The organism is Aeromicrobium sp. P2_G6, from assembly GCF_056403535.1.
The window spans coordinates 55,324-163,886 of record NZ_JBFUFH010000004.1 but is presented as its reverse complement, the minus strand read 5'-3'; the positions used below and the strand labels follow the sequence as shown (position 1 = coordinate 163,886).

Genomic DNA, 108,563 nt, shown 5'->3' with positions numbered 1-108,563 from the left:
AGGCGGCCAAGGCGCCCGTTCGACTGGCGCGCGAGATCCGCGCCAAGGGTGCTCGCGCGTCGATGGCGCTCAAGCCCGCAACCCCGATCGAGCCCTACGAAGACCTGCTCCCGGAGCTCGACATGGTGCTCATCATGACGGTCGAGCCGGGCTTCGGCGGACAGAAGTTCCTCGACATCTGCCTGCCCAAGATCCAGCGCGCTCGCGCGCTGATCGACAAGCACGGTGGCGACATCTGGCTGCAGGTCGACGGGGGAGTCTCCCTCGACACGATCGAGCGCTGCGCGGATGCCGGCGCCGACACCTTCGTCGCGGGTTCGGCCGTGTTCAGCGCTGATGACCCCGACGCCATGGTGGCTGAGCTGCGCTCACATGCCGGACGTCACACTCACTGAGTCAACCCTCCGGGCTAGACTTGATCACAACGAGCAGAAACTTTGCTCGCGTGCTCCGGGGTCGGTGTAATTCCGAGCCGGCGGTGACAGTCCGCGACCCGCGGTTCCATCCTCGTGATGGGGCAACGGTTGAGCCGGTGAAATTCCGGCACCGACGGTGAAAGTCCGGATGGGAGGAGCATTGTGTCGTGGCGCTGCGCGCCGCGACCGCTTGGTGGCACTTGATCACCAGGGGACCCCGGGTTGCGTGAGCGGATCACGACCCGGAGGAATGGCATGGCAACCGACACCGAGATCAGCGCGATGCAACGCGCGCTCGACGCGGCCCGCACGGTCAGGCGTACGCTGCCCAATCCGCGCGTCGGCTGCGTCCTGCTTGCGCCGGACGGCAAAGAGATCGCGATCGGCGTGCACCGTGGCGCCGGCACCCCGCACGCCGAGATCGACGCGCTCACGCAGGCCGGCGAGGCCGCCCGCGGTGCGACGGCCGTCGTCACGCTCGAGCCGTGCAACCACACGGGCCGCACCGGACCGTGCGCCAAGGCGCTGATCGACGCCGGTGTTGCCCGCGTCGTGTTCGGCCAGATCGATCCGGACCGTTCAGCGGCCGGAGGCGCCAAGACGCTCCGCGAAGCGGGCATCGAGGCGGAGCCGGGCGTCATGGCTGAGGAGGCCACCGACCTCAACGTCGAGTGGACGTTCGCGGTGACCTCCGGTCGCCCGTTCGTGACCTGGAAGTACGCCGCGACCCTCGACGGACTCAGTGCCGCCCCTGACGGCACCAGCAAGTGGATCACGAGCGACGAGGCGCGCCGTGACGTGCAGAAGTTCCGCGCCGAGTCCGACGCGATCGTCGCCGGCACCGGAGCGGTCCTCGCCGACGACCCGCGCCTCTCGGTTCGTGACGAGAAGGACATCCCCCTGCCGTACGACCAGCAGCCGCTGCGGGTCGTGGTGGGCGAGACCAAGATCCCCAACTACTACCGCGTGTTCGACCGGGTGGCTCCCACCCTGCTGGTCCAGTCCCGCGACCCCGAGGTCGTGCTGCAGAAGCTGATCGACAACCAGATCCGGCACATCTGGCTCGAGGGTGGACCGCGCCTTGCCGGCGCGTTCTGGAACGCCGGCGTGATCGACCGGGTCATCGGCTACATCGCCCCCGCGATGCTCGGCTCGGGTCGTGCGGCGCTCGAGGGTGAGGCCACCACGCTTGCCGACCTGCGGCCCATCGACCTGCACGACCTCACGATGATCGGGCCGGACATCCGCATCATCGGGACACCGGGCCGCATGCAACGAGAGGACTTCGACTGATGTTCACCGGACTCATCGAGGAAAAGGGCACGATCACCGCGGTCGAGGACCTGGGCGACTCCGTACGCCTGACGATCCGTGGCCCGCTCGTGATCTCCGACGCGCAGCACGGCGACTCCATCGCGGTCAGCGGCGTCTGCCTCACCGTCATGGACCAGGACACCGACACGTTCGCCGCCGACGTCATGAAGGAGTCGCTCGACAAGACCTCGCTCGGCGACCTCCGCGTCGGTGACGAGGTCAACCTCGAGCGGGCAACCAAGGCCGGCGCGCGCCTCGGCGGCCACATCGTGCAGGGGCACGTCGACGGCACCGGGCGGATCCTCGACCGTACGCCGAGCGAGCACTGGGAGGTCGTCCGCATCGGCCTTCCGCCGGAGCTGGCGAAGTACCTCGTCGCCAAGGGGTCGGTCACGGTCGACGGCACATCACTGACGGTCGTGGATGTCGTCGACGGCGACGAGCCGTGGTTCTCCGTGTCGCTGATCCCCACGACACTCGCCGAGACGACGCTCGGCACCAAGGGCCCGGGCGACCGGGTCAACCTCGAGGTGGACATCCTCGCCAAGTACGTCGAGCGCCTGCTGGGTGTTCGTGAAGAAGGGCATGTGGCATGACCGAGCACGAGAACGTGAGACTCGACAGCATCGAACGGGCCATCGCGGACTTCCGCGAGGGCAAGGCCATCGTCGTGGTCGACGACGAGGACCGCGAGAACGAGGGCGACATCATCTTCGCCGCCAGCAAGGCCACGCCTGAGCTGATGGCGTTCCTGGTGCGCTACTCCAGCGGCCTGATCTGCGCCCCGATCACCGGCGACATCCTCGACCGGCTGGCGATCCCGCTCATGACCCCGCACAACCGCGAGAAGATGCGCACCGCGTACACGATCTCGATCGACGCACGCGACGGCATCACGACGGGCATCTCGGCGGCTGACCGCGCGCGTACGTGCCGCGTGCTCGCGGACTCGGCGACCGAGCCGTTCGAGCTCGTCCAGCCGGGCCACATCATTCCGCTGCGCGCCAAGCCCGGCGGCGTGCTGGAGCGTGCCGGCCACACCGAGGCAGCGGTCGACTTCGCCCGCCTCACAGGGCTCACCCCGGCCGGCGTGATCGGCGAGGTGCTCAACGACGACGGCACGTTGATGAGGGCGCCGGACCTCCGTGAGTTCGCTGACAAGCACGGCATCGCGCTCGTGTCGATCGAGGACCTCCAGGTCTACCGCCGGCTCCACGAGTCGCAGGTCGAGCGGCTCGCCACGACCCGGCTGCCCACCGAGTTCGGCACGTTCACGGCGCACGGCTTCCGCGACAAGATCGAGGGCTCGGAACACATCGCCCTGGTCTATGGCGACCCCGGCACGGAGGACGTCCTGACCCGCATCCACTCCGAGTGCCTGACGGGCGACGTGTTCGGCTCTCGGCGCTGCGACTGCGGACCGCAGCTCGAGCTGTCGATGACTGAGATCACGACGGCCGGCGCCGGCATCGTCGTCTACCTCCGTGGTCACGAGGGACGCGGCATCGGCCTGCTGCACAAGCTCCAGGCGTACGCCTTGCAGGACTCCGGCCACGACACGATCGACGCCAACCTCGAGCTCGGGTTCGGCGAGGACGAGCGTGACTATGCGGCCGGGGCCCAGATCCTGCGCGCGCTCGGTGTCACGTCGGCCCGGCTGCTCACCAACAACCCGGACAAGACCATCGCCCTCGAGGCGTACGGGGTCAAGATCAGCGAGCGTCTGCCGCTGCGCATCGCGCCCAACGAGGACAGCCTGCGCTACCTGCAGACCAAGGCCGAGCGCATGGGTCACGACCTGCCCGGACTGGGGGAGCTCGCATGAGTGGCGGGGGAGCACCTGACCTGCAGGCCGATGCCAGGGGTGCGCGCGTGGCGATCATCGCCTCGAGCTGGCACACCGAGGTCATGGACGGATTGATCGCCGGCGCCGAGCGCGCACTCGCCGACGCCAAGGTCGAGGACGTGACGCTGGTGCGCGCACCGGGTTCGTTCGAGCTGCCGATCCTCTGCCAGGCGTACGCCCGCAGCGGCTACGACGCCGTGATCGCGCTCGGCGTGATCATCCGCGGCGGGACCCCGCACTTCGAGTACGTCTCGGCCGCCGCGACCGACGGGCTCAACCGCGTCGCCCTCGACACCGGCGTGCCGATCGGCTTCGGGTTGCTGACGTGTGACGACGAGGCGCAGGCCGTCGACCGTGCAGGTCTGCCCGACAGTCGCGAGGACAAGGGGCGCGAGGCCGTCGAGGCCGCACTGTCCACCTGGAACGTCCTGCGCACACTCGCCTGACCGACGCCGATAGACTGCTCCGCGATGAAGACCTTCGATGAACTCTTCGCCGAGCTGTCCGACAAGGCAGCCAGCCGCCCTGAGGGCTCGCGCACCGTCGCCGAGCTCGATGCCGGCGTGCACGCGATCGGCAAGAAGCTCGTCGAGGAGGCGGCCGAGTCGTGGATGGCGGCGGAGCACGAAGGTGCCGAGCGTGCCGCCGAGGAGCTCAGCCAGCTGCTCTACCACGCCCAGGTCATGATGATCGCCAGCGGAATCACGCTCGACGACGTCTACGCGCATCTGTGACGGATCGGCTCTTCGGCGCCCGTCCGTGCCTTCCCCTTCCGTCACAGAACTCCTGAGAAGAGAATCCATGCTCAAGATCGCCGTACCCAACAAGGGCGCGCTCGCCGAGTCGGCTGCCCAGATGCTGACCGAAGCCGGCTACCACCAGCGACGCAACACCAAGGACCTCGTCACTCTCGACCCCGACAACGACGTCGAGTTCTTCTACCTCCGCCCCCGCGACATCGCGATCTACGTGGGGGAGGGCACGCTCGACGTCGGCATCACCGGACGTGATCTGCTGCTCGACTCCGGCGCACACGCTGCCGAGAACATCTCGCTCGGTTTCGGCGCTTCGACGTTCCGGTTCGCTGCGCCGATCGGTGCGATGTCGGCCGTCACCGACCTGGCCGGCTCGCGGATCGCCACGTCCTACCCGGGCATCGTCCAGGCCTACCTCGCCGAGCGGGGCATCAGCGCCGACGTCGTACGCCTCGACGGCGCGGTGGAGTCCTCCGTACGCCTGGGGGTCGCCGACGCGATCGCCGACGTCGTCGAGACCGGCAGCACGCTCAAGCAGGCCGACCTCGAGGTGTTCGGCGAGCCGATCCTCTCGTCCGAAGCAGTGCTGATCACGCGTCAGAACACCCCGGAGCCGGACGGCTTCGCGGTGTTCAAGCGCCGCATCGACAGCGTCCTGGTCGCGCGGACGTACATCATGATGGACTACGACATCCGGGTCGACCAGGTCGATCGAGCCGTCGAGTTGACTCCCGGCATCGAGTCACCGACGGTGTCGCCCCTCCATCGCGAAGGGTGGGTCGCCGTGCGCTCGATGGTGCCTCGCGACGCCGCCCAGAAGGTCATGGACTCGCTCTACGAGATCGGCGCCCGCGGCATCCTCGTGACGGACATCCTGGCGTGCCGGATCTGAGGACGTTCCGTCCCGGTGGCGCCCGCGTCGTCGCGTACGCCGTGGGCGTCATCATGGTCGTCATCACGATCGTGATCGGCCTCGCGCTGCCCGACGAGATCTATTTCACGCCCGCCGAGGACGTGACGCTGTGGGCCATCATCGTCGTCGTTCTGGCGGTGTTGCACGGCATCGGGCGCAGCTACGTTCGCGCTGACGACGACGGCGTCGAGGTGGTCAACGGCTACCGCCGCCACCACGTTCCGTGGTCGGACATCAAGGGATTCGCCATGAACACCGGCGCGCCGTGGCCGACCTTGGTCACCAACGACGACGAGCGGGTCATGCTGTTCGGCATCCAGGGTTCCGACGGTGCGTACGCACGCGAGGCCGTCGCCTATCTGCGAAGCCGGCTGCCGTCATGACCCACGACCGCACGCTTGCGAGTCCGCAGTTCCCTGACGACGACGGGTCCACCGATCCGCTGCTTGCCGCGGCATTCGGCGACGACCTCGCGGTGCTGGCTGCCCTGTCGGACGCACGAGTGTTCGTGCCGATCATCGCGCTGCTCGGGGACGTCCCGGCCGAAGGCGACAAGAACGCGGACATGGCCGCCGTCCTGATGACCGGCGCCGACGGCCGGCAGGCGCTGTTGGCGTTCAGCAGCATCGCCTCGATGGCTGCCTGGGACCCGCAGGCACGGCCGGTGCCGATCCTCGGTCGTGACGCCGCCCGCGCGACCCTCGACGAGGGCGCCGCAGCGATCCTGCTCGACCTGACCAACGACACGTTCACCGTGGTCGAGACCGACGACGTTGGGCACCTCGCCGCCGGCCATCGGCTCGTGCAGAGCGAAGCCGGCCCCGCCTGGATCGCCTGAACCCCCGAGATTTGGATTCTGGTGCACCACCTCTCGTTCGATCGTGGTGCAACGTGATCCAAATCTCGGCGGTTCAGCCGGCGGCTGTTGAGCGTACGGCTGACAGCGGCACCGTGATGTGCACGTTGCCGTCGTGCCGCTCGACGCGGGCGACGAACCCGGCATTGCCGACGGTCCGCAGGAGCTTGTCGTTGGAGCCCTCCGTGATGAACGTGAGACGGGCAGCGCCGTGTGACTTGGCCCGGCTGGCCGCCTGCTTGACCAGCATCGTGCCGAGGCCCTGGCCCTGCCAGGCGTCCTCGATGAGGAGCTGGAACGTCCAGACCGTCTCGACCGATTCGAGCAGACCGTGGCCCACCACGTCGAGCCCGACCTGTGCGATGAGCGCCACGCCGGCCTCGGGGGCCACCAGGCGGCGAGCCATTCGCGTCGTCATGGGCATCCGCAGGGGCACTTGGTAGCGGTTGTAGAGCGTCTCCACGCTGCAGCGTTCGTGCAGGGCGGACACGGCCTCGATGTCGGCCAAGGTCGCCTCGCGCACCATGGGCACCTGGTGGCGCGGGGAGGGGGAGATCAACGGGGTCTCGAAGCCGGCATCGCTCACCAGCGACAGCAAGGCCTGAGCGCGTGCCCGCTCGACTGCCGTGAACGGGATCGCCCGGCTGATGCGCAGCACCGATCCGTTGCGGCGGGTCAGGTCGAGAACGTCGTGCCCGCGGTAGTCGGCGACGTCCGGTGGCTCGGTCTCGAGCAGCTCGCGCAGCACCTCTTCGGCATCGCGGCCCTCTTCGAGCACCTGGTGCACGCCGTGCAGGTATCGCGTCGGGGTGTCGATCAGGGAGTCGTCAGTGACCCGCGTCGCCGACACCTGTGAGCCCCCGGCCTCCTCGAACAGCTCGGCCAGCTGGACGTCGCCCCATCCGTCCGGCGCGCTGACGATGAACTCGTCGGTCACCCGCGGGCTCGTGGGGAAGACCTGCATGCCGAGGATGTTGACGTCCGAGCGCCCGCAGGCCAGCGCGATCTCCGCCAGGATGCCCGGTCGGTCGGCCAGTGTCGTACGGATGCGCCACAACATGGTGCCAGCCTGACGCGCTGAGTTTTCGCGTCGGCGTCGTGCATGTTTCGGCGAGGCAAACCCTTTGATTTCACAATGGAACGTCGTCGCTGATATCCTTGAGGACGAAGTGGAGGTCCACCTCCCACCTGCTTGGTCCTCGACCTTGGGGTTACGCCGGTTCCTGAGCTTGACGAACCGGCCGACGGCGTCATTCCCACGGGAATACGCCACTGGTGGCTTCCGTTTCGTACGGGGGCCATTTTTTCTTGGCCTCCCACACGATCTCAGGAGGATCCATCACCACAGAGCTGCGCGTCAACGACCGAATCCGCGTTCCCGAAGTACGCCTCGTCGGTCCTGGCGGTGAACAGGTGGGCATCGTCCGTATCGAAGATGCCCTACGACTGGCAGCGGAAGCTGATCTCGATCTTGTCGAGGTGGCTCCGACCGCTCGCCCGCCCGTCTGCCGTCTCATGGACTACGGAAAGTTCAAGTACGAGACCGCTCAGAAGGCACGCGAGTCCCGCCGCAACCAGACCAACACCATCATCAAAGAGATGAAGTTGCGTCCGAAGATCGACCAGCACGACTACGACACCAAAAAGGGTCACGTCGTCCGATTCCTCAAGGCTGGCGACAAGGTCAAGATCACCATCATGTTCCGCGGTCGTGAGCAGCACCGCCCCGAGCTGGGCTACCGGCTGCTGCAGCGGCTCGCCGCTGACGTCGAGGATCTCGGATTCATCGAGTCCAACGCTCGTCAGGACGGACGCAACATGACGATGGTGCTCGGCCCGCACAAGAAGAAGTCAGAGGCCCAGGCAGAGGTCAAGGCCGAGAAGGTCAAGACCACCGCAGCCAAGGCCGCTGAGAAGGATGCCGAGGCCGCCGAGGTCAAGGCACACCGCGAAGCCGCCCAGAAGACAGCAACACCCAAGAAGCCACGTCGGCGTTCTGAGAACCTCGACCCAGACATGGAGGCATAAATGCCGAAGTTCAAGCCCCACTCGGGGATGAAGAAGCGCGTGAAGGTCACCGGCAGCGGCAAGCTGCGCCGGGAGCAGACCAACCGCCGCCACCTGCTCGAGGTCAAGTCCTCCTCGCGCAAGCGCCGTCTCGAAGGTTCGACCGACGTCGCCAAGGCTGACGTCAAGCGCGTGAAGAAGATGCTCGGTCTCTGACCGACGCCCCCCGACATACCGAAAACTTTGAAGGAGAACTGAGATGGCACGCGTCAAGCGCTCTGTCAATGCACAGAAGAAGCGCCGCCAGACATTGGAGCGCGCTGCGGGCTACCGCGGTCAGCGTTCGCGGCTCTACCGCAAGGCCAAGGAGCAGGTCACTCACTCGCTGGTCTACAGCTACCGTGACCGCAAGGCCAAGAAGGGCGACTTCCGTCGTCTCTGGATCCAGCGCATCAATGCTGCCGTCCGCGCCGAGGGCATGACCTACAACCGCTTCATCCAGGGCCTCAAGGCCGCGGGTGTCGAGGTCGACCGCAAGATCCTCGCCGAGCTCGCTGTTCACGAGCCCGCCGCGTTCTCCGCGCTCGTCCAGACCGCGAAGGACAACCTTCCGGCCGACGTCAACGCACCCAAGGACGGCGCCGCGGCCTGACCGCGGCTCCTCCTACGTAGTGGCGAGCCTGCCCGGTGAGCTCACCGTCCGTTCAGGACGTGTAAAGCACACCCGGCGGCTCGCCACTCGTGCATTCCGGGCCGAGACCGGCGAGTTCCTCGCCGAGGGCCCCCAGGCCGTACGCGAGGCGCTCACCGTGCCTGGTGCGACGGTCGAGGTCTTCGCGACGGAGGCCGGCACTGCGCAGCACCGCGACCTGGCGGAAGCGGCGCAGGCAGCTGACGTCCCGTGGCACGTCGTGACCGATGACGTCGTCGAGTCGATAGCCGACACGGTCCAGCCCCAAGGTGTCGTGGCGAGGTGCCGCATCCCGGAGGCCTCGTTCGAGTCGCTGCTGGCCACCACACCGACGTTTCTCGTCGTGTGTGCCGACATCCGCGATCCCGGCAACGCCGGCGCGGTCATCCGGTGCGCCGATGCCGCCGGGGCGCACGGTGTCGTGTTCGCCGGCGACAGCGTCGATCCCTACAACCCCAAGTCCGTACGCGCGACGGTCGGCAGCATCTTCCACCTGCCCGTCGTGACCGAGCGCGACACACCGGGCACGCTGAGCCGGTTGCGCGGTCTGGGCCTGCAGGTGCTGGCCGCTGACGGCGGGGGAGATGTGAGCCTGTTCAACGACGGCCTCGACCTGTCGCAACCGACGGCGTGGCTCATGGGCAACGAGGCTTGGGGCCTGCCAGCCGAGACCCGCGACCTCGCCGACCGGGTCGTCTCGGTGCCGATCTATGGCCGGGCCGAGAGCCTCAACCTGGCGACCGCCGCAGCCGTGTGCCTCTACGCATCCGCGCGCGCTCGCGCAACTGGTTGAAAGTTGCCGAGTTGAGTCGTCTCATCTAGTCCTTTGGTACTACATTCAGGCTTCATGGACCTCGACGACTTCCCGGACGGCATCATCATTGCCGGCCCCGACGCCAGGGTCCTGTACGTCAACGAGCGAATCCGGGTCATGGCGCGCGCCGAGGGCGACGAGATGATCGGTATGCACCTCAACGAAGCCGTTCCGTTCGACGATCTCAACGGCAACTCCTGGTACGACACGACGCGTCCATACGACGGCATTGCGACCCGCAAGCGGATCTCCGAGCAGGCCTGGTGGTCGCCCAAGGGCAGTGAGTACCTCATCACCGCCTCGCTGGTGCGCGAGCGGCCGGCAGGCCCGGTCCGCCGCGTCGTCGTGAGCGTCCGCAACGCCCGCATCCGCAACCAGCGCGACCGTGAGCGCTCGGACCTCGTCGCCACCGTGGCGCACGAGCTCCGCTCGCCGCTGACCGGCATCAAGGGTTTCACCTCGACGCTGCTCACCAAGTGGGACAAGTTCTCCGAGGAGCAGCGCCAGTTCATGCTCGAGACCGTCGACGCCGACGCGGACCGCCTGAGCCGGCTCATCACGGAGCTGCTCGACGCCGCACGCATCGATGCAGGCCGCCTGACCCTCAAACGCGGACCGGTCAAGCTCGACGAGATCGTCCGGCACGTCCTCACGAATGTGTCGGGTGGTGCAGCGGAGCCGTTCGAGATCAGCATCGGCGACGACCTCGACCTGATCTGGGGCGACAGTGATCGCATCATGCAGGTCGTCACGAACCTCGTCGAGAACGCGATGCGCCACGGGTTCGGGCTGCGCGAGATCGTCGTGCAGAACACGCAGCCTGCTGGCCAGGAGGGCGGCGTCTCGCTCGAGGTGCACGACAACGGGCCCGGCATCCCTGAGGAAATGCGCCAGCGCGTGTTCAGCCGATTCTGGCGCGCCGGCCCCGGGGCGGGCAGTGGCCTCGGCATGTACATCGTGCGGGGCATCGTCGTGGAGCACGGCGGCAAGATCGACATCTCGGACGCCGAGGGCGGCGGGGCGCTCATACGGGCGTGGTTCCCGATCAACGAGCCCGACACGATGACCGACTGATCAAGCGCCTTCACTAGACTGACCACCGTGGTCCCGACGTCTCCGGGAACCGAGCCATCGAAAGTCAGGTCTGCTGTGTCCGCGCCCAATTCCTCGTACGACCCTGTGGAGGTCACCCCGTTGCACGCCGAAGAGGTCGAGCGCATGCGCGACGAGGCGCTGGCCGCGATTGCTGCCGCCGAGACGCTCGATGACCTGAAGCAGGTGCGCATCGAGCACGTCGGCGACCGCTCCCCGTTGGCACTGGCCAACCGGGAGATCGGCGCCTTGCCGCCACAGGCGCGCAAGGAGGCCGGTCAGCGGGTCGGCCAGGCCAGGGGAGCGATCAACCAGGCGCTGACGGCCAAGACCGCCGAGGTCGAGGCCGCCGAGGAGGAGCGCGCCCTGGTCACCGAGGCCGTCGACGTGACGCTGCCGTGGGACGTGCAGCCGGTCGGCGCCCGGCACCCGATCACGACGCTGTCGGAGCACATCGCCGACATCTTCGTCGCGATGGGCTGGGAGATCGCCGAGGGTCCTGAGGTCGAGGCCGAGTGGCTCAACTTCGACGCGCTCAACCTGGGACCGGACCACCCCGCCCGCACGATGCAGGACACGTTCTGGGTCACCCCCGAGCGCGCGGCGATGGTGCTGCGCACCCACACCTCACCCGTGCAGGCGCGCACGATGCTGACCCGCAAACCGCCGATCTACATCGCATGCCCGGGTCGGGTCTTCCGCACTGACGAGCTCGATGCCACCCACTCGCCGGTGTTCCACCAGGTCGAGGGCCTCGCGATCGACGAGGGCCTCTCGATGGGCCACCTCAAGGGCACGCTCGACCACTTCGCCCAGGCGATCTACGGCGACGGCATGACGACCCGGTTCCGGCCGTCCTACTTCCCGTTCACCGAGCCGAGCGCCGAGATGGACCTGCTCTGCTACGTGTGCCACAACGAGCCGGACGCTGTCGCCGACTGCCGTACGTGCAAGGGCGAGGGCTGGGTCGAGTGGGGCGGCTGCGGTGTGGTCAACCCCCGCGTGCTGATCGCGTGTGGCGTCGACCCGGAGCGCTACTCCGGGTTCGCGTTCGGCATCGGCATCGACCGCACGATCACGTCCCGCTACGACATCGCGGACCTGCGCGACCTGTTCGATGGCGACATCCGTTTCACCCAGCCATTCGGAGTTGAGCTGTGAAGGTTCCAGTTAGTTGGCTGCGGGAGCTCGTCAAGCTCCCCGACGACGTCACGACCGAGCAGCTGGCGGCTCGCCTGACCGAGTTCGACCTCAAGCTCGAGGAGATCATCTCGTCCGGCATCAGCGGTCCGCTCGTCGTCGGGCGAGTGCTGTCGATCGTCAAGGAGCCGCAGAAGAACGGCAAGACGATCAACTGGTGCCGCGTCGACGTCGGCCCGGAGCACAACGACGCTGACGGCGCCCGCGGCATCGTGTGCGGTGCCCACAACTTCGTCGAGGGCGACCTCGTCGTCGTCTCGCTGCCGGGCACGGTCCTGCCGGCCCTCGGCTTCGAGATCACGGCCCGCAAGACGTACGGCCACGTGTCGGACGGCATGATCTGCTCGAGCGCGGAGCTCGGCCAGGCCGGCGACGCGAGCGGGATCATCGTGCTCGACGCCGACTCGGCGACGCCGGGCGACGACGCGATCGCACTGCTGGGCCTCGGCGATGAGGTCCTCGACCTCGAGGTCAATCCCGACCGCGGCTACGCGCTGTCGATGCGCGGCGTCGGACGTGACACCGCGCTGGCGTACGGGCTGGAGTTCACCGATCCGGCCGACATCGAGCTGACCGGCGTGGGGGAGGGTTATCCCGTACGTGTCGAGGACGCCGAGGCGTGCCCCGTCTTCGCGGCCAGGGCGGTCACCGGCTTCGACCCCACCCGTCCCACACCGCGCTGGATGGCGCGGCGCATCGAGCAGGCCGGGATGCGGTCGATCTCGCTGGCGGTCGACATCACCAACTACGTCATGCTCGAGCTCGGCCACCCGATCCACGGCTTCGACCTGTCGAGCCTGCAGGGCCCGATCGTCGTCCGGTGGGCCACCGAGGGCGAGAAGATCACGACGCTCGACGGCGTCGTGCGTACGCTTTCCACCGATGACACGGTGGTGACGGACGATCGCGGACCGATCAGCCTGGCCGGCGTCATGGGTGGTGCGGAGACCGAGCTCTCGGCCACGACTACCGACATCCTCATCGAGGCGGCGCACTGGAAGGCGCCGATGATCGCGCGCACGGCCCGCCTGCACAAGCTGCCGTCCGAGGCGTCGAAGCGCTATGAGCGCGGTGTCGACCCCGAGCTCCCTGCCCGTGCGACTCAGCGGGTCGCGGAGCTGCTCGCTGAGCTCGGCGGCGGCACGATCGAGGACGGCCTCACCGTGGTGGGCACCGCATCGCCACGCCCTGCGGTCGAGATGTCGATCCACCTGCCGACGCGGGTCTCCGGCGTCGAGATCGACGCTGCGACGGTCGTGGAGGCGCTCGAGGGCAACGGGTGCGACGTCGCCCTGGACCACGACGTCCTGTCGGCGACGCCGCCGAGCTGGCGTTTCGACCTCAACGATCCGAATGATCTCGTCGAAGAGGTGCTCCGCGTCGTCGGCTACGACAAGGTGCCGTCGATCCTGCCGACCGCCCCAGCTGGGCGCGGCCTGACCGTCGCACAGAAGCTGCGGCGCCGGGTCGGCAACATCCTCGCGGGCGACGGTCTGGTCGAGGTCAAGACGTTCCCGTTCGCCGGGACAGCCGACTTCGACCGTCTGGGCCTGGCCGCCGACGACCTCCGACGCCGTCAGGTCCTGCTGGAGAACCCGCTGTCCGCAGAGGAGCCGGGCCTGACGACGACCCTGCTCACGGGTCTGCTCAAGAGCCTCGTGCTCAACATCGGCCGCGGTCACTCCGACGTGCACATCGCCGAGACCGGGCGGGTGTTCCTGCCGAAGTCGGACGAGGCCGAGGCGCCGATCTATGGTGTCGACCGCCGCCCGACAGACGAAGAGATCGCCGCGTTCGCCGCGGCGTTGCCCGACCAACCGCACCATGTGGGCCTGGTCATGAGCGGCGAGCGCGTGCGCACCGGTTGGGCCGGACCTGGACGCCAGGCGTCGTGGGCCGACGCGGTGGCGATCGTGCAGCACCTCGCCGAGGACCTGCATGTCGAGATCGAGGTGCAGCAGGCGCACGTCATGCCGTGGCACCCCGGTCGATGCGCGGCGATCCTCCTCGGGGGCGTGCCGATCGGCCATGCCGGTGAGCTGCACCCGCGCGTCCTCAAGGCGTACGGGCTGCCTGCTCGCGTCGTCGCGGCCGAGATCGACCTCGACGCGCTGATCGAGGCGTCACCCGAGATCGGGCCGCGCCCGGACTTCTCGTCGTTCCCGGTGGCCAAGGAGGACCTCGCCCTGATCGTCGACGGCGAGGTTCCAGCCGCCTCGGTGCAGAAGGTCCTGTCGGGGGCGAGCCCGCTGATCGAGTCGGTGCGCCTGTTCGACGTCTACTCCGGCGACCAGGTTCCTGAGGGCAAGAAGTCGCTGGCGTTCGCCCTGCGCCTCCGGGCTCCCGACCGCACGCTGACGGATGACGAGATCAAGGCAGCGCGCGAATCGGCCGTCACGGCCGCGGGATCACTCGGCGCCACCCTCCGCACCTGATCCCGCTGACGAGTCACTGACCGTGCGCTGACGAGTCACTGACCGTGCACCGACGAGTCACTCACCACGTGGCGAGTGACTCCTCAGGGCAACGGGAGTGACTCGTCAGCGTGAGGGGTCAGAAGGTGACAGTCGGCGGGGTCTCCTGGCCCTCGGGGGCGTCGTAGAACTCTCGCGCGTGAACGCCCGCGATGCCGGTGAACAGCAGCCAGGGGATCGTGCGCACGAGGCTGTTGAGCTTCGCGACGGCGTCGTTGTAGAACTGGCGGGCGAACGAGATCTTGTTCTCGGTGTCCGCGAGCTCGGCCTGCAGCGACTGGAAGTTGGCTGATGCCTTGAGGTCGGGGTACGCCTCGGCGACCGCGAGGACATCGATGATCGCCTTGTCGAGTCTGGCCTGCGCCTCGGCCTTCTCCTTCACCGAGCCGCCCTTTGCTGCCGCCGCGGCACCCGCTCGTGCTTCGGTGACCGCCTCGAAGACACCCTTCTCGTGCTGCGCGTAGCCCTTGACCGTGTTGACCAGGTTGGGGATGAGATCGGCACGCCGGGTCAGCTGGACGTCGATCCCGCCGAGCGCCTCCTGCGCGCCGATGTCGACGCGACGCAGGCGGTTGAAGGCGTAGACGGTGAACAGCGCGAGCACGACGACGACCGCCAGGATGATCCAGATCATGAGTTCTCCTCGTTGGGTGAGTGAGTGATGCAGGGCTACCAGGAACCGCCGCCACCGCCGCCTCCACCGCCGCCCCCTCCGCCACCACCACCGCCGCCACCCGAGGATGACGACGACTGCGTGGCTGAGTAGGCGCTGATCGAGGAGGCCAGCGAGGATTCAAATCCGGAGAAGGCATCGTTGCTGCCGAAGAAGCCGTGACCCGTGGTCGAGGTCGAGCCGCCGCCGTACCAGGTCGGGACGGGCGGCTCGGACCCCGTCGCGAGCTGGTACTTGCGAGCCCAGCGGTCGGCGCAGTCGAAGGCGACGGCGTACGGGATGAAGGCCGTGTAGAGGTCCTTCCTGCCGCTGAAGTCGAAACGGTCCTGCGCGGAGTCGGTCGACAGGAGACGCTTGAAGCCGGCCGCGCGAGACCACAGGTCTCGACCGAGGGTCGTACGACGCCGGCCGACGCCGGTGCTCATGAGTCCGATGCCGCCGATGACGAATCCCGCGATGGGCAGCAGGTACATCGAGACGGGCGGACGGATGAAGATCGCCATGCCCAGGAACAACAGGACCGCAGCACCGACGGCGAGCCGTGAGAGTGTCTCCGAACCGACCCTGCGTTGGGCACCGATGCCGTCCGCCCAGGCGCTGGTCTGACCCGCGAGTGCGCTGCGGACGGACTGGAGCTTCTGGCCCGAGGTCACGGAGTCCGGACTCGACTTGAAGTGCGCGCCGGGTTGCGTGACTCCGAGCGACTCGCCGACGGCCCGGGTGACGTCGTCGGTCTTGGCCCAGGCCTCTGCGTCGCCGACGCCCGTGATGGTCCACGACTTGCTGCCGTTGTCCGTGAGGGTCGTGAGTCCCTGCTCGGCCTGGTAGAGCAACGTCGACACGAGACCACGGCGGGGCACGGTCTCGGTCGTGACGTAGGCCGTCTGGACCGGTCCTAGGCCGGGCGGCGGCTCATACATGACGGGGGTCCCCGGCGCCTCTTCACGTGAGCGCCGGTCGAGGTAGTAGCCGAAGGCCATCAGTCCCAGCGTGATGGCGAGGACGACGCCGAGAGCACTGGTGCTCGTGCCGAGTGCGCGATCGGCGGCGACCGGCCACGGCACGGTGACCCGGTCGGGCGTCTTGATCGGCAGGCCGATGCGCACCGTCACCGGCGTGCGGGGCGACAGGTGATCGGTCCTGATCGTGACCTGATCGGTGCCGGCGCCGCTGATGTCACACGTGCCGCTGCCGTCGAAGCTCGAGGTGCACTGCACCTTGCCGGACTCCACGGGCAGCGTGATGTGGACCGTGGACTTGTCGATGTCCATCTGCCAGCCCTGCGCGACGACGTTCCAGTAGAACACCGACTCAGCAGGCTGCTTGTCGGTCCAGCTGGACGACGCGAACGTGCCCGGACCGGCCGTGCTCGGCGCGAGGGCGCCGTCGATCCGGTAGGTGATCGTGTAGACGTGCGTGCCCGGCGTGACGAACGAGTCCGGGTCGCCGATCTTGGCGACCCGGAAGTGCCGGCCCTTCTGCCACTGCATGTCGAACGGGACGCCCCCGCCGTCGAGCTGGACCTTCACACCCTTGGGGATGAGCCGGACGCTCTTGTCCGATGGATCGGCAAGGTCCCAGAAGCGGAAGATGCCGTGGCGGCCGCCCGGGAACTCGGCGGTGATCTGCTCCTTGGCGACCAGGTCGCCGTCGGCGGTCACGACATAGTTGGCGGTGTAGTCAGAGATGCGTACGGGATCGGGCCCGGTCGAGGTCTCCGTCGTCGGAACCAGCGCCGCCAGCGCGGGGATGAACAACACCCCGGCGGCCACGACGAGCGCGAAGACGCGCAGGAGGATCCGCATGGCTTGCATCCTAGGGGCGAACTTTGCCCGCTCCGCGGGAAATCAGCGACTCGACCCCGAATGCAAGAAATTGCAGAAGTATGCAAGAATGTGAGGCATGTCCAAAGTCCTCACGACCCTGCCCGTCGGCGAACGCGTCGGAATTGCCTTCTCCGGTGGTCTCGACACCTCCGTAGCCGTTGCCTGGATGCGCGACAAGGGCGCGATCCCGTGCACGTACACCGCCGACATCGGCCAGTACGACGAGCCCGACATCTCCGGCATCCCGGGGCGGGCGATGGAGTACGGCGCTGAGCTGGCGCGCTCGATCGACTGCAAGCGCCCGCTCGTGGAGGAGGGGCTGGCCGCGCTCGCGTGCGGGGCGTTCCACATCAGGTCGGCCGGCCGGACGTACTTCAACACGACTCCGCTGGGCCGGGCCGTCACCGGCACCCTGCTCGTCCGGGCGATGCACGAGGACGGGGTCGACATCTGGGGCGACGGCTCGACCTTCAAGGGCAACGACATCGAGCGGTTCTACCGCTACGGACTCCTCGCGAACCCCGAGCTGCGCATCTACAAGCCGTGGCTCGACGCTGACTTCGTGCACGAGCTGGGTGGCCGCCACGAGATGAGCCAGTGGCTCACCGAGCGCAACCTGCCCTACCGGGACAGCCAGGAGAAGGCCTACTCGACCGACGCCAACATCTGGGGCGCGACGCACGAGGCGAAGACCCTCGAGCACCTCGACACGTCCCTCGAGTCGGTCGAACCCATCATGGGCGTCAAGTTCTGGGACTCCGAGGTCGAGATCGCGACCGAGGACGTCACGGTCTCGTTCGAAGCCGGTCGCCCGGTCGCGATCAACGGCTCGACGTTCGACGGTGACCCGGTCGCCCTCGTCCATGAGGCGAACACGATCGGTGGTCGCCACGGCCTCGGCATGTCCGACCAGATCGAGAACCGCATCATCGAGGCCAAGAGCCGGGGCATCTACGAGGCGCCGGGCATGGCCCTGCTGCACATCGCGTACGAACGGCTCGTCAACGCGATCCACAACGAGGACACGATCGCCAACTTCCACCAGCACGGCCGTCGCCTCGGTCGGCTGATGTACGAAGGTCGGTGGCTCGACCCGCAGGCGATGATGCTGCGGGAGTCGGTCCAACGCTGGATCGCCTCGGTCGTCACCGGCGACGTGACGCTGCGACTGCGGCGGGGCGAGGACTACTCGATCCTGGACACGCAGGGCTCCACGTTCTCGTACCACCCGGAGAAGCTCTCGATGGAGCGTACGGAGAACGCCGTGTTCGGGCCGACGGACCGGATCGGCCAGCTGACGATGCGCAACCTCGACATCGCCGACTCCCGCGCGATGCTCGAGCTGTACGCCGCTCAGCCGCTCGACCAGGGCCAGGTGCTCGTCGAGCACGGCACGCTGTTCGGTGACTTGCCGGCCGGCGGCGCGACGCGGATCGAGGCCAACCCCGCGGTCCACAGCGAAGACGAGCTCGCGCTCGACGCCGCAGCCATGGAGTTCGGCACCGACTGAGCGCCGAGACACCCCTGACCGTCTGACCACAACTCTGCAAAGGTGGAGAGATGACCACGATCACCGCAGCCGTCGCCGGCGCGAGCGGATACGTCGGCGGTGAGGTCCTGCGTACGTTGCTTGCGCACCCTCACGTCGAGATCGGCGCCCTGACCGCAGCGTCCAGCGCCGGGAGCACCTTGGGTGAGCACCAGCCACATCTGGTGCCGCTCGCCGACCGGGTGCTCGAGCCCACGACAGCGGAGGTCCTCGCGGGCCACGACGTCGTGTTCCTCGGGCTGCCGCACGGCACGTCAGCCGCGATCGCTGCCCAGCTCGGCGACGACGTCCTCGTCATCGACTGCGGCGCGGACTTCCGCCTCCAGAGCGCCGACGACTGGGAGACGTTCTACGGCGGTGACCACGCCGGCACCTGGCCATACGGCCTGCCGGAGCTGCCCGGCCAGCGTGACGTGCTCGCGGGCGCCAAGCGGATCGCCGTTCCCGGTTGCTTCCCGACAGCCTCGACGCTCACGATCATGCCGGCCCTCGCGGCAGGTCTGATCGCGCCCGACATCACCGTGGTCGCGCCGACGGGCGCCTCGGGTGCGGGCAAGTCGCTCAAGCCGCACCTGCTGGGCTCGGAGATGATGGGACAGGCCAGCGCGTACGGCGTCGGCGGCGTGCACCGGCACACCCCGGAGATCGAGCAGAACCTCGAGCTCGTGTCCGGCACTCGCCCCACAGTCTCCTTCACGCCGATCCTTGCCCCGATGTCGCGCGGCATCCTCGCGACGGTGTCCGCGCCTGCGCTCGACGGCGTCACCGCCGAGGACGTGCGCGCGGCATACGTCAAGGCGTACGCGGACGAGCCCTTCATCCACGTGCTTCCTGAGGGGCAGTGGCCGCAGACCAAGGCGGTGCTGGGCGCCAACATGCTGCACGTCCAGGCCACGCTCGACGCACGCGCCGGCAAGGTCATCGCGATCGGGGCGATGGACAACCTCGCCAAGGGCACCGCCGGCGGCGCGATCCAGTCGATGAACGTCGCCCTCGGCCTCCCCGAGACCACCGGCCTCACCACGATCGGGGTTGCACCATGAGTGTCACCGCTGCCAAGGGATTCACTGCGGCCGGCGTCGCCGCCGGGCTCAAGTCGAGCGGTGCACCCGACGTCGCCGTCGTGGTCAACACCGGACCGTCGAAGGCCGCCGCCGCGGTCTACACGAGCAATCGTTGCAAAGCCAACCCCGTGCTCTGGAGTGAAGAGGCGATCAAGGGTGGCTCGGCGGTCGCCGTGGCGATCAACTCCGGGGGCGCCAACTGCTACACCGGGCCTGAAGGCTTCGCCACGACGCACCAGACTGCAGAGGCGGTCGCCGAGAAGCTCGGCGTCGGCGCGATCGACGTCCAGGTCTGCTCGACCGGCCTGATCGGACTGCTCAACGACCGCGAGTCGTTGCTCTCAGGCGTACGCTCCGCAGTCGACGGGCAGAGTCCCGACGGTGGCCATGCGGCCGCCACCGCGATCATGACGACTGACACCGTCGCCAAGGAGGCCGTGGCCCAGGGCGACGGCTGGACTGTCGGCGGCATGGCCAAGGGCGCCGGCATGCTGGCACCGGCGCTGGCGACGATGCTCGTGGTCATCACGACCGACGCCGATGTCGACGCGGCCACGGCTGACGCAGCCCTTCGCACGGCGACGGCGCAGTCGTTCGACCGGCTCGACTCCGACGGCTGCCAGTCCACCAACGACACCGTGCTGCTGATGGCGAGCGGCGCTTCGGGTGTGGTGCCCGATATCGAGGCGTTCACCGATGCCGTCACGACGGTCTGCACGGATCTCGCGAAGCAGCTCCTTGCCGACGCCGAGGGCGCCGACCACGAGATCGCGATCGAGGTCGTCAACGCCGCAACGGTCGACGACGCCCTCGAGGTGGGCCGGTCGGTCGCTCGCAGCAACCTGTTCAAGTGCGCGATCTACGGCAAGGACCCCAACTGGGGCCGCATCCTCGCCTCGGTCGGGACGACGCAGGCGGCCTTCGACCCGGCCGACCTCGACGTCGCGCTCAACGGCGTCTGGGTCTGCCGCACGAGCGGACCGGGGGAGTCGGCCGACACGATCGACCTCAACGAGCGCTCGGTCTCGGTCACGATCGACCTCAAGTCAGGCTCCGAACGGGGCACCATCTGGACGAACGACCTCACGCAGGCGTACGTCCACGAGAACTCGGCGTACTCCTCATGAGCGAAGCGACAGACAGCACTCTCGACGAGTGGCAGCCCGAGGACTGGAAGAAGGCGACCGACAAGGCCGCCACCCTCGCGCAGGCACTGCCATGGCTGAAGAAGTACCACGGCAAGGTCGTCGTGGTGAAGTACGGCGGCAACGCCATGACCGACGAGAAGCTCAAGCACGCGTTCGCCGAGGACATCGTGTTCCTGCGGATGGCCGGGTTCAAGCCCGTCGTCGTGCACGGTGGGGGGCCGCAGATCAGCGCGATGCTCGACAAGCTCGGCATCGAGTCGGAGTTCCGGGGCGGCTTGCGGGTCACGACGCCGGAGACGATGGACGTCGTCCGCATGGTCCTGACCGGCCAGGTGGGCCGCGAGCTCGTCGGTCTGCTCAACCAGCACGGTGACCTGGCCGTCGGGCTGTCCGGCGAGGACGGTGGCCTGTTCACGGCAGAGAAGACGATGCCGGTCATCGACGGTGTCGAGACCGACATCGGCCTCGTTGGTGAGGTCGTCGGCGTACGCCCGGAAGCCGTGCAGGACCTGATCGAGGCCGGCCGTATCCCCGTCGTGTCGACAGTCGCCCCGGACGCCGACGGTCAGGTGCACAACGTCAACGCCGACACCGCGGCCGCCGCTCTGGCCGTGGCGCTCGACGCCGAGAAGCTGCTGGTCCTCACCGATGTCGAGGGACTCTATGCCGACTGGCCCAACAGCTCCGACGTCATCGGCGAGATCAGCCCCGAGTCGCTCGCGGAGATCATTCCTGAACTGTCGACCGGGATGATTCCCAAGATGACCGCATGCCTCAAGGCGGTCCAGCAGGGCGTACGCCGCGCCACCGTCATCGACGGGCGCGAGCCGCACGCAGTGCTGCTCGAGATCTTCACTGACGAAGGCGTGGGCACCCAGGTCGTACCCGGTGCCGAGACCCGCATCCGCACTGCGCTGTACGCCACCAGCGTCAAGAAGGATGCCAAGGGAGACACCAAGGGAGACACCAAGGGAGACAAGGCATGACCGTCGACGACTGGACTGAGCGCTATCAGGGCGCCGTCATGAACACGTTCGGCACACCGCAGGGCGTGCTCGTGCGCGGTGAAGGTGCGTACGTCTGGGACGCCGACGGCACCAAGTACCTCGACCTGCTCGGTGGCATCGCGGTCAACGCGCTGGGCCACGGTCACCCCGCGATCCTTGACGCGGTGACGCAGCAGCTCGGCACGCTCGGCCACATCTCGAACTTCTTCACCTCCAAGCCGCAGATCCAGCTTGCGGAGAAACTGCTGGACCTGATCGGCCAGGAGGGCCGGGTCTTCTTCACCAACTCCGGCACCGAGGCCAACGAGGCGGCGTTCAAGGCGACCCGCCGCACCGGACGCACGCGCATCGTCGTCGCCGAGGGATCGTTCCACGGTCGCACGATGGGCGCCCTGGCCCTGACCTCCAAGGAGGCCTACCGCGCCCCGTTCGAGCCGCTGCCGGGTGACGTCAGCTGGGTTCCGTACGGAGACACCGCCGCGCTCGAGGCCGCCGTCGACGACACCGTCGCTGCGGTGCTGCTGGAGCCGATCCAGGGCGAGGCCGGCGTCGTCATGCCTCCCGGCGGCTACCTCCAGGCCGCCCGCGACATCACGTCCGAGCACGGCGCGCTGCTGTGGCTCGACGAGGTGCAGACCGGCATCGGCCGCACCGGCGCATGGTTCGCCCATGCCGCGTCCGGCATCGTGCCCGACCTGGTCACGGTCGCCAAAGGGCTCGGCGGTGGCATCCCGATCGGCGCGTGCATCGCGCTCGGCGACGCGGGGTCGCTGCTGCAGCCCGGCAACCACGGCACGACGTTCGGCGGCAACCCCGTCGCGACGGCGGCCGCTCTGGCGGTCATCTCGACGATCGAGTCCGAGGGCCTGCTCGACAACGCACGCAAGGTCGGCGACGTGTTCCGTGACGGGCTGGCAGGACACCCCCTGGTCGTCGAGACGACCGGCCGTGGACTCCTCGTCGGCATCGTGCTCACCGAGCCGGTGACCGCCGAGGTGCAGAAGGCTGCTCTCGCCGCCGGCATCATCCTCAACAACGCCACGCCGACGCGTCTGCGCCTCGCGCCGCCGCTGATCCTCACGTCCGAGCAGGCGGAAGGCGCCGTGGCAACGCTCAGGCAGCTGCTCGACGAGGTGAAGTCATGAGGCACTTTTTGCGTGACGACGACCTGACGCCCGCGGAGCAGGCTGAGGTCTTGGCCCTTGCCGCCGAGATCAAGGCCGATCCGTATGCCCGCAAGCCGCTCGCCGGGCCGCAGACCGTCGCCGTGATGTTCGACAAGGCCTCGACGCGCACCCGTGTGTCGTTCGCGGTCGGCATTGCCGACCTGGGCGGCAGCCCCCTGATCATCGACAAGGCCACGACACAGGGCGCCCGCGGTGAGTCGGTCGCCGACACGGCCCGGGTCCTCGGCCGCATGACCAGCGCGATCGTGTGGCGTACGTACGCCCAGGCGGGGCTCGTCGAGATGGCAGCCAACGCGGGCGTGCCCATCGTCAACGCGCTCAGCGACGACTTCCACCCCTGCCAGATCCTCGCGGACTGGCAGACCGTCATCGAGCACAAGGGCCGGCTTGCGGGTCTGACCGTGGCCTACCTCGGCGACGGGGCGAACAACATGGGTCACTCCTACCTGCTCGGAGGGGCCACCGCAGGCATGCACGTACGCATCGGCGCGCCCGCTGGCTACCAGCCGGATCCGGCGGTCGTCCGCGACGCCGAGAAGATCGCGGGGGAGACGGGCGGCTCTGTCGCTGTCACGGATGACCCCAAGGCGGCGATCTCCGGCGCCGACGTCGTCATCACCGACACCTGGATCTCGATGGGACAGGAGAGCGAGAAGGAAGCGCGTCTCGCATTGTTCGGTGACTTCGCGATCACGGCTGAGTCCCTCGCCAACGCCGCACCCGACGCGATCGTCCTGCACTGTCTCCCGGCCTATCGCGGGCTCGAGATCTCTTCGGAGGTCCTCGACGGCCCGCAGAGCGTTGTCTGGGACGAGGCCGAGAACCGTCTGCACGCCCAGAAGGCACTGCTCGTCTGGCTGCTCGCAAAGGCAAACGCATGACGATCCCGTCGACCAAGGCAGCGCGCCAGCAGCTGATCGTCGAGCTGCTCGGACACCAGCTCGTACGCTCCCAGGGCGACCTCGCCGAGCTGCTCGAGTCACACGGCGTCAATGCGACCCCGTCGACGATCTCGCGTGACCTCGTCGAGCTCGACGCCGTACGCGTGAGGCACCCCGACGGCGGGCTGGTCTACGCCGTGCCGGCCGAGGGCGGCGACCGCACGCCACGGCCGGCGGCCGGCAGCGCTTCCGGTCACGCCCGGCTGGCCCGCATCCTCCGCGAGCTGATGGTCACGGCCGAGGGCTCCGCCAACCTCGTCGTCCTGCGTACGCCGCCCGGTGCGGCGCAGTACCTCGCCTCGGCGATCGACCACGCATCCCAGCACGACCTGCTCGGCACGATCGCCGGTGATGACACTGTCATGCTGATCTGCCGTGACCCAGAAGGCGGCAAAGCCGTCGCGGAGAAGTTCACCGCCCTGGCCACATCCACCCCGAAGGAGCCCACGTGAGCGAGACCCCAGAAGAGAAGACGAGCCTCTGGGGTGGCCGCTTCGCCTCCGGTCCGTCGCCCGAGCTCGTCGAGCTGTCGAGGTCGACGCACTTCGACTGGCGACTGGCGCCGTACGACCTCGCGGGCTCCCGCGCGCACGCCATGGTGCTGCAGGCCGCCGGCTTGCTGAGCCGCGACGACCTGACGGCACTGATCTCCGGCATCGACGCGCTCGCTGCCGACGTCGAGTCAGGTGCCTTCGTCGCCCAGCCAGACGACGAGGACGTCCACACCGCGCTGGAGCGTGGGCTGCTCGAGCGCCTCGGCCCCGAGCTCGGAGGACGGCTGCGTGCGGGGCGCTCCCGCAACGACCAGGTCGCGACCCTGTTCAAGATGTATCTCCGCGACCACGGCAAGACGATCAGCCGGCTGGTCCGCGAGCTCGCCGAAGCGCTGGCGACGCAGGCAGAGCGGCACCTGGGCGTGGCGATGCCGGGACGCACGCACCTCCAGCACGCCCAGCCGGTGCTGTTGTCGCACCATCTCCTCGCGCACGCCTGGCCGCTGGTGCGCGACCTCGACCGGCTCACCGACTGGGACGCACGCGTCGGCGCCGATTCACCGTACGGTTCCGGTGCGCTGGCCGGGTCGTCGCTCGGACTCGACCCAGAGAAGGTCGCCGCCGACCTCGGGTTCAGCGGGTCGACCGCCAACTCGATCGATGGCACGGCGGCCCGCGACTTCGTCGCCGAGTTCGCGTTCGTCACGGCCCAGATCGGCATCGACGTGTCCCGCCTGGCCGAGGAGATCATCCTCTGGAACACCAAGGAGTTCGGCTTCGTCACGCTGCACGACGGCTACTCCACGGGGTCGAGCATCATGCCGCAGAAGAAGAACCCGGACATCGCCGAGCTCGCCCGCGGCAAGTCCGGGCGTCTGATCGGCAACCTCGCAGGCCTGCTGGCGACGCTCAAGGCGCTGCCGCTGGCCTACAACCGCGACCTCCAGGAGGACAAGGAGCCGGTGTTCGACTCGATCGACACGCTCGAGGTCCTGCTGCCGGCGTTCACCGGCATGATCGCGACGCTGACGTTCGACACCGAGCGCATGGAGTCGCTCGCGCCACAGGGGTTCGCTCTGGCGACCGACATCGCCGAGTGGCTCGTACGCGAAGGGGTCCCGTTCCGCGACGCACACGAGATCTCCGGCGCCTGCGTCCAGGTGTGCGAGCAGCGCGGCATCGAGTTGTGGGACCTGACGGACGATGACTTCACCGCCATCTCGCCGGCGCTGACCCCACAGGTGCGCGAGGTTCTCACGGTCGAGGGCTCGCTGGCATCTCGGGATTCTCGCGGCGGAACGGCACCCGTACGCGTGACCGAGCAGCTCGCCGAGCTGCGCGCCCGGCTCACTGCCTGATCAGCGCTCTACAGCGTGCCGGTCACCACGAGCATCTCGCACGGCCCCTCGAACCCGTCAGGACCTTCGAACTGAGCGAGCTGCTCCGTGATCTCGGACCAGACGTCCTCACGCTCGCTCTCGTCGACCCCGGACAGCATCTGGTGCAAGGCGCCGAACGACTCCCGTTCGAACTGGACGCACTGGGCAGCACTGCTCATGCGCACAGGCGATGGCTCGGCAGTGACGCTGATGTCCGTCAATCCGGCCTTCGCGAAGAGCTCCTCGGCGACGCCGGGGGAGCCCAGGCTGAATGGTCCCGGCTGTCCCGGGGCGGGCGGAGGCAGCTCGGCCCGCCGACGGATGATGCTCACGGGGATCGAGAAGAACTGGTTGCGGTCAGGCGTCGAGTAGACAACGGCCGAGACGCGTCCACCCGGCCGCAGCGCGCGGCACATCTCGGTGAGTGCGGCCAGCTGGTCCGGGAAGTAGATCAAACCGACCCGGGAGATGGCGGAGTCGTACGCGCCTTCGTCGACGGCCGAGAGGTCTTCGCCGTCGGCCTCCAGCGTGCTGACGTTGGACAGCCCGGCGGCCCGCGCGGCCTGCTGCGCGTACTCCAGGATCGTCAGCGAGATGTCTGTGGCCAGGACCTCGCCGGTCGGGCCGACGCGGCGCGCCGCCAGCAGGGTCTGGCCGCCCGCTCCCGCTGCGACGTCCAGGACGCGGCTGCCGGTCGTGACACCGGCGTCATCGAGCATGGTCTCGGTTGCGGACCCCAGCCACGACTCGATGGTCGGGTCCCAGCGGTGCCACGCCTCTGCGGCGGACTCCCACTGGGCTCGGGTCGTGGTCTTGAACTGCACGGGATCGAAGGTGACGGACATGATGGGCTCCTTGGGGTTGGGGTGCTTCTCTGCTGAGTTCAGTCGATCGACCGCGTCACGCCCAGTGCAGGATCTGCACCTAACTGGTACGAATTCTGGACCGCGAAGAGCTGATCGGGATTACGATCGAGCCATGCGTGACTACGGGCAGTACTGCCCGGTCGCCTTGGCGAGCAGCGTGCTGGCGGACAGGTGGACCCCCCTGATCGTCCGCGAGCTCGTGCTGGGAAGCCGCCGGTTCAACGACATCGATCGCGGGCTGCCGGGCATATCCCGCACGCTGTTGATGCAGCGGCTGCGTCACCTCGAGCACAAGGGCGTCCTAGACCGGGTGCCCATACCCGGGGGCCGGGGTCACGAGTACCAATTGACGCCCGCCGGTCGAGATCTTGAGGGCGTCGTCATGGCGTTCGGCGAATGGGCCGTCAAATGGATGTTCTCCGAGCCGGAGCCGCGAGAGGTCGACCCCGTCACGTTGACGTGGTGGATGTCCCGGCGCCTCGACCTGGAACGCATCCCCACCCAGCGAGTCGTGATCGAGTTCGACTACCGCGGCGAGGAGCCGATGCGGCTCTGGCTGATCCTCGACCGGGACGAGTCCTCGGTGTGCGCCGACCATCCTGGATTCGACTCCGACATCACGGTGCACACGGAGCCTGTGGCACTGATGAGGGTGTTCTCGGGCCTGACGACGCTGCGCCAGGCGCGGGCGGCCGGCTCGGTGACCCTCGAGGGCGTCCCGAGGTTGACCCGTGACTTCCCGACCTGGTTCCTGTGGAGCCCGTTCGCACCGGCAGTGCGAGCCCGAACCGCCAACCCTGTGTGAGCCGTGGCTACTGTGGTCTCCACCGAGATCGCTGACATGGGGGAGACCGTGGCACTTCGCACCAGAGCCGGCACGACACTGCGCAAGGTCATCGGACCGCGCCGCGCCGAGGCCGTACGGCGTTGGGAGCGCAAGGTGCGCCGTGGAGCCGCTCGTCGGCTGGACCCGCAGGCGCCGGTCGCTGCCGCGGGCGCCAAGCGCACCTACGTGCCGTCCGACCCGTTCGCCGACTTCCCGGAGCCCAGCCGGTCGCGTCACCAGCTGCTGATGGCGCTCCATCAGCAGGTGCAACCTCGCACCTACCTCGAGGTCGGCGTCTTCACGGGTTCGAGCCTCGCCCTGTCGCGCACGAAGTCGATCGGTGTCGACCCCGCATACAAGATCACCAACGAGATCGAGGGCGAGGTGCAGCTGCACCGCACGACGAGTGACGAGTTCTTCTCGCGCCCCGATCCGGTCGCGTTCTTCGACGGCGTCCCGATCGACCTGGCGTTCATCGACGGCATGCACCTCGCCGAGTTCGCCCTCCGCGACTTCATGAACGTCGAGAAGCACATGTCGCCGACCGGTGTCGTCCTGATAGACGACATGCTGCCGCGCAACTCGCTGGAGGCGGCACGCGACCGCCGCACCGCATCCTGGACCGGCGATGTCTTCAAGGTCGCGGACATCCTGCGTACCTACCGCCCGGACCTCACGATCATCCCGGTCAACACGTCGCCAACCGGCACGATGATCGTCCTGGGCCTCGACCCGACGTCCAGCGTCCTCGACGACAACTACGACGCCGCGCTGGCCGCGTGCCTGGCGCCGGACCCGCAGGTCGTGCCCGAGGAGACGTTGCGCCGCACGGGTGCGGTCGACCCGGTGACCCTCATGGAGTCACCGGTCTGGGCCGAGCTCGTCGACCTCCGCACCACGACCGTCGACCGCGCCGCACTCGACAAGGTGCTGGCGACTCTCACGGCGTGACCGGCAACGCGGTCGTCGCGCACGCTCGCGGGCTGCTCGGGCGGGTCCTGCACGGTCACGGCGTGGCGGTGCGCATCACCGAGGTCGAGGCCTACGGCGGAATCCACGACCCGGCGTCGCACGCGTTCACCCGGACGCCGCGATCCGAGATCATGTACGGCGATCCGTGGCGGCTCTACGTCTATCGGTCGTACGGGATGCACTTCTGCGCCAACATCGTCACGGGGCCGACCGAGACGGCGTCGGCGGTGCTGATTCGCGCGGGCGAGATTGTCGGCGGCATCGAGACCGCACGCCTGCGCCGGCCGGCGGTCAAGGACGTCGCCCTCGCTCGCGGCCCGGGCAACCTGGCGAGGGCACTCGATCTGTCGCTCGACGACCTCGGCACCGACCTGCTCACATCTGACGGCGTACGCCTGGGGGAGCCGCCGGACGTCACGCCCGACATCAGCTCCGGCCCACGCGTCGGCGTGTCCAAGGCGGCCGACGTGGCGTGGCGATTCTGGATCACCGGCGACCCGACGGTTTCCGCCTATCGAAGGAGTCCCCGGGCCTGACGACGGGGTTCAGCGACCGGCCGCCGGTCTGGTGCCAGGAGTCACCAGCCCGGATTCGTACGCCAGCACCACGGCCTGCACTCGGGAGGTGACACCGAGCTTGGCGAGCACCCGGTTCACATGCGTCTTGACCGTTGCCGGTGCGACGAAGAGGTCCGCTGCGATCTCGTCGTTGGAAGCCCCGCGCGCCATCAGCACCATCACCTCACGCTCTCGCTCGGTGAGCGCCGCGAGCTCGTCCGGCACGCCGTCGTACGGTGCCGGCCTGCGCAGGTGCTCCTCGATCAGTCGGCGGGTCAGCGCGGGTGCCAGCAGCGCCTCGCCGGCGGCAACCGTCTCGATCCCCGCGACGAGCCTGTCAGGAGGGGTCGCCTTGAGCAGGAAGCCCGCCGCGCCGGCCTTCAGCGCCTCGTAGACATAGCGATCCAGGTCGTACGTCGTCAGCACCAGCACCCGGCTCTCCACACCAGCCATGGTCAGCTCGCGAGTCGCGGCGATCCCGTCCAGCACGGGCATGCGGATGTCCATCAGCACGACGTCTGGCCGGGTGCGGTGGGTGACGTCGACCGCTGACCGCCCGTCGCCCGCGGAGCCGACGACCTCACAGCCGCGTGCTTCCAGGACGAGCTGGAGCCCCGAGCGCACCAGATCCTGGTCGTCCGCGATCACGACAGTCGTCATCGCCTCTCACCGCCGGGTGCAAGGGGAATCAGGACGTCGAGCACGAACTCGCCGTCCCTCGTCTCGTGGCTCATCCGGCCGCCGAGCAGAGCCACTCGTTCGGCCATGCCGAGCAGCCCGAGCGCGCTGCCGGAAGGCACACCTCGCCGTGCCCGGTTGGTGGCCCGTATGTGCAGGTCTGCGGGCGAGCCGTTGATGCTCAGCGCGGCGGCGTGGTCGTCGCCGTACTTCAAGGCGTTGGTCAGTGCCTCCTGGACCACCCGGTACGCCGACGTGTCGACGCCGCCCGCCAGCGGCCCGTCCGGCAGGTGGATTGACGCATCGACATCGAGTCCGCCGGCGCGGAAGCTCTCGAGCAGCGTGTCGAGGTCCGCGAGGCCCGGTGCCGGGCGCAGACCGAGCTCGTCGGCGTCGTCGCGGATGAGGTGCAACAGCCGCCCGGTCTCCGCAAGGGCGTGCCGGCCGGTGTCGGCGATCGACTCGAGCAGGCCGGCCGCGCGATCGGGGTCGCTCCGGACGAGGTCCTGGGCGGCAGCGGTCTGCACCACCATCGCGCTGACCGAATGCGCGATCACGTCGTGCAGCTCGCGAGCGATCCGGTCCCGCTCGCCGCGGGCTGCCTCGCGGCGGATGACCTCCTGCTGGCGCTCGAGCTCCGCGGCCTGGTCGGCGAAGGCCCGCGCCAGCCGCCCGAAGACGTACGGCGGAATCATGAGTGCGCTGACGAAGAAGATGTCGGTGATGTCGTGGGTCCGCTCGTCTGCGAACACGTAGTCCGAGGCAAAGACGAGCAGGATGATGCCCAGGCCGACAAGACCCCGGTAGCTGCCGATCCACCGGGCGAGTGAGTACGACGCCATGACCATGACGAGGATCGGCGCGGCAAGCTCGTCCAGCTCAGGCCCGATCCACGGAAGGCTGAGGATGATGACGCCTGCCCCCACCGAAGCCACCATGGGCCAGCGCCGCCGCCAGGCCAGCGCCAAGCAGGCTGCCAGCTCGCCCACCGCCGACGCCTGCCACGAATCCGGACGCAGAGCCACGACCTCGACCAGGCACAGCACCATCAACAGGACCGGCACCATCCAGTCCGCCAACGCCCCCGTCGGTCGCCTGAGCACATGTCGAGGCTACGCCGCGCGACGCGTTCCAGGAGTCAAACCAGGGGTGGAGACGGGATCGCCCCACGAGTTGACGACGTACGCGTTTCGCGGGCTCACGCTCGACACATGGAACTCACACACACCCAGGAAAAGCGCATCGTCACGTTCGGCTGGATCGCTGCATCCGCCGGTCTGGTCCTTGGGCAGCTGCACGCCCTGTCCCGCTTCGAGACCGAGGACGGCAAGTCCGATCTCGAGCTGCCGTTGACTCGCGCCTGGGCTGTTCCGGCCGCGCGCGCTGTCCGCCCGCTGCTCGACTGGGGCGACCCGGACTTCGTCTACTGGAACTACGGCAAGATCTGGCTGCCGGTCTTCGCGGCGGTGACCCTCTGCGCGGTGGTGGTCTTCCGGCACCGGCAACCGGTGGGCTTCGAGCGGCTGGCCTGGCGCGTCGCGCTGGGCGGCTACGCGCTCGCCACGCTGTCGGTGGTCGGCGACTACTTCACGCCGTGGACCGAGCTGTCGTTCATGGTGCTGGGCCTGCCGGGTCTGGCGCTCACCGCGGTGGGCTCGACCGCGCTCGGCGTCATCCTGCTCAAGCGCGGGTACCGGCCACGGATCCTCGGGATCGCGCTGGTCGCGTTCATCCCGACGGTCCTGCTGGTCACCGAGATCACGTCGATGGGCAACATCATCCTGCCGATCGCGTTCGCGTGGGCGTACGCCGCGAGCCGCGTCGTCCAGGCTGAGGATGGGTCAGCCACACCGACTGGCAGTGTGGGCCGAGGCGTAGGCGCAGATGCGTGAGCGCCGCTACCGCTGGTCCGTCGACCAGCGGTAGCGACGTTCAGGCCGCCCGGCGTTGCCGTAGTTGAGGCGTACGACGGCTCGTCCCTCGTCGACGAAGTGCTCCAGGTAGCGGCGGGCGCTGACCCGCGAGATGCCGACGCTCTCACCGCACTCAGTCGCCGACAGCTCGCCGGCGTCCCGCAGGGCGGCGCCGACGAGGTCAGCGGTCTCATGGCTGAGTCCCTTCGGCAGCGGCTGGTCGGCAGGCTTGACGGTCCCGAACGCGCGGTCGATCGACTCCTGGTCGGCCTCACCCTTCTCGAGCAACGCCAGCGTGTCGCGTACGCGCATCAGTCGCGCGGCGAGGTCCGGGTACTCGAACGGCTTGACCAGATACTGCATGGCCCCACCGTGCAGGGCCGCGCGCACGACGTCGGCGTCGCGATCCGCCGTGACCATGACGACGCCAGCGACGTTGCCCGACGCCCGCAGCCGCTGCAGGACGTCGAGGCCGCTCATGTCCGGCAGGTGCACGTCGAGCAGGATCAGCTCGGGGGTCAGCTCCTCGACGAGTCGCAGCGCCTCCTCGCCGTTGCGGGCGGCTCCCACGACGGTGAATCCCTCGGTCTTCTCGACGAACCGGGCGTGGATGCCCGCGACCATGAAGTCGTCGTCGACCACGAGCACGCTGATCACTCCGCGCCTCCACTCAGTGGGAGCTCGACCCGGAAGGTCGTGCCGTCGTGGTGATCGACCGTGACACTGCCTCCGCGCTGCGTGCAGATCAGCTGCACGAGCGGCAGGCCTATGCCACGGCCCCCCAGCACCTCGGGCTTGGTCGAGAACCCGCGTACGAAGATCGCGTCGCGCATCTCGTCGGGCACCCCGGGGCCGTTGTCATGGACCTCCAGCACGAGGTGGTGCCCGTCGACTCGAATGTCGACGACGACCTGCGGAGATGGTTCGGCCCGGCAGGCATCGATCGCGTTGTCGACGAGGTTGCCGACCACGGTGGTGAGGTCCGCCGACTCCGCCGAGGTCAGCGCGGGGAGCCCGGCCTCCGGGCTCAGGGTCAGGGACACACCGGCCTCGGCCGCCACGCTCGACTTGGCGATCAGCAGGGCCGCGACCGCGGGATCCGCGATGCGACTCGTGACCTCGTCCGTGATCTCCGCGCGGCGCCGGGTCAGCGTCCCTACCAGGGTGGTCACCTCGTCGTACTCCTCGAGCTGCACGAGTCCGGAGATCGTGTGCAGCTGGTTCGCGAACTCGTGGGTCTGGGCGCGCAAGGTGTCGGTGATCGACAGGTTCGAGCTCAGCTGGCTCTGCATCGAGACGAGCTCGGTCCGGTCGCGCATGGTCGTGACGGTACCGATGCCCTCTCCGTGGCTGGAGGCCGAGCGCTGGTTGAACACCAGGACCCGGTATCCGACGAGCACGACGGCGTCCTGACTGCCGCTGCCGGCGGTGAGGAGCTGGGCGACCTGCGGGTCGAGATCGAGATCCACCACTGGCCGGCCGACCACATCGGGGCTGAGGTCGAGCAGCTCGCGGGCGCCGTCGTTGACCATCGTCACCTTGCCGTCCGTGCCGACCGCGATCACGCCCTCGCGGATGCTGTGCAGCAAGGCCTCGCGGTGGTCCGCGAGTGTCGCGATCTCGTGTGGCTCGAGCCCACGCGTACGCCTCTTGATGAGCCGCGCGAGCAACAACGAGCCGGCCACGCCGAGGAGCGCGCCGACGCCGAGGAACAGCGCGAGGTCGGGCGCGGCGTTCGTGAAACGTTCCCAGCTCGACGGATAGCGCTGTTGCGCGATCGAGAGCCCGACGAGCTCACCGTCGTCGTTGAGGATCGGCGCGTGGCCGGCCACCGCCTCGTGGCCGTTGTCATCGACATCGCCGACCCAGCCGCGTCCCTCGCGCACACGGCTGTCGCCCAGATCGATCCGCTTGCCGACCAGGCGCGGATCGGACGAGGACAGGACGATTCCGTCGGGATCCGCGATCGTCACCTCGGTGGCGCCCGACAGGCTCAGCGCCCGGCTGATCGACGGTGCGAGCGTGCTGGCGGGCGTGGGACTGTCGATCTCCGAACGTACGACCGAGATGTTCGCGAGGTACTCCGCGACCGACCGCATCTGCGATCCGCGCTCGCTGGCGAACGTCATGGTCGATTGCCGGACCGAGATCGCCGCCACGATCGCCAGCACGAGGGCGACCACGACCAGCTGCAGGACGAGGAACTGCCCGGCGAGTGTCAGCCGATGCCGGCGCGGTGACCACAAAGAACACAACCTCCTTTGGTTCCGCAATAGTGACTCACGCCACACGTGGGGGCCATGCTCGGGGTCGACCACAGGAGGTTGTATGACGAGAAGACGCGCCCACGCAAGGGTCGCACCAGTCATCCTCGCAGTCATCACTGCGATGGTGCTGGCGAGCTGCGGGGTCACCCGCGGATCGGATGACGAGGGCCACCGCCGGCTCCAGATGTGGATTCCCAACAGCCCGGGCGGTGGTTACGACCTCACGGGCCGCGCTGCAACCCACGTCCTGGAGGACGAGGACCTCGCCGGCCGGTTCGAGATCACCAACGTCCTGGGGGCGAGCGGCACCGTCGCGATGCAGCGCCTGCTCAACGCCCGCGGCGCCAACGACGTCGTCATGACGATGGGGCTTGGCGTCGTCGGCGCGGTCTACACCAACGAGTCGAACGCCCGCGTCTCCAGGGCGACGCCGATCGCCCGGCTGATCGAGGACCAGGAAGCACTCATCGTGCCCAAGGACTCGCCGTACAAGACGGTCGAGGACCTGGTGGACGCGTGGAAGAAGGACCCCAAGAGCGTCACGATCGGCGGGGGATCTTCACCTGGCGGGCCCGACCACATCTTTCCGATGCAGCTCGCCAAGACGATCGGCATCCAGCCGAAGAACGTCAAGTACATCGCGTACGACGGCGGTGGCCCCCTGACCACGGCGCTGCTCGGCGAGAAGATCGACGTCGGCACGTCCGGTCCCAGCGAGTTCGAGGGGCAGATCAAGGACGGTTCGCTCCGGGTGCTCGCGGTCTCGGGTGCGGAGCGCCTCGACAACATCGACGCGCCGACTCTCAAGGAGTCCGGGGTCGACCTGGTCTTCGCCAACTGGCGCGGTGTCCTCGCACCTCCCGGCATCTCCGACGAGACCAAGAAGTACCTCATCACGCTCTTCAGCGACATGCACAAGACGAAGGGTTGGCAGGCCGAGCTCAAGCGCAACGGCTGGATCGACGCCTTCATCACGGGTGACGAATTTGGCACCTTCCTGAAGGAACAGGACGAGCGGGTCGCCACGACCCTGAAGGAGCTGGGACTCGCATGACCACAACGACACAGCAAGCATCCACAGCACCCGGTGCCAGCCGGGTCGTCGACAAGGCGCAATATGCCTTGGCGGCGGGCATCGGCATCGCCGGTGCGTACGTCATCTACGACGCGACGACCCTGCACAAGGGATTCGCGGACCAACCCGTCCAGCCGTACACGTTTCCGTACATCGTCGGCGCAGGCCTGATCGTCCTCGCTGCGCTGCTGGCACTCGCCACGGCGCGAGGCGACGTGCCTGAGTCTGAGGAGGGCGAGGACGTCGACCTGACCAAGGGCAGTGACTGGGTGACGGTCGGCAAGCTCGTCGTGGTCTTCGCGCTCAACTTCGCGCTGATCAGCTGGCTCGGCTGGGCCATCACCGGCGCGTTGCTGTTCGCCGGCACCGCCCACGTGCTCGGGGCCCGCTCAATCGTCCGGTCCCTCGCGATCGGCGTCGTGCTGTCGGTCCTCTCCTGGTACGGCTTCTACTCCGGCCTGGGTCTCGCGATCCCGGCCGGCGTCCTGGACGGAGTGCTCTGATGGGATCCTTCGACCTGTTGATGCAAGGCTTCGAGAACGCCTTCACCCCGACCAACCTGCTCTACGCGTGCATCGGCGTGCTGCTCGGTACCGCCGTCGGCGTCCTGCCCGGCATCGGCCCGGCGATGACGCTCGCGCTGCTGCTGCCGATCACGTACAGCGTCGAGCCTGCCAGCGCGCTGATCATGTTCGCCGGCATCTACTACGGCGGCATGTACGGCGGCTCGACAACGTCGATCCTGCTCAACACACCGGGGGAGTCGTCCTCGGTGGTGACGGCCATCGAGGGCAACAAGATGGCCAAGGCGGGTCGAGCGGCCCAAGCCCTGGCCACGGCGGCGATCGGCTCGTTCATCGCCGGCACGATCGGGACACTGCTCCTGGTGCTGTTCGCTCCGAAGCTCGCGACGCAGGTCGTCAAGCTCGGCGCACCGTCCTACTTCGCCCTGTTGCTGCTCGCGCTCTTCGCCGTCACAGCCGTCCTCGGCAGCTCGCGACTCCGCGGCTTCACCGCATTGTTCATCGGTCTGGCGATCGGTCTGGTCGGCACCTCGACAGGCCAACCCCGCCTCACATTCGGCAGCCCGCTGCTCGCCGACGGCATCGACATCGTGGTCGTCGCGGTCGCGATCTTCGCGATCGGCGAGGCGCTGTGGGTCGCGTCCCACCTGCGCCGTCGGCCGCTCGACATCATCCCCGTCGGTCAGCCGTGGATGAGCCGCGACGACTGGGGCCGTTCCTGGAAGCCGTGGCTGCGCGGCACCGCGTTCGGCTTCCCGTTCGGCGCGTTGCCGGCCGGCGGCGCTGAGCTCCCGACGTTCCTGTCGTACATCACGGAGCGCAAGCTGTCGAAGAACCCCGAGGAGTTCGGCCACGGCGCCATCGAGGGCGTCGCGGGACCGGAGGCAGCCAACAACGCCTCCGCCGCGGGGACGCTCGTGCCCTTGCTGGCCATGGGCCTGCCCACCACAGCGACGGCGGCGGTCATCCTGCTGGCGTTCCAGAGCTATGGCATCGAGACCGGTCCGGGCCTGTTCGACAGCCAGCCGATCCTGGTCTGGACGTTGCTTGCCAGCCTCTTCATCGGCAACACCTTGCTGCTGGTCCTCAACCTGCCGCTGGCACCGGTGTGGGCGAAGCTGCTGCAGATCCCGCGGCCGTACCTCTACGCGGGCATCCTGTTCTTCGCCTCGCTCGGCGCCTACAGCGTCAACTTCCAGTGGTTCGACCTGCTGATCCTGCTCGTCATCGGGCTGCTCGGCCTGGCGATGCGTCGCTTCGGACTGCCGGTGCTCCCGCTGATCATCGGCGTGATCCTCGGCCCGAGGCTCGAAGCTCAGCTGACCGAGGCGCTCGCGATCTCCTCCGGAGACCTCAGCACGCTGTGGAGCGAGCCGGTCGCGGTGATCGTCTACCTCATCATCGGCGCGGCGCTGCTGTTCATCATCGGCAACGGCGCCCGCACCCTCGCCCGCAACAACAACGAGAAGAAGAAGGTGCTCGCATGAGCGTTGTAGTCGCATACAGCCCGGACGTGTACGGCAAGGCGGCTCTCGCGTACGGAGCCACCGAGGCGTCGCGGCGGGACGAGAAGCTCATCGTTGTCAACGACACGAAGGGCGACGCTTACGTCGACAAGCGGCTCGCCGCCGAGAACGAGATCGACGCACTGCGCGCCGAGCTCAACCGGCTCGACGTGGAGACCGAGGTGCGCCAGGACGTCGTCCCCGATGTCGCCGAGGCGGTCCTGAAGGTCAGCGCCGAGTCATCCGCGAGCCTGATCGTCGTCGGGGTACGCCCGCGATCGCCGGTCGGCAAGCTGCTGCTCGGCAGCGTCGCCCAGCGGATCATCCTCGACGCGACGTGCCCCGTGCTTGCGGTCAAGCCCGACGGCGCCGACGGCCTGGCCTAGTCACCCTCGGGGAGATTCGCTCCGGGAACCTCGCAGACGCCGTCCTCGCAGACGGGGGCGGCGTCTGCACCGATGATTTCCAAGGGGGTCATTCGCCCGACGCCGCCTTCTGCAGCACGTCGACGAACACTGACGGGTCCTGGGCGCCTGAAACGCCGAACTTGCCGTCAATGACGAAGAACGGCACACCCGTGATCCCGTACGCGATGGCCTGGTCCTTGTCGGCCTGCACGTCGGCAACGAACTGCTCGGACTTGAGCGCCTCGACGACCTCGGCACGGTCCAGCCCGATCTCCTCGGCAAGGTCAGCGAGGTCGTCGATGCGACCCACGTGCCGGCCCTCCTCGAAGTACGCCTCGAGCAGGCGCTCCTTCATGTCCAGCTGCCGTCCTTGCGTCTTGGCGTAATGCAACAGCTCGTGGGCCTTGATGGTGTTGGTGTGCTGGAGAGCGTCGAAGTCATACGACAGGCCCTCCGTGCTCGCGAGCTGGGTCATCTGCGCCAGCATCGTCTCGACCTGTGCGGCCGGCATGCGCTTGTGGCTCACCAGGAAGTCCACCTCGGTGCCTTCGAAGTCGACCGGGGTGTCCGGCGACAGCTCGAAGGAGTGGTACTCCACCTCGAGCGATCCACCGCCTTCGGCGAACTCAGCTGCCGCGGTCTCGAAGCGGCGCTTGCCGACGAAGCACCACGGGCAGGCCACGTCGGACCAGATGTCTACCTTGACTGTCTCACTCACGACGTGTGCAACGTCATCACGCATCGGACATATTCCGCTCGCCACCGGCATGCCGCCGCCGCTACCCTTATGTCATGACAATTGCCGTCGCCTACCGCCCCGACGACTTCGGACGGGCGGCCCTGGACTGGGCTGCCGCCGAGGCGCGCACCCACGATGAGAGTCTGCTCATCATCAACGTCCACCGGGTCGAGCCCCGCCTCGACACGGGCCACGCCAAGGGCCGCCACATGCAGGACGTCACCGAGGCGCTCGCCAAGGACAACGTCCCGTTCGAGCTCCGCCAGGTCGAGGGTGAGAACGTCGCCAGCACCGTGCTGTTCGAGGCGGAGCAGGCCAGCGCGTCCCTCATCGTGATCGGCGTACGCCCGCGCAGCCCCGTCGGCAAGATCCTGATGGGAAGTGTCGCGCAGCAGATCCTGCTCGACTCCGCAGTGCCCGTCGTCGCAGTCAAGCCTTAGCCCGGGGCAGGGGAGTGCCGCGCTAAAGTCGCGGTGCATCCCCGACCCCGAAGGACTGGCCAGTGACCCATGTACTCGACGACCTCGACGCGCGAGGACTCATCGCGCACGCGACGGACCGCGACGCCTTGCGCGCGGAGCTGTCAGCGGGGCCGATCACCTACTACGTGGGATTCGATCCGACGGCGCCGAGTCTGCACATCGGCAACCTTCTCCAGATCCTGACGGCACGCCGCCTCCAGCTCGCGGGGCACAAGCCGCTGATGCTGGTCGGCGGGTCCACCGGACTCATCGGTGACCCGAAGGAGGCCGGCGAGAGGGTCATGAACACCAAGGAGACCGTCGGCGAGTGGGTCGACAACATCCGAGAGCAGGTCTCCCGCTTCGTCGAGTTCGGCGGCGACAACGGTGCGACGGTCGTCAACAACCTGGACTGGACCGCCGGCCTCAGCACGATTGACTACCTCCGCGACATCGGCAAGCACTTCCCGGTCAACCGGATGCTGGCGCGTGACGTCGTGAGCAGCCGGCTCGAGTCCGGCATCAGCTACACCGAGTTCAGCTACGTCCTGCTGCAGTCACTCGACTACCTCGAGCTGCATCGCCGCCACGGCTGCGTGCTCCAAACAGGCGGCAGCGACCAATGGGGCAACATCACGGCCGGCGTCGAGCTGATCCGCCGAGCGGACGGCCACAAGGTCCACGCGATGGCGACGCCCCTGATCACCAAGGCCGACGGCACCAAGTTCGGCAAGACCGAGTCAGGGACGGTGTGGCTAGACCCCGGGCTCACCAGCCCGTACGCCTTCTACCAGTCGTGGATCCAGGCCGAGGACTCCAAGGTCATCGAGTACCTCCGGCAGTTCACGTTCCTCGAGCTCGACGAGATCAGCGCGATAGAGGCGGAGCACGTCGAGAAGCCCGGCCTGCGAGCCGCGCAGCGCCGACTCGCAGCCGAGGTCACGACGATCGTGCACGGCCCGGACGAGACAGCGGCGGCCGAGCTGGCCTCACGAGCGCTGTTCGGACGAGGCGAGCTGGCGGAGCTGTCCGAGTCGACCCTCGCCGCGGCCCTCCGAGAGGCGGGTGCCGTCGACCTCTCGGTGGCGGATCATCCGACCGTGGTGGACGCGTTCCTGGCCGCCGGCCTCGCCGAGAGCAAGTCCGCTGCGCGCCGCGCGGTCGCCGACGGGGGCGCCTACGTCAACAACGAACGCGTCTCGGATCCCGATCTCGAGCTCTCGACTGACGTGCTCCTGCACGGCAAGTGGGCGGTCCTGCGCAAAGGAAAGCGGTCGATCTCGGGCGTGTCGGTGTCCTGAACCCCGTCATTTCAGGGTCTCGAAACCGTGTGACGTGGACCATACGGAGCCGATTTGACGAAGAGGGAAACGCCCCCGTAATGTTCTTCTTGTTGGACAGCACGGCGGAGCGAAAGGCCGAAAGGCCGGTCACTCGGAGCTTCCAACCAGCTCAACCGAAACGGTCGACGGCACGGCGCCTCAGGCGCCCGGAGACGGACCGCGGACAACGAAGCTGAACATGGTGACCGACCCGGTTTGACCGGTGAAAACGAGCCGTGTAAGTTAGACGAGTTGCCCCAAGACAGAGACCGAAAGGTCGAAGTCGAGGTGAGCGTCTGATCCTTGAGAACTCAACAGTGTGCCAAAAGTCGACGAGATTAATTAGTAGTACCCCGTCGAGACCATCGGAGAGCTTCGGCTCGCCGACCTTGATGGAAATCAATTCCGACAATTTATTTGTCAGCAAATAGTTTGTCAGAGTCGAACTGAAGTTTGGCAGCGCTTTAGCTGCTTCAACGGAGAGTTTGATCCTGGCTCAGGACGAACGCTGGCGGCGTGCTTAACACATGCAAGTCGAGCGGTAAGGCTCCTTCGGGAGTACACGAGCGGCGAACGGGTGAGTAACACGTGAGCAATCTGCCCTTCTCATCGGAATAACCATTGGAAACGATGGCTAATGCCGAATATGACCTCGGATCACATGTTCTGAGGTGGAAAGCTCCGGCGGAGAAGGATGAGCTCGCGGCCTATCAGCTTGTTGGTGAGGTAATGGCTCACCAAGGCATTGACGGGTAGCCGGCCTGAGAGGGTGACCGGCCACACTGGGACTGAGACACGGCCCAGACTCCTACGGGAGGCAGCAGTGGGGAATATTGGACAATGGGCGAAAGCCTGATCCAGCAACGCCGCGTGAGGGATGACGGCCTTCGGGTTGTAAACCTCTTTCAGCAGGGACGAAGCGAAAGTGACGGTACCTGCAGAAGAAGGACCGGCCAACTACGTGCCAGCAGCCGCGGTAATACGTAGGGTCCGAGCGTTGTCCGGAATTATTGGGCGTAAAGGGCTCGTAGGCGGTTTGTCGCGTCGGGAGTGAAAACTCAGGGCTCAACCCTGAGCGTGCTTCCGATACGGGCAGACTAGAGGTATGCAGGGGAGAACGGAATTCCTGGTGTAGCGGTGGAATGCGCAGATATCAGGAGGAACACCGGTGGCGAAGGCGGTTCTCTGGGCATTACCTGACGCTGAGGAGCGAAAGCATGGGGAGCGAACAGGATTAGATACCCTGGTAGTCCATGCCGTAAACGTTGGGCGCTAGGTGTGGGGACCTTCCACGGTCTCCGTGCCGCAGCTAACGCATTAAGCGCCCCGCCTGGGGAGTACGGCCGCAAGGCTAAAACTCAAAGGAATTGACGGGGGCCCGCACAAGCGGCGGAGCATGCTGATTAATTCGATGCAACGCGAAGAACCTTACCTGGGTTTGACATATATCGGAAAGCTGCAGAGATGTAGCCCCCTTTTGGTCGGTATACAGGTGGTGCATGGCTGTCGTCAGCTCGTGTCGTGAGATGTTGGGTTAAGTCCCGCAACGAGCGCAACCCTCGTCCTATGTTGCCAGCACGTAATGGTGGGGACTCATAGGAGACTGCCGGGGTCAACTCGGAGGAAGGTGGGGATGACGTCAAGTCTTCATGCCCCTTATGTCCAGGGCTTCAAGCATGCTACAATGGCCGGTACAAAGGGCTGCGAAACCGCAAGGTGGAGCGAATCCCAAAAAGCCGGTCTCAGTTCGGATTGGGGTCTGCAACTCGACCCCATGAAGTCGGAGTCGCTAGTAATCGCAGATCAGCAACGCTGCGGTGAATACGTTCCCGGGCCTTGTACACACCGCCCGTCACGTCATGAAAGTCGGCAACACCCGAAGCCAGTGGCCCAACCGTTTACGGAGGGAGCTGTCGAAGGTGGGGCTGGCGATTGGGACGAAGTCGTAACAAGGTAGCCGTACCGGAAGGTGCGGCTGGATCACCTCCTTTCTAAGGAGCATTTGGCGAGCAGGTGCAAACCTGGTCGTCCATTGAGTTGTTTGTACGGCGAATGTCTGTACGCAACTCAGCTCACTAGTGGATCGTCGATTATTTGGCTTGATGACAGCCAACAGCGTCAGTACTTCTCTTCGGAGAGTGGAACCTCGCTGGAACGTAGTCATCAACTCAGGCACACTGTTGGGTCCTGAGGGATCAGCTCGTAAGAGTTGAGACCTCGGACCACATACCCCCACGAACCACCAGGTTCACCCGTAAGGGACATCTGGCAGGCGCGGGATCTTTATGTGGGACCGAACGTATTTTGAGAACTTCACAGTGGACGCGAGCATCTTTGTAGTAACAACAAGCTACTAAGTGCACATGGTGGATGCCTTGGCATCGAGAGCCGATGAAGGACGTTGGAGTCTGCGAAAAGCCCCGGGAAGGTGACAACCGACCTGTGATCCGGGGATGTCCGAATGGGGAAACCCACCTGGAGTAAAGTCCAGGTACCTCTGTCTGAACACATAGGGCAGCAGGAGGGAACGTGGGGAAGTGAAACATCTCAGTACCCACAGGAAGAGAAAACAAAAGTGATTCCGGTAGTAGTGGCGAGCGAAACCGGATCAGGCTAAACCTCAGTGATGTGATAGCCGGCAGGCGTTGTCACTGGGGTGTTGTGGGACCACATGGTCTGTTCTGCCGAGCAGACAAAGAGTCATAAACCATGAGTGAAGTGAAAGCCAACTGGAAAGTTGCGCCATAGAGGGTGATAGCCCCGTACACGTAAGCTCATGGCTCTTTTGTGTCATCCCAAGTAACACCGAACCCCTGAAATTCGGTGTGAATCTAGCGGGACCACCCGTTAAGCCTAAATACTCCTCGATGACCGATAGCGGACTAGTACCGTGAGGGAAAGGTGAAAAGTACCCCGGGAGGGGAGTGAAATAGTACCTGAAACCATGTGCATACAATCCGTTGGAGCTCTTCCTTGTGAAGGGTGACAGCGTGCCTTTTGAAGAATGAGCCTGCGAGTTAGCGTTCTGTAGCGAGGTTAAGGCGTCGAGCCGTAGCCGTAGCGAAAGCGAGTCCGAATAGGGCGACCATAGTTGCAGGATCTAGACCCGAAGCGGAGTGATCTATCCATGGGCAGGTTGAAGCGCGGGTAAGACCGCGTGGAGGACCGAACCCACCTAGGTTAAAAACTGGGGGGATGACCTGTGGATAGGGGTGAAAGGCCAATCAAACTCCGTGATAGCTGGTTCTCCCCGAAATGCATTTAGGTGCAGCGTTGCGTGTTTCTTGCCGGAGGTAGAGCACTGGATGGGCTAGGGGGCCTACAAGCTTACTGAACTCAGCCAAACTCCGAATGCCGGTAAGTGAGAGCGCAGCAGTGAGACAGTGGGGGATAAGCTCCATTGTCGAGAGGGAAACAGCCCAGACCATCAGCTAAGGTCCCAAAGCGATAACTAAGTGGAAAAGGATGTGGAGTCGCAGAGACAACCAGGAGGTTGGCTTAGAAGCAGCCACCCTTGAAAGAGTGCGTAATAGCTCACTGGTCAAGTAATTCCGCGCCGACAATTTAGCGGGGCTCAAGTTATCCACCGAAGCTATGGGATTCATGCAATAGCCAGGCCTTCGTGGTCCAGGCGCATGGATCGGTAGGGGAGCGTCGTGTGGCCAGCGAAGCGGCGGAGTGATCCAGCCGTGGAGGCTACACGAGTGAGAATGCAGGCATGAGTAGCGAATGAGGAGTGAGAAACTCCTCCACCGAATGACCAAGGGTTCCAGGGTCAAGCTAATCTTCCCTGGGTAAGTCGGGACCTAAGGCGAGGCCGACAGGCGTAGTCGATGGACAACGGGCTGATATTCCCGTACCGGCATTAGATCGCCCATGCCGAACCCAGAAATGCTAAGTGCCCAAAACTGGCGGGACTCTTCGGAGCGAAGCCGGCGCTGCGCACGACCCGATCTGGTAGTAGGCAAGCAATGGTGTGACGCAGGAAGGTAGCTCATCCCGGGCGATGGTAGTCCCGGGCTAAGGATGTAGGGCGAATGGTAGGCAAATCCGCCATTCACATGCCTGAGATCTGATGGGGAGACGTTTTAGTCGAAGTGAGTGATCCTATGCTGCCGAGAAAAGCATCTAGCGAGATCTAGAGCCGCCCGTACCCCAAACCGACTCAGGTGGTCAGGTAGAGAATACTAAGGTGATCGAGTGAACCATGGTTAAGGAACTCGGCAAAATGCCCCCGTAACTTCGGGAGAAGGGGGGCCGGATGCGTTATCGGACTTGCTCCGAGAAGCGTTGAAGGCCGCAGAGACCAGGCCCAAGCGACTGTTTACTAAAAACACAGGTCCGTGCTAAGTCGAAAGACGCCGTATACGGACTGACTCCTGCCCGGTGCTGGAAGGTTAAGGGGACGTGTCAGCGCAAGCGAAGCACAGAACTTAAGCCCCAGTAAACGGCGGTGGTAACTATAACCATCCTAAGGTAGCGAAATTCCTTGTCGGGTAAGTTCCGACCTGCACGAATGGAGTAACGACTTGGGCGCTGTCTCAACCATGGACTCGGCGAAATTGCACTACGAGTAAAGATGCTCGTTACGCGCGGCAGGACGGAAAGACCCCGGGACCTTTACTATAGTTTGGTATTGGTGTTTGGTTCAGTTTGTGTAGGATAGGTGGGAGACTGTGAAGCTTGGACGCCAGTTCAGGTGGAGTCATCGTTGAAATACCACTCTGGCTGTACTAGATATCTAACCTAGGTCCATTATCTGGATCAGGGACAGTGCCTGATGGGTAGTTTAACTGGGGCGGTTGCCTCCTAAAATGTAACGGAGGCGCTCAAAGGTTCCCTCAGCCTGGTTGGCAATCAGGTTTCGAGTGTAAGTGCACAAGGGAGCTTGACTGTGAGAGTGACAGCTCGAGCAGGGACGAAAGTCGGAACTAGTGATCCGGCGCTGGCAAGTGGAAGCGGCGTCGCTCAACGGATAAAAGGTACCCCGGGGATAACAGGCTGATCTTCCCCAAGAGTCCATATCGACGGGATGGTTTGGCACCTCGATGTCGGCTCGTCGCATCCTGGGGCCGTAGCAGGTCCCAAGGGTTGGGCTGTTCGCCCATTAAAGCGGCACGCGAGCTGGGTTTAGAACGTCGTGAGACAGTTCGGTCCCTATCCGCCGCGCGCGTAGGAAACTTGAGAAAATCTGTCCCTAGTACGAGAGGACCGGGATGGACGAACCTCTGGTGTGCCAGTTGTTCCGCCAGGAGCACTGCTGGTTAGCTACGTTCGGAAGCGATAACCGCTGAAAGCATCTAAGCGGGAAGCGTGTTTCAAGATGAGGTTTCCCACTGGTTTACCAGGTAAGGCCCCCAGCAGACCACTGGGTTGATAGGCCGGAGGTGGAAGTGCAGCAATGCATGGAGCCGACCGGTACTAATAGGCCGAGGGCTTGTTTCTTACAAAGATCTACCGCGTCCACTGTGAGGTTCCCGAGATATGTTCGGGAGCCGGAAAGCTCGAGAGAGCTCCAAGGTTTTGTTGATATCTCAATAGAGTTTCGGCGACCATGGCGAAAGGGAAACACCCGGTTACATTCCGAACCCGGAAGTTAAGCCTTTCAGCGCCGATGGTACTGCACGGGAGACTGTGTGGGAGAGTAGGACGTCGCCGGACAATCTTTAGCGCGAGGCCGCTCCTTCGGGAGCGGCCTTGCTGCATTTCTGCAACATCTTGATGGAAGGAACGACTCATGGCAGAGTCGAGAAACCCCCGCCGTGACGGCGGGAAGCCAGCCGGCCGAGGAGCCGGCGGTGGCGGTGCCCGTGGCGGCAAACCTGCAGGTCAGGGACGAGATCGACGTGGCAGTGGAGATCCTTCACGTCGTGACGGCAAGCCGTCGGACCGCAGGGACGGGAAGCCCGCGCCAGCGCGTCGGGACGGCAAGCCGACCACGCCGCGTCGTGATGGCAAGCCGTACGAAGCTCGCCGCGACCGGCGCCAGGAAGAGGGCGACCGCACGGCTGCGCAGAAGATCTACGACGGTCCGCCGATCCCTGACGATGTCAGCGCGAAGGACCTTGACAAGCACGCGCGCCAGGCGCTGCAGAGCCTTCCCGAGAAGCTCGCCGACAAGGTCGCGCGGCACCTCGTGATGGCCGGCTTGCTGATTGCCGATGATCCTGAGACGGCTCATCTGCACGCGTTGGCCGCCAAGGCACGCGCGACTCGCACGGGACTTGTCCGTGAGGCCTGTGGCGAGACGGCATACGCGGCTGGCAAGTTCGCCGAGGCGCTGTCGGAGTTCCGCGCAGCTCGCCGTATGACCGGCGGCTACCTGTATGCGCCGATGATGGCCGACTGTGAACGGGCGCTGAAGCGTCCGGACAAGGCGATCGCCTACGACACCCCGGAGGTCCGGAGCCAGCTCGACGACGCCGGCCAGATCGAGCTGTCGATCGTCGTGGCGGGCGCTCGCCGTGACCAGAAGCAGTACGACGCTGCCGTCCGGCTGCTCGAGACCGAGCCGCTGCACACCAAGGGCCGGTCGGACTGGGTGCCGCGTCTTCGCTACGCCTACGCCGACGCTCTGCTCGACGCGGGTCGTCGCGACGAGGCGATCGAGTGGTTCCACCGCACGGTTGCGGTCGACGGGAACACCCAGACCGATGCCGAGGAACGCCTCGCGGAGCTGGAGAGGCGTCCACAGGGCTGAGGTCCTTCGCTAGCTGTCCACAGCGCATGACTTGATCGATGCCCCCTGCCGCTGGCAGGGGGCATCGTCGTTTCATGACTGATGACAACAACCACGTACACCTTGCGGGCCGGGTCTCTGCTGATCCTGAGACACGCGTCCTTCCCAGCGGCGACGAGGTCGTCTCGTTCCGCCTGATCGTCCGCCGTAGTTCCGCGGCGCGGCGACGTTCCAAGCAGCTCGTCGACACGATCGAGTGCTCGGCGTGGAGCGCCGCGATGCGCCGCACCGTGAGCCGTCTCGAGGCGGGCACGGAGGTCGAGGTGACCGGAGAGCTGCGCCGGCGATTCACCCGCGGTGGCGGAGGCGCGATCAGCTTCGTGACGGTCGAGGTCGACTCCTGCCGAAAGCTCTCGGTGCCGGCGGTAGCCTCGGGGGCATGACACTGGGGTCGACGACACAATCGCTCAGCGCGCTCTACGACCTGGCGATGCTCGATCTCGATGGTGTCGTCTATGTCGGCAAGGACGCGGTGCCTGGCGCTGCCCAGGCGTTGGAGGTGGCGCGCGCCAGCGGCATGCGGCTCGCCTACATCACGAACAACGCTGCCAGGACTTCGCACGAGGTCGCCGAGCACTTGCGAGAGCTCAAGATGCCCGAGGTCAGCGATGCCGACGTCGTGACATCCGCGCAGGCGGTGGCGCACCTCGTGGCGGACGCCGTGCCCGAGGGATCGGCCGTGCTCCTCGTCGGCGGTGAGGGTCTGCGCTCACCGCTGGAAGAACGCGGGCTTCGATGCGTGACGAGCCTGGACGACGCGCCCGTCGCGGTGGTGCAGGGCTTCCATCCGGACGTCGGTTGGCGACAGTTGTCCGAGGCGTCGTTCGCGATCCAGGCCGGCCTGCCGTGGTTCGCCAGCAACACCGACCTCACGATTCCGACGGCACGGGGCATCGCACCGGGCAACGGGTCATTGGTGCAGGCGATCCGCAATGCGACTGGGGTGTCGCCGATCGTGGCAGGCAAGCCCGAGAAGGCTTTGTTCGACGAGACGATGGAGCGAGTCGGGGGCAACAACCCTCTAGTCGTGGGCGATCGTCTTGACACCGACATCGAGGGCGCAATCAACGCCGGGACCGACAGCCTTGCCGTGCTGACCGGGGTCAGCAAGCTGCAGGAGATCGTCGACGCCGAGCCGAAGAAGCGCCCGACCTTTGTGTCCGCTGACCTGGCCGGCCTCAACGAGGCCCACGCTGAGGTCACGTTCGACGGGGACCGGGCCCGGTGTGGGTCCGCGACCGCGCTGGTGCGCGATGGAGTGGTCAGCGTCGAGTCGGGTGATCCACGGAGCACCGATGCGCTGCGGGCGGCAATCGGACTCGCGTGGTCAGTGCGTGATCGCTCCGACGTCTCGGTGACCCTGGATGGGAGACTGAGGACATGAACGAGTTCCCCGAGAGCGAGATTCACGACGAGCCGATCGACGACGTGGCGCCGGAGCCGGTCGAGTCGACCGGCCACGCCGACATCGATGCGGCGCTCGAACGGCTGGAGCGCCTCGGCGACCTCGAGATCACGTCGCACCCCGCAGAGTTCGACGCGATCCACCGGGTGTTGCGGGAGTCCTTGGCCAATGCCGGCCGCGACGAGGACATCCCGGAGAGCGCGTGACTCGGTGACAAGACGGCTTCGGCTCGACGCCGAGCTCGTACGCCGAGGCCTGGCCCGGTCGCGCGAGCATGCCGGAACCTTGATCGAAGAGGGCCAGGTCAAGGTCGCCGGCTCGGTGGCCACCAAGGCGGCAACAGGTGTCACGACCGACCAGGCGATCGTGGTCCGCGCGAGCAACGAGCCGACGTACGCCTCGCGGGGCGCGCACAAGTTGTTGGGAGCGCTGGCGGTCTTCGAGCCGATGGGCCTGACTGTGGAGGGCAAACGCTGCCTCGACGCCGGCGCATCGACCGGAGGGTTCACGGACGTCCTGCTGCGCAAGGGCGCACGGCAGGTGTGTGCGGTCGACGTGGGCTACGGCCAGCTGGTCTGGGCGTTGCAGTCGGACGAGCGCGTCGTGGTGTTCGACCGCACGAACGTACGCAACCTGGAGCCGGGCGACATCGGCGGTCCGGTCGAGCTGATCGTCTCCGATCTGTCGTTCATCTCCCTTACGGTGGTCATGCCTGCCCTGACGCGGGTGTGCGAGCCGAGCAGCCCGGAAGGCGGAGGTGACATCGTGCTGATGATCAAGCCGCAGTTCGAGGTGGGCAAGAGCAACCTGGGCAAGAACGGGGTCGTGCGCGATCCGGCGTTGCACGCCGATGCCGTGCATCGCGTGTGCCTGTCGGCCTATGAGCTGGGATGGGGAACCCGAGCGTTGGCGCCGAGTCCGCTGCCGGGGCCGGCCGGCAACGTCGAGTACTTCTGCTGGTTGCGCAGCGACGCCGATGCGCCCGATGAGGACGCGGCGCATGCTGTCGTCGCCGCCGGGCCGCTGGACACCACGACGGGGGAGGGCGCATGACGCGACGAGTGCTGCTGATCGTGCACGTCGCCCGTGAGGAGGCGAGCAAGGTCGCGACTGCGTTTGCGGCTGACCTGCGCGCCGAGGGCGTCGATGTCTGCGTCCTCGACGCCGAGGTGGAGACGCTGCGAGCCGCCGGGCTGGAGAACGCCGGCGTGGTCGCGGCCGAGCCGGGCGCAGCGGGCGGGTGTGAGCTCGCGGTCGTCTTCGGGGGCGATGGCACGATCCTGCGCGCCGCCGAGATGTGCCGCGGCACCAACACCCCGGTCCTGGGCGTCAACCTGGGCCACGTCGGCTTCCTGGCCGAGGCCGATGTCGAGGATCTTCACGACGTGGTCCGCGGAGTCGTCGACGGCAGCTACACCGTCGAGGAACGACTGACCGTCGATGTGTCCGTGACGGTGGGCGGCGTGGTCGTCGCGACCAACTGGGCGCTCAACGAGGCGTCGGTCGAGAAGGCTGCGCGGGAGCGGATGCTCGAGATCGTGGTCGAGATCGACGATCGTCCCGTGTCGCGGTGGGGCTGCGACGGCGTCGTGTGCGCGACCCCGACCGGATCGACGGCCTACAACTTCAGCGCGGGCGGACCCATCGTGTGGCCTGAGGTCTCGGCGCTCCTGATGGTGCCGATCAGCGCGCATGCCTTGTTCGCGCGGCCGCTGGTCGTCTCGCCGGACTCGACGCTCGCGATCGAGGTCGTTGGTGACCAGTCCACTGGCGTCCTGTGGTGCGACGGTCGACGCGCGGCCGACCTGCCCGTCGGCGCGCGCGTCGAGGTGGTCAGGGGCCGTACGCCTGTTCGCCTGGCGCGTCTGCAGATTGCCCCTTTCGCCGATCGGCTCGTCCGCAAGTTCGACCTCCCGGTGGCCGGCTGGCGCGGGTCCGCTGAACGTCGCCGAAGTGGTGATGCCTGATGTGGCAGCACCTGCGACTTTCGTCGCTCGGAGTGATCGACTCCGCTGAGCTCGAGCTGTCCGAGGGATTCACCGTCATCACGGGTGAGACGGGCGCCGGCAAGACCATGGTCGTCACGGCTCTGGGTCTTTTGCGCGGCGACCGCGCGGACCTCGGACTCGTGCGCCGTGGAGCCGAACAGGCCCGGGTCGAGGCCAGCATCGGCGTCCCTGCGGGCGCGGCAGCCACTGCGGCCGTCGAGGATGCCGGCGGTCGGATCGACGACGACGTGGTGATCCTCGGCCGGGTGCTGTCCGCCCAAGGTCGGTCCCGGGCGCTCGCCGGAGGCGCGACGGTGCCCGCGGCCCTGCTCGCCGACGTGACCGATGAGCTCGTGGCGGTTCACGGACAGTCGGACCAGCACCGGTTGCTGCGCGCGGCCGAGCAGCGCTCCGCCCTCGACCGGTTCGCCGGGGAGGCGTTCGCTGCCGCTGCGGAGGCCTACGCGCCGGCTTACGCGCGCTGGCGCACCGTCGAACGTACGCTCCAGGAGCTCCGCACCCACGCGCAGGAACGCGCGCGGGAGCTCGACGTGCTGCAGTTCGGGCTCGACGAGATCAACGAGGTCGAACCGCAGGCAGGTGAGGACGAGCACCTCAAGGTCGAGGAGAGCCGGCTCGCTCACTCGGAGTCCTTGGCACGTGCGGCGGACCAGGCGCACCGCTTCCTCGTCGGCGAGGCCGATCTCGACGCGGCCCGCACCCAGGTCGCCGAGGCGTCCAATGCGCTGCGAGAGGCGTCTGGCCACGACCCGGAGCTCGACGCGTTGGCCGAGCGTGTGCTCGAGCTCGGCATCCTGATCGACGACGTGGGCGCCGAGCTCGGGGCCTACACCGCCGGCGTCGAGCTCGATCCCGAGCGATTGGCTGCGTTGCAGGATCGGCGCGCGGCCCTGGCGGGACTGCAGCGCAAGTACGGTCCCACGCTTGACGACGTCCTGGCGTGGGCAGAGAAGAGCGCTGCCCGGCTGAGTGAGCTCGGCAATGACGACGAGTCGGTCGCGGCGCTCGAGGCCGAGCAGGCAGAGCTCGGTCCCGAAGTCAGCCGGCTGGCGCAGGAGATGTCCGGGATTCGCACTGAGGCCGCGGCCCGGCTGTCGGGACTCGTCGATCAGGAGATCGCCCAGCTGTCGATGCCTTCGGCGCGCCTCGAGGTTCAGGTCACCGCCGATGCCGAGGCGGTGCCGGGTCCGCACGGCATCGACGACGTCGAGTTCCTGTTCGCGGCCAACAGCGGCACGGGACTCCGGCCCCTCCACAAGGGCGCCAGTGGTGGCGAGCTCTCCCGGCTGATGCTGGCTCTCGAGGTGGTCCTCGCCGACCGCACGACCGTGCCAACCCTCGTGTTCGACGAGGTCGACGCCGGGATCGGTGGCAAGGCGGCCGTCGAGGTGGGTCGCCGGCTCTCGCGGTTGGCTGAGCATGCCCAGGTCATTGCCGTGACACACCTGCCGCAGGTCGCTGCGTTCGCGGATCATCACTTCGTGGTCTCCAAGGACGACGACGGCACCGTCACGAGCAGCTCGGTCCTCGAGCTCGACGAGCACAGCCGGGTCGACGAGCTGGCCCGTATGCTGGCCGGACAGGAGGACTCGGCGACGGCCCAGGCACACGCCCGGGAGCTGCTGGATCTGGCCAAGGGCTGACCTGAAGGCTGCCTGAGAGTCTGTCTTTTTACCGACACGCCGCCGGAGCGCGCAAATCGATCCGCACGAGCGGGAAACATGGGCGACGATGGCCACCAGAAAGCACAAGAGACCCACTCCACCCGAGGAGACGGGGGTCGTCGGCACCGTGAGGTTCGCGCAGCGCGACACCGACGTCTCGTCCCTGCGCGAGGGCGACATCGCCGTCGTGGACCACCCCGAGCTCGACGCCCGTCAGGCGCAGGAACTCATCGAACGCCGCGTTCGCGCTGTGCTCAACGCCGCCCCGTCCAGCAGCGGCCGCGTGCCCAACGTCGGACCGCAGATGCTGTCACGCGCAGGCATTCTGCTGGTTGACATCGGCAGCGCCGAGGTCTGGTCGAAGCTCAAGAACGGCGAGCGGGTGCGGATCGAGGACGGCAGGGTGTTGCGCGACGAGGTCCTCGTCATCAGCGGCACCGAGCTCGACGAGGCACGTACGACCGCAGCCCTGGCCGAAGCCGAGTCCGGACTCGCCACCCGTCTGGACTCTCTGGCAGCCAACGCCACCGACCACATCCAGCGCGAGCAGACGATGCTGCTGGACGGCGCGCACGTACCCCGGATCCGCACCAAGCTGCGCGACCGGGCGGTCGTGGTGGTCTCCCGGGCCTATGACGACGAGGCGGACCTGCGCGGCCTGCGGCGCTACATCCGCGACAACGACCCGGTGCTGATCGGCGCCGGAGCCGGTGCCGACGTGCTGCTCAAGGCCGGCCACGTGCCGGCCCTGGTGATCGGCGCGATGGACCACCTCTCGGACGCCGCGATCCGTGCGGCAGGTGAGGTCGTCGTGACGACGTCATCGGGCACCGTCGACATGCCTGAGCGGCTGGAGCGGCACGGCAAGGAGATCGTCACGTTCGTGTCGACCGGCGCCGACGACGACCTGGCGATCGTGCTCGCCGACACCAATGAGGCCGCGGTCATCGTGCACGTCGGTGCGCCCGCCACACTGTCGAAGTTCCTCGAGCGCCCGCCGTCCGAAGTCGCCCGGATGTTCGTCGCCCGGCTGCGGGCAGGCTCCAAGATCGTGGACGCCAAGGCAGTCCACCACTTCACCTCCCAGAGGCTCGCGCTCTGGCCCGTGCTGCTGTTGCTCGCCGCCGGCGTCGCCGCAGTCGCCGTCGCGATCGCCGTCACGCCCGTCGGCAACGACTGGTTCGACTCTCTCGGGGATCGGCTCGCCGATCTCGGCACCTGGATCAAAGGACTCTTTTCGTGATCAACTTCCGCTTCCACCTCGTCTCACTCGCCGCGACGCTCATCGCGCTGGCAGCGGGAGTCGCCCTGGGCTCGGGACCACTCGACGACACGGGCGACTCGCTGCGGGGCGACGACACCGCGAACCAGCAGGCCGCGGATCCGGGCCTGACAGCGTTCGAGTCCGGCTATGCCGGGCGTACGTCAGCGGCGCTGCTCAAGGACAAGCTCAAGGGGCAGACCATCGTCGTGCTGACGGTGCCGGGCACGAGCGCCGCCGAGGCGAAGGGCGTCACCTCCAACCTCCAGGCCGCCGGCGCCGAGGTCACCGGCGAGGTCACCCTGACGAGCAAGCTGCTGGACGCGTCGGGTCGTCAGTTCGCCGAGGGTGTCGCCCAGCAGGCGGCGGAGGACGTACCCGGCGTCAGCGCCGCGGGGGACAGCTATGGGCGGATCGGTTCTGCACTCGGGCGCGCGCTGCTGGCCGACAAGGCGGCAGCACCCGACCAGACGGCCGGCACGATCCGGTCAGCGTTCTCCGAGGGCAAGCTCATCACGCTGACGACGCCACCCACGAAGCTGGCGACCCTCGCTGTGCTGGTGGCAGGTCCGGAGCGCTCGGGCGGCTCTGACCAGAGCGGAGTGATCGCGGCCCTCGCGGGTGCGCTCAACGGCAACGGCAAGGGTGTGGTCGTTGCAGGACCGTCCTCCTCCAGCACCGACGGAGGAGCGGTCAAGGCGGTGCGCGACAGCGATTTCGCGACCGAGGTCTCGACAGTCGACGTCACCGACACGGCCGCGGGCCGGGTCGTCACGGCGCTCGTGGCTGCCGCGCAGGCCGGCGGACAGCCGGGTGCCTGGGGTACGTCTCGCAGTGGCAGCGGCGCGGTTCCGGCCAGCTGATCCTTCGGTCGCTGCGCTCCCTCCCGCGACTCCGTCGCTAGGAACCGTCTGGACCATGTGGGGGAGCCGACACGTGTGTCGTTGGGCTCAACGTGGGTTCTGTTGGTAGGCTGGAATCCCGTGGAGGCCTGATGCAACTCGTGCATCATGAGCGCTCGACATTCGGTTTCGACCACGGGAGTCACCTTGGCAGGTAGCGCGGTTACCAAACATGTTTTCGTCACCGGCGGGGTTGCTTCCTCGCTCGGCAAGGGTCTGACCGCATCTTCCCTCGGGCGACTGCTCAAGTCACGCGGACTCCGCGTCACGATGCAGAAGCTCGACCCCTATCTCAACGTCGACCCCGGCACGATGAACCCGTTCCAGCACGGCGAGGTCTTCGTGACCGACGACGGTGCTGAGACCGACCTCGACGTCGGTCACTACGAGCGGTTCCTCGACGTCGACCTGTCGGGCAAGGCCAACGTCACGACGGGGCAGGTCTACCAGGAGGTCATCGCCAAGGAGCGTCGCGGCGACTACCTCGGTGACACGGTCCAGGTCATCCCGCACATCACGAACGAGATCAAGTCGCGCATCCGGGCGATGGCCGGTCCCGACGTCGATGTCGTGATCACCGAGATCGGCGGCACGGTCGGCGACATCGAGTCCCTGCCGTTCCTCGAGGCCGCTCGTCAGGTCCGCCACGACGTCGGTCGCGGCAACGTGTTCTTCCTGCACGTGTCGCTGGTGCCCTACATCGGCCCGTCGGCCGAGCTCAAGACCAAGCCGACGCAGCACTCCGTCGCTGCTCTCCGGTCGATCGGCATCCAGCCCGACGCGATCGTCTGCCGCGCCGATCGCGAAATCCCGGACAACATGAAGCGCAAGATCTCGCTGATGTGCGACGTCGACGAGGAGGCCGTCGTCACCGCGAGTGACGCGCCGTCGATCTACGACATCCCGAAGGTGCTGCACAGCCAGGGCCTCGACGCCTACGTCGTTCGCCGTCTCGACCTGCCGTTCCGCGATGTCGACTGGACCCAGTGGGACGAGCTGCTCCGCCGCGTGCACCACCCGGCCGAGGAGATCACGATCGCGCTGGTCGGCAAGTACGTCGACCTGCCCGATGCCTACCTGTCGGTCGGCGAAGCCCTGCGCGCTGGCGGGTTCGCGCACGATGCGCGGATCAACCTGCGATGGGTCCCCTCGGACGACTGCGAGTCGCCCACCGGTGCGGCGCACAACCTCCACGACGTCGATGGCATCTGCGTGCCGGGCGGCTTCGGCATCCGCGGCATCGAAGGCAAGCTCGGCGCCCTGACGTACGCCCGTGAGCGGGGCATCCCAGTCCTGGGCCTGTGCCTCGGGTTGCAGTGCATGGTCATCGAGTACGCCCGCAACGTGGCCGGCATCGAGGGCGCGAGCTCCTCGGAGTTCGACCCCCAGACGCCCAACCCTGTCATCGCCACGATGGCCGAGCAGCTGACGATCGTTGACGGCGCCGGCGACCTCGGCGGGACGATGCGGCTCGGCCTCTACCCGGCCAAGCTGCAGCCCGGAAGCATCATCGCGGAGCTCTACGGCGACGACAAGGTCGAGGAGCGTCACCGTCACCGCTACGAAGTCAACAACTCCTACCGGGCCCAGCTCGAGGCTGCTGGCCTGGTCTTCAGCGGCACGTCGCCGGACGCCAACCTCGTCGAGTTCGTCGAGCTGCCGCGCGACGTGCACCCCTACTACGTCGCCACGCAGGCCCATCCCGAGCTGCGCTCCCGGCCGACCCGGCCGCACCCGCTGTTCGCGGGGCTGATCGGCGCGGCTCTGGCCCGCCAGCTCGAGATGCGGCTGCCGGTCGACGAGCAGGCGAGTGCCGAAGCATGACCGGTCACCCGCGTCTGCCGGGTGAGCTGGCCGACGGCGACTCGCTGAGGGACTCAGACCAGTCCTGGCCGGTGACCGCGAGCGAGAGCAAGTACGAGAGCCCGTACGTCAGCCTGCGCATCGACACGATCGCCGATCCCACCGGGGGCGAGCACGCCCGCGCCGTGGTCCAGCCGAACGGTGCGATCGGCGTGCTGGCGATCGACGAGTACGACCGCATCCTCCTGGTCGAGCAGTACCGCCACCCGGTCGGACGGCGGCTGCTCGAGCTGCCCGCCGGCACCCTCGACGTACCGGGGGAGTCGCCCCTCGACGCGGCCGTCCGGGAGCTGGCCGAGGAGGCCGACGTCGTGGCCGAGCAGTGGGAGTCGATCCTGCACCTGCTGGCGACGCCGGGATATTCGACCGAGGCCTGGGAAGTGTTCCAGGCAACCGACCTCAGTGCCGTTCCGCACGCCGACCGCACCGAGCGGGAGGCCGAGGAGGCCGACATGGCGCAGTGGTGGCTGCCGTTCAAGGACGCCGTCGACGCCGTGCTGGCCGGGCGCATCACAGACTCGCTCACAGTCGCGGGGATCCTGGCCGCACAGGTGCTGCGCACCAGATGACGACCGACGTGGAGCGGGCGGTCCAGGACTACCTGAGCCATCTCAGCGTCGAACGCGGCCTGGCCGACAACACGCTCCGCTCCTACCGCCGCGACCTGCGTCGCTACCTCGAGTTCCTGCATGCCCGCGAGCTGACCGAACCCTCGGCGATCAGCGAGAACGACATCGCCGCGTTCCTCGGCTCGTTGCGCACTGGGGACACCGATCACGCGTCGCTCGGCACCGCGAGCGCGGCTCGTACGATCGTGGCTGTCCGTGGGCTGCACCGCTTCCTGTTGCGAGAGCAGATCGTGCCGACCGATGTCACCGCGGCGATCAAGCCACCACGACCCGCATCGCGGCTACCCAAGGCTCTGCCGTTGTCGGACATCGAGTCGATCCTCGACGCGGCCGGGGCGCCCGGCACGACGTTGGCCTCGCGTGATCGCTCGCTGCTCGAGGTGCTCTACGGCACGGGTGCCCGGATCTCCGAGGCCGTGGGGCTGGACCTCGACGACCTCGACCTCGAGGAGTCGACCGTCCTCCTGCGCGGCAAGGGCGGCAAGCAGCGCATCGTGCCGCTGGGGTCGTACGCCCGGCAGTCGCTGCTCGACTACCTCGCGGCGTCACGTCCCGCCCTGGTGTCCGCCAAGACCAACACACCGGCGGTGTTCCTCAACGCCCGTGGCGGCCGGCTGTCGCGGCAGAGTGCCTGGACCGTCCTCACGCGTGCGGCGCAGCGCGCGGGCGTGGCCGCCGACGTGTCTCCGCACACGCTCCGGCACTCCTTCGCGACCCATCTGCTGGACGGTGGCGCCGACGTCCGCGTGGTGCAGGAGCTGCTGGGCCATGCCTCGGTGACGACGACCCAGATCTACACCTTGGTGACCGTCGAGAAGCTCCGCGAGATCTATGCGACAGCCCATCCGCGGGCCTCGAGATAGGTTCTCGCTGCGATTTCGGCAGGCATGCTGCGACATCGTCTGAGTGCGGTCGCCAAGTCGACTTTTCGCGATAGAGTGGCGCACGTCCGCCGGTCGAGTTTCGAGTGCAGGGGTAGCCGATGAGCAAGGAACTGGGACCGACCGGAAGGCCACTACCGAACTTCCCGAAGCCCCAGCCTCGCAAGGCCGGACAGCCCGCGACCATCATCGCGATGTGCAACCAGAAGGGTGGCGTCGGCAAGACCACGACGACCATCAACCTGGGTGCGGCTCTCGTCGAGACCGGCCGCAAGGTGCTGCTCGTCGACTTCGACCCGCAGGGATCCATGACCGTCGGGCTCGGCATCAGCGCGCACGAGCTGGATCAGAGCATCTACCACGTCCTGATGGACCGTGAGATCTCGATCAAGGACCTGATCATGCCCACGGCGGTCGACGGACTGGACCTCGTACCGTCCAACATCGACCTGTCCGCCGCCGAGATGCGGCTCGTGACCGAGGTGGGCCGCGAGCAGGTGCTCGCGCGGGTGCTCAAGCCGATCCGCAAGGACTACGACGTCATCCTGATCGACTGCCAGCCGTCGCTCGGCCTGCTGACGGTCAACGCGCTCACCGCGGCCGACGGTGTCCTCGTGCCGCTCGAGTGCGAGTACTTCGCGCTGCGCGGCGTGGCCCTGCTGAAGGACACGATCGAGAAGGTGCGCGACCGCACCAACGACGAGCTGCAGATCATCGGGCTGCTCGGCACGATGTACGACAGCCGCACGCTGCACGGCAAGGAGGTCCTCGCGACCCTCGTCGAGGGCTGGGGTGACCTGGTGTTCCACACCGTCATCCGCCGCACCGTGAAGTTCTCCGACTCGACCGTCGCGGGCGAGCCCATCACCGAGTACGCCACGACGTCACCCGGCGCCGAGTCCTATCGTCAGCTCGCGCGGGAGGTACTCGTTCGATGCCCCGACGCGTGACAGCTTCGTCAGGCGGGCCCGGCAAGCGCCCCACCATGCCGGGTGCGGATGAGCTCTTCAGGGCCACGGCGCCCGCGCCCGCAGCCGACGAGAGTGACGCCAACGCTGCCGTACCGGCAAGCGGCCGCGTCAAGCACGACGAGAAGATGACGGTCTATGTCACCGCGGCCGAGCTGCTCGCGGTCGAGCAGGCCAGGCTCAAGCTGCGCAGCGAGCTGGGACGCAGCGTCGATCGTGGGCGCTTCGTCCGGGCGGCGCTGGCCCTGGCCCTGGCCGACCTCGAGGCTCGCGGCACCGACAGTGACGTTGCCCGGCGATTGAGCGATTCGTGACGATCGCGGACGTCGACGAGTCCGCACCGTCGGGATTCTCCGTGGGCCTCACCAACTTCGAGGGCCCGTTCGACCTGCTGCTCCAGCTGATCTCCAAGCACCAGCTCGACATCACCGAGGTCGCACTCTCCAAGGTGACCAGCGACTTCATTGCGTACATCAAGGAGCTCGGCGACGACCTCGAGCAGACGACGAGCTTCCTTCTGGTTGCCTCGACGCTGCTCGACCTCAAGACCGCCAGACTGCTGCCGCAGGCGGAGGTCGAGGACGAGGAGGATCTCGCGCTGCTCGAGGCGCGTGACCTGCTGTTCGCCCGGCTCATGCAGTACCGCGCGTTCAAGCAGGTGGCCGGCGTGATCGCCGCTCGTCTCGCCGAGGAGCAGAAGCGGTTCCCGCGGATCGTGACGCTCGAGCCGCGCTTCGCCGATCTGCTGCCGGAGGTGCTGATCTCGATCGGCCCTGAGGAGCTGGCGCAGCTGGCCGCGGCGGCGTTCGAGGCCAAGCCCGTGCCGATCCTCTCGCTGTCGCACCTGCACGCCCCGCAGGTCAGCGTCCGTGAGCAGGCGCACCTCGTGGTCGACCAGCTCCGCCGCAAGGGCGAGATGACGTTCCGCGCCCTGACCTCGGATGCGCCGGACCTGATGACCAAGGTCGCCCGGTTCCTGGCCGTGCTCGAGCTGTTCCGCGAGGGCGTCCTCGCGTTCGAGCAGGCGACGCCGCTGGGTGACCTGCACGTACGCTGGACCGGTACGGATGACGGCGACATCGACGTCGGCGACGAGTTCGATGAGCCGATGGTGGCGCCCGACGACGTACACGCCATCGACGACAGCGCGGACAGCGACGAGCACCGCACAGACGACGACCCCGAGAGCACTGATGACTGACCAGCACGTACCCACCGGCCCACATGAGCTCGAGCTGGAGATGCTCGACCTGAGGCCGGCCCTCGAGGCGGTGCTCATGGTCGCGGACCAGCCCCTCGACCACCTGACCCTCGCGCAGGCGGTCGGGCATCCACCGACCGACGTCCAGGAGGCACTGGCCGAGCTCGCGGACGAGTACACCGAGCAGGGTCGCGGTTTCGAGCTCCGCAACATTGCCGGCGGTTGGCGCTTCTTCACGCGTGAGGAGTTCGCCGGCGCGGTCGAGCGGTTCATCCTCGACGGACAGCAGGCCCGGCTCACCCAGGCGGCGCTCGAGACGATGGCCGTGGTGGCATACCGGCAGCCCATCAGCCGGTCGCGTATCTCGGCGATCCGCGGCGTCAACGTCGACGGCGTCGTCCGTACGCTCGTGACGCGCGGCTTGATCGAGGAGGACGGAGTCGACGCCGAGAGCGGTGCGATCCTCTATCGCACGACGAGCTACTTCCTGGAGCGCATGGGTCTCGGCGGCCTCGACGAGCTGCCCGACATCGCCGGGCACCTGCCCGAGCTCGAGGACATGGAGGACGAGGGTCTCGCGGGCGCCGAGGATGCGCTCGGCGAGCTGGCGAGCCAGGATCCGATCGGTGATGAGGAGCCCGCGCCTGAGGCGCCTGCCGCTGACGCCGAGCCGGACGACGACACCCGTGGCTGAGATCCGTCTGCAGAAGGTTCTCGCTCAGGCCGGGCTCGGCAGCCGGCGGCGCTGTGACGACATGATCGCGAGCGGTCGCGTCGAGGTCAACGGCGAGATCATCGACGTGATGGGTGCCCGCGTGGACCCGATGTCGGACGTCATCCGAGTCGACGGCAACCGCATACCGCCGCCCAACGACCACGCGTACGTGCTGCTCAACAAACCCCGCGGCGTCGTCACGTCGATGGCCGACGAAAAAGGTCGTCCTGACCTGTCGACCATCGTCGCGGGCCGCGAAGACCGCCTGTTCCACGTGGGGCGGCTCGACACCGACACCTCCGGGCTGCTGATCCTGACCAACGACGGCGACCTGGCGCACAAGCTGGCACATCCGTCGTTCGAGATCACCAAGACCTACGTCGCACTGGTCGACGGCACGGTGCCCGACACCCTCGGGGCCAAGCTCAAGGCCGGCATCGAGCTCGACGACGGCCCGGCACAGGTCGACCGTTTCATCGTCAAGGACACGTCTCGGGGCCGCTCGTTGGTCGAGCTCGACATCCACATGGGCCGCAACCGCATCGTCCGGCGGCTGCTCGACGCTGCCGGCCACCCGGTCCGGGAACTGACCCGCACGGCGTTCGGGCCACTGCACCTCGGCGGGCTGTCGTCCGGTGCGATGCGCGACCTGACCCGTGATGAGCTCGGCGCCCTGTTCGATAGCGTTGACCGGTGACAACTTCGTTGACCGGACCCGTCCTGGTGATCGGTTGTGGGCTCATTGGCACGTCAGCTGCGCTCGCGCTGGTCGAGGCCGGCGTCGAGGTGCATCTCGAGGACATCCAGACGTCCCATGTCGACCTTGCGGTCTCCCGCGGAGCCGGCACCGCCGATCCGGTCGAGTCGCCCTCACTCGTCATCGTCGCCGTGCCGCCGGCCGAGGTCGTGGACACCGTGCGACGCGTCCTGAAGGATTGGCCCGCGGCGGCGGTCACCGACGTGGCGAGCGTCAAGTCAGACCTGCAGCAGGAGATCGGCAAGCTCAAGGGCAGCGAGCGGTACGTCGGCAGCCACCCCATGGCCGGCAGCGAGCGTTCCGGCCCCATGGCGGCCTCGGCGCAGCTGTTCGAGGGCCGTCCCTGGGCCGTCACAACGGCTCCAGGCACCGACCAGGACGCGATCGATCTCGTCGTGAGTCTCGCCGGGCTGGTCGGGGGAGTGCCGCTCGTCATGGAGGCATCCGATCACGATCGCGCGGTGGCGTTGGTCTCGCACGTGCCGCACGTCCTGTCGGTGCTCACTGCGGCGCAGCTCAACGGCGCTCCGGGCGAGCACCTGGCGCTGGCGGGTCCCGGCCTCCGTGACGTCACGCGCATCGCCGGCAGCGACATCGCGCTGTGGCAGGACATCCTCGGCGCCAACGCGGGGCAGGTGCGAGCCGTGCTCCAGCACGTGCGCGAGGACCTCGACCACGTCATCGACTCGATCGGCGCCGACACCGAGCGCCTGGGCCGGGTGCTCCAGTCAGGGCAGGACGGCACGCGCCTGATCCCCGGCAAGCACGGCGACCAGGTCGCCGAGCTGGCGACGGTCTTCGTCTCGATCCCCGACCGGCCGGGCGAGCTGTCGAAACTCATGGCGCACACTGAGGAATCCGGCGTCAACATCGAGGACATCCGCATCGACCACGAGCTCGGCCGGCCCAGCGGGCAGGTCGAGATCGCCGTCGTGGCAGCGTCGGCCGATACGCTCGTCGAGGCACTGACCGCACGCGGCTGGTCCGCATATCACTAGAAACAGCACCCAAGGAGTGGCACACGTGAGCAAGCCCCTGGTCGTGGCGATCGACGGGCCTTCGGGTTCGGGCAAGTCGAGCACGTCACGAGGTGTCGCCTCCCGGCTGTCGCTGGACTACCTCGACACCGGGGCGATGTATCGCGCCATGACCTGGGCACTTCTCGAGCGCGGCGTCGACCTGCAGGACCCCGCGGCGATCGCCAAGGCCGCCGAGGACGTACGCCTGACGTCGGGCACCGATCCGCTCAACCCTACGATCCATGTCGACGGCACCGATGTCGCCGACCCGATCCGCAGCGGCGAGGTGACCGGATCAGTCAGCCTGGTCGCGGCTGTCCCGCAGGTCCGCGAGATGTTGGTCGACCTGCAGCGCGACACGATCGCCGACAGTGCCGGAATCGTGGTCGAGGGCCGTGACATCGGGTCGACCGTTGCTCCGGATGCAGCGGTCAAGATCTATCTGGTGGCAGACCCCGCCGCGCGAGCCGCCCGCAGGGCCGCTGAGACCGGCGAGGTCGACACCGCTGCCACCGAGCTCGCCCTCGCCCGGCGTGACGAGATCGACTCCACCCGTGCGGCTTCTCCGTTGGCGCAGGCGGAAGGCGCCGTCCTGGTCGACGGCACCCACCTGACGCTCGACGAGGTCATCGACACGATCGTCGGAATCGTCGAATCGGCCCGATGAGCGCAGCCGACGGGTTGCCCGAGGGCGGGCTGCGCCTCGTCCGGCGCTTGGCTCGCGGGCACTTCAAGCGGCGCTGGGACATCCACCAGCACGGCCATGAGCACGTGCCGGCTACCGGACCGGTGATCCTCGCCAGCAACCACATCGGCTGGCTCGACGGTCCGCTGCTGTTCATCACGGCGCCGCGGCCGCCCCACGCGTTGGTCAAGGAGGAGGAGTTCCACGGTCGTACCGGCCGGCTGCTGCAGTTCGTCGGCCAGATCAAGGTCAGCAGGACTCGCAACGACACCGGGGCGATACGCCGCTCAGTGCAGGCGCTGGCCGCCGGGCAGATCGTGCTGATCTATCCCGAGTCGACCCGAGGTGCCGGTGAGTTCGACAACTTCAAGAACGGCGTGGCCTATCTGGCGCTCGTCTCCGGGGCCCCGGTCGTACCCATTGCGATCTTCGGGACGCGGCAGCCCGGCGAGCCCTCTAGTGCCCGTCCGGCCAAGGGAACCCGCCTCGACATCGTCTACGGGGAGCCGATCCAGCTGCCGATGCAGGTTTGGCCGCGAGATCGTGGGATGATGGCAGACGCAGGTGATCAGATCCACGATCACCTGCGTGCTCATGTATCCCGGGCCAAGTCCGTGCTCAAGCGCGACCTCCCGGGCCCTCTCCCGACAGGATCCACCGATGGCTGACGTTGTACCCGTTCTCGCTGTGATCGGGCGCCCCAACGTCGGCAAGTCGACCCTGGTCAACCGCATCATCGGTCGCCGTGAGGCTGTCGTCGAGGACGTGCCCGGAGTGACCCGTGACCGGGTGTCGTACGACGCGGTGTGGAACGGCCGTGCGTTCACGGTCGTCGACACCGGCGGCTGGGACCCGGATGCGCGTGGACTGGCCGAGCGGATCGCCGCACAGGCCGAGATCGCGATTCAGGTCGCCGACGCCGTGCTGTTCGTCGTGGATGCGACCGTCGGCATCACGGATGTCGACGAGAAGGTCGTCCGCATCCTCCGTGCTGCCAAGAAGCCCGTCGTGCTCGCCGCCAACAAGGTCGACGACCAGCGCGCCGAGGCGGAGGCCGCGGGCCTGTGGAACCTCGGACTCGGCGAGCCCTACCCCGTCTCGGCCCTGCACGGCCGGGGGAGCGGCGACATGCTCGATGCCGTCCTCGAGGCGCTGCCGAGCCCGCCGCCTGAGGACTTCGACGCCCCACAGGGGCCGCGCCGCGTCGCGATCGTCGGCAAGCCCAACGTCGGCAAGTCCAGCCTGCTCAACCGCCTCGCCGGCGAGGAGCGTGTCGTGGTCGACGATGCGTCGGGCACGACGGTCGACCCGGTCGACGAGATCGTCACGCTGGGCGGCCGCACCTGGAACTTCATCGACACGGCGGGCATCCGCCGGCGAGTACGCGATGCGTCGGGACACGAGTACTACGCCAGCCTTCGCACGAGCTCGGCGATCGACCGGGCCGAGGTCGCAGTCGTCATCATCGACGGCAGCCAGCCGCTGACCGAGCAGGACACGCGCATCATCAGCTCGGTCGCCGAGGCCGGCCGCGCGCTGATCGTGGCGTTCAACAAGTGGGACCTCGTCGACGAGGAGCGTCGCTACTACCTCGAGCGCGAGATTGAGCGCGAGCTCGTACAGGTTCCGTGGGCGCCGACGATCAACATCACGGCTCGCACGGGCTGGCACATCGACAGGCTCGTACGCGCGCTGGACGCCGCTCTCGAGGGTTGGGAGACCCGCGTGACGACGGGAGCGCTCAATGCGTTCCTTGGCCGCCTGGTCGCCGAGCATCCGCACCCCGTCCGCGGCGGCAAGCAGTCCAAGATCATGTTCGGCACGCAGGCGTCGACGGCTCCGCCGACATTCGTGCTGTTCACCTCGGGCAAGCTCGAGGCGTCATACATGCGGTTCATCGAGCGCCGGCTCCGCGAGGAGTTCGGCTTCGTCGGGTCGCCGATCCACCTGCAGCAGCGTCCGCGCAAGAAGCGTGAGCGCCGCTGAACCACCGCTGCAGGGACGCGCAGCACGCTGCGGTAAAGTTCCTCTTCGGTACAACGGGCTGTAGCGCAGCTTGGTAGCGCACCTGACTGGGGGTCAGGGGGTCGCAGGTTCAAATCCTGTCAGCCCGACGTTGTGATCTCACGAGATCGAAGACACCCGGACCTGCGAAAGCAGATCCGGGTGTCTTGGTTTCGGGGCTGTCCCGGCAAAATCTGGGTCGGTTCGAAAGCGCCGAAACGACCTACAATGGAGTCATGAACACGATCCATCTCACCGATGCCGAGCTGGAGATGGCCCGTCACGCGCTGCGTGCCTACAGCCTCGCCTTCGGTCACGATGAGGCCGACACGTTGGCGGAGATCAATCGCGTGATCGCGAAGCTTCGCGCCGCCGAACCCGAGGTCGAGGTCGAGGAGCGCACTGCCTGATCGCCTGACCGGGGTCCCAGATCGACGCGTCCTGACCGAAGGAGCTGAGTGCCATGTTCGCCAAGGCAGGAGATCGCCTCGTCATCCACGGTCACCACGTCGGTGAGAGGGATCGGGAAGCGGAGATCCTCGAAGTGCGGCACGAGGACGGCAGCCCCCCGTACGTTGTCCGGTGGTCGGACTCCGGCCAAGAGGGCCTGATGTTCCCCGGCCCGGACGCTTCTGTGCAGCACACGGAGGGCGGGAAGCCCGGCTGAGGCCTGGCCCATTCGAGGGACTGACCACGAGCTCAGGCCTAGAGTGACTGCATGACTGACGAGCCCACTCCCATCGCGTACACCGCCCTTGAGCCCGGCACGCCCGTGCAGTCCAGCGACGGCGAGCAGTTCGGCACGGTCGTCGCGGTCCTGGTGGTCGAGGAGGTCAGCGTGTTCGACGGCATCGTCGTCGAGACATCCGGCGGCACACGGTTCGTGGACGCCGATCACGTCGGCACCATCACGACGGCGTACGTACGCACGACGCTGTCAGCGGACGGGGCGGCGCAGCTGCCGGAGCCCGAGGAGAGCGCGCCGGTCTTCCGTGCGGATGCGAGGGACGACACCGGCAGCTCCCTGTCCGACCGATTCGGCCGGCTGTTCGGCCGCGGCAAGTGGAAACGCGAGGAGTAGCGCTCAGTCCTCCTCAGCCACGGTGTCGGCGTGCCGGTGCACCACCTTCCACTCGCCGTCCTCGCGGCGATAGATCTGCGTCGCTCGCAGCGTGTACGTCCGAGGCGCGCCATTGACCGACGCCGTCGTGTGCTCGTAGCCCACGGTGTACGCCATGTCGCCCTGCACGTCCGCCGCGACAACCTCGTGGGTGTATGACGTGCAGTCGGCGAAAGTCGTCTCGAGGAAGCGGAAAAGATCCCTGACATCCTTCTGGCCCACGGCGGACTTCCAGGCGCCGAGGACTGTCACCGGCTCACGGGTCGACCAGATGGCCGCTCGCTGAGCCGCATCACCGTTGTGCAGCGCCAGCTCGGCGTCGTGGAGACGGGTCTCGACCCAGCCGAGGAACTCGTCGCGTTCGCTCATGTCGTACCTCCGACGATCAGCCCCTCTTCGATTGAAACCCCGGACCGCGGACGGCACAAGCGGTCCGCGGGTCGGTGGCGAGGTCGACGCCTCAGCGCGAGAGGATGACGCCATGGCATTGGCATCGATCGCAATCTTCTGCGGATCCAGCTTCGGCAACGATCCCGCATACGCCGAGGCGGCCCGGCACACCGGGCGTACTCTCGCCGAGCGCGACATCACGGTTGTGTACGGCGGCGGGCACGTGGGGCTGATGGGCACCGTCGCGGATGCCGCGCTGGAGGCCGGCGGACGCGTCATCGGGGTCATCCCACGGCAGCTGGACGACCGTGAGCTCGCGCACCACGACCTGACCGAGCTGCACGTCGTCGAGTCGATGCACGAGCGCAAGGCGTTGATGGCCGAGCTCTCGGACGCGTTCATCGCGCTGCCGGGCGGCGCCGGGACGCTCGAGGAGATCGCCGAGCAGTGGACGTGGGCGCAGCTGACGATCCACACGAAGCCCTCGGGATTCCTCGACGTGGCCGGGTTCTGGTCGCCGATGCGTGATCTCCTCGCTGGCATGGTCGGCTCCGGGTTCGTGCGTGAGGAGCAGTCCGGGATCGTGTCGTTCGCCGACGACCTCGACACGCTGTTGGAGATGCTCGATGCCCCGCCGTCATGGACCGACAAGTGGGGTCGCGCGAATGACGAGGTGCCGCAGCCGTGACGCCACCGGTGATCCACGTCGCGGCGGCGTTGACGGTCGATGCCGCTGGACGCGCGCTGATGGTCCGCAAGCACGACACGACGGTGTTCATGCAGCCCGGCGGCAAGATCGAGCCCGGTGAGTCGCCGCTGGACTGCCTCCGGCGAGAGCTGTTCGAGGAGCTGGGGCTCGACCTGGCAGCTGATGAGTTCACGTGGCTCGGCACGTTCGAGGAGGACGCCGCCAACGAGCCCGGTCACCGGGTGCTCGCCGAGGTGTTCCGCCTGACAATCGATGCCGCGACCCCTGTTGTTGCCGCGGAGATCGCCGAGAGCATCTGGGTCGATCCGGCGGCGCCGGGCAACATCGACCTGGCACCGCTCAGCAGCCAGGCGCTGTTGCCGCTCCTGCTCGTCTAGCGCCGACGCAGCCGGTCGAGCGCTCGGCGTTCGCGCTTGGTGGGCCGTCCGGCTCCACGGTCGCGCCGCGGCATGATCGCGACCTCCTCCTTGGGCGGCGGCGGGGGAGTGTGGTCCTCGTAGCACTCGACGGCGACGGCCGCCCCGACTCGCTTGACGATGATCTTCGTGACGACGACGATCCGCATGCCGCCCTCGGTCAGGGCCTCGATGCGGTCGCCGATCTTGACCGGCTGGGCGGGCTTGGCCTTGGCGCCGTTGATGCGCACGTGCCCGGCCTTGCACTCCGTCGACGCGAGCGATCGCGTCTTGTAGAGGCGTACGGAGGAGATCCAGACGTCGGCGCGGGCTGTCGTGGGTCCGGTCACGCCGTGTCCAGGGTGATGACGACCTCACCGGCGTCCACGGCAGCGCGGGTCGCGGTGAAGTCGGGAATGCGATGGAGCCCGTCGGCAGCCGGACCGTCGTATGCGCCCACGACGACGACCTGCGCCCCAGATTTCCGTGCGGACTCGATGCCGGCCGGAGCGTCCTCGAACACCACCGTCTCCGCGGGGTCACGTCCCAGCAGTGAGGCCGCACGCAGATAGCCCTCGGGATCAGGCTTGCCGTTGGCCACGTCCTCCGCTGGTACGACGACGGGTGGCAGTGGGACACCCGCTTCGGCCATCCGGGTCTTGGCGAGCAGGAGCGGAGCCGAGGTCACGAGCGCCGTGAGCTCGGAGGGGATCGACGCGACGAAGGCCGCGGCGCCCGGGACCTCGAGGATGCCGTCCGGTGTCTCGATCTCGGTGTTCGCGAGCTCCATCACGAGCGCTTCATGATCGACCCCAGCCGGGGCGAAACGGCGTACGGTGTCGATCGTCTGCCGCCCGTGCGAGAAGCCGAGGACATCGGCAGTGACCAGGCCGAAGCGTTCCGCGAAATGCGTCCATATTGCTTCCACGACCGCGTTTGAATCGACCAGCGTGCCGTCCATGTCGAAGATCACGGCTCGGGCGCGGACCGTTTGCTCCATGTGATCGATCCTCGCACGCGGCCGGACGGGCGCCGTGGCAGGCTGGGCGCATGACCTCAGACGACATCGACATCGTCCCGATCACCGGCGACATGATCCGCCTGGGACAGTTCCTCAAGTTCGCCAACTTCGCGGAGTCCGGCGCCGCGGCGGGCGAGCTCATCCAGGGTGGCGACGTCCGGGTCGACGGCGAGGTCGAGACGCGTCGGGGCCGCCAGCTCGGCAAGGGCATGCTCATTGAGGTCCAGCTGCCCGGTACGACGCTCCGTGCGAAGGTCGGCTGACCCGCGGGAACAGCGTGGCCGGAGTCGGTGTTGAACCGGCGTACCTCAACCCGGGAGATGACATGGCACAGCTCGAGCTCGGCCTCGACACGTTCGGTGACGTGACGTTCGGCGACGAGGGCGTGCCTCTGCCGTACGACGAGGTCATTCGCAACATCGTCGACCAGGCGGTGCTGGCTGATGAACTGGGTCTCGCGTTCTTCGGTGTGGGTGAGCATCATCGCGAGGACTTCGCCGTCACCGCTCCCGAAGTGGTGCTCGCTGCCATCGCCGCGCGTACGACCAACATTCACCTCGGCACGGCTGTCACGGTGCTGAGCTCCGACGACCCGATCCGCGTCTACGAGCGCTTCGCGACGCTCGATGCGCTGTCGAACGGCCGTGCGGAGGTCATCCTCGGCCGCGGCTCGTTCACCGAGTCGTTCCCGTTGTTCGGTTTTGACCTCGGCCAGTACGAGGAGCTGTTCAGCGAGAAGCTCGACCTGTTCGCGGCGTTGCGCGAGGAGGGCCCGATCGTCTGGTCGGGCAACCTGCGGCCGCCGCTCGACGGCCAGGAAGTCTTCCCCAAGACCGCCGCGGGGAGCCTCAAGACCTGGATCGGAGTCGGCGGGAGCCCGGAGTCGGTCATCCGAGCCGCCCGCTACGGCATCCCGCTGATGCTCGCGATCATCGGCGGCCCGCCGGCGCAGTTCGCCCCGTACGCCGACCTCTACCGGCAGGCGCTCGAGCAGCTCGGCAAGCCGCAGCTTCCGATCGGCGTCCACTCGCCCGGACACGTCGCCGACACGGACGAGCAGGCGCGCGACGAGCTCTGGCCCCACTACGAGGTGCAGCGCACGCGGATCGGCCGTGAGCGTGGCTGGCCGCCGGCGAGCCGCGAGGAGTTCGAGGCGTCGGCGGGTCCCGAGGGCGCGTTGTACGTCGGGTCGCCGCAGACCGTCGCCGACAAGATCGTGCGCAACACCAAGATCCTCGGCATCGACCGCTTCGACCTCAAGTTCAGCAACGGCACGCTGCCGCACGACAAGCTCATGCGCAGCATCGAGCTGTACGGCCGTGAGGTCGTGCCGCTCGTCCACGCGACGCTCGCCTAGAGTCCTCGTCATGGACCTTGCCGTGCTGCCGACCCCGCGTACGCCAGACCCGATGGACGCGCCGCCGCTGCGATGGGGCGTCATGGGGCCGGGCTGGATCGCCGGGAAGTTCGTCGAGTCGTTGCAGGCCCACACCCGCCAAGAGGTCGTCGCCGTGGGATCACGGGAGATCTCACGCGCGCAGGACTTCGCGACGCGCTACGCGATCCCGACTGCGGTCGGGAGCTATGCCGAGCTCGCGGGGCTGCCGGAGGTCGACATCGTCTACGTGGCGACCCCGCATCCAGCCCACCTCGAGCACGCCTTGCTGAGCCTCGAGTCGGGCAAGCATGTGCTGGTCGAGAAGCCGATCGGGCTCAGTGCGTACCAGGCCCGCGAGATCGCCACGGCGGCGGAGCCAGCCGGGCTCTACTGCGCTGAGGCGCTCTGGACGATGTTCCTGCCCAAGTGGGACGTGGTCCGCCAGGTGGTGGAGCTCGGGGGCCTCGGTGAGGTCACGTCGGTCCACTCCGAGTACGGCGAGTCGTTCCCTGAGGGTCACCGGGTGTTCGACCCCGTCCTGGCCGGGGGGCCCTTGCTGGACCTTGGTATCTACCCGCTCGCCTTTGTCACCTCGCTGCTCGGCCCGCACGAGTCGATTGCCGCCCTTGGCCAGAAGGATCCGCACGGGGTCAACGGGCAGCTCGGCGCCACGATGACCCATGCCGGCGGCACGTTGTCGGTCGTCGCGACGACGTTGCACGGCTTTCTGGCCAACCAGGTCACGATCGTCGGCACCAAGGGCGTGCTGACCGTCGAGCCGACCCACCACAGCCCCGGCCCGTTGACCCTTCGCTACGCCGAACGCACGCTGACATACGACGAGCCACGCGGCGACCAAGCGTCCGGGCTCCACTTCCAGGCGGTGGAGGCCGCCCGGCGTATCGCAGCGGGGGAGACGCAGACGCCGCTGTGGACGCTCGAGTCGTCGATCATCGCCCTCGAGGCGTCCGACGAGATCCGGCGGCAGATCGGTGACGACCTGGCCGCCGCCGGCCTGCACGAATGACGGCCGACGGCGACCCGGGACGCTTGATCGAGATCGTCCAGGACCGGGATCGCCCGTCGGGTCATACGCTCCGGATCGACGGGACGGACCAGTCGCACGTCGACCTCGACGACCCGAGCCGGCTCGAGTTCGACTACATGCAGCGCATCGCGGACGTCATCGACGCGCTGGGCAGCGCCGGCAAGCCTCTACGGTTCGTGCACATCGGGGGAGCGGCCATGACGATCCCTCGGTATGTCTCGGTGTCGCGGCCAACGTCCGCGCAGATCGTGCTCGAGCCCGACGAGCGGGTCACCGCGCTCGTCCGCGAGCAGCTCCCGCTGCCCCGGCACAGCGGCATCAAGGTGCGGGCGATCGACGGGCGCGCGGGGATCGCCGCTCTCCGTCCGGACTTCGCCGATGTCGTGATCCTCGACGCGTACGACGGCGCCCGGATCCCCGCGGAGCTGTCAACCGCCGAGTTCTTCGCCGATCTGGCCAGAGTCGTCGTCGATCATGGCGTCGTGCTGCTCAACCTCGCCGACCGGGCGCCGTTCCCGTACGTGCGCCGGGTGGTCCGCGGGGTGCGCGACAGCTTCGACCAGGTCATGATCAGCGCCGAGCCCGCAACGCTCAAGGGCCGCCGGTTCGGCAACGTCCTCGTCTCCGCCTCGCAGTCACCGTTGCCGTGGGAGGCGCTGGCCAGGCGCGCCGCGAGCTCGCCGTTGCCCTATCGCGTGCTGCCCTATCGCGACGTCGTCGAGAAGTTCGCCGGCAAGACGCCGTTCACTGACGCAGACGCCGAGCGGTCGCCGGCGCCGCCCGGCGGGGCGACCTTCTTCAGCTGACGGTCAGGCGTGCAGCGCGTCCGCCAGTGCGTCGACGGCGTTGTCGATCTCCTCGCGGGTGATGACCAGCGGGGGAGCGATGCGGAGCGTACGTTCGTGGGTCTCCTTGCAGAGCACGCCGCGATCCCGCAGGGCCATCGAGACCTCGCGGCCGGTCTTGGCCGCCGGGTCGATGTCGATGCCGGCCCACAGGCCGCGCCCACGTACGGTGACGAGACCCTTGCCGACCAGCTCGTTGAGCCGGCCGTGCAGGTGCTCACCGAGATCCCGCGAGCGCTCCTGGAACTCGCCGGTGCCGAGCAGGTTGACCACGGCACGACCGACGGCGCAGGCGACGGGATAGCCGCCGAACGTCGACCCGTGCTGGCCGGGCTTGAGCACGCCGAGCACATCCGCGCGACCCACGACCGCGGAGACCGGGATGATGCCGCCGCCGAGCGCCTTGCCGAGCGTGTAGAGGTCGGCTCGGACATCGTCATGGTCGAGCGCGAACAGCTTGCCGGTGCGGGCCAGGCCCGACTGGATCTCGTCGGCGACGAGCAGGACCTCGTTCTCGTCGCACAGTGCACGCACGCCCGCGAAGAATCCCTCGGGCGGCACGATGACGCCGGCCTCGCCCTGGATGGGCTCCATCAGCACGGCAGCGGTGTTGGGGGTGATCGCCGCGCGAACGGCCTCGAGGTCGCCGTAGGGGACCGTGATGAAACCGGGCGTGAACGGGCCGTAGTTGTCGTGCGCGACCGGGTCGTCGGAGAACGACACGATCGTCGTCGTGCGCCCGTGGAAGTTGCCGGCGGCGACGATGATCTCGGCGCGGTCGAACTCGACACCCTTGACCTCGTACGCCCACTTGCGGGCGACCTTGATCGCCGACTCGACGGCTTCGGCACCTGTGTTCATCGTCAGCACCATCTCGGTGCCCGTCAGTGCGGCGAGGTCACGGCAGAACGCACCGAACTGGTCGTTGTGGAACGCACGGGAGGTCAGCGTGAGGCGGTCGAGCTGGCTGCGCGCCGCGTCGAGCAGAGCGGGATGACGGTGACCGAAGTTGAGCGCCGAGTAGCCCGACAGGAAGTCGAGATAACGGTTGCCATCGACGTCCGTGACCCAAGCGCCCTCGGCCTCGGCGATCACGACCGGAAGGGGGTGATAGTTGTGCGCACCCCACTGCTCGTCGAGGGTGATGAAGGACGCGGTGTCGTGTGGGGTTGCTGCCATGTGACCCACGGTACATACGTGTGAGGCTCACCTCGAACACCGGCATTCCGGACAGTGATCGCGTCGTCATGTCCCCGCCGGTGCACGCCTTCGCGAACCCGCTCGATAGCCTGAGGTCGTGCCCGGAACTGCGTTCGATGTCGCGCTGCGGCCGGCCGCACGTCCCGTCCGGCTCGTACGCTCGACAGCCGCCGCGCTCGCCTGCGTCGCCGCCGCGGCGGTCGGCCACACGGGCGCCGGCGGCACGATCGGTCCCGTAGCCGTCCTCACCACCTTCGCAGGCGCAGCAGCCATCGCATGGTTGCTCTCGGCCCGCCGGGTCACCCCCGGCCAGCTGCTCGGTCTGCTGATCCTCTGCCAGGTCTGCGTCCACCTCGGCTGCTCGACGGGGGAGATGTCGATGTCTGCGTCGATGCTGGCCGCCCACGCCGCTGCAACGGCCGCCAGCGCGCTGATGCTCGCCCGCGGCGAGGCATTCGTGTGGCAGCTTGCCGAGCGACTCGGCCTGCGTGTCGATCCCCATGGGGTCGAGGTCGCTCCGGTCCCGTCATGGCGGCCGCTGCCTGCGGTCATCGCCCCGCGATCTCTCCAAGACGTACGCCTGGCGCACTCGCGCGCCGAGAGGGGACCGCCGAGCGGGTTCTGACCCCGCTCCGCATCTCCCCACACAGAAAGTACGTTCCATGAATCGCATCACCGCGCGGCTGTCCGCTGCGCTCTTCTCGGTTGCCCTGGTGGGCATTGCCGGCCCGGCCTTCGCCCACGTCTCCGTCTCCTCGACGGACGCCGCACCAGGCGAATTCGGCAAGGCAGTGTTCCGGGTGCCGACCGAGTCCGAGACCGCCTCGACGACCAAGCTGGCAGTGACGCTGCCTCAGGACACGCCGTTCGCCTTCGTCAGCGCCCAGAGCAAGCCCGGCTGGAAGGTCACCATCAAGGAAGCCAAGCTCGACAAGCCGACCAAGGTCGGTGACTTCGACCTCACCAAGGCCGTACGCACCATCACGTGGACGTCGACCGGCGACGGCATCCCGCCGTCAGAGTTCGACGAGTTCGCCATCTCCGGCGGGCCGTTCCCCGACACCGACAAGATCGCCTTCAGCGCCGAGCAGACGTACAGCGACGGCAAGGTCGTGGCCTGGGACCAGGTGCAGAAGGGCGACACCGAGCCCGAGCACCCGGCGCCGACGCTGGCCCTCAAGCAACCCGTCGACGAGGCGTCAGGCGACGGCAGTGCGTACTCCAGCGAGCTGGCGATGACGTACGACCACGACAACACGGCTCGGTGGCTCGGCGGTGCCGCGCTCGCGGTGGCGGCCGTCGCGCTGGTTGTGGTGCTGCGGGAGAATCGACGTCGTGCATAACGTCGTCCTCCGTGTGGCTCTCCTGAGCCTCGCCCTGCTGTTCGTGGGGTCGGGCCCGGCGTCGGCGCATGCGTCGCTCGTCGGGTCCGACCCCGAGGACGGCGCCGCGCTCGCCGCTGCGCCGTCGGCGATCACCTTCACGTTCAGCGAGAACATCGGCAACCCGGCCTACATCGCGGTGACCGCGCCCGACGGGAGCACGGTTGACGTCGGCGAGGTGCGGGCGATCGACAACAAGGTCACGACCACGCTGCCCGAGGTCGACCAGAAGGGTCGCTACACGGCGTCCTACCGCGTGGTGTCCGCAGACGGCCACCCCGTGGAGGGCACGATCCACTACACGACGACGACCGGCCGCGCCGTCGAGCAGGTGGCGGCGCCCGAGGAGAAGACCTTCATCCATCGACACCGCGCCCACCTGTTCTGGGGGATCCTCGCGGCTGCCGTCGCGATCGCGCTGCTGCTGGCCCCACTGAGGAGGCGAGATGACAAGAAGCACCCGTGACGTGCTCCTGGCGTTCCTCCTCGCCGTCGTGGTCCTCGTCCTGTRCCTCGAGGCCGGGGGAGGAGCGCCGCAGCCCGTGGTGCCCAACATTCCGAGCCCGGGCGAGTTCGTCGGCTGGGCGGTGCCGTTCACCAAGCTCTTGACGGATGCGGCGGCCGTCTTCGTCATCGGTTTCCTCGCCGCTGCAGTGTTCCTGCTGCCGTCGACCCAGCAGGGGGTCGAGGGCCTCTCGGTCCAGGCCGTACGCATCGCCGCGCGTTGGGCCGTCGTGTGGTCGGCCGCCAGCGTGTTCTACTTCTTCGTCAAGGTCGCCGACACGTTCGCCAAGCCGCTCAACGGGTTGTCCTCGGCCTTCATCACGGGCTATGTCGACACCTCCGAGGGACGCGCGATCCTGCTGCAGGCCCTCGCCGCCGGGCTGGTGGCCATTGCCGCCCGATGGACACTCGGCACCAAGCCGCTGGCGGCGATCCTCGGTGTCGCCCTGGCCGCGATGGCGCCGATCGCGCTGACCGGCCACACCGCCTCGTCGGGGTCGCACGACCTGGCCACGACCAGCCTGCTCCTGCACCTCGTCGGTGTGACGCTGTGGGTCGGCGGACTCGCTGCCCTGGGTTGGGTCGCACTGCGTGGCAGCAAGCGCCTCGAAGCCGCCATCGCCCGCTTCTCGACGCTCGCGTTGTGGGCGTTCGTCATCATCGGCACCTCCGGCTCGATCAACGCCTCGGTCCGGCTCGGCTCGTTCGGCGAGCTGTTCGGCTCGGCGTACGGTCGGCTCGTCGTGCTCAAGGTCGTCGCATTGGCCGGCCTCGGCGTGCTCGGCCATCTGCAACGCCGTCGCATCGCCCGCCAGGGGTCGGGATTCCTGCGCCTGGCACTCACCGAGCTCTTCATCATGAGTGCGACGGTCGGCCTTGCGGTCGCCCTCTCGCGCACCCCCACCCCGGTCGGCGAGCATGTCCTCAACACCCCGGTCGAGGAGCTGCTGGGCGGGCCGATGCCGGCCGCGCCGACCGTCCTGCGCCTCTTGTGGGGCTGGTCCGGCAACGGCATCGGGCTGGCGATCGTCGGCCTCGGCACGGCGCTCTACCTGCGCGGAGTCTGGGCGATGCGCCGGCGCGGCGACGCGTGGCCGGTCGGGCGTACGATCTCGTGGCTGCTCGGCATGGTGATCATCGCGTGGGCCACGTTCGGCGGCCTGGGTGTCTACTCACACGTGCTGTTCAGCGCCCACATGGCGTCGCACATGCTTCTGTCGATGGTCGCGCCGATCTTCCTGGTGCTCGGCGCCCCCATGACGCTGGCGCTGCGCACGTTGCCGGGTCCGAGGCAGGCCGGCGAGGTGTCGCCGCGCACCATGTTGCTGGCCTTCCTGCACTCGCGATTCTCGCGATTCTTCACGCACCCGCTGATCGGACCGGTGCTGTTCGTCGGCAGCCTCTACGGCCTCTACTTCAGCGGTGCGTTCGAGACCCTCATGGGCAACCATTGGGGCCACTCGATCATGGAACTGCACTTCCTCGCGGTCGGCACCCTGTTCTACTACGTGCTGATCGGTATCGACCCCGCCCCGCGCGCGATCGCCCCGCTCGTCCGGTTCGGGATGCTGCTGGTCACCCTGCCGTTCCACGCGTTCTTCGCGGTCGCCGTCATGTCCTCCAACGAGGTGTTCGCCGGCGACTACTGGCGAGAGCTCCACCGGCCCTACCGCACGGATCTGCTCGCGGACCAGTACCTCGGCGGCGGCATGGCCTGGGCGATGGGGGAGATCCCGCTGGTTCTCGTCATGGGCGCGATCCTCGTGCAGTGGTTCCGGTCGGACGCCCGCGAGGCGAAGCGGTTCGACCGCTCCGAGAGTCGTACGGGCGACGAGCAGCTCGAGGCTTACAACGCCCGCCTGCGCGACCTCGCCGAACATGGCAAACGGCGGGACCCCTAGAAACTTCCAGGGATCCCGCCGTCGGCTGTGGCCGGTCAGAAGATGATCTGGCCGCCGGAGGTTGCCGCGCTGAAGCGCCGCTGGGCGTCGGCCCAGTTGGCGATGTTCCACCACGCCTTGACGTAGTCGCCCTTGACGTTGAGGTAGTCGAGGTAGAACGCGTGCTCCCACATGTCCAGCTGGATGATCGGGATCAGCGTCGCCGGGATGTTGTTCTGCTGGTCGAACAGCTGCACGTTGATGAGCCGCTGGCCCAGCGTGTCCCAAGCCAGGATCGCCCAGCCGGAGCCCTGCAGGCCGAGCGCAGACGCCTCGAACTGCGCGCGGAACGCGTCGAACGAGCCGAAGTTGTCGTCGATCGCGGCACCCAGCTCGCCGTCGGGCTTGTCGCCGCCCTCGGGGGAGAGGTTGGTCCAGAAGATCGAGTGGTTGATGTGACCGCCGAGGTTGAACGCGAGGTTCTTCTCCAGCAGGTTGATCGTGTCGTGGGCCCCGGTGCTGCGCGCCTCGTCGAGCTTCTCGAGCGCGGTGTTCAGGCCGTTGACGTAGTTCTGATGGTGCTTCGAGTGATGAAGCTCCATGATCTTGCCCGAAATGTGCGGATCCAGTGCGCCGTAGTCGTACGGCAGATCCGGAAGTGTGTAGTCAGCCACGATCCTCCTCGGGACGTGGGCACCTCGTGTGCCCGGTGTGTAGTTGTATGCGTTTCAACCTTCAGTCTGTCAGTCCTGTTCCCGCGCGCAACGGCGGTGCCCAACCCGTGGGCACCAGGCCCGTGTCCGCGGGCAGATGACCTGCACGCATGTCCTAGTCTGTCTGTGGACATTCCGGGGGAAACAACCACGACGCAATGAGGAGGATCGAGATGGAGGAGCGCATCCTCACGATCCCCAACGCGTTGAGCTTCGTACGCCTGCTGCTCGTCCCGGTGTTCCTGTGGCTCGTGCTCGGGCCCAAGTACGACGAGCTGGCACTGGCCGTCCTGATGGTCTCGGGCATCACCGACTACCTCGACGGCAAGCTGGCCCGCCGGCTCAACCAGACCTCCAAGATCGGCGCGATCCTCGACCCCGTGGCGGACCGGTTCTTCATCCTGGCCGTCGTGATCGGACTCGGGTATCGCGACATCATCCCGTGGTGGCTCGCCGTGATCCTGCCGCTGCGCGACGTCTTCCTGTTCAGCCTCGTGCCCTTCCTGCGCACGCGCGGCTACAGCTCACTGCCGGTCCACTTCCTCGGCAAGGCGGCCACCGCGAGCCTGCTCTACGCCTTCCCGCTGCTGCTGCTGGGCGACGCGACCGGCACGGTCGCCGACCTCGCCAACGTGTTCGGCTGGGCCTTCACGATCTGGGGCGTGGCGCTCTACTGGTGGGGCGGCATCCTGTATGCCTTCCAGGTGCGCCGGCTCATGACCACGACGGCGCCCGTCGTCCGGAGCTGACATGACCGAGCAGGAGGCGCCGACGCGGGCCGAGGGCCTGCTCGAGCAGATCGCCGACACGGCGCTGGACGACGACTACTACGTCGTACGCGCCGGGGACTACGCCCAGTCCCGGGAGTTCAACACGCCGCTCACGGGGCTCGTCCTGGCGGCGTTCGCGCTGCTCGTCATGATGGCGGCGGTGCAGACCCGCAACGACCGACCCGCGACGCAGCGAGAGCGTGACACGCTCATCAGCGACGTCGCTTCGCGCAAGGAGCTCCAGGCCACTCGCGAGGCGACCGCCGAGCGGCTGCGCCAGGAGGTCGCCGACCTGTCGGCCTCTGCCGACCGCTTCGACCCCGACTACCAGAACCTGCGCATCGAGTCCGGGGACATTCCGGCCACCGGCCAGGGGATCACCGTCGTGGCCAGCCCGAGCTCGCTCGGCAACACCGACGGCAGCATCAGCGACGACGACCTCCAGATCCTGGTCAACGGGCTCTGGTATGCCGGCGCCGAGGCCGTCGCGATCAACGGACAGCGCATCGGCAGCACGACCGGCATCCACTATGCGAACGGTGCGATCAACGTCAACTTCACCGACATCGCGCCGCCCTACACCGTCGTGGCCATCGGAGCGAGCGACACGTTGATGCAGCGGTTCGAGGACAATCCGGCCGGGCACTACTGGGCGTCACGCCAAAAGGATGCTGCCGTGCAGTTCGGCATGTCACCATCGTCTGACCTCTCCGTTCCCGCAGTACCGAAGAAGCGCATGACGATCCGCCATGCGACAGCCATCAAGGGGGAAGAATGATCCCGGTCATAGGCCTTGCCATCGGCATCGTGGCCGGACTGCTCCTCAAGCCGACCGTGCCCACCGATCTGCAGCCGTACCTTCCGATCGCGATCGTCGCTGCCCTCGACGCTGTGATCGGAGCGCTGCGTGCGCTCGGCGAGCGCCGCTTCAACGATCGCGTCTTCGTGGTGTCGTTCATCTCGAACGTCCTGATCGCCGCGTTCATGGTCTACCTCGGCGACCAGCTCGGCGTGGGCTCGCAGCTCTCGACCGGCGTTGTCGTCGTGCTCGGCATCCGCATCTTCGCCAACGCCGCCGCGATCCGGCGGAGGATCTTCCATGCCTGACGAGCCACGACGTTCCTTCCGCCGACCGACGCTCTCGCAGGTCATCGTCGCCATCCTGATCGGCGGTCTCGCGTTCGCCATGGTGGTGCAGGTGCGTCGTGACGACACCGAAAACTATTCCAACGTCCGCGGCGACGACCTGGTCGTGCTGCTCAAGTCCCTCGACGCCGCCAACGAACGTCTCGGCACGCAGATCGACGAGCTGACCGCCACGCGTGACGGCCTGCTCAACAGCACGCAACGCTCCGAGCAGGCCGAGAAGCAGGCCAAGCTGCGGGCGCAGCAGCTGGCGATCCTGGCCGGCACCTCGGGCGCGACCGGCCCCGGTGTCGAGGTCGTGATCGACGATCCCAGCAAGAACATCGACGCATCGGCGCTCCTCGATGCCATCGAGACGCTCCGGGACGCCGGTGCCGAGGCGATCGTGATCAACGGTGTCGCACGCGTCGTCGCCCAGACGTACTTCCTCGACGACGACGAGGAGATCCGGGTCGACGGCCGCGAGATCAAAAGGCCTTACCGGATCGAGGCGATAGGCGACGCCTCGGTGCTGGCGGGGGCGGTACGCTTTCCCGGCGGACTCATCGAGGGCATCTCGACGCGAGGCGGCACGGCGACCGTGAACCAGAAGGACAAGGTCACGATCACGGCGCTGGCCGACGTCAAGACACCTGAGTACGCTCGTCCATCATCCTGACCTGGCTAGGAGCACGCGGTGATCCCTGAGGACCTCTACTACAGCGAAGAGCACGAGTGGGTGCGCCTCGACGAGGACATCGCGACGATCGGCATCACCGACTTCGCCCAGGACCAGCTCGGCGACATCGTCTACGTCGAGCTGCCCGCCGTGGGGGACCGGGTCGAGGCCGGAGCCGTCATCGGCGAGCTCGAGTCGACCAAGTCGGTGTCTGACATCTTCTCCCCGCTCTCCGGTGAGATCGTGTCCCGCAACGATTCCCTCGACGGCGGACCTGAAGTCATCAACTCCGACCCGTACGGCGAGGGCTGGTTGATCAAGGTGCGCACGGTCGAGGAGGACCCCACCGCCTCGTTGCTCGAGGCAGAGGCCTACTCGGCGCTCGTCTCCGACTGAACGGCCGCCCGATCACGGCGTGTCGTGCACACCCGGGGTGCTAAGTTGGAGATGAAGTCTCAACCCGCACTCAAGACCGCGACCTACAGGAGTGAACCCGATGTCAACGCCGGACCACGAGCCCGACGAAACCGCCGGACCGGTGCCTCCGAGCGATGACACGACGCACATCCCGATGCTCGATGCCGACACCGAGGAGATGACCGCGTCCGACGTCTCGGCGGTCGAGAACCTTCCGGCCGGCAGCGCGATGCTGCTCGTGCAGCGCGGACCCGACTCGGGCGCGCGCTTCCTGCTCGACAGCGATGTGGTGACCGTGGGGCGGCATCCGGACAGCGACATCTTCCTCGACGACATCAGCGTCTCGCGTCGGCACGCGACGTTCACCCGCAGTGGCGCGGGCTACTCGATCGCCGACCTCGGCAGCCTCAACGGCAGCTACGTCAACCGTGACCGCATCGACAGCGAAGTGACGCTGTCGGGCGGCGATGAGGTGCAGATCGGCAAGTATCGCCTGATCTACTTCGCCGGAGCCCTGAAGGGTCAAGCGTGACTGAGCCGCTGCCGGAGCTTTCCCGCCTCGGCATCGGCAAGGTGCTCGACGAGCTCCTGCCGGAGTTCCCGGACCTGACGATCACCAAGATCCGCTACCTCGAGTCCGAAGGGCTGCTGGAGCCGGAGCGTACGTCCTCGGGCTATCGCAAATTCTCGTTCGGTGACGTCGAGCGGCTGCGGTTCATCCTGCGCCAGCAGCGCGACAAGTTCTGGCCGCTCGGGCACATCCGCCAGGTGCTCGACGACATGGATCGCGGGGTCGTCCCGGACACCCACGTGGGCAGCACGACCCGGGTGCCGCGTCTGAGCCTGGCATCCGACGGGTTGCCGACGGCTGAGACGTTCGCCGAGCCCAAGAGCCACGTGCGACTCTCGCGCGAGGAGCTGCTCGAATCGGCCGGCATCGGCTCCGACACGCTCGCCGCGATCGAGGAGTTCGGCCTGATCGTGCGCCGGCCCACCCAGACGTACTACGACGGCGAAGCCCTCCAGGTGGCCGCACTGGTGGGGGAGTTCGTCGAGCTCGGCATCGAGCCTCGGCACCTGCGCATCTTCAGCACGGCAGCGGACCGGGAGGTCGCGCTGTTCGAGCAGGTCGTGACGCCCAGGGCCCGCCAGCTCGACAAGGAAGCCAGCGAGCAGGCCGTGTCGGCCCTGGCGGCGCTCTCCGTGCGGCTGCAGAGCGTCCTCGTCAGAAGCCGATTGCGCGGTTAGACCGATGCGCGAGGTGGAGGTCGTCGGAGTGCGGGTCGAGATGCCGACCAATCAGCCGCTGGTCCTCCTGAGGGAGCTCGACGGTGGGCGCTACCTGCCGATCTGGATCGGCGCGGTCGAGGCCTCGGCCATCGCGTATGCCCAGCAGGGGACCGTGACGGCCCGCCCGCTGACGCACGAGCTGATGCAACGCATCATCGACGCACTCGGTGACGAGCTCAACGAGGTGCAGATCATCGACGTGCGCGACGGCATCTTCTACGCGTCCCTGATCTTCGCCTCGGGCGCCGAGGTCGAAGCACGTCCGTCCGACTCGATCGCGCTGGCACTGCGCTCGGGCGCCCGGATCCTGTGCGCCGAGGACGTGCTCGACGAAGCCGGCATCATGGCGACGACGGACGAGGATGAGGAGATCGAGAAGTTCCGAGAGTTCCTCGACGAGATCAGTCCTGAAGACTTCGAGAAGCCTCCGCCGGAGGAGTGAGTCTCAAGTCTTACTTGAGGGTTGAGGGTTCGCGACACGCCCGGTTTTGCGCTCGGTCGTTGCTTTGGCAAAGTCTCACCTTTACCTTGAGAGAACTACCGAACGTACACGGATGTAGTTCGTGGAGGTAGTCTTCCCCAATACAAGCATTGGAAGGCATTTCGGATGATCGAGTCACGCGACGACGACGTCACAGCCACCACGGAAGCCGTGGCGGAGGCCAACGACCAGGGCCTGCTGTTCACCGACGATGTCTCCCCGCTCCCTGAGGACGCGGGATTCCGCGGTCCCACGGCGTGCAGCGCCGCCGGGATCACCTATCGCCAGCTCGACTACTGGGCGCGCACCGGGCTGGTCGAGCCGACCGTACGCTCCGCGACCGGGTCGGGCACGCAGCGCCTCTACTCGTTCAAGGACATCTTGCTGCTCAAGATCATCAAGCGTCTGCTCGACGCCGGTGTCTCGCTGCAGCAGATCCGCATCGCGATCGACCACCTGCGCGTCCGCGGCACCGACGACCTGACCCAGGTCACGCTCATGAGCGACGGTGCCAGCGTCTACGAATGCCGTTCCGCCGATGAGGTCATCGATCTCCTGCAGGGTGGTCAAGGTGTTTTCGGCATCGCGATCGGTGGTGTGTGGAAGGAGATCGAGGGCTCGCTCCACGAGCTCCCGAGCGAGCGTGCCGTCGAGATCAACCTCGCCGACGACGAGCTCGCTGCACGTCGTCGCGCCCGCCTGTCGTCCTGAGGGGTCCAACGCGCCGGAGTTCCACCATGTGGGAGTCCGGCCGTTCTGCCTTGATAGACTGAGTGTGCTGTCGACCGCGCGTGGGAGAGTTCGCCCAGGCGGCGCCGAAGGGGCAATTCCTCCCCGGAACCTCTCAGGCACCAAGGACCACGCGACCGAGGCAATTCTGAAGCACTCTGCCCCAACGGGAGCGTGACAGAAGGGGAGGGGCAGTTTCGACGCCTCTACCCCTTGGAGTTCGCCCGTGTCACATGATTTCGCCGACCGTCACATCGGCCCCAGCAGCTCCGACCAGGACGCGATGGTCCGACGCGTGGGCTACGACTCCCTCGACGCCCTGATGGCCGCCGCAGTTCCTTCAGGCATCCGCAGTGCCGGTGCCCTCAACCTGCCGCCCGCCCAGACCGAGCCAGAAGCCCTGGCAACGCTGCGCGCCCTCGCCGAGCGCAACAACCCCGGCGTCGCGATGATCGGGCTGGGCTATCACCCGACCGTGACGCCAGCGGTGATCCGCCGCAACGTGCTGGAGGACCCGTCCTGGTACACCGCCTACACGCCCTACCAGCCGGAGATCTCGCAGGGCCGGCTCGAGGCGCTGATCAACTTCCAGACCGTGATCGCCGACCTGACCGGGCTGACGACGGCAAACTCGTCGCTGCTCGACGAGGGCACCGCCGTCGCCGAGTCCATGACGCTGATCCGTCGCGCGACCAAGGGCAAGGACGCGCTGCCGATCATCGTCGACGCTGGCCTGCTCCCGCAGACGCTCGCAGTGACGCACACCCGCGCAGAGGCGCTCGGGATCGAGCTCGTCGAGGCCGACCTCGCCGCTGGAGTGCCTGACATCGAGGCGGCCGGCACGATCATCGCCTACCCGCGCACCGACGGACAGATCGTCGACCCCAAGCCGGCCATCGACGCAGCACACGCGTCGGGCGGACTGGCGGTCGTGGTCGCAGACCCGCTGGCGCTCGTGCTCCTTGCGTCGCCGGGCTCGCTGGGCGCCGATGTCGTCGTCGGCTCGAGCCAGCGCTTCGGAGTCCCGATGTTCTACGGCGGACCCCATGCGGGATTCATGGCCGTGCGTGAGGGTCTGGAACGGCACCTGCCCGGCCGTCTGGTCGGCGTGTCCGTCGACAGCGCGGGCCGTCCGGCGTACCGGTTGGCCCTGCAGACTCGTGAGCAGCACATCCGCCGCGAGAAGGCGACGTCCAACATCTGCACGGCGCAGGTCCTGCTCGCGGTTGCGGCGTCGATGTACGCGGTCTACCACGGGCCCGACGGCCTGAGGAAGATCGCCAGCCGCGTCAACGAGTCCGCCCGGCTGCTCGCCGCAGGACTGCGGAACGGTGGCGTGGCAGTTGCCGAGAACGGTTTCTTCGACACTGTCGTCGCTGAGGTCCCCGGCTCGGCCGTCGGCATTGTCGGCAAGGCCCGGGAAGCGGGTGTGCACCTGCGACTGGTTGACGCGGACCACGTGGGTATCACGACCAGCGAGACGACGACCCGCGCCGACATCGACGCTGTGTGGAACGCGTTCGGCGTTCACGGTGCCACCGAGGCTCCGGAGTCGCTGCCGCCGTCGCTCCTGCGTACGGACGAGATCCTGACGCACCCGGTGTTCCACGAGCACCACAGCGAGACGCAGATGCTGCGCTACCTCCGCAAGCTGAGCGATCGCGACTATGCGCTGGACCGCGGCATGATCCCGTTGGGTTCGTGCACCATGAAGCTCAACGCGACGGCCGAGATGGAGCCGATCAGCTGGCCGGGCTTCGCCGACCTGCACCCGTTCGTGCCCGCGGAGGACGCCGCCGGGATGATCGAGCTCGTCGAGACGCTCGAGTCGTGGCTCGCCGAGGTCACGGGATACGCCGCCGTGTCGATCCAGCCCAACGCCGGCTCGCAGGGTGAGTTCGCGGGCCTGCTGGCGATTCGGGCGTACCACCTGAGCCGCGGCGAGCACCACCGCAACGTGTGCCTGATCCCGGCCTCGGCCCACGGCACCAACGCTGCGTCGGCGGTCATGGCCGGCATGCGCGTCGTCATCGTGAAGTCGACCGATCAGGGCGAGATCGACCTGGTGGACCTGCAAGCCCAGTGCGACGAGCATTCTGAGGACCTCGCGGCGATCATGGTGACGTACCCCTCGACGCACGGCGTCTACGAGCACGGCATCACCGAGCTCTGCGAGATCGTGCACAGCCACGGCGGCCAGGTCTACGTCGACGGTGCCAACCTCAACGCGCTGCTCGGTCACGCCGCCCCCGGCAAGTTCGGCGGCGACGTCTCGCACCTCAACCTGCACAAGACGTTCTGCATCCCGCACGGCGGCGGCGGGCCCGGTGTCGGCCCTGTCGCGGTGGCGGAGCACCTCGTCCCGTTCCTCCCCACCCACCCGCTGCACCCCATCGAGAGCAAGCGCGAGGGGATCGGAGCGATCAGCGCCGCCCCCTACGGATCTGCCGGCATCCTGCCGATCCCGTACGCGTACATTGCGATGATGGGGGCCGAGGGGCTGACCGACGCGACGTCGGTGGCGGTGCTGTCGGCCAACTACATCGCCAAGCGCCTCGAGGGTGCGTTTCCGGTGCTCTACACGGGTGACAACGACCTGGTGGCCCACGAGTGCATCCTCGACCTCCGGCCGCTCACGAAGGCGTCAGGACTCAGCATCGACGATGTCGCGAAGCGGCTCATCGACTACGGATTCCACGCGCCGACCATGAGCTTCCCGGTGCCCGGCACGCTGATGGTCGAGCCCACGGAGTCCGAGGACCTCGCCGAGCTCGACCGCTTCTGCGACGCGATGCTCGCGATCCGTGCCGAGATCGACGCCGTGACGGCGGGGGAGTACCCCGATGGGGACAACCCCCTCGTGAACGCGCCTCACACGATGCGCGACCTGCTCGACTGGAAGCACGCGTATGAGATCAGCGTCGGCGCGTTCCCGGCCGGCACGACCGAGGACAAGTACTGGCCGCCCGTCGGCCGGATCGACCAGGCGTACGGCGACCGCAACCTGGCCTGCTCCTGCCCCCCGATCGAAGCCTTCGCGGAGTAGTAGCCGGCCGCGCTCGTTCCTCGCGCTCACTCCGATCAGCGAGTGGCCGCTGGTCGAGTGCCGCCGAGGGACGAGGCGGTGTATCGAGACCCCGTCACCTCAGGGTGGCGAACCAGGTGATGATCTGGTCGACGACGGGGGCGGGGGTCTTGACCCACATGACGTGGTGGGTCGTGCCGCCCTCGGGGACTGCGTCCTTCGTGTAGACCCAACGCGTGGTGCGCTCGGGGTCGAGGAACTTCTCGACGAACGCCTTGTTGGCCTTCGAGACGGCGTACGTGTCGCCCTGCAGCTGCACGACGAGCGACGGCGTCGTGATTCGGTGAGGTACGTCGAACGGTGGCTTGCCGGTGCGTACGAACCGCGCCCACTCGCGCATCAACGTCCGTGCGCCGGGCGCACCGAAGAACGGCTTGGGCAGGTAGCCGCGCACCCGCGTGACGACCGGAACGGTCATCCCGATGAACAGCACCGGCAGCCCGCCGCGGGGGTATGACCGGAAGTGCGGCACCGAGGCCCCGACCGTCACGAAACCGTCGCTGACCGGATGCTGCAGCTCGTGACCGGCGCCGATCTGGGAGCCGAGGCTGTGACCCAGCAGGATCACCGGGCGATCCGGCTGGTCCGCGCGGGCCTTGGCGACCTCGTCGGCGATGGCCGTGATCTCGTCGGCGTAGCTCCAGTCGTGAGACCGCGAGGCGATCGGCTCACCCCGCTCGAAGCCGCGAGTCGAGAGCGCCTTGGCCTCCCAGCCGCGTTGCTCGAACTCGGCGACGAGGGGCCGGTAGAACGCGGACGGCACCGCCATCGCGGCGGAGATCAGGATGAGTGGCGCGGGCATGCCGCACATTATGACACCAGCGCTGTCATCGTCGGATCCGCGTACGGACAGGCAGTCGCGTGCCCTACGATCATCACCATGTCGGGGGAGGGATGGCGTCACCATGTGGCGTCCTGGTGGGCTGCGCGCAGCATCCGTCAGATGCTCCTGATCGCAGGCGCCGCCGTGCTGCTGGTCTCAGGTCTCTTCGGTGGTTTGCGTGACGCACCGGTCGAGGCCGCCGAGCCCCTGGTGGTCGGACGCGCGCACCAGGCCGCACCCTTCACGTTGACCGTCGAGCGGGCACGGTGGACGAGCGACCTTGGTGACATCGGCAAGACCGAGCGCGGCCGCTACCTCATCGTGATCGTCAAGGTCCGCACCGACGTCGATCGATCCGTTGACCTCTCGATTCTCCAGGAGGCGGTCGCGTTGAAAGGCCTCGCCGGGACGTACGCGGCCATGGGTGGCGACAAGATCGTGCCGAGTGAGAAGGCCAAGCCGTCGGTCTACGTGCTCGCCGACGGCACCAGGATGTCGGCGTTGACTCCGGGGCTGACATACGAGCTCGCGTACGTATGGGAGCAGGGCAAGGACGCGCCGCTGCCAGCGGAGCTGAGGGTGGCATCCCGCTCGCACACCTGGCGGCAGAGCTCGCTGGACGACCAGATGAACTGGTTCGACGAGACGATCGACGCCGTCGGCACCGTGGCACTGTCCAAGGCGGCGCCGTGAGGTGGCCGGTCCCGCGCCGCGCTCAGCTCGGCACAGGTGCGCTGGTCATTGCCGCGCTCTCGCTCGGGCAGGTGCTGGTCGAGCACCTGCCGTCTGTCGAGCGGGCAGGACGCCCCTTCGAGCACCGCATCGCGATCGGTGAGTCGATCGCGATGCGACCCGGAAAGCTCACCGTGACCAAGGTCGACGGTGCGCGTTCGGTTCAGCCTGAGCTGGGCGATCGACTGGTCTCACCCGGCGTCATTGTCGTGGTCACGTTCGACTTCACCCCCGCTGTCCCGGAGACGAGCATCACCTACGGTGAGCTGCGGGATTCCGATGCCAGGATCACGGCCATCAGTGTGTTCGGTCCGCGGAGTGCCATCAACTGCCCTCGGCCACCCGTGGGCATCACGTCGCACTGCACGGCGATCCTCGAGGCAGACCCGGCCACCTTGGCCGGCGCGCGGCTCGCGCTTGCACCCACCGCCATCGATCCGCGGTTCGACGACATGGCAGTGGTGGACCTCGACATCACGGATCGTGAGGCGAAGACATGGAAGCACCGCAGCGGACCCCTCGACATCCCGGCTCCGGCAGTGGCAGGCATGTCATGAGGTCCTCCTGGAGCAACCGCAAGGCGCTCGCCCTGCTCCCCGTGGCCGTGATCACGGCCGTGCTCGCGAGCAGCTCGCGCATCGAGGACTACTGGTGGGGCAAAGGCCTGCACGACGAGTCCGCGGCAGGCTCATCTGGGGTCGTCCACTTCAAGGACGAGTACGACGACGGCTACCTGAAGTACCCCATCGCCGCAGACATCTCCCTCGAGTCGGTGGAGCCGGTCACGGCGATCGAGGGCCATCTCGGGAAGCCTGAGCCCGTGACGGCGCCCGAGGGTGCCATGGTCTGGCGCGTTGACCTGAGGTTCGAGGCCGATCCTGATGTCGTGCTGAACGGCTGCAAGATCGCGATCGTTGACGCCAAGGGCACACGCTACGATGCCGAATCCCGTCAGTTCGAGTCGCTCGGAGTGACCCCGATCCACACCTGCGTACCGGACGAGACCCCCGGACCGCAGCCAACGATCGGCAGCACGGAGGCTCCGAAGGTGGCCGAGGGCGAGGCGCCACGACCCAGGTCGTACGAGTCAGTGGCCTACGTCGTCACGCCGACCGGTGCCAAGCCGGAGTCCGTCCGGGTGTGGTGGTTCCCGCCGACGTATGCCGAGCTGCCGATCGACGCAGCCGCCTCACGCAGCTGAGGTGGCCGCCTCGGCGGCGAGGTGCTCGTCGCGTCGCCGGACCACCCGGTCGATCGCGGCGCCGAGGAGACCGACCAGCAACAGGCTGTAGACCGCGTCGGCGAGGATGTCGAGATAGGGCGACACGGCCAGGGCCGTGTCACGGTCGAGTGGCCCGACCACGAGCCGCCACGCCTCACCCACCAGAACGCCGGACTGGCTCGCGACGATGAACACCAGGCAGAACAGCAGCATCGGCACCAGGCCCCCGATCACGATGAGCCGCAGGCCGTCACCGAGGCCGCGAAACCGCCCACGCAGGTCGGCGGTGGCCTCGGCACCGATCCGGCGCACGGGGGCAGGGATGCGGGCMACCGGCCGCAGGAGCGGAGAGGCCGGCCTCGTCGGACGAGGCACGTCGATGCGCCGGCCGAGCGCGACGGCGCCGACCGTGAGCCAGGCGATCGGGATGACCACGATGCCATCGGCGTCCCCGATGACGTCACCCAGCCAGTGCGCGACCGATCGCAGCGGGTCGCCGATCGGCCCTACCGCGTCCGTCAGGGTCGCCCAGCGGTCCTCGATCCACGCCACGAACCGCCGGTCCGTGACCCACGTCCAGACGCGGTCCTGGTAGTTGGTGAACTGGCGCGCGATCAGGAACAGCCACAGCACCTCGACGTACGCGGCGAGCAACCCCCACGTCGTGTGACGCGACGGAAGGTCGAGCTTGTCGATCGCGAAACGAAGGACGAGCGCCACGGCCACGATGCCGACCATCAGCGCGCCGTCGGCGACGATCGCCCGGCCAGTGTCGGCGGAGTCGCCGTAGAACGCTCCCGCGCTGCCGAAGATCTCGTCGTACGACGCCGCGTTGACGAACAGCCGGACGTCCTCCTTGAGGTATCCCTGGGCTGCATACACCGTGAGGAACGGGATCAGCGTGCTCGCGAGGAGACCGAGCCATGGTGTCGTGGCCGGCTCAGGACCCGCCTCGCCGCCGAACGACGCCGACGTGAGGGATGTCGACACGACTCGCAGCATCAAGATGATGGCCGTCAGCGTCGCCATGGGGGCCAGCGGCAGCATTAAGCCCGCCACGGTCGGGTTGTGCGCGCTGACCTCGACGGAAGCCCACAGCACGCCGTTGCGGACTGTCGAGCCGAACAGGTAGATCACCAGCAGCGTGGGCGCATGGCGCACCACGAGCCGCAAGCCGTTGATGACGACCGCCAGCGCGTCGCCGAGAGCCCCCCGAACGTTGTCCACGGGGACGATCCTAGGGGTGTGACCCGCGAATATGTCGGTCAGATCGGGATCGTGGCGACGGGGGCCGTCGTGGGCTGCTTTGACCCGCCCTCGGGCTCGACGGTGACTGCGACCCTGTCGGCCGCCGTGATGCCCTTCATGATCATGTCGCCGCTGCGCTTGAACGTGCCCTGATCGATCGGGCCGGAGCTGTCGACGAGCCAGACCTGGTAGACCTTCCCCGCGCCGGGGTCGGGAAGCCGGTTCGCGAAGATCACCGCGGTGTCCTTTGAGGGCGACATCACCATGCGGACGTTGCCGCCGGTCGGGAAGGACTTCTCCACCGACTGCGCGTCCTCTGCGCTGAGCACTCGGGTGATCGCCTCGACCTGCGCGTGCTCGTCAGCAGCGCGATCACGCTCGACGACATACCCACCGACGCCGACGGCGCCGATCACGAACGCCGCCGCGACTGCGAGGCGTGGGAGCGTACGCCGCAGGCCGCGGCGCTGCGCCAGTGACGTGACGACGGGGCGCTCCTGCGGGACCGTGGTGATCTCGTCCAGGAGTCGTGTGCGCAGGCCCGTCGGCGGAGCCTGGCTGACGGCCTCGCCGAGGCGTGCCGCAGTGGCCTGGAAGCCGGCGAGCTCGGCCTGACACGTGGTGCAGTCCTCGAGGTGCTCCTCAAAGCGCACGCGCTCCTCGGCGTCGATGGCGTCGAGGGCGTACGGCGCCAGGAGGGAGTGCAGGTCGGCGGTCATGCTTCGACTCCCATGCAGTCGCGCAGCCGGACGATTCCGTCGCGCATTCGGGTCTTGATCGTGGCCGGATTGGCTTCGAGAACGTCGGCGACCTCGCCGTACGTGTAGCCCTGGTAGTACGCCAGGTTGACGGCCTCGCGCTGGAGGTCGGTGAGACCGTCGAGGCAGCGACGCACCTGCTCGTGCTCGAGGCTGATCGTGACGGTTTCCTCGACCTCGTCGAAGTCGGGGCCACTGGTCCAGTCGTACTTGTTCTCCCGGTTGGCTGCCGCCTGGTCGTGGCGGACGGCATCCACGGCGCGTCGATGCGCGAGGGTCAGCACCCAGCTCTTGGCGCTGCCGCGCTGCGGATCGAACCGGACCGCGGTCTGCCAGACCTGGATGAAGACCTCCTGCGAGATCTCCTCGGCCCGCGCAGGGTCTCGGATGACCCGGCGGGCGAGCCCGTGCACGGCTGACGCCAGCGCGTCGTAGACCGCGGCGAACGCGGCTTCGTCCCCGCGGGCGACCCGACCCAGGAGCTCTCCAAGGTCAGAGGTGGGGTCTGGCAGGTCACTGCCTGCGAACCCCAGCCTTGCTGCGCGTGCCGACACGTGTGTCTCCCGTCCTGAGAACCTTCCACGGGTCATTCGGCGCCGCCTCGCTCGGGGATGGGTCGATCGGCCGGAAATTTTCGGGTATGCCTGAGGCTTCATGCTAGCCGCGGGCGGCTCCGGCGGCCGGGATCAGCGTCGGTAGGTTCGTGCCGTGACTCAGCGCAACCTTGACCTGCTCGAGACTGTCCTGACGACCACCCTTCGTATCGTCGAAGGACTCGAGCCGAACGACCTGTCCCGCGAGACTCCGTGCGACGAGTTCGATGTGCGCCGGCTGCTCGAGCACGTCATCGGCTGGCAGCTGGTGACCGGTGCCTGCGCAGCCGACCTCGAGCCGCCGCTGTCCGACGGTTCGCCCACCTATCGCGCGTCGTCGGACGTTGGGGGTGACCTGCGGAGCGCGTCGGCCGATCTGCTCGCCAACCTGCGGAAGCGCCCTGAGGCGACGATCACCATGCCGTACCGCGGGGTGACGTCTGTCGACATCGTGCATGCAGAGCTCGTCGCTGAGGCAGTCATCCATACCTGGGACCTTGGGGCGGCCGTCAGCGTCAGCGTCGAGTTCGACGACGATGTGGTGAGCGCGGCGCACGAGGGACTGTCACTGCTGCTCGGCGAGTCGTTCGCGGAGATGGGCTTCCGATCGCCAGGCCAGGCGACGCGAGCGCCAGCGAGCTCGTACGCCTGTTGGAACGCAGCGGACGTACGCCCGCCGAGTGGATCGCTGGGTGACGTTTCCCTGTGCGCTAGTTGTGGCGGCATGCCAGCATCGATGCCATGGCAGGGCCACGACTTGACCGCTTCAGCACGCCGGACTCGCCTCGCGCGATCGTTCTGCTGCTGCACGGCGGCCAGGAGCACAGCGTCGAGCCGGTTGAGAACAAGCACGCAAGCTGGTGGCGGATGGCGCTGATGGCGCGATCGCTGCGCCGGTTCGCGCGGAAGGCCGGATTCAGCGTGAACCTGCTGCAATACGGCCAGCGAGGCTGGAACTCGCAGAGCGATCCTGCACCCGTACGCGATGCGCGCTGGGCGCTCGAACAGCTGACGGCGGAGCACCCCGGCGTGCCGGTCGTGCTCGTCGGCCACTCGATGGGTGGCCGGACTGCATGCCGTGCCGCTGACGACGCCGCCGTGGTGGGGGTTGTGGGGCTTGCTCCGTGGCTGCCGGCGACCGAGCCCAACCGATCGATCGCCGGCCGTCACCTGCGCATCCTGCACGGCACGGCCGACCGATGGACCTCGCCGGCTTCCAGCGAGGCGTACGTCGAGCGCAGCCGAGGTGTCGCTGCGAGCGCGTCCTGGACGCCGATGGCCGGTGCAGGGCACTTCATGCTCCGCCGCTTGTCGACGTGGAGACGCTTCGTGGAAGACTCGGTCACGGAGATCTTGACCGCCACCTCGCACGAGGAGGCCCCGAACAAAGGCATTGCGTGACCGACCTCGTGGCGTACGTCGTCGCCCTGGCTGCCCTGCTCGTCGGCGGCTTCGCCGGCTGGCACATGGTGCGCCGGCTCCCGTTCAGCAACCCCCTGTTCTACGCCGTTGCCGCGCTCGAGGTCCTGCTGATCGCTTTGCTGGTCGGAGGCTCGATCGCACTCGGGTCAACCGATCGAGACGTCGACGGTGTGCTGTTCGTGTCCTACCTCGTGACGATCGTCGTGATCCCGCCCGCTGCGGTGCTGTGGGGCATCGCCGAGAAGTCCCGATGGGGGACCGGTGTCGTGGTGGTCGCGATGCTGACGGTCGCCGTGCTGTGCGTGCGCCTGCTCGGCATCTGGAAGAACGCGTATGTCTGACACCTCGCACGGCTTCGGACGGGTCCTCGTCGCGATCTACGCGGTGTTCGCCCTCGCCGCATCGGCCCGTTCGATCTTCCAGCTCGCGACGAAGGCCGGCGATGCCCCGTTCGCGTACTCGATGTCGGCGTTCGCCGGGCTGGTCTACGTCGTCGCCACGATCGCCCTGGCCCGCAGCATGCGCGGCCTCGCGCTCGTGACGATCAGCATCGAGCTCGTCGGCGTGCTGGTCACCGGGGTGCTGTCGCTCGTCGACGACTCGCTGTTCCCGGACCAGACGGTGTGGTCGGGCTTCGGCGAGGGCTACGGCTTCGTGCCGCTCGTGCTGCCACTCGTGGGACTCTGGTGGCTCCGGCGGACGGCGTCGTCAGGGCAGAGTTAAGGCCCTACGCACTCATACCGCGTAGGGCCAGATCCATTCAATCCCGGGAGTCACTCGAGCCCCGGTAGCGACACGGAGAACAGTGCATGAATTCGGACTACGTGCTCGTCTCGCGGTGGCGGGTCCACCGCGACCGCGAGTCGCTGTGGGACGTGCTCGAGGCGCTCCTCGAGACGTCGGATCCATTGCCGTGGTGGCCATCCGTGCAGGTCACCGCGTATGACGGCGACAACCTCGACCTCCGGGCTGCCAGCGGGCTGGGGTATTCCGTGACGTTCCGGCTCGCCAACCTCCAGTCGTCCCGGCCGGAGCGCCTGTCGTTCACCTCAGAAGGTGATCTGCGGGGGAGTGGCGAGGTGAGGTTCCTCGAGCTGACCGCCGACAGCTCGGAGATGGACATCGACTGGCGGGTCGCAACGGACCGTCGCTGGATGCGCTGGACGGCCTGGATCCTGCGCCCTGTGTTCGTCGTCGGCCACCACATCGTCATGCGTCAGGGCGAGAAGCACCTCAACGCATGGCTGCACGCCCAGCGCGACTGATCGCCGGCGCACCCGTGGGAGTGACGACTTGCAGGCGACACGCCGATGAAAACCTGCAAGTCGTCACTCTCAGCGGGGGCTAGGCGCGGGGCCAGGCGGGGGACAGCGTGACGACGTCGCCGAGGATCGTGATGGCCGGCGGTTCGGCGCCGACGGCCTCAGCGCGTTCGGCAATCGTCGCGAGCGTCCCGACGGTGACGCGTTGCCCCTCGCTGTAGCCGCTCTCGACGAGGGCAGCCGGCGTCTCGGGGTCGTGACCTGCGGCAATGAGCTCGGTGGCGGTCTCGGCGAGGCGCTTGACGCCCATCAGCATCACGATGGTGTGGGCACGGTTGCGCGGCAGGTCGGCCAGCGACTCGTGACCCGTGACGACCGTGAAGCCGCGGGACACCCCGCGATGCGTGACAGGTATGCCGGCGGCGGCGGCCACCGAGATCGCACTCGTGACACCGGGCACGACCTCGACCGGGATGCCAGCCTCCTGGCAGGCGATGAGCTCCTCGCCGCCGCGGCCGAACACGTACGGGTCGCCGCCCTTGAGCCGGACGACGATCTTGCCCTGCTTGGCGCGGTCGACCAGGATCGCGTTGATCTCATTCTGGGGGATGGGGTGGTGGTCAGGCTTCTTGCCGACGTCGATGACCTCGACATCCGGCGGCAGCTCGGCGAGCACGCCGTGGGGTGCAAGCCGGTCGATGACGACGACATCCGCCTCGGCGAGCAGCCGCCGGCCGCGGGTCGTGAGCAGGCCGGGGTCGCCGGGTCCGCCGCCGACGAGAGCCACGAACCCGTCGGGGTGGTGCGTGCGGTGGCGCAGCGGAAGCTCGCCAGACTGCAGAGCGGCCGCCACACCGTCGCGCAGTGCTGCGGCCCGACCTGCGTCACCCCCACCACTGATCGCGACCGTGACATCGTCGACGCGCGCGACAGCCGGAGACCAGGCGGTCGCATGATCGGGGTCGCCGCCCTTGAGGCACCAGATCTGGCCGGCCTCGGCGTCATCGGCGACCTGTCCGTCGACGGCGGGATCGGCGGTCGCGGTCTGCACCAGCCACGCACCGTCGAGGTCGCCGGACTGGTACGTCCGCTGGATCCACTCGACCTCGCCGCGGTCGATCGAGGAGGCGAGCGAGTCGGAGACGACGGGCGCGATCACGACGACGTGAGCACCCGCGTCGAGGAGTGCGAGGGTACGACGCGTGGCGACGTGTCCACCGCCGACGACGACCACCTTGCGGCCGGTCACCCGCAGGGTCAGCGGGAAGCTTCCGTGCGCACTCGAACTCATACGAGAAGGGTAGTGTCGCCGATCGCTTCCATCGCCGCCTTGGTGTCGAGGAGCGCATCGCCGACCATGCCGGCAGCGAGCGTGCCGCCGTCCTGGGCGTCGATCAGCAGGAACGCACCGGTGCCGCGCGCATGGATGTACTCCTCGGCGGGGATCGGAGCGGCGAGCCGGAGCTTGACGTGCCCGATGTCGTTGAGTCCCAGCGAGTCGGCCGGGAGCAGCCGCGCGTTGTCGAGGTCGAGCTTGCCGCCGATGGCCTTGACCATTGCCTGGACCGTGCGCGTCCCGTGCTTGAGCAGCACCTTCGTGCTTGGCACCAGCGAACCCTCGGCGAGCCAGGCGATCGTCCCGTCGATGTCCTGGGTGACTGGAGGGACGCTGCGCGACGTGACGAGCAGGTCGCCACGGGAGATGTCGATGTCGTCGGCGAGTCGCAGGGTCACGGACTGAGGCGCGAACGCCTCGGCGAGCTCCTCGCCTGCGAAGTCGATGCCGGTGACGGTGCTCGTACGACCGCTGGGCTGCACCGTGACGGCGTCGCCGACGCGGACCAGCCCAGAGGCGATCTGTCCCGCGTAGCCGCGGTAGTCGCGGAACTCCTCGCCGGCCGCCGACTGGGGCCGGATCACGAGCTGGACGGGGAAGCGCAGCGGCTCGGAGTGGGGAGAGCCAACCGGCGAGAGCTGTTCGAGGTAGGCGAGCAGGCTGGGTCCGTCGTACCACGGCGTACGGTCTGAGCGGTCGACGACGTTGTCGCCGTCGAGTGCCGAGACCGGGATCGTGGCGACGTCGTAGAGGCCGAGGCTGCGGGCCGACTCGAGGACCTCGTCGGACACGCGGTTGTAGGTCTCCTCGTCGAAGTCGACGAGATCGATCTTGTTGACGACGACGATGACGTGGGGGACACGCAGCAGCGAGGCGACGGCCAGGTGGCGGCGGGTCTGCTCCTGGATGCCGTGGCGTACGTCGACCAGCAGCACGACGACGTCGGCGGTGCTCGCACCCGTCACGGTGTTGCGGGTGTACTGCACGTGGCCAGGGCAGTCGGCCAGGATGAACGACCGCTCGGCGGTGGCGAAGTAGCGGTAGGCGACGTCGATCGTGATGCCCTGCTCGCGCTCGGAGCGCAGCCCGTCGGTCAGCAGCGCGAGGTCAGCCGATGCGAGCCCGCGGTCGCGACTGACCCGCTCGACGGCGTCGAACTGGTCGGCGAGCACGGACTTCGAGTCGTACAGAAGGCGCCCGACGAGGGTGGACTTACCGTCGTCGACCGAGCCGGCGGTCGCCAGGCGGAGGAGAGTCCTCATCAGAAGTAGCCTTCCTTCTTGCGGTCCTCCATGGCGGCTTCGGATGCCCGATCGTCGGCACGGGTCGCGCCTCGCTCGGTGAGTCGCGTCGCGGCCACCTCGACGATGACGTCCTCGACCGTGACGGCATCGCTCTCGACGGCGCCGGTGCACGACATGTCACCGACGGTGCGATAGCGCACCTGGCGCTTCTCGACGGTCTCGCCCTCGCGGGGCTGCGATACGTCGCTGACGCTGATCAGCATCCCGTCACGCTCGAACACCTCGCGCTGGTGCGCGTAGTAGAGCTCGGGGAGCTGGATGTTCTCGGCGCCGATGTACTGCCAGACGTCGAGCTCGGTCCAGTTGCTGAGCGGGAACACGCGTACGTGCTCACCGGGGCGGTGCTTGCCGTTGTAGAGGTTCCACAGCTCAGGTCGCTGGTTGCGGGGATCCCACTGGCCGAACTCATCGCGCAGGGAGAACACGCGCTCCTTGGCGCGGGCCTTCTCCTCGTCGCGTCGGCCGCCGCCGAACACCGCGTCGAACTTGTGGTTCGTGATGCCGTCCAGCAACGGTTGGGTCTGCAGCTGGTTGCGGGTGCCGTCGCTGCGCTCACGCAGCCGGCCGTCGTCGATGTAGTCCTGCACGCTCGCGACCTCGAGCCGTATGCCGAGCCGTTCGACCGTGGCGTCGCGGAACGCGAGCACCTCGGGGAAGTTGTGCCCGGTGTCGACGTGCATGACCGGGAACGGCACGGGGGCAGGCCAGAACGCCTTGACCGCCAGGTGCAGCATCACGACCGAGTCCTTGCCGCCCGAGAACAGCAGCACGGGCCGCTCGAACTCCGCAGCCACTTCACGGATGATGTGGATCGCCTCTGACTCCAGCCACTCGAGCTGGGTGAGGCGGCGTTCGTCTGTCAGGGTCATCGGTGCCTTGTCGTCGTGCGGTTCTCGTGCAGGGTCAGGCGTGCAGGCCGCACTCGGTCTTGTCGAGGCCGGCCCAGCGACCCGCGCGGGGGTCCTCGCCCGGGGCGACGCGGCGGGTGCACGGCGCGCAGCCGATCGACGGGTAGCCGTCGTTGACCAGCGGGTTGACGATGACGTCGTTGTCATCGGCGTACGCGAGGAGGTCGTCGAACGACCAGGCAGCCAAGGGGTTGACCTTGACCAGCCCGTTCTTGTCGTCCCACGTCACGAAGGGGGTGTTGGCGCGGGTCGGCGCCTCGTCGCGGCGTACGCCGGTGATCCAGACCTCGTAGCCCTGCAGCGTGTCGTGCAGCGGCTCGACCTTGCGCATCTGGCAGCACAGCGCCGGGTCGCGCTCGTAGAGCTTCTCGCCGAACTCGGCGTCCTGCTCCGCGACGCTGCGTCGCGGCTTGACGTCGACGATCGAGAGCTGCATCGAGGACTCCACCGCGTCACGCGTGCCGATCGTCTCGGCGAAGTGATAGCCGGTCTCGAGGAACAGCGTGTCGACCCAGGGGAGGTGCTGGGCGACGACGTGCGGGAGGACGGCATCGGCCATCGAGCACGCGACGGCGGCGCGATAGCCGAACTCCTCGGCGACCCAGGCGAGAACCTCGGCCGCATCGGACTCGGCGAAGCGCTGCTCGGCGGCTTCGGCGATCGCCTTGAGCTCCTCGTTCGTACGTCGAGGGGCCAGGAGTGACTCGCGTGAGGCAAGGTGCGCGGTGCGCTCCTCGTCGTGGGCGATCTGCTGCTGGCGCCGTTCGGCAAGGGTGAGAACCGCGGGGGCCATGCTGCTCACCTCTTCCAGGATGTCGAACGCTGCGTCGTCCAGAATAGGTCGGCCCTGAGCGGCGTCCCAGCACGTGGCGAACTGTCCGCATGACGGAACGCATTCAGGTGACGCACGTCACATGAGACGTGATTGAAAGTCGTACGGAGGGGGTAGTCCTCTCTGCGGTGGCCACCGTCACCACTGATTAGAGGGAGAACACCCATGGCGTTCATCTTGTGGATCATCGCAGTCATCATCGCGATCTACGGAATCCTGCGTCTGGTCCGCGGCGACATCTTGTGGGGCATCATCCTGCTGGTTGTCGCAGCACTTGTCGGGCCCGGGGGTTACAGCATCTTCAGCTGACTCAGGCGAAGGGCCGCGCACCAGGTGCGCGGCCCTTCGTCATGTCCGGGGCTTTCGTCGTACGCTCCCCTTTATGGCGCGCTTCATCGAGATCCATCCCGACAACCCACAGCAGCGATCCGTCGACCAGGCGGCAGCGGTGATCCAGGACGGGGGGCTCATCGCCTACCCGACCGACTCAGGCTTCGCCCTCGGCGCCCAGCTCGGCAACAAGGACGCCCTCGAGCGCATCCGGACGATCCGCCAGCTCGACGACAAGCACCACTTCACGCTCATGTGCAAGGACTTCGCACAGTTGGGCCAGTTCGTGCACGTCGACAACGCGATCTTCAGAGCGGTCAAGGCCGCGACGCCGGGTCCCTACACGTTCATCCTGCCGGCGACCCGCGAGGTGCCCCGGCGGCTGCTGCACCAGAAGAAGAAGACGGTCGGCGTACGCATTCCGGACAGCAAGATCGTCACGTCGCTGCTGACCGCCCTCGGTGAGCCCATGCTCTCGACGACGCTGATCCTGCCCGGCAGCGTCGAGCCGATGACGACGGCCTGGGAGATCGCCGAGGTCCTCGACGGCCAGGTCGACGCGGTCGTCGAGTCGGGCGCGGACGTCATCGCCGAGCCGACCACGGTCATCGACTTCTCCGACGGCTTCGCCGAGGTCGTACGCGTCGGCGCGGGCGATCCCTCGCCGTTCGAATAGCCGCAGATCGCGAGGGGCATACGATCGGCGCATGAGCTCGCCGACGTATGTGTTGGTCCCGGGTGCAGGCGGAATGGCGTCCTTCTGGGGGCCTGTGCGCCGTGAGCTCGAGGCACGCGGCCACAGCAGCATCGCCGTCGACCTTCCGGCCGATGACGCCACCAAGGGTCTGCCCGACTACGTCGACATCGTCGTTGACGCGGCCGCCGGTCTGGACGATGTGGTGCTGGTGGGCCAGTCATTGGGCGGCTTCAGCGCATCCTGGGCGGCCGCTCGGCTACCGACGTCGCGAATCGTGCTGCTCAACGCCATGATCCCGCTGCCGGGGGAGACGTCGGGCGAGTGGTGGGACGCCACCGGTTCGTCCGAGGCAATGCGCAACAACGACATCCGTGAAGGTCGCGACCCTGACGCGAACTTCGACCTCGAGACGTACTTCCTGCACGACGTACCGGCCGACGTGCTCGCGGCTCTCGGCGACGAGCGTGAGCAGAGCGAGGCCGTGTTCGTCGCGCCATGGGGTCTCGACGCCTGGCCGGACATCCCCACGACGGTGCTGGCGGCGCAGGACGACCGGTTCTTTCCGTTCGGGTTCCAGCAGCGTGTGGCTCGTGAGCGGTTGGGCCTGGAAGCGGTCAAGGTGCCTGGCGGACACCTCGCCGCGCTGAGCGATCCTGCCGAGGTCGCCGACGCCATCGTCTCTGCAAGCTGACGACTACGAAAGGTCTCATCATGGTCACGTGCGGCACACCGTTCAGCGGATTCTCCGTCTCCGACATCCCGGCCGCCAAGGCGTTCTACAGCGATGTCGTCGGGCTGCCGGTCGAGGACGCACCTGGCGACGCGTTGAGCCTCGATCTCGGCGACGACCACCACGTCTTCATCTATCCCAAGGGTGCGGCGCACACACCGGCGAGCTTCACGGTGCTCAACCTTCCGGTTGACGATGTGAGTGCAGCAGTTCGCGAGCTCACGGTCCGTGGAGCGGTGTTCGAGCGCTACGAAGGCATGCCGCAGGACGAGCTGGGCGTCATGAAGGGCAACGGCCCCGACATCGCGTGGTTCACGGACCCTTCGGGCAACGTCATCTCGGTCGTCGCTGCCTGAGCATCAGGCGCTGACCGGCACCCGACGCTGCGACAGCAACACCAGGGGCGCCGTGATCGCGATCATCAGGACGCCCACCAGCATGAGCTGCTCGGGCGACATCACGTTGAGCGCCAGTGTGCTGAGCAACGGTGCTGCGAACCCCACGTAGGTGAGGCTGTAGAACACCGCGTTGAGCGTGCCGAGGTCGTCCGGGTGGGCCAGGCCCTCGACCGTCGTGAGCCCCCCGACCAGGATCAGTCCGTACGCCGTTCCGAGCAGCATCGCCGCTGGTAGGACGAGCCAGCTGGCGCCGGACGCAGCGAGGAGCAGGCCTGTGAGGAGGCCCGCAGCGGCGGCCGCCAGTCCGGACCCGATGATGAGCCGGGGGTCGTGGAGCCGCTTGCCCAGCGGTTGCACTGCGACGCCGGTCCACAGGGTGAGGCCGGTCAGCGCGCCGGTCACGGCGACAGGCGCGAACCCGATGTCGGCGAACGTCGGAATCGTCGCGAAGCTCGTCGCTGCGGCACCGAACACCCACGGTGCGGTGAGCGTGATGCCGAGCAGGAACGGGCGAGAACGCACTGCACGCCACACCTCCGACCTGCGACGACGCTCGTCCTTGCTCCTCGGCACGAACGGTTCCGGAGCATGCCAGGCGAGCCACATGACGCCCAACATCAGCACGAGGTGAGGCACGTACGGCAGGACGGTCGGACCGGGAAGCCACTGTCCGAAGACGCCTGCGACCAAGGGCCCTGATCCGAACCCGGCCGACAGGGCAAGCGTGGCGCGCCGGGCCCCGGTGCCAGGAGGGCCGTCGGCGGACAGCTCCTTGACCCACGCGCTGCCCGGCGCGAACGCAGCGCCCGAGGCGATGCCTGCTACGAGTCGCCCGAGCAGGAGGACCGCGATGTTGTCACCACCGACGAGGAGGATTACGGTCGCGACGAACGACAGCACCAGCACGGGACGCATGACCCTGCGGCGACCGATGCGGTCCGAGATCGGCGCGACGATCAACAGCGCCGGGATGAGGCCGAGGGCGTACGCCCCGAACAATGCGGTCACCGCCTCGCTCGAGGCGCCTTCCTCTTCGCGGTAGACCAGCAGCATTGCCGCGAACTGGTTGGCGCCCCAGCCCACGGCGAACAACGCTGCGGCCACTCGCAACCACGCGGGAACACGGGTCGTCAGGGGCACCGCTTCACTGTAGGGGCGGGTGCGGACAGTCAAGCTGCGCGGGCGGCGAGGTCCAGGCCGTACAGCGCCTTCGCACCGTCGATCTCCGGCACGAGGACCTGCCATCCGCGGCCTCCATAGAGGCGGGCCGCCGCACCCTCGTCCGGCGTGGTGGCCAGCAGCGCCTTTTCCTGCGGCAGGCCATCGACGAGGTGGTCATGCAGCAGCCCGGCGATCCCTTGGCCCCGGTGGGCCGGATCGACCACGATGTCGACCAGCTCGAAGTGGTCACCGACCCAGTCCTCGACGATGTGCGCCGGGGCCGTTCCGGAAAGCCAGTCGCTCCAGAACTGACCGTGCTTGCCGGTGAACCCGTAGGCGTATCCGGAGATCTCGCCGTCCGTTGTTGCGAGGACCATGCGGAAGCCGGCGCGTCGCGAGTGGCGCCTGATCGTCGACCTGACGAAGTTGTCGGCGTCGAGCTGGCTCTCGGGGAGGCTGGGGTCGCCGTAGGCCGCACGGTAGATCGCGGCGAGCGCCGCCCGGATGTCGGCGTCGATCTGCTTGCGGGTCAGGGCCTGAACAGTCGTCGTCATGACACCTTGCAACCGGGTGCGGAGCGCATTCATTCCGAAGTCAGATGTGACGATGGTCGACCCGGGGCATGCGAGCGCCGCGTCGCTCACGCGTGGCGAGCGGGCTGAGCTGCACCAGGCGTACGACACGGAAGCGGTGCGGGCGCCACGGCTCGAGCAGCTCGGCCAGCTCGGCATCGTCGAGCGGTCGGCCGATGAGTGCGGAGCCGATGTCCTTGGCGACGTGATAGTCGCCGAACGGGACAGCGTCGGCATCGCCGAGGGCGCGGCCGCCGACCTCGGCCGCGGTCCACACGCCGACCCCCGGGATGCTGCGCAAGCCGCGATAGACCGAAGCGTGGTCGTCACGGTGAGTCGTCGCCAGGCGCTCGACCTGGGCGCCGAGGCGGGCGCAGGCCTGGGCTGTCCTGGCACGCTGCGGGTCGACTCCGGCCCGATGCCACTCCCACGACGGGATCGCCGCCCACTGCTCGGCGGACGGGAACACCCGCATGCCTGCAGGTGCTGGCCCGGGCGCGGGCTCGCCGAATCGCACGTGGAGCCGGCGCCATGCGGCAAACGCGTCGAGGCCGACGACTCGCTGCTCGATCACGGCCGCGATCAGCGCCTCGAGGATCCGCCCAGTGCGGGGGACGCGCAGTCCGGGATGTCTGCGAAATGCGTCGGCCAGGATCGGGTGGTCCGGCTCGAATCCAGATGGATCGTCCTCGGCGCCGACCAGCCCGGGCAGGCCATCGAGCAGCTCAGCAGCACCCGGGCCCCAGGCTTCTGCCCGGACCAGCGTCGGCTCGGGTTGCCGCAGGACGTACGTGACGGCGCCACTGGGCATCCGGCTCGTGCGCCACAGGTGGCTGCCGTCGTGCTTGGTCGTCGGGTCACCCTTGCCCTTGCGCAGCATGCTCAATGTCAAGGAGACATTGACGGCGGACTCGAGTCGCAGCTCGCGCGTCATTGAGACCTGCGATGCCATGACCATGTGGCCAGTGTGCCCGTCCCCACCGACGGGGCGTCAGATGAGCCGGCGAAACCGTAGCCTAAGGCGCTCCAGCAGCCGTCGCCACCAGGACGGGGGAGCCGACGCGGCTTCCTCGCGGCGGATCTGCTCCATGACCGCCTTCTGCTGAGCCACCCGGGCAGCGCGGCGTTCGCTCCAACCGGTGATCTCGCGATCGACGTCGCGCAGGGGAGTGATGACAGGAGGGCCGCCCTGGAGCTGACGTCGCGCCTCGACGATCCGGGCGTTGAAGTCCTCGACCACGCGGCGTACGCCGTCGGGTATTGTCTCGCGGTCCAGCGTCTCGTCCATACGCGCGTCCTCGGTGCGGAGGGCCAGCGCCGGAGGGAGGACGCCCGTGATGCGCTCCCGCTCGATGAGCCGCTTGAGCCACCAGTCGGGGTCGTGGGGCGCGTCGAGGTTAGGAATCGGCTTGCCGGTGCCGGGAAGGTTGTCGAAATCGCCGCGGCGCATCGCCTGCTGGACCTGGAGCTCGACCCATTGCGCCTGATTGGAGAGCCGCTTCTCCCGTGCCTCGGCCGCGCCCTGTTCGTCGTCGTCCACCGCTGCCGCTTCGGCCTCGAGGCGCACCCCGTATTCATGCCTCTTGCGGTCGCGGGCACTCATCGGGATCACTCCTTGAGGTCGTGCGTCAAGCCTAACCGGCACGCCTCAGCAGCACGACGCCGTCGGCCAGCGACCTGAGCTCGCCATGATGCACAGCGGTACGTTCGCGGACCTCGGAGACGACGACCTGCCAGTCGTCGGCGAACAGGCTGACGATCTCGTCGGTCGTGAAGAGCCGTTCGGGGTGGTCCTTGCCAATGTGCTCGGACGGGTAGTGCCCGACCACCAGCAGGTGGCCGCCGGGCCGGACGGCTTCGCCGAGCCCCCGATACGCCTGCGTGCGCGGCGGCTCGGGGAGGTGGAAGAACTGGGCCGACACCACGTCGTACGACCTGGGCGCCGGGGGAGCGGCGACGAGATCGGCTCGCTCGAACGAGACCGTCACCCCTGCCGCCGCGGCGTGGGCACGGGCACGATCGAGCGCGATCTCGGAGATGTCGACCGCCGTCACGTGCCAGCCCTGCTGCGCGAGCCACACCGCGTCGGCACCCTCGCCACAGCCGACATCCAGCGCGGTGCCGGGCGTCAATGCGCTCACCTCGGCGACCAACTGCGTGTTCGGCTCGCCGCTCCACACGGAGTCGCGCTCGGCGTACATCGCGTCCCACTCGGCGGCATCGGACCCGGGAGGTGTCATGCAACGACGCTATCCCGAAGGCGCGAAGCACGACGTGTGGACGTGTGGGCGCTGTGGTTGACTCGGTTGCAGACACGCAGTCACCACGACCCACGAGGCACACCCTTGTCTGACCAACAGCTCATCGAACACATGGACACCCTCCGGGAACGGCTCGACTCCTGGCTGCAGGGCTTGCCCCCAGGGGAGCGGCTCGAGATGCTGGCGACGGTGCATGACTCCTTGCGACAGATGCATCAGATGGTCAAGACCGTGCGCCGCGACACGCTCGTGCAGCTCATCGATCAACGCGGGATCGATCGCGTCAGCGCGGCGCTTGGGGTCAGCGAGGAGCACGTACTGCGTCTCATCGCTCAACGCGTTTCCTGACAGATTCTCGCCATTCACCTGCGGAAACGTCAGTTCTGAAAAGGCTATTGCGGCCACGTGTGAGCCGGGTTACAGTTCAATTCCCGTAACCGAACCGAATTCAGGTTCACCTAGCTCACGGCCACGCATCGCGCGGCAGACGAGGAAGTGAGACCGCGATGACCACTCCGGCTGAAGAGCAGACCGAGATCTCCCAGCGCGTGCCCACCGGCTGCCCTGTCATCCACCTGGACGCCTCGGCGCCCTTGGAGGCCGGCGCGCACTGGGAGAAAGCCAACGAGCTGCGGGAGACCAGCCCGGCGTTCTTCAACACCCACGCCCAGGGCTACTGGGTCTTCACGCGGTACGACGAGGTCCGCGAGATGTACCAGCACCCCGAGATCTTCTCGAGTGAGTCGATCACCCCGTGGGAACCGGATCCGGTCTACCGGTTCGTCCCGACGCAGATCGATCCGCCTGATCACRCCAAGTACCGGCAGCTCATCAGTCGCTGGTTCGCGCCCAACGCGGTCAACCGGATCACCCCCCAGGCACACGAGATCGGCCAGCGCCTCGTCGCGGACCTTGCGCCGAAGGGGGAGTGCGACTTCGTCGCTGACTTCGCGATGCGGCTGCCGACCGAGATCTTCCTGACGATCATCGGCGTGCCGAACTCCGATGCCGACCTGTTCGTCCCGTGGGTCGAGGACTTCTTCGCCGGGTTCGGTGGCGACCTCGAGCAGCAGGCGGCAATGGGTGCCGCACTGGGCGGCATCCGTGGCTACTGGGAGAACGTCCTGGAGGAGCGTCGCAAGGACACCGAGCCCCGCGACGACGATTTCGTCTCGCTCCTGGTCAACTCGGAGGTCGACGACGAGCCACTGGGCGATGCCCTGATCCTCGACATCCTCACCGTCCTGGTCCTCGCTGGGCTCGACACGACGCGCGGACAGCTCGGCTACCTGTTCCGCCACCTCGCCGAGAACCCCGACGACCGTCGCCGGCTGATCGCCGAGCCTGAGCTCATCCCGACCGCGGTGGAGGAGTCGCTGCGGATGTACACGATCATCTTCGGGGACGGCCGCAAGGTGGCACAGGACACCGAGTTTCACGGCTGCCCGTTGAGCAAGGGCGACATGGTCTACGGGCTGGTGTCCGGCGCAAACCGGGACCCACGCGTGTATGAGAACCCCGACGAGTTCGTCGTCGACCGCAAGGCCAACAACCACCTGGGCTTCGCCGGGGGACCGCACCGTTGCCTCGGCGCGCATCTGGCCCGCCGGGTCATGCAGGTCGCCGTCGAGGAATGGCTGAAGGTCATCCCGGAGTTCGAGATCCAAACCGGCGATCCGCTGATGGAGCGTGGTGGCGGCGCCATGATGACGCTGCTCAGCCTGCCGCTCACGTGGGAGGTCCAGTCATGAAGCTGACGGTCGACGTCAACATCTGCAGGGGTCACGGGCGTTGCTACTCGCTCGCCGAAGGCCTGCTCACGTATGACGAGGACGGCTACGTGACACCCCGCGGCCAGGTGATCGATGTGCCGGCCGACCGGGCTGACGACGCCCGCAACGCCGCCGACTCGTGCCCGGAAGGTGCGATCGACCTCATCGAGGACTGAGCCGGTACGCCTTCAGGCACGCTCACCGTTCGGCTTCACGACGTACCAGTTCCCACCGTTCAGGAACACGTCGTGGCACTTCACCTCGCCGGAGCCTTCGTGCGCATAGAAGTAGAGCGGGTGGCCGCCGTACGTCACCTGGGTCGTGCCGTCGGTGCGCTTGGTGGTGCCGAGCAGTGATTGATGCACCGAGTCACCGGCCGCCGGCTCGCCTTCGGTGAGCACCGGCGGCCACGCCTCAGCGCAGTCGCCGTAGCACTTCGGCTCGTCCGTGGTCTCGATGTCGAACAGGTAGATCGCCTGCTTGCGAGTGTCGAAGAGCATCGGGCCGAACGCGCTGCCGGCCACGACGATCTCGGTACCCGGCTCCGCCGTCGGGCTTGCCGGCTCGCTCGGCGTTGCCGCCGTTGTGGTCGTGGGTGCGGTGGTGGCTTTGGCATCGCCGGATGGGTCGTCACCGCAGGCGGCCAGCACGAGACAGGCAACCAGCACCGCGACCGTGCGTCCGCTCATGTCAGCAGTATTGCGCGGCGCCTACGACGGCAACCAGATTCATTGCGACGAAGGCGTGAGCGGAACAGCCGTGGCCCAGGCTTGGGACAGCGCGTCGATGCTGATGGACTTCTCGGTGCCAGGATCCAGGTCCTCCTCGAGGAGCTCGTCCCAGAACGCTCGATGGTCCTCACAGCACAGGACCGCCGTGATCAGGCCGTGAACCGGACGGCGATGATGCGCAGCGGAGACCTGGGCGTACCGCTTCTCGGAATCCAGAGCGCGCCATGCCAGCGCCGTTGGTTCCGGCAGCGTGTTGGCCCACGCCAGCAGTTCGGACGGGTCGTCCACGGAGACGCTGACGTCTCCCACGATGTCCAGGGCCCGGCTGATGCGCAGCAGCACCCCGATCTGGCGCGGGTCATCCGTCGAGTACATGTGTCACACCTCCTCTCCGATCGTCGACTGGGATGGCTGAGCCCTCCGGGTGATACGCCCCGGAGGTGCGTCAGCCCCCCAGTGGTCGGTCAGCCGCCGGTGATCTCGATGCGGCGGCGCCTCTGGCCTTCGTTCTTGTGGAGCGTCAGCCTGAGGACGCCGTCCTTGAGTGAGGCCTCGGTGCTGTCAGGATCAACCTGACCGGGAAGCGTCACGCGGTAGTCGAATTCCCCGGTGCGGCGGGTCTGCCGCACGATGCCGGTGCGCTCGCGCTCCTTGATCTCTCCGTGGATGGAGAGCTCGTTGTCATTGAGCTCGACACTGATGTCCTCGCGCTTGACCTCGGGCAGCTCGGCCTCGACGACGAACGCGTCGTCGGTCTCCTCGATGTCCACCAGTGGCGTCCACGCACCGGCCGACGGGTCACCGCTCTTGAACGTGGACTCGAGCAGTCGCGACATGCGGCTCTGGATCTCATCGAGCTCCCGGAAAGGGTTCCAGGAGGTCAGATCGTTGTTGTCACGTCGCGTGGGCGTTTCCATGTCCAGCTACCTCCTTTCCGCACATCTGTGTGATTGGTGTGACGCGTGGGCGCTCCATCTTGTTCCCAGAATCGCGTGATTCAATCCACGCTTTTGGTTGCAATCAGAGGCGATAATTCTTGCGACGCAACCAATGGTTGCGCACGGCAGCGAGGTGGTGCTACGGTCTTCGCAACCGATGGTTGCATATCAGGAGGAACTCATGGAGTACGCCAGCATCGAACGCGAGATCCACATCGACGCACCGCCGGAGGTGGTGTTCGAGGTGATCACCACGCCCGAGCATGTCCGGGAGTGGTGGAACGCCGAGACGGACGTCCAACCCACGTCTGGTTCGACGGGGGAGCTGGTGTGGGCCGAGGGGGACAACCCGAGATCGCACGTCGTGCCGATGACCGTCGTCGTCGCCGAGCCGCCACGGTTGTTCAGCTTCCGGTGGACGCACGAGGCGGGGGAGAGCGCCGCTGAGGGCAACTCGAACCTGGTGACCTTCGAGCTCGTCCCGTCTGGCACCGGAACGCTGCTCCGACTCAGTGAGACCGGTTTCCGCGAGCGCGGCTGGGAGGCGGCCGTGCTGGAGCACACCTACCTCGACCACGGAGCGGGTTGGGACAACTTCGTCGGCCGCATCAAGGCACACGCCGAGCGGCTGGTCTCGGCGCCATGACGGTCGCCATCGACGACGACCTGTGGTCGGCGATCGGGGACCCCACGAGGCGCCAGATGCTGGACCTGCTCCTGACGAGCAGTGCCGGCACGGCCACGTCGCTGAGCGAGGGGTTGCCGGTGACCCGGCAGGCCGTCGCCAAGCATTTGGCGGTGCTCGACCGCGTCGGCCTGGTCCACGCAACCCAGTCGGGCCGTGAGAAGCGCTACCAGATCGACCAGGCGCAGTTCGCCCGCGCCGTGGCCCAGCTCCACGCCGTGAGCGAC

At 67.6% G+C, this 108,563-nt stretch carries 125 protein-coding genes, 1 tRNA gene, 3 rRNA genes and 2 riboswitches (2 of these 131 only partly in view); of the genes, 99 read left to right on the top strand and 30 right to left on the bottom strand.

Annotated features, from left to right (window positions below; genetic code table 11):
* The 9 genes from rpe to AC1DVU_RS14165 form a co-directional block, all read left to right on the top strand.
* Nucleotides 1-395 carry the 3' portion of a ribulose-phosphate 3-epimerase gene (gene rpe / locus AC1DVU_RS14205; protein ID WP_476923103.1) on the top strand. Its footprint begins 268 nt before the window's first position, so the window shows 395 of its 663 coding nt (coding positions 269-663); its start codon lies beyond the left edge, outside the window; the stop codon is at nt 393-395.
* A 47-nt stretch (nt 396-442) separates the two neighbouring features.
* A riboswitch (FMN riboswitch) is annotated at nt 443-580 on the top strand.
* Between the two features lie 91 nt (nt 581-671).
* A complete protein-coding gene (gene ribD, locus AC1DVU_RS14200; protein ID WP_476923102.1) occupies nt 672-1,709 on the top strand; it encodes a bifunctional diaminohydroxyphosphoribosylaminopyrimidine deaminase/5-amino-6-(5-phosphoribosylamino)uracil reductase RibD in 1,038 nt (345 codons plus the stop codon).
* Nucleotides 1,709-2,326, top strand: coding sequence for a riboflavin synthase (locus tag AC1DVU_RS14195; RefSeq protein ID WP_476923101.1), 618 nt, complete (start codon nt 1,709-1,711; stop codon nt 2,324-2,326). The genes ribD and AC1DVU_RS14195 overlap by 1 nt, the downstream gene beginning before the upstream one ends.
* Entirely contained in the window at nt 2,323-3,555 is a 1,233-nt protein-coding gene (locus tag AC1DVU_RS14190; protein WP_476923100.1) for a bifunctional 3,4-dihydroxy-2-butanone-4-phosphate synthase/GTP cyclohydrolase II, read from the top strand. Before AC1DVU_RS14195 ends, AC1DVU_RS14190 begins: the two co-directional genes overlap by 4 nt.
* Nucleotides 3,552-4,022: a 6,7-dimethyl-8-ribityllumazine synthase gene (ribH, locus tag AC1DVU_RS14185; protein WP_476923099.1), complete on the top strand. Its 471-nt coding sequence runs from the start codon at nt 3,552-3,554 to the stop codon at nt 4,020-4,022. The genes AC1DVU_RS14190 and ribH overlap by 4 nt, the downstream gene beginning before the upstream one ends.
* Nucleotides 4,023-4,046: 24 nt before the next feature.
* The gene (locus AC1DVU_RS14180; protein ID WP_476923098.1) at nt 4,047-4,310 is read left to right on the top strand and encodes a phosphoribosyl-ATP diphosphatase; all 264 of its coding nucleotides are present in this window, start codon (nt 4,047-4,049) and stop codon (nt 4,308-4,310) included.
* Nucleotides 4,311-4,377: 67 nt separating this feature from the next.
* Complete coding sequence (hisG, locus tag AC1DVU_RS14175) at nt 4,378-5,223, top strand: ATP phosphoribosyltransferase (RefSeq protein WP_476923097.1); 846 nt, start codon at nt 4,378-4,380, stop codon at nt 5,221-5,223.
* On the top strand, nt 5,211-5,627 hold the full coding sequence (locus AC1DVU_RS14170) for a PH domain-containing protein (protein ID WP_476923096.1): 417 nt from the start codon (nt 5,211-5,213) through the stop codon (nt 5,625-5,627). The genes hisG and AC1DVU_RS14170 overlap by 13 nt, the downstream gene beginning before the upstream one ends.
* Entirely contained in the window at nt 5,624-6,082 is a 459-nt protein-coding gene (locus AC1DVU_RS14165) for an SseB family protein (protein ID WP_476923095.1), read from the top strand. Before AC1DVU_RS14170 ends, AC1DVU_RS14165 begins: the two co-directional genes overlap by 4 nt.
* Before the next feature lie 73 nt (nt 6,083-6,155).
* Here AC1DVU_RS14165 and AC1DVU_RS14160 read toward each other — a convergent pair whose 3' ends face one another.
* Nucleotides 6,156-7,160 carry a GNAT family N-acetyltransferase gene (locus AC1DVU_RS14160; RefSeq protein WP_476923094.1) on the bottom strand — a complete coding sequence of 335 codons (1,005 nt, stop codon included), beginning with the start codon at nt 7,158-7,160 and terminating at the stop codon, nt 6,156-6,158.
* 215 nt (nt 7,161-7,375) lie between these two features.
* Here AC1DVU_RS14160 and infC point away from each other — a divergent pair, with 215 nt between their 5' ends.
* From infC to pheT, 7 genes are all read left to right on the top strand, one after another.
* Nucleotides 7,376-8,128 carry a translation initiation factor IF-3 gene (gene infC / locus AC1DVU_RS14155; RefSeq protein WP_476923093.1) on the top strand — a complete coding sequence of 251 codons (753 nt, stop codon included), beginning with the start codon at nt 7,376-7,378 and terminating at the stop codon, nt 8,126-8,128.
* Nucleotides 8,129-8,323 carry a 50S ribosomal protein L35 gene (gene rpmI / locus AC1DVU_RS14150; protein WP_056214226.1) on the top strand — a complete coding sequence of 65 codons (195 nt, stop codon included), beginning with the start codon at nt 8,129-8,131 and terminating at the stop codon, nt 8,321-8,323.
* A gap of 43 nt (nt 8,324-8,366) precedes the next feature.
* Nucleotides 8,367-8,759, top strand: coding sequence for a 50S ribosomal protein L20 (gene rplT, locus AC1DVU_RS14145; RefSeq protein ID WP_056214223.1), 393 nt, complete (start codon nt 8,367-8,369; stop codon nt 8,757-8,759).
* Nucleotides 8,760-8,778: 19 nt separating this feature from the next.
* A complete protein-coding gene (locus AC1DVU_RS14140) occupies nt 8,779-9,591 on the top strand; it encodes a TrmH family RNA methyltransferase (protein WP_476923092.1) in 813 nt (270 codons plus the stop codon).
* A gap of 54 nt (nt 9,592-9,645) precedes the next feature.
* Complete coding sequence (locus AC1DVU_RS14135; RefSeq protein ID WP_476923091.1) at nt 9,646-10,686, top strand: sensor histidine kinase; 1,041 nt, start codon at nt 9,646-9,648, stop codon at nt 10,684-10,686.
* Between the two features lie 75 nt (nt 10,687-10,761).
* Entirely contained in the window at nt 10,762-11,865 is a 1,104-nt protein-coding gene (pheS, locus tag AC1DVU_RS14130) for a phenylalanine--tRNA ligase subunit alpha (RefSeq protein WP_476923090.1), read from the top strand.
* On the top strand, nt 11,862-14,339 hold the full coding sequence (gene pheT, locus AC1DVU_RS14125) for a phenylalanine--tRNA ligase subunit beta (protein WP_476923089.1): 2,478 nt from the start codon (nt 11,862-11,864) through the stop codon (nt 14,337-14,339). Before pheS ends, pheT begins: the two co-directional genes overlap by 4 nt.
* Nucleotides 14,340-14,457: 118 nt before the next feature.
* Here the strand turns inward: pheT and AC1DVU_RS14120 are convergent, their stop codons facing one another.
* Entirely contained in the window at nt 14,458-15,012 is a 555-nt protein-coding gene (locus tag AC1DVU_RS14120) for a LemA family protein (protein ID WP_476923088.1), read from the bottom strand.
* Between the two features lie 35 nt (nt 15,013-15,047).
* Entirely contained in the window at nt 15,048-16,856 is a 1,809-nt protein-coding gene (locus AC1DVU_RS14115) for a DUF2207 domain-containing protein (RefSeq protein WP_476923087.1), read from the bottom strand.
* Between the two features lie 97 nt (nt 16,857-16,953).
* Between AC1DVU_RS14115 and argG the strand changes: the two genes are divergently transcribed.
* From argG to argH, 8 genes are read left to right on the top strand one after another with little or no spacing between them, the layout of a single operon-like run.
* Nucleotides 16,954-18,387 carry an argininosuccinate synthase gene (gene argG, locus AC1DVU_RS14110; protein ID WP_476923086.1) on the top strand — a complete coding sequence of 478 codons (1,434 nt, stop codon included), beginning with the start codon at nt 16,954-16,956 and terminating at the stop codon, nt 18,385-18,387.
* Between the two features lie 50 nt (nt 18,388-18,437).
* Entirely contained in the window at nt 18,438-19,469 is a 1,032-nt protein-coding gene (argC, locus tag AC1DVU_RS14105; RefSeq protein WP_476923085.1) for an N-acetyl-gamma-glutamyl-phosphate reductase, read from the top strand.
* On the top strand, nt 19,466-20,617 hold the full coding sequence (argJ, locus tag AC1DVU_RS14100) for a bifunctional glutamate N-acetyltransferase/amino-acid acetyltransferase ArgJ (protein ID WP_476923084.1): 1,152 nt from the start codon (nt 19,466-19,468) through the stop codon (nt 20,615-20,617). Before argC ends, argJ begins: the two co-directional genes overlap by 4 nt.
* Nucleotides 20,614-21,624: an acetylglutamate kinase gene (argB, locus tag AC1DVU_RS14095; RefSeq protein ID WP_476923083.1), complete on the top strand. Its 1,011-nt coding sequence runs from the start codon at nt 20,614-20,616 to the stop codon at nt 21,622-21,624. Before argJ ends, argB begins: the two co-directional genes overlap by 4 nt.
* Nucleotides 21,621-22,790 carry an acetylornithine transaminase gene (locus AC1DVU_RS14090; RefSeq protein WP_476923082.1) on the top strand — a complete coding sequence of 390 codons (1,170 nt, stop codon included), beginning with the start codon at nt 21,621-21,623 and terminating at the stop codon, nt 22,788-22,790. The genes argB and AC1DVU_RS14090 overlap by 4 nt, the downstream gene beginning before the upstream one ends.
* The gene (argF, locus tag AC1DVU_RS14085; RefSeq protein ID WP_476923081.1) at nt 22,787-23,713 is read left to right on the top strand and encodes an ornithine carbamoyltransferase; all 927 of its coding nucleotides are present in this window, start codon (nt 22,787-22,789) and stop codon (nt 23,711-23,713) included. The genes AC1DVU_RS14090 and argF overlap by 4 nt, the downstream gene beginning before the upstream one ends.
* On the top strand, nt 23,710-24,225 hold the full coding sequence (locus AC1DVU_RS14080) for an arginine repressor (protein WP_476923080.1): 516 nt from the start codon (nt 23,710-23,712) through the stop codon (nt 24,223-24,225). The genes argF and AC1DVU_RS14080 overlap by 4 nt, the downstream gene beginning before the upstream one ends.
* Nucleotides 24,222-25,625 (top strand): argininosuccinate lyase, encoded by a 1,404-nt coding sequence (gene argH, locus AC1DVU_RS14075; RefSeq protein ID WP_476923079.1) that lies wholly within the window; start codon nt 24,222-24,224, stop codon nt 25,623-25,625. Before AC1DVU_RS14080 ends, argH begins: the two co-directional genes overlap by 4 nt.
* 8 nt (nt 25,626-25,633) lie before the next feature.
* Here the strand turns inward: argH and AC1DVU_RS14070 are convergent, their stop codons facing one another.
* Nucleotides 25,634-26,491, bottom strand: coding sequence for a class I SAM-dependent methyltransferase (locus AC1DVU_RS14070; protein WP_476923078.1), 858 nt, complete (start codon nt 26,489-26,491; stop codon nt 25,634-25,636).
* 133 nt (nt 26,492-26,624) lie between these two features.
* On the opposite strand from AC1DVU_RS14070, the gene AC1DVU_RS14065 reads away from it, so the two are divergent.
* From AC1DVU_RS14065 to AC1DVU_RS14055, 3 genes are read left to right on the top strand one after another with little or no spacing between them, the layout of a single operon-like run.
* Entirely contained in the window at nt 26,625-27,317 is a 693-nt protein-coding gene (locus AC1DVU_RS14065; protein WP_476923077.1) for a winged helix-turn-helix transcriptional regulator, read from the top strand.
* Nucleotides 27,318-27,320: 3 nt separating this feature from the next.
* On the top strand, nt 27,321-28,289 hold the full coding sequence (locus AC1DVU_RS14060; protein ID WP_476923076.1) for a class I SAM-dependent methyltransferase: 969 nt from the start codon (nt 27,321-27,323) through the stop codon (nt 28,287-28,289).
* Nucleotides 28,286-28,846 (top strand): DNA-3-methyladenine glycosylase, encoded by a 561-nt coding sequence (locus AC1DVU_RS14055; RefSeq protein ID WP_476923075.1) that lies wholly within the window; start codon nt 28,286-28,288, stop codon nt 28,844-28,846. Before AC1DVU_RS14060 ends, AC1DVU_RS14055 begins: the two co-directional genes overlap by 4 nt.
* Nucleotides 28,847-28,855: 9 nt before the next feature.
* On the opposite strand, the gene AC1DVU_RS14050 is transcribed toward AC1DVU_RS14055, so the two are convergent.
* Together AC1DVU_RS14050 and AC1DVU_RS14045 are read right to left on the bottom strand one after the other, a co-directional pair.
* Nucleotides 28,856-29,527 (bottom strand): response regulator, encoded by a 672-nt coding sequence (locus tag AC1DVU_RS14050; protein ID WP_476923074.1) that lies wholly within the window; start codon nt 29,525-29,527, stop codon nt 28,856-28,858.
* Nucleotides 29,524-30,648, bottom strand: a complete 1,125-nt coding sequence (locus AC1DVU_RS14045) for a sensor histidine kinase (protein ID WP_476923073.1) — start codon at nt 30,646-30,648, stop codon at nt 29,524-29,526. Before AC1DVU_RS14045 ends, AC1DVU_RS14050 begins: the two co-directional genes overlap by 4 nt.
* A 108-nt stretch (nt 30,649-30,756) precedes the next feature.
* On the opposite strand from AC1DVU_RS14045, the gene AC1DVU_RS14040 reads away from it, so the two are divergent.
* Nucleotides 30,757-31,437 (top strand): hypothetical protein, encoded by a 681-nt coding sequence (locus AC1DVU_RS14040; protein ID WP_476923072.1) that lies wholly within the window; start codon nt 30,757-30,759, stop codon nt 31,435-31,437.
* A 6-nt stretch (nt 31,438-31,443) separates the two neighbouring features.
* On the opposite strand, the gene AC1DVU_RS14035 is transcribed toward AC1DVU_RS14040, so the two are convergent.
* Both AC1DVU_RS14035 and AC1DVU_RS14030 read right to left on the bottom strand, forming a co-directional pair.
* Nucleotides 31,444-32,115 (bottom strand): response regulator, encoded by a 672-nt coding sequence (locus AC1DVU_RS14035; protein WP_476923071.1) that lies wholly within the window; start codon nt 32,113-32,115, stop codon nt 31,444-31,446.
* Nucleotides 32,112-33,704 carry a sensor histidine kinase gene (locus AC1DVU_RS14030; protein ID WP_476923070.1) on the bottom strand — a complete coding sequence of 531 codons (1,593 nt, stop codon included), beginning with the start codon at nt 33,702-33,704 and terminating at the stop codon, nt 32,112-32,114. The genes AC1DVU_RS14035 and AC1DVU_RS14030 overlap by 4 nt, the downstream gene beginning before the upstream one ends.
* 82 nt (nt 33,705-33,786) lie before the next feature.
* Between AC1DVU_RS14030 and AC1DVU_RS14025 the strand changes: the two genes are divergently transcribed.
* The 4 genes from AC1DVU_RS14025 to AC1DVU_RS14010 are packed head-to-tail and all read left to right on the top strand — an operon-like array spanning nt 33,787 to nt 37,215.
* Nucleotides 33,787-34,779 (top strand): Bug family tripartite tricarboxylate transporter substrate binding protein, encoded by a 993-nt coding sequence (locus AC1DVU_RS14025; RefSeq protein WP_476923069.1) that lies wholly within the window; start codon nt 33,787-33,789, stop codon nt 34,777-34,779.
* Nucleotides 34,776-35,303, top strand: a complete 528-nt coding sequence (locus AC1DVU_RS14020) for a tripartite tricarboxylate transporter TctB family protein (protein WP_476923068.1) — start codon at nt 34,776-34,778, stop codon at nt 35,301-35,303. Before AC1DVU_RS14025 ends, AC1DVU_RS14020 begins: the two co-directional genes overlap by 4 nt.
* Nucleotides 35,303-36,811 (top strand): tripartite tricarboxylate transporter permease, encoded by a 1,509-nt coding sequence (locus AC1DVU_RS14015; RefSeq protein ID WP_476923067.1) that lies wholly within the window; start codon nt 35,303-35,305, stop codon nt 36,809-36,811. Before AC1DVU_RS14020 ends, AC1DVU_RS14015 begins: the two co-directional genes overlap by 1 nt.
* Nucleotides 36,808-37,215 carry a universal stress protein gene (locus tag AC1DVU_RS14010; protein WP_476923066.1) on the top strand — a complete coding sequence of 136 codons (408 nt, stop codon included), beginning with the start codon at nt 36,808-36,810 and terminating at the stop codon, nt 37,213-37,215. The genes AC1DVU_RS14015 and AC1DVU_RS14010 overlap by 4 nt, the downstream gene beginning before the upstream one ends.
* Before the next feature lie 88 nt (nt 37,216-37,303).
* Here the strand turns inward: AC1DVU_RS14010 and AC1DVU_RS14005 are convergent, their stop codons facing one another.
* Nucleotides 37,304-37,954: a DsbA family oxidoreductase gene (locus AC1DVU_RS14005; RefSeq protein WP_476923065.1), complete on the bottom strand. Its 651-nt coding sequence runs from the start codon at nt 37,952-37,954 to the stop codon at nt 37,304-37,306.
* Nucleotides 37,955-38,028: 74 nt separating this feature from the next.
* Between AC1DVU_RS14005 and AC1DVU_RS14000 the strand changes: the two genes are divergently transcribed.
* The 30 genes from AC1DVU_RS14000 to AC1DVU_RS13855 all read left to right on the top strand — a co-directional run bounded on the left by AC1DVU_RS14000 (nt 38,029) and on the right by AC1DVU_RS13855 (nt 65,541).
* Nucleotides 38,029-38,415 (top strand): universal stress protein, encoded by a 387-nt coding sequence (locus AC1DVU_RS14000; RefSeq protein WP_476923064.1) that lies wholly within the window; start codon nt 38,029-38,031, stop codon nt 38,413-38,415.
* Nucleotides 38,416-38,477: 62 nt separating this feature from the next.
* Entirely contained in the window at nt 38,478-39,737 is a 1,260-nt protein-coding gene (gene tyrS / locus AC1DVU_RS13995; protein ID WP_476923063.1) for a tyrosine--tRNA ligase, read from the top strand.
* 494 nt (nt 39,738-40,231) lie between these two features.
* Nucleotides 40,232-41,749, top strand: a 16S ribosomal RNA gene (locus tag AC1DVU_RS13990).
* Nucleotides 41,750-42,101: 352 nt separating this feature from the next.
* Nucleotides 42,102-45,203 (top strand): 23S ribosomal RNA (locus AC1DVU_RS13985).
* 99 nt (nt 45,204-45,302) lie between these two features.
* A 5S ribosomal RNA gene (rrf, locus tag AC1DVU_RS13980) occupies nt 45,303-45,419 on the top strand.
* The 16S, 23S and 5S rRNA genes sit together here, the layout of an rRNA operon.
* Nucleotides 45,420-45,495: 76 nt before the next feature.
* Nucleotides 45,496-46,458 carry a tetratricopeptide repeat protein gene (locus AC1DVU_RS13975; protein WP_476923062.1) on the top strand — a complete coding sequence of 321 codons (963 nt, stop codon included), beginning with the start codon at nt 45,496-45,498 and terminating at the stop codon, nt 46,456-46,458.
* Between the two features lie 74 nt (nt 46,459-46,532).
* Nucleotides 46,533-46,880: a single-stranded DNA-binding protein gene (locus AC1DVU_RS13970; RefSeq protein ID WP_476923061.1), complete on the top strand. Its 348-nt coding sequence runs from the start codon at nt 46,533-46,535 to the stop codon at nt 46,878-46,880.
* On the top strand, nt 46,877-47,881 hold the full coding sequence (locus AC1DVU_RS13965; protein ID WP_476923060.1) for an HAD-IIA family hydrolase: 1,005 nt from the start codon (nt 46,877-46,879) through the stop codon (nt 47,879-47,881). The genes AC1DVU_RS13970 and AC1DVU_RS13965 overlap by 4 nt, the downstream gene beginning before the upstream one ends.
* The gene (locus AC1DVU_RS13960) at nt 47,878-48,108 is read left to right on the top strand and encodes a hypothetical protein (RefSeq protein ID WP_476923059.1); all 231 of its coding nucleotides are present in this window, start codon (nt 47,878-47,880) and stop codon (nt 48,106-48,108) included. The genes AC1DVU_RS13965 and AC1DVU_RS13960 overlap by 4 nt, the downstream gene beginning before the upstream one ends.
* Nucleotides 48,109-48,112: 4 nt before the next feature.
* A complete protein-coding gene (locus AC1DVU_RS13955; RefSeq protein WP_476923058.1) occupies nt 48,113-48,955 on the top strand; it encodes a TlyA family RNA methyltransferase in 843 nt (280 codons plus the stop codon).
* Nucleotides 48,952-49,869 carry an NAD kinase gene (locus AC1DVU_RS13950; protein WP_476923057.1) on the top strand — a complete coding sequence of 306 codons (918 nt, stop codon included), beginning with the start codon at nt 48,952-48,954 and terminating at the stop codon, nt 49,867-49,869. Before AC1DVU_RS13955 ends, AC1DVU_RS13950 begins: the two co-directional genes overlap by 4 nt.
* Entirely contained in the window at nt 49,869-51,554 is a 1,686-nt protein-coding gene (recN, locus tag AC1DVU_RS13945; protein ID WP_476923056.1) for a DNA repair protein RecN, read from the top strand. Before AC1DVU_RS13950 ends, recN begins: the two co-directional genes overlap by 1 nt.
* An 88-nt stretch (nt 51,555-51,642) precedes the next feature.
* The gene (steA, locus tag AC1DVU_RS13940; RefSeq protein WP_476923055.1) at nt 51,643-52,818 is read left to right on the top strand and encodes a putative cytokinetic ring protein SteA; all 1,176 of its coding nucleotides are present in this window, start codon (nt 51,643-51,645) and stop codon (nt 52,816-52,818) included.
* Entirely contained in the window at nt 52,815-53,699 is an 885-nt protein-coding gene (locus tag AC1DVU_RS13935; RefSeq protein WP_476923054.1) for a copper transporter, read from the top strand. Before steA ends, AC1DVU_RS13935 begins: the two co-directional genes overlap by 4 nt.
* Before the next feature lie 147 nt (nt 53,700-53,846).
* Nucleotides 53,847-55,562 (top strand): CTP synthase, encoded by a 1,716-nt coding sequence (locus AC1DVU_RS13930; protein ID WP_476923053.1) that lies wholly within the window; start codon nt 53,847-53,849, stop codon nt 55,560-55,562.
* Nucleotides 55,559-56,170, top strand: coding sequence for an NUDIX domain-containing protein (locus tag AC1DVU_RS13925; RefSeq protein WP_476923052.1), 612 nt, complete (start codon nt 55,559-55,561; stop codon nt 56,168-56,170). Before AC1DVU_RS13930 ends, AC1DVU_RS13925 begins: the two co-directional genes overlap by 4 nt.
* Nucleotides 56,167-57,093: a site-specific tyrosine recombinase XerD gene (xerD, locus tag AC1DVU_RS13920; protein ID WP_476923051.1), complete on the top strand. Its 927-nt coding sequence runs from the start codon at nt 56,167-56,169 to the stop codon at nt 57,091-57,093. The genes AC1DVU_RS13925 and xerD overlap by 4 nt, the downstream gene beginning before the upstream one ends.
* A gap of 119 nt (nt 57,094-57,212) precedes the next feature.
* Entirely contained in the window at nt 57,213-58,061 is an 849-nt protein-coding gene (locus AC1DVU_RS13915) for a ParA family protein (protein WP_476923050.1), read from the top strand.
* Nucleotides 58,046-58,393 (top strand): hypothetical protein, encoded by a 348-nt coding sequence (locus tag AC1DVU_RS13910; RefSeq protein WP_476923049.1) that lies wholly within the window; start codon nt 58,046-58,048, stop codon nt 58,391-58,393. Before AC1DVU_RS13915 ends, AC1DVU_RS13910 begins: the two co-directional genes overlap by 16 nt.
* Nucleotides 58,390-59,280, top strand: coding sequence for a segregation and condensation protein A (locus tag AC1DVU_RS13905; protein WP_476923048.1), 891 nt, complete (start codon nt 58,390-58,392; stop codon nt 59,278-59,280). Before AC1DVU_RS13910 ends, AC1DVU_RS13905 begins: the two co-directional genes overlap by 4 nt.
* Nucleotides 59,273-59,974, top strand: a complete 702-nt coding sequence (scpB, locus tag AC1DVU_RS13900; RefSeq protein ID WP_476923047.1) for an SMC-Scp complex subunit ScpB — start codon at nt 59,273-59,275, stop codon at nt 59,972-59,974. The genes AC1DVU_RS13905 and scpB overlap by 8 nt, the downstream gene beginning before the upstream one ends.
* On the top strand, nt 59,967-60,692 hold the full coding sequence (locus tag AC1DVU_RS13895; protein ID WP_476923046.1) for a pseudouridine synthase: 726 nt from the start codon (nt 59,967-59,969) through the stop codon (nt 60,690-60,692). Before scpB ends, AC1DVU_RS13895 begins: the two co-directional genes overlap by 8 nt.
* Nucleotides 60,689-61,750: a prephenate dehydrogenase gene (locus AC1DVU_RS13890; protein WP_476923045.1), complete on the top strand. Its 1,062-nt coding sequence runs from the start codon at nt 60,689-60,691 to the stop codon at nt 61,748-61,750. Before AC1DVU_RS13895 ends, AC1DVU_RS13890 begins: the two co-directional genes overlap by 4 nt.
* Nucleotides 61,751-61,775: 25 nt before the next feature.
* Nucleotides 61,776-62,438 (top strand): (d)CMP kinase, encoded by a 663-nt coding sequence (gene cmk, locus AC1DVU_RS13885; protein WP_476923044.1) that lies wholly within the window; start codon nt 61,776-61,778, stop codon nt 62,436-62,438.
* On the top strand, nt 62,435-63,124 hold the full coding sequence (locus AC1DVU_RS13880) for a lysophospholipid acyltransferase family protein (RefSeq protein WP_476923043.1): 690 nt from the start codon (nt 62,435-62,437) through the stop codon (nt 63,122-63,124). Before cmk ends, AC1DVU_RS13880 begins: the two co-directional genes overlap by 4 nt.
* The gene (gene der / locus AC1DVU_RS13875; RefSeq protein ID WP_476923042.1) at nt 63,117-64,442 is read left to right on the top strand and encodes a ribosome biogenesis GTPase Der; all 1,326 of its coding nucleotides are present in this window, start codon (nt 63,117-63,119) and stop codon (nt 64,440-64,442) included. Before AC1DVU_RS13880 ends, der begins: the two co-directional genes overlap by 8 nt.
* A 54-nt stretch (nt 64,443-64,496) precedes the next feature.
* Nucleotides 64,497-64,570, top strand: a tRNA-Pro gene (locus AC1DVU_RS13870).
* Nucleotides 64,571-64,696: 126 nt separating this feature from the next.
* Nucleotides 64,697-64,870 (top strand): hypothetical protein, encoded by a 174-nt coding sequence (locus AC1DVU_RS13865; protein ID WP_476923041.1) that lies wholly within the window; start codon nt 64,697-64,699, stop codon nt 64,868-64,870.
* A 53-nt stretch (nt 64,871-64,923) separates the two neighbouring features.
* Entirely contained in the window at nt 64,924-65,127 is a 204-nt protein-coding gene (locus AC1DVU_RS13860) for a DUF1918 domain-containing protein (RefSeq protein WP_476923040.1), read from the top strand.
* Nucleotides 65,128-65,178: 51 nt separating this feature from the next.
* Entirely contained in the window at nt 65,179-65,541 is a 363-nt protein-coding gene (locus AC1DVU_RS13855; RefSeq protein ID WP_476923039.1) for a hypothetical protein, read from the top strand.
* A 3-nt stretch (nt 65,542-65,544) separates the two neighbouring features.
* Here AC1DVU_RS13855 and AC1DVU_RS13850 read toward each other — a convergent pair whose 3' ends face one another.
* Entirely contained in the window at nt 65,545-65,949 is a 405-nt protein-coding gene (locus AC1DVU_RS13850) for a YybH family protein (protein WP_476923038.1), read from the bottom strand.
* A gap of 112 nt (nt 65,950-66,061) precedes the next feature.
* Here AC1DVU_RS13850 and AC1DVU_RS13845 point away from each other — a divergent pair, with 112 nt between their 5' ends.
* Nucleotides 66,062-66,658, top strand: coding sequence for an LOG family protein (locus AC1DVU_RS13845; protein ID WP_476923037.1), 597 nt, complete (start codon nt 66,062-66,064; stop codon nt 66,656-66,658).
* Nucleotides 66,655-67,056 carry an NUDIX hydrolase gene (locus tag AC1DVU_RS13840; RefSeq protein WP_476923036.1) on the top strand — a complete coding sequence of 134 codons (402 nt, stop codon included), beginning with the start codon at nt 66,655-66,657 and terminating at the stop codon, nt 67,054-67,056. The genes AC1DVU_RS13845 and AC1DVU_RS13840 overlap by 4 nt, the downstream gene beginning before the upstream one ends.
* On the opposite strand, the gene AC1DVU_RS13835 is transcribed toward AC1DVU_RS13840, so the two are convergent.
* Nucleotides 67,053-67,424, bottom strand: a complete 372-nt coding sequence (locus tag AC1DVU_RS13835; RefSeq protein ID WP_476923035.1) for an RNA-binding S4 domain-containing protein — start codon at nt 67,422-67,424, stop codon at nt 67,053-67,055. The two genes, AC1DVU_RS13840 and AC1DVU_RS13835, sit on opposite strands and share 4 nt — an antisense overlap.
* The gene (locus AC1DVU_RS13830) at nt 67,421-68,074 is read right to left on the bottom strand and encodes an HAD-IA family hydrolase (RefSeq protein WP_476923034.1); all 654 of its coding nucleotides are present in this window, start codon (nt 68,072-68,074) and stop codon (nt 67,421-67,423) included. Before AC1DVU_RS13830 ends, AC1DVU_RS13835 begins: the two co-directional genes overlap by 4 nt.
* A 50-nt stretch (nt 68,075-68,124) precedes the next feature.
* Between AC1DVU_RS13830 and AC1DVU_RS13825 the strand changes: the two genes are divergently transcribed.
* The 4 genes from AC1DVU_RS13825 (at nt 68,125) to AC1DVU_RS13810 (ending at nt 71,327) form a co-directional block, all read left to right on the top strand.
* A complete protein-coding gene (locus tag AC1DVU_RS13825; RefSeq protein ID WP_476923033.1) occupies nt 68,125-68,358 on the top strand; it encodes an RNA-binding S4 domain-containing protein in 234 nt (77 codons plus the stop codon).
* A 62-nt stretch (nt 68,359-68,420) separates the two neighbouring features.
* Nucleotides 68,421-69,452 (top strand): LLM class flavin-dependent oxidoreductase, encoded by a 1,032-nt coding sequence (locus AC1DVU_RS13820; protein WP_476923032.1) that lies wholly within the window; start codon nt 68,421-68,423, stop codon nt 69,450-69,452.
* Nucleotides 69,453-69,462: 10 nt separating this feature from the next.
* The gene (locus AC1DVU_RS13815; RefSeq protein ID WP_476923031.1) at nt 69,463-70,500 is read left to right on the top strand and encodes a Gfo/Idh/MocA family protein; all 1,038 of its coding nucleotides are present in this window, start codon (nt 69,463-69,465) and stop codon (nt 70,498-70,500) included.
* A 23-nt stretch (nt 70,501-70,523) separates the two neighbouring features.
* Nucleotides 70,524-71,327 carry a spermidine synthase gene (locus tag AC1DVU_RS13810; RefSeq protein WP_476923378.1) on the top strand — a complete coding sequence of 268 codons (804 nt, stop codon included), beginning with the start codon at nt 70,524-70,526 and terminating at the stop codon, nt 71,325-71,327.
* A gap of 3 nt (nt 71,328-71,330) precedes the next feature.
* Here the strand turns inward: AC1DVU_RS13810 and rocD are convergent, their stop codons facing one another.
* Entirely contained in the window at nt 71,331-72,545 is a 1,215-nt protein-coding gene (gene rocD / locus AC1DVU_RS13805; protein WP_476923030.1) for an ornithine--oxo-acid transaminase, read from the bottom strand.
* A 118-nt stretch (nt 72,546-72,663) separates the two neighbouring features.
* Here rocD and AC1DVU_RS13800 point away from each other — a divergent pair, with 118 nt between their 5' ends.
* Genes AC1DVU_RS13800 through AC1DVU_RS13785 form a run of 4 tightly spaced genes read left to right on the top strand, consistent with a single transcriptional unit; the run spans nt 72,664 to nt 76,353 of the window.
* Nucleotides 72,664-73,191 (top strand): hypothetical protein, encoded by a 528-nt coding sequence (locus AC1DVU_RS13800; RefSeq protein ID WP_476923029.1) that lies wholly within the window; start codon nt 72,664-72,666, stop codon nt 73,189-73,191.
* A gap of 37 nt (nt 73,192-73,228) precedes the next feature.
* Complete coding sequence (locus AC1DVU_RS13795; RefSeq protein ID WP_476923028.1) at nt 73,229-73,909, top strand: YcnI family copper-binding membrane protein; 681 nt, start codon at nt 73,229-73,231, stop codon at nt 73,907-73,909.
* Nucleotides 73,902-74,414 carry a copper resistance CopC family protein gene (locus tag AC1DVU_RS13790; RefSeq protein ID WP_476923027.1) on the top strand — a complete coding sequence of 171 codons (513 nt, stop codon included), beginning with the start codon at nt 73,902-73,904 and terminating at the stop codon, nt 74,412-74,414. Before AC1DVU_RS13795 ends, AC1DVU_RS13790 begins: the two co-directional genes overlap by 8 nt.
* The gene (locus AC1DVU_RS13785; protein WP_476923026.1) at nt 74,395-76,353 is read left to right on the top strand and encodes a bifunctional copper resistance protein CopD/cytochrome c oxidase assembly protein; all 1,959 of its coding nucleotides are present in this window, start codon (nt 74,395-74,397) and stop codon (nt 76,351-76,353) included. The genes AC1DVU_RS13790 and AC1DVU_RS13785 overlap by 20 nt, the downstream gene beginning before the upstream one ends.
* A 35-nt stretch (nt 76,354-76,388) precedes the next feature.
* On the opposite strand, the gene AC1DVU_RS13780 is transcribed toward AC1DVU_RS13785, so the two are convergent.
* On the bottom strand, nt 76,389-77,006 hold the full coding sequence (locus AC1DVU_RS13780) for a superoxide dismutase (protein ID WP_476923025.1): 618 nt from the start codon (nt 77,004-77,006) through the stop codon (nt 76,389-76,391).
* A gap of 212 nt (nt 77,007-77,218) precedes the next feature.
* On the opposite strand from AC1DVU_RS13780, the gene clsA reads away from it, so the two are divergent.
* From clsA to gcvP, 10 genes are all read left to right on the top strand, one after another.
* The gene (clsA, locus tag AC1DVU_RS13775) at nt 77,219-77,794 is read left to right on the top strand and encodes a cardiolipin synthase ClsA (protein WP_476923024.1); all 576 of its coding nucleotides are present in this window, start codon (nt 77,219-77,221) and stop codon (nt 77,792-77,794) included.
* Between the two features lies 1 nt (nt 77,795).
* Entirely contained in the window at nt 77,796-78,593 is a 798-nt protein-coding gene (locus AC1DVU_RS13770; protein WP_476923023.1) for a DUF881 domain-containing protein, read from the top strand.
* Complete coding sequence (locus AC1DVU_RS13765; RefSeq protein ID WP_476923022.1) at nt 78,590-78,922, top strand: small basic family protein; 333 nt, start codon at nt 78,590-78,592, stop codon at nt 78,920-78,922. Before AC1DVU_RS13770 ends, AC1DVU_RS13765 begins: the two co-directional genes overlap by 4 nt.
* Nucleotides 78,915-79,619 carry a DUF881 domain-containing protein gene (locus AC1DVU_RS13760; RefSeq protein ID WP_476923021.1) on the top strand — a complete coding sequence of 235 codons (705 nt, stop codon included), beginning with the start codon at nt 78,915-78,917 and terminating at the stop codon, nt 79,617-79,619. The genes AC1DVU_RS13765 and AC1DVU_RS13760 overlap by 8 nt, the downstream gene beginning before the upstream one ends.
* Before the next feature lie 18 nt (nt 79,620-79,637).
* Nucleotides 79,638-80,015: a glycine cleavage system protein GcvH gene (gene gcvH, locus AC1DVU_RS13755; RefSeq protein ID WP_476923020.1), complete on the top strand. Its 378-nt coding sequence runs from the start codon at nt 79,638-79,640 to the stop codon at nt 80,013-80,015.
* Nucleotides 80,016-80,115: 100 nt separating this feature from the next.
* Nucleotides 80,116-80,568 (top strand): FHA domain-containing protein, encoded by a 453-nt coding sequence (locus tag AC1DVU_RS13750; protein WP_476923019.1) that lies wholly within the window; start codon nt 80,116-80,118, stop codon nt 80,566-80,568.
* On the top strand, nt 80,565-81,284 hold the full coding sequence (ftsR, locus tag AC1DVU_RS13745; RefSeq protein WP_476923018.1) for a transcriptional regulator FtsR: 720 nt from the start codon (nt 80,565-80,567) through the stop codon (nt 81,282-81,284). The genes AC1DVU_RS13750 and ftsR overlap by 4 nt, the downstream gene beginning before the upstream one ends.
* Nucleotides 81,285-81,288: 4 nt before the next feature.
* A complete protein-coding gene (locus tag AC1DVU_RS13740) occupies nt 81,289-81,768 on the top strand; it encodes a bifunctional nuclease family protein (protein WP_476923017.1) in 480 nt (159 codons plus the stop codon).
* 165 nt (nt 81,769-81,933) lie between these two features.
* The gene (locus AC1DVU_RS13735) at nt 81,934-82,518 is read left to right on the top strand and encodes a MerR family transcriptional regulator (protein WP_476923016.1); all 585 of its coding nucleotides are present in this window, start codon (nt 81,934-81,936) and stop codon (nt 82,516-82,518) included.
* Nucleotides 82,519-82,589: 71 nt separating this feature from the next.
* A riboswitch (glycine riboswitch) is annotated at nt 82,590-82,678 on the top strand.
* A gap of 84 nt (nt 82,679-82,762) precedes the next feature.
* Entirely contained in the window at nt 82,763-85,582 is a 2,820-nt protein-coding gene (gene gcvP, locus AC1DVU_RS13730; RefSeq protein ID WP_476923015.1) for an aminomethyl-transferring glycine dehydrogenase, read from the top strand.
* A gap of 94 nt (nt 85,583-85,676) precedes the next feature.
* Here gcvP and AC1DVU_RS13725 read toward each other — a convergent pair whose 3' ends face one another.
* Nucleotides 85,677-86,423 (bottom strand): alpha/beta fold hydrolase, encoded by a 747-nt coding sequence (locus AC1DVU_RS13725; RefSeq protein ID WP_476923014.1) that lies wholly within the window; start codon nt 86,421-86,423, stop codon nt 85,677-85,679.
* Between the two features lie 78 nt (nt 86,424-86,501).
* On the opposite strand from AC1DVU_RS13725, the gene AC1DVU_RS13720 reads away from it, so the two are divergent.
* From AC1DVU_RS13720 to AC1DVU_RS13710, 3 genes are read left to right on the top strand one after another with little or no spacing between them, the layout of a single operon-like run.
* A complete protein-coding gene (locus AC1DVU_RS13720) occupies nt 86,502-87,137 on the top strand; it encodes a hypothetical protein (protein ID WP_476923013.1) in 636 nt (211 codons plus the stop codon).
* Complete coding sequence (locus AC1DVU_RS13715) at nt 87,134-87,733, top strand: hypothetical protein (protein ID WP_476923012.1); 600 nt, start codon at nt 87,134-87,136, stop codon at nt 87,731-87,733. The genes AC1DVU_RS13720 and AC1DVU_RS13715 overlap by 4 nt, the downstream gene beginning before the upstream one ends.
* Entirely contained in the window at nt 87,730-88,377 is a 648-nt protein-coding gene (locus tag AC1DVU_RS13710) for a hypothetical protein (protein ID WP_476923011.1), read from the top strand. Before AC1DVU_RS13715 ends, AC1DVU_RS13710 begins: the two co-directional genes overlap by 4 nt.
* Here the strand turns inward: AC1DVU_RS13710 and AC1DVU_RS13705 are convergent.
* Genes AC1DVU_RS13705 through sigK form a run of 3 tightly spaced genes read right to left on the bottom strand, consistent with a single transcriptional unit; the run spans nt 88,366 to nt 90,958 of the window.
* Complete coding sequence (locus AC1DVU_RS13705; protein WP_476923010.1) at nt 88,366-89,625, bottom strand: hypothetical protein; 1,260 nt, start codon at nt 89,623-89,625, stop codon at nt 88,366-88,368. The two genes, AC1DVU_RS13710 and AC1DVU_RS13705, sit on opposite strands and share 12 nt — an antisense overlap.
* A 38-nt stretch (nt 89,626-89,663) precedes the next feature.
* Nucleotides 89,664-90,365: an anti-sigma factor gene (locus AC1DVU_RS13700; RefSeq protein ID WP_476923009.1), complete on the bottom strand. Its 702-nt coding sequence runs from the start codon at nt 90,363-90,365 to the stop codon at nt 89,664-89,666.
* Entirely contained in the window at nt 90,362-90,958 is a 597-nt protein-coding gene (sigK, locus tag AC1DVU_RS13695) for an ECF RNA polymerase sigma factor SigK (RefSeq protein ID WP_476923008.1), read from the bottom strand. Before sigK ends, AC1DVU_RS13700 begins: the two co-directional genes overlap by 4 nt.
* Nucleotides 90,959-91,112: 154 nt before the next feature.
* Between sigK and AC1DVU_RS13690 the strand changes: the two genes are divergently transcribed.
* The 5 genes from AC1DVU_RS13690 to AC1DVU_RS13670 all read left to right on the top strand — a co-directional run bounded on the left by AC1DVU_RS13690 (nt 91,113) and on the right by AC1DVU_RS13670 (nt 93,684).
* On the top strand, nt 91,113-91,874 hold the full coding sequence (locus AC1DVU_RS13690) for a maleylpyruvate isomerase family mycothiol-dependent enzyme (RefSeq protein WP_476923007.1): 762 nt from the start codon (nt 91,113-91,115) through the stop codon (nt 91,872-91,874).
* Nucleotides 91,790-92,398 carry an alpha/beta hydrolase gene (locus AC1DVU_RS13685; protein ID WP_476923377.1) on the top strand — a complete coding sequence of 203 codons (609 nt, stop codon included), beginning with the start codon at nt 91,790-91,792 and terminating at the stop codon, nt 92,396-92,398. The genes AC1DVU_RS13690 and AC1DVU_RS13685 overlap by 85 nt, the downstream gene beginning before the upstream one ends.
* Nucleotides 92,395-92,760 (top strand): hypothetical protein, encoded by a 366-nt coding sequence (locus tag AC1DVU_RS13680; RefSeq protein ID WP_476923006.1) that lies wholly within the window; start codon nt 92,395-92,397, stop codon nt 92,758-92,760. Before AC1DVU_RS13685 ends, AC1DVU_RS13680 begins: the two co-directional genes overlap by 4 nt.
* Nucleotides 92,753-93,142 carry a hypothetical protein gene (locus AC1DVU_RS13675; RefSeq protein ID WP_476923005.1) on the top strand — a complete coding sequence of 130 codons (390 nt, stop codon included), beginning with the start codon at nt 92,753-92,755 and terminating at the stop codon, nt 93,140-93,142. Before AC1DVU_RS13680 ends, AC1DVU_RS13675 begins: the two co-directional genes overlap by 8 nt.
* 86 nt (nt 93,143-93,228) lie before the next feature.
* Complete coding sequence (locus tag AC1DVU_RS13670; protein ID WP_476923004.1) at nt 93,229-93,684, top strand: SRPBCC family protein; 456 nt, start codon at nt 93,229-93,231, stop codon at nt 93,682-93,684.
* Nucleotides 93,685-93,763: 79 nt separating this feature from the next.
* On the opposite strand, the gene cobA is transcribed toward AC1DVU_RS13670, so the two are convergent.
* Genes cobA through AC1DVU_RS13650 form a run of 4 tightly spaced genes read right to left on the bottom strand, consistent with a single transcriptional unit; the run spans nt 93,764 to nt 98,022 of the window.
* Nucleotides 93,764-94,972 carry a uroporphyrinogen-III C-methyltransferase gene (gene cobA, locus AC1DVU_RS13665; RefSeq protein ID WP_476923003.1) on the bottom strand — a complete coding sequence of 403 codons (1,209 nt, stop codon included), beginning with the start codon at nt 94,970-94,972 and terminating at the stop codon, nt 93,764-93,766.
* Nucleotides 94,969-96,279 carry a sulfate adenylyltransferase subunit 1 gene (locus tag AC1DVU_RS13660; protein WP_476923002.1) on the bottom strand — a complete coding sequence of 437 codons (1,311 nt, stop codon included), beginning with the start codon at nt 96,277-96,279 and terminating at the stop codon, nt 94,969-94,971. The genes cobA and AC1DVU_RS13660 overlap by 4 nt, the downstream gene beginning before the upstream one ends.
* Nucleotides 96,279-97,190 carry a sulfate adenylyltransferase subunit CysD gene (gene cysD / locus AC1DVU_RS13655; RefSeq protein WP_476923001.1) on the bottom strand — a complete coding sequence of 304 codons (912 nt, stop codon included), beginning with the start codon at nt 97,188-97,190 and terminating at the stop codon, nt 96,279-96,281. Before cysD ends, AC1DVU_RS13660 begins: the two co-directional genes overlap by 1 nt.
* 34 nt (nt 97,191-97,224) lie before the next feature.
* Complete coding sequence (locus tag AC1DVU_RS13650) at nt 97,225-98,022, bottom strand: phosphoadenylyl-sulfate reductase (RefSeq protein ID WP_476923000.1); 798 nt, start codon at nt 98,020-98,022, stop codon at nt 97,225-97,227.
* A gap of 204 nt (nt 98,023-98,226) precedes the next feature.
* Between AC1DVU_RS13650 and AC1DVU_RS13645 the strand changes: the two genes are divergently transcribed.
* The 4 genes from AC1DVU_RS13645 (at nt 98,227) to AC1DVU_RS13630 (ending at nt 100,174) form a co-directional block, all read left to right on the top strand.
* Nucleotides 98,227-98,370 carry a GPGG-motif small membrane protein gene (locus AC1DVU_RS13645; protein ID WP_476922999.1) on the top strand — a complete coding sequence of 48 codons (144 nt, stop codon included), beginning with the start codon at nt 98,227-98,229 and terminating at the stop codon, nt 98,368-98,370.
* Nucleotides 98,371-98,443: 73 nt separating this feature from the next.
* Entirely contained in the window at nt 98,444-99,067 is a 624-nt protein-coding gene (locus AC1DVU_RS13640; protein WP_476922998.1) for an L-threonylcarbamoyladenylate synthase, read from the top strand.
* Between the two features lie 31 nt (nt 99,068-99,098).
* Entirely contained in the window at nt 99,099-99,779 is a 681-nt protein-coding gene (locus AC1DVU_RS13635; protein WP_476922997.1) for an alpha/beta fold hydrolase, read from the top strand.
* A 20-nt stretch (nt 99,780-99,799) separates the two neighbouring features.
* A complete protein-coding gene (locus AC1DVU_RS13630) occupies nt 99,800-100,174 on the top strand; it encodes a VOC family protein (RefSeq protein WP_476922996.1) in 375 nt (124 codons plus the stop codon).
* 3 nt (nt 100,175-100,177) lie between these two features.
* On the opposite strand, the gene AC1DVU_RS13625 is transcribed toward AC1DVU_RS13630, so the two are convergent.
* The 5 genes from AC1DVU_RS13625 to AC1DVU_RS13605 are packed head-to-tail and all read right to left on the bottom strand — an operon-like array spanning nt 100,178 to nt 104,189.
* Entirely contained in the window at nt 100,178-101,356 is a 1,179-nt protein-coding gene (locus AC1DVU_RS13625) for an MFS transporter (RefSeq protein ID WP_476922995.1), read from the bottom strand.
* Between the two features lie 29 nt (nt 101,357-101,385).
* Complete coding sequence (locus AC1DVU_RS13620; protein WP_476922994.1) at nt 101,386-101,931, bottom strand: N-acetyltransferase family protein; 546 nt, start codon at nt 101,929-101,931, stop codon at nt 101,386-101,388.
* Between the two features lie 40 nt (nt 101,932-101,971).
* A complete protein-coding gene (locus AC1DVU_RS13615; RefSeq protein ID WP_476922993.1) occupies nt 101,972-102,907 on the bottom strand; it encodes a DNA-3-methyladenine glycosylase family protein in 936 nt (311 codons plus the stop codon).
* Nucleotides 102,908-102,940: 33 nt separating this feature from the next.
* On the bottom strand, nt 102,941-103,552 hold the full coding sequence (locus tag AC1DVU_RS13610) for a DnaJ family domain-containing protein (RefSeq protein WP_476922992.1): 612 nt from the start codon (nt 103,550-103,552) through the stop codon (nt 102,941-102,943).
* 31 nt (nt 103,553-103,583) lie between these two features.
* Nucleotides 103,584-104,189 (bottom strand): class I SAM-dependent methyltransferase, encoded by a 606-nt coding sequence (locus AC1DVU_RS13605; RefSeq protein WP_476922991.1) that lies wholly within the window; start codon nt 104,187-104,189, stop codon nt 103,584-103,586.
* 132 nt (nt 104,190-104,321) lie between these two features.
* On the opposite strand from AC1DVU_RS13605, the gene AC1DVU_RS13600 reads away from it, so the two are divergent.
* The 3 genes from AC1DVU_RS13600 (at nt 104,322) to AC1DVU_RS13590 (ending at nt 106,158) form a co-directional block, all read left to right on the top strand.
* Complete coding sequence (locus AC1DVU_RS13600) at nt 104,322-104,558, top strand: hypothetical protein (protein WP_476922990.1); 237 nt, start codon at nt 104,322-104,324, stop codon at nt 104,556-104,558.
* Nucleotides 104,559-104,716: 158 nt separating this feature from the next.
* Complete coding sequence (locus AC1DVU_RS13595) at nt 104,717-105,961, top strand: cytochrome P450 (protein WP_476922989.1); 1,245 nt, start codon at nt 104,717-104,719, stop codon at nt 105,959-105,961.
* Nucleotides 105,958-106,158: a ferredoxin gene (locus AC1DVU_RS13590; protein ID WP_476922988.1), complete on the top strand. Its 201-nt coding sequence runs from the start codon at nt 105,958-105,960 to the stop codon at nt 106,156-106,158. The genes AC1DVU_RS13595 and AC1DVU_RS13590 overlap by 4 nt, the downstream gene beginning before the upstream one ends.
* A gap of 12 nt (nt 106,159-106,170) precedes the next feature.
* Here the strand turns inward: AC1DVU_RS13590 and AC1DVU_RS13585 are convergent, their stop codons facing one another.
* From AC1DVU_RS13585 to AC1DVU_RS13575, 3 genes are all read right to left on the bottom strand, one after another.
* On the bottom strand, nt 106,171-106,671 hold the full coding sequence (locus AC1DVU_RS13585; protein ID WP_476922987.1) for a COG4315 family predicted lipoprotein: 501 nt from the start codon (nt 106,669-106,671) through the stop codon (nt 106,171-106,173).
* A 39-nt stretch (nt 106,672-106,710) separates the two neighbouring features.
* A complete protein-coding gene (locus AC1DVU_RS13580; protein ID WP_476922986.1) occupies nt 106,711-107,088 on the bottom strand; it encodes a hypothetical protein in 378 nt (125 codons plus the stop codon).
* Between the two features lie 89 nt (nt 107,089-107,177).
* Nucleotides 107,178-107,630 (bottom strand): Hsp20/alpha crystallin family protein, encoded by a 453-nt coding sequence (locus AC1DVU_RS13575; protein ID WP_476922985.1) that lies wholly within the window; start codon nt 107,628-107,630, stop codon nt 107,178-107,180.
* A gap of 202 nt (nt 107,631-107,832) precedes the next feature.
* Between AC1DVU_RS13575 and AC1DVU_RS13570 the strand changes: the two genes are divergently transcribed.
* Both AC1DVU_RS13570 and AC1DVU_RS13565 read left to right on the top strand, forming a co-directional pair.
* Nucleotides 107,833-108,297 carry an SRPBCC domain-containing protein gene (locus AC1DVU_RS13570; RefSeq protein WP_476922984.1) on the top strand — a complete coding sequence of 155 codons (465 nt, stop codon included), beginning with the start codon at nt 107,833-107,835 and terminating at the stop codon, nt 108,295-108,297.
* A protein-coding gene (locus AC1DVU_RS13565) for an ArsR/SmtB family transcription factor (protein ID WP_476922983.1) crosses the window boundary here: on the top strand, nt 108,294-108,563 show its 5' portion. 75 nt of this gene lie beyond the right edge of the window; the window shows 270 of its 345 coding nt (coding positions 1-270); the start codon lies at nt 108,294-108,296; its stop codon lies beyond the right edge, outside the window. The genes AC1DVU_RS13570 and AC1DVU_RS13565 overlap by 4 nt, the downstream gene beginning before the upstream one ends.

Excerpts from the sequence above, each read along its gene's own strand:
- AC1DVU_RS13760 (WP_476923021.1), top strand. The coding sequence starts at position 78,915 with ATGCCTGACGAGCCACGACGTTCCTTCCGCCGACCGACGCTCTCGCAG.
- AC1DVU_RS13960 (WP_476923059.1), top strand. The coding sequence starts at position 47,878 with ATGAACGAGTTCCCCGAGAGCGAGATTCACGACGAGCCGATCGACGAC.
- cobA (WP_476923003.1), bottom strand. The coding sequence starts at position 94,972 with ATGAGTTCGAGTGCGCACGGAAGCTTCCCGCTGACCCTGCGGGTGACC.
- AC1DVU_RS13815 (WP_476923031.1), top strand. The coding sequence starts at position 69,463 with ATGGACCTTGCCGTGCTGCCGACCCCGCGTACGCCAGACCCGATGGAC.
- AC1DVU_RS13735 (WP_476923016.1), top strand. The coding sequence starts at position 81,934 with ATGATCGAGTCACGCGACGACGACGTCACAGCCACCACGGAAGCCGTG.
- AC1DVU_RS14135 (WP_476923091.1), top strand. The coding sequence starts at position 9,646 with ATGGACCTCGACGACTTCCCGGACGGCATCATCATTGCCGGCCCCGAC.
- AC1DVU_RS13770 (WP_476923023.1), top strand. The coding sequence starts at position 77,796 with ATGACCGAGCAGGAGGCGCCGACGCGGGCCGAGGGCCTGCTCGAGCAG.
- AC1DVU_RS14070 (WP_476923078.1), bottom strand. The coding sequence starts at position 26,491 with ATGTCCGTCACCTTCGATCCCGTGCAGTTCAAGACCACGACCCGAGCC.
- AC1DVU_RS14120 (WP_476923088.1), bottom strand. The coding sequence starts at position 15,012 with ATGATCTGGATCATCCTGGCGGTCGTCGTCGTGCTCGCGCTGTTCACC.
- steA (WP_476923055.1), top strand. The coding sequence starts at position 51,643 with ATGGCCACCAGAAAGCACAAGAGACCCACTCCACCCGAGGAGACGGGG.
- AC1DVU_RS14195 (WP_476923101.1), top strand. The coding sequence starts at position 1,709 with ATGTTCACCGGACTCATCGAGGAAAAGGGCACGATCACCGCGGTCGAG.
- AC1DVU_RS13910 (WP_476923049.1), top strand. The coding sequence starts at position 58,046 with ATGCCCCGACGCGTGACAGCTTCGTCAGGCGGGCCCGGCAAGCGCCCC.
- AC1DVU_RS13630 (WP_476922996.1), top strand. The coding sequence starts at position 99,800 with ATGGTCACGTGCGGCACACCGTTCAGCGGATTCTCCGTCTCCGACATC.
- AC1DVU_RS14190 (WP_476923100.1), top strand. The coding sequence starts at position 2,323 with ATGACCGAGCACGAGAACGTGAGACTCGACAGCATCGAACGGGCCATC.
- AC1DVU_RS13700 (WP_476923009.1), bottom strand. The coding sequence starts at position 90,365 with ATGACCGCCGACCTGCACTCCCTCCTGGCGCCGTACGCCCTCGACGCC.
- AC1DVU_RS14080 (WP_476923080.1), top strand. The coding sequence starts at position 23,710 with ATGACGATCCCGTCGACCAAGGCAGCGCGCCAGCAGCTGATCGTCGAG.
- AC1DVU_RS13645 (WP_476922999.1), top strand. The coding sequence starts at position 98,227 with ATGGCGTTCATCTTGTGGATCATCGCAGTCATCATCGCGATCTACGGA.
- argC (WP_476923085.1), top strand. The coding sequence starts at position 18,438 with ATGACCACGATCACCGCAGCCGTCGCCGGCGCGAGCGGATACGTCGGC.
- AC1DVU_RS13820 (WP_476923032.1), top strand. The coding sequence starts at position 68,421 with ATGGCACAGCTCGAGCTCGGCCTCGACACGTTCGGTGACGTGACGTTC.
- AC1DVU_RS13915 (WP_476923050.1), top strand. The coding sequence starts at position 57,213 with ATGAGCAAGGAACTGGGACCGACCGGAAGGCCACTACCGAACTTCCCG.
- AC1DVU_RS13650 (WP_476923000.1), bottom strand. The coding sequence starts at position 98,022 with ATGGCCCCCGCGGTTCTCACCCTTGCCGAACGGCGCCAGCAGCAGATC.
- AC1DVU_RS13640 (WP_476922998.1), top strand. The coding sequence starts at position 98,444 with ATGGCGCGCTTCATCGAGATCCATCCCGACAACCCACAGCAGCGATCC.
- AC1DVU_RS13830 (WP_476923034.1), bottom strand. The coding sequence starts at position 68,074 with ATGGAGCAAACGGTCCGCGCCCGAGCCGTGATCTTCGACATGGACGGC.
- AC1DVU_RS13590 (WP_476922988.1), top strand. The coding sequence starts at position 105,958 with ATGAAGCTGACGGTCGACGTCAACATCTGCAGGGGTCACGGGCGTTGC.
- AC1DVU_RS13930 (WP_476923053.1), top strand. The coding sequence starts at position 53,847 with ATGAGCGCTCGACATTCGGTTTCGACCACGGGAGTCACCTTGGCAGGT.
- ribH (WP_476923099.1), top strand. The coding sequence starts at position 3,552 with ATGAGTGGCGGGGGAGCACCTGACCTGCAGGCCGATGCCAGGGGTGCG.
- argF (WP_476923081.1), top strand. The coding sequence starts at position 22,787 with ATGAGGCACTTTTTGCGTGACGACGACCTGACGCCCGCGGAGCAGGCT.
- AC1DVU_RS13575 (WP_476922985.1), bottom strand. The coding sequence starts at position 107,630 with ATGGAAACGCCCACGCGACGTGACAACAACGATCTGACCTCCTGGAAC.
- der (WP_476923042.1), top strand. The coding sequence starts at position 63,117 with ATGGCTGACGTTGTACCCGTTCTCGCTGTGATCGGGCGCCCCAACGTC.
- AC1DVU_RS13615 (WP_476922993.1), bottom strand. The coding sequence starts at position 102,907 with ATGGTCATGGCATCGCAGGTCTCAATGACGCGCGAGCTGCGACTCGAG.
- AC1DVU_RS14020 (WP_476923068.1), top strand. The coding sequence starts at position 34,776 with ATGACCACAACGACACAGCAAGCATCCACAGCACCCGGTGCCAGCCGG.
- argJ (WP_476923084.1), top strand. The coding sequence starts at position 19,466 with ATGAGTGTCACCGCTGCCAAGGGATTCACTGCGGCCGGCGTCGCCGCC.
- AC1DVU_RS14090 (WP_476923082.1), top strand. The coding sequence starts at position 21,621 with ATGACCGTCGACGACTGGACTGAGCGCTATCAGGGCGCCGTCATGAAC.
- ribD (WP_476923102.1), top strand. The coding sequence starts at position 672 with ATGGCAACCGACACCGAGATCAGCGCGATGCAACGCGCGCTCGACGCG.
- AC1DVU_RS13845 (WP_476923037.1), top strand. The coding sequence starts at position 66,062 with ATGGCATTGGCATCGATCGCAATCTTCTGCGGATCCAGCTTCGGCAAC.
- hisG (WP_476923097.1), top strand. The coding sequence starts at position 4,378 with ATGCTCAAGATCGCCGTACCCAACAAGGGCGCGCTCGCCGAGTCGGCT.
- AC1DVU_RS13635 (WP_476922997.1), top strand. The coding sequence starts at position 99,099 with ATGAGCTCGCCGACGTATGTGTTGGTCCCGGGTGCAGGCGGAATGGCG.
- rocD (WP_476923030.1), bottom strand. The coding sequence starts at position 72,545 with ATGGCAGCAACCCCACACGACACCGCGTCCTTCATCACCCTCGACGAG.
- AC1DVU_RS14165 (WP_476923095.1), top strand. The coding sequence starts at position 5,624 with ATGACCCACGACCGCACGCTTGCGAGTCCGCAGTTCCCTGACGACGAC.
- AC1DVU_RS14025 (WP_476923069.1), top strand. The coding sequence starts at position 33,787 with ATGACGAGAAGACGCGCCCACGCAAGGGTCGCACCAGTCATCCTCGCA.
- AC1DVU_RS14010 (WP_476923066.1), top strand. The coding sequence starts at position 36,808 with ATGAGCGTTGTAGTCGCATACAGCCCGGACGTGTACGGCAAGGCGGCT.
- AC1DVU_RS14015 (WP_476923067.1), top strand. The coding sequence starts at position 35,303 with ATGGGATCCTTCGACCTGTTGATGCAAGGCTTCGAGAACGCCTTCACC.
- AC1DVU_RS13855 (WP_476923039.1), top strand. The coding sequence starts at position 65,179 with ATGACTGACGAGCCCACTCCCATCGCGTACACCGCCCTTGAGCCCGGC.
- AC1DVU_RS13585 (WP_476922987.1), bottom strand. The coding sequence starts at position 106,671 with ATGAGCGGACGCACGGTCGCGGTGCTGGTTGCCTGTCTCGTGCTGGCC.
- AC1DVU_RS13670 (WP_476923004.1), top strand. The coding sequence starts at position 93,229 with ATGAATTCGGACTACGTGCTCGTCTCGCGGTGGCGGGTCCACCGCGAC.
- AC1DVU_RS14180 (WP_476923098.1), top strand. The coding sequence starts at position 4,047 with ATGAAGACCTTCGATGAACTCTTCGCCGAGCTGTCCGACAAGGCAGCC.
- AC1DVU_RS13740 (WP_476923017.1), top strand. The coding sequence starts at position 81,289 with ATGCGCGAGGTGGAGGTCGTCGGAGTGCGGGTCGAGATGCCGACCAAT.
- argG (WP_476923086.1), top strand. The coding sequence starts at position 16,954 with ATGTCCAAAGTCCTCACGACCCTGCCCGTCGGCGAACGCGTCGGAATT.
- AC1DVU_RS13850 (WP_476923038.1), bottom strand. The coding sequence starts at position 65,949 with ATGAGCGAACGCGACGAGTTCCTCGGCTGGGTCGAGACCCGTCTCCAC.
- clsA (WP_476923024.1), top strand. The coding sequence starts at position 77,219 with ATGGAGGAGCGCATCCTCACGATCCCCAACGCGTTGAGCTTCGTACGC.
- AC1DVU_RS13825 (WP_476923033.1), top strand. The coding sequence starts at position 68,125 with ATGACCTCAGACGACATCGACATCGTCCCGATCACCGGCGACATGATC.
- AC1DVU_RS13865 (WP_476923041.1), top strand. The coding sequence starts at position 64,697 with ATGAACACGATCCATCTCACCGATGCCGAGCTGGAGATGGCCCGTCAC.
- AC1DVU_RS13610 (WP_476922992.1), bottom strand. The coding sequence starts at position 103,552 with ATGAGTGCCCGCGACCGCAAGAGGCATGAATACGGGGTGCGCCTCGAG.
- AC1DVU_RS14000 (WP_476923064.1), top strand. The coding sequence starts at position 38,029 with ATGACAATTGCCGTCGCCTACCGCCCCGACGACTTCGGACGGGCGGCC.
- AC1DVU_RS13765 (WP_476923022.1), top strand. The coding sequence starts at position 78,590 with ATGATCCCGGTCATAGGCCTTGCCATCGGCATCGTGGCCGGACTGCTC.
- AC1DVU_RS13605 (WP_476922991.1), bottom strand. The coding sequence starts at position 104,189 with ATGACACCTCCCGGGTCCGATGCCGCCGAGTGGGACGCGATGTACGCC.
- AC1DVU_RS13750 (WP_476923019.1), top strand. The coding sequence starts at position 80,116 with ATGTCAACGCCGGACCACGAGCCCGACGAAACCGCCGGACCGGTGCCT.
- recN (WP_476923056.1), top strand. The coding sequence starts at position 49,869 with ATGTGGCAGCACCTGCGACTTTCGTCGCTCGGAGTGATCGACTCCGCT.
- cysD (WP_476923001.1), bottom strand. The coding sequence starts at position 97,190 with ATGACCCTGACAGACGAACGCCGCCTCACCCAGCTCGAGTGGCTGGAG.
- AC1DVU_RS14050 (WP_476923074.1), bottom strand. The coding sequence starts at position 29,527 with ATGACGACTGTCGTGATCGCGGACGACCAGGATCTGGTGCGCTCGGGG.
- rplT (WP_056214223.1), top strand. The coding sequence starts at position 8,367 with ATGGCACGCGTCAAGCGCTCTGTCAATGCACAGAAGAAGCGCCGCCAG.
- AC1DVU_RS13580 (WP_476922986.1), bottom strand. The coding sequence starts at position 107,088 with ATGTACTCGACGGATGACCCGCGCCAGATCGGGGTGCTGCTGCGCATC.
- argB (WP_476923083.1), top strand. The coding sequence starts at position 20,614 with ATGAGCGAAGCGACAGACAGCACTCTCGACGAGTGGCAGCCCGAGGAC.
- AC1DVU_RS14160 (WP_476923094.1), bottom strand. The coding sequence starts at position 7,160 with ATGTTGTGGCGCATCCGTACGACACTGGCCGACCGACCGGGCATCCTG.
- xerD (WP_476923051.1), top strand. The coding sequence starts at position 56,167 with ATGACGACCGACGTGGAGCGGGCGGTCCAGGACTACCTGAGCCATCTC.
- AC1DVU_RS13570 (WP_476922984.1), top strand. The coding sequence starts at position 107,833 with ATGGAGTACGCCAGCATCGAACGCGAGATCCACATCGACGCACCGCCG.
- AC1DVU_RS13970 (WP_476923061.1), top strand. The coding sequence starts at position 46,533 with ATGACTGATGACAACAACCACGTACACCTTGCGGGCCGGGTCTCTGCT.
- AC1DVU_RS14040 (WP_476923072.1), top strand. The coding sequence starts at position 30,757 with ATGGAACTCACACACACCCAGGAAAAGCGCATCGTCACGTTCGGCTGG.
- AC1DVU_RS13620 (WP_476922994.1), bottom strand. The coding sequence starts at position 101,931 with ATGACGACGACTGTTCAGGCCCTGACCCGCAAGCAGATCGACGCCGAC.
- AC1DVU_RS13795 (WP_476923028.1), top strand. The coding sequence starts at position 73,229 with ATGAATCGCATCACCGCGCGGCTGTCCGCTGCGCTCTTCTCGGTTGCC.
- AC1DVU_RS13710 (WP_476923011.1), top strand. The coding sequence starts at position 87,730 with ATGAGGTCCTCCTGGAGCAACCGCAAGGCGCTCGCCCTGCTCCCCGTG.
- AC1DVU_RS13675 (WP_476923005.1), top strand. The coding sequence starts at position 92,753 with ATGTCTGACACCTCGCACGGCTTCGGACGGGTCCTCGTCGCGATCTAC.
- AC1DVU_RS13975 (WP_476923062.1), top strand. The coding sequence starts at position 45,496 with ATGGCAGAGTCGAGAAACCCCCGCCGTGACGGCGGGAAGCCAGCCGGC.
- AC1DVU_RS14115 (WP_476923087.1), bottom strand. The coding sequence starts at position 16,856 with ATGCGGATCCTCCTGCGCGTCTTCGCGCTCGTCGTGGCCGCCGGGGTG.
- AC1DVU_RS13965 (WP_476923060.1), top strand. The coding sequence starts at position 46,877 with ATGACACTGGGGTCGACGACACAATCGCTCAGCGCGCTCTACGACCTG.
- AC1DVU_RS13725 (WP_476923014.1), bottom strand. The coding sequence starts at position 86,423 with ATGCCCGCGCCACTCATCCTGATCTCCGCCGCGATGGCGGTGCCGTCC.
- AC1DVU_RS13950 (WP_476923057.1), top strand. The coding sequence starts at position 48,952 with ATGACGCGACGAGTGCTGCTGATCGTGCACGTCGCCCGTGAGGAGGCG.
- AC1DVU_RS13600 (WP_476922990.1), top strand. The coding sequence starts at position 104,322 with ATGGACACCCTCCGGGAACGGCTCGACTCCTGGCTGCAGGGCTTGCCC.
- AC1DVU_RS13720 (WP_476923013.1), top strand. The coding sequence starts at position 86,502 with ATGTCGGGGGAGGGATGGCGTCACCATGTGGCGTCCTGGTGGGCTGCG.
- AC1DVU_RS14065 (WP_476923077.1), top strand. The coding sequence starts at position 26,625 with ATGCGTGACTACGGGCAGTACTGCCCGGTCGCCTTGGCGAGCAGCGTG.
- AC1DVU_RS13925 (WP_476923052.1), top strand. The coding sequence starts at position 55,559 with ATGACCGGTCACCCGCGTCTGCCGGGTGAGCTGGCCGACGGCGACTCG.
- AC1DVU_RS13880 (WP_476923043.1), top strand. The coding sequence starts at position 62,435 with ATGAGCGCAGCCGACGGGTTGCCCGAGGGCGGGCTGCGCCTCGTCCGG.
- AC1DVU_RS13860 (WP_476923040.1), top strand. The coding sequence starts at position 64,924 with ATGTTCGCCAAGGCAGGAGATCGCCTCGTCATCCACGGTCACCACGTC.
- rpmI (WP_056214226.1), top strand. The coding sequence starts at position 8,129 with ATGCCGAAGTTCAAGCCCCACTCGGGGATGAAGAAGCGCGTGAAGGTC.
- AC1DVU_RS13660 (WP_476923002.1), bottom strand. The coding sequence starts at position 96,279 with ATGAGGACTCTCCTCCGCCTGGCGACCGCCGGCTCGGTCGACGACGGT.
- scpB (WP_476923047.1), top strand. The coding sequence starts at position 59,273 with ATGACTGACCAGCACGTACCCACCGGCCCACATGAGCTCGAGCTGGAG.